107 protein-coding genes, 3 tRNA genes and 1 other RNA gene (1 of these 111 running past the window's edge) are annotated in these 115,343 nt (G+C 53.1%); 52 read left to right on the forward strand and 59 right to left on the reverse strand.

The window, feature by feature from the left end; genetic code table 11:
* Window positions 1–94 precede the first annotated feature (94 nt).
* The 4 genes from secG to rimI are packed head-to-tail and all read right to left on the reverse strand — an operon-like array spanning window position 95 to window position 2,869.
* Window positions 95–439, reverse strand: a complete 345-nt coding sequence (gene secG / locus F8A88_RS11485; protein ID WP_151151311.1) for a preprotein translocase subunit SecG — start codon at window positions 437–439, stop codon at window positions 95–97.
* 40 nt (window positions 440–479) lie between these two features.
* Window positions 480–1,232 carry a triose-phosphate isomerase gene (gene tpiA / locus F8A88_RS11490; RefSeq protein WP_151151312.1) on the reverse strand — a complete coding sequence of 251 codons (753 nt, stop codon included), beginning with the start codon at window positions 1,230–1,232 and terminating at the stop codon, window positions 480–482.
* Window positions 1,229–2,431: a phosphoglycerate kinase gene (locus F8A88_RS11495; RefSeq protein WP_151151313.1), complete on the reverse strand. Its 1,203-nt coding sequence runs from the start codon at window positions 2,429–2,431 to the stop codon at window positions 1,229–1,231. Before F8A88_RS11495 ends, tpiA begins: the two co-directional genes overlap by 4 nt.
* A 42-nt stretch (window positions 2,432–2,473) precedes the next feature.
* Window positions 2,474–2,869 carry a ribosomal protein S18-alanine N-acetyltransferase gene (rimI, locus tag F8A88_RS11500; protein ID WP_241667436.1) on the reverse strand — a complete coding sequence of 132 codons (396 nt, stop codon included), beginning with the start codon at window positions 2,867–2,869 and terminating at the stop codon, window positions 2,474–2,476.
* 150 nt (window positions 2,870–3,019) lie between these two features.
* Here rimI and F8A88_RS11505 point away from each other — a divergent pair, with 150 nt between their 5' ends.
* Complete coding sequence (locus F8A88_RS11505) at window positions 3,020–3,562, forward strand: NUDIX hydrolase (RefSeq protein ID WP_151151314.1); 543 nt, start codon at window positions 3,020–3,022, stop codon at window positions 3,560–3,562.
* 3 nt (window positions 3,563–3,565) lie between these two features.
* Here F8A88_RS11505 and F8A88_RS11510 read toward each other — a convergent pair whose 3' ends face one another.
* Together F8A88_RS11510 and F8A88_RS16010 are read right to left on the reverse strand one after the other, a co-directional pair.
* Window positions 3,566–4,354, reverse strand: coding sequence for an inositol monophosphatase family protein (locus F8A88_RS11510; RefSeq protein ID WP_151151315.1), 789 nt, complete (start codon window positions 4,352–4,354; stop codon window positions 3,566–3,568).
* Between the two features lie 53 nt (window positions 4,355–4,407).
* Window positions 4,408–4,617, reverse strand: coding sequence for a DUF6485 family protein (locus F8A88_RS16010; RefSeq protein WP_151151316.1), 210 nt, complete (start codon window positions 4,615–4,617; stop codon window positions 4,408–4,410).
* Between the two features lie 287 nt (window positions 4,618–4,904).
* On the opposite strand from F8A88_RS16010, the gene F8A88_RS11520 reads away from it, so the two are divergent.
* The 3 genes from F8A88_RS11520 (at window position 4,905) to F8A88_RS11530 (ending at window position 8,968) form a co-directional block, all read left to right on the forward strand.
* Entirely contained in the window at window positions 4,905–6,653 is a 1,749-nt protein-coding gene (locus F8A88_RS11520; RefSeq protein ID WP_151151317.1) for a hypothetical protein, read from the forward strand.
* Window positions 6,654–6,679: 26 nt separating this feature from the next.
* A complete protein-coding gene (gene gcvT, locus F8A88_RS11525; protein WP_151151318.1) occupies window positions 6,680–7,765 on the forward strand; it encodes a glycine cleavage system aminomethyltransferase GcvT in 1,086 nt (361 codons plus the stop codon).
* A gap of 117 nt (window positions 7,766–7,882) precedes the next feature.
* Window positions 7,883–8,968: an FUSC family protein gene (locus F8A88_RS11530; RefSeq protein ID WP_241667437.1), complete on the forward strand. Its 1,086-nt coding sequence runs from the start codon at window positions 7,883–7,885 to the stop codon at window positions 8,966–8,968.
* Here the strand turns inward: F8A88_RS11530 and F8A88_RS11535 are convergent.
* Complete coding sequence (locus F8A88_RS11535; protein ID WP_151151319.1) at window positions 8,958–9,614, reverse strand: lysophospholipid acyltransferase family protein; 657 nt, start codon at window positions 9,612–9,614, stop codon at window positions 8,958–8,960. The genes F8A88_RS11530 and F8A88_RS11535 overlap by 11 nt on opposite strands.
* A gap of 150 nt (window positions 9,615–9,764) precedes the next feature.
* On the opposite strand from F8A88_RS11535, the gene yedF reads away from it, so the two are divergent.
* Both yedF and F8A88_RS11545 read left to right on the forward strand, forming a co-directional pair.
* Window positions 9,765–10,382: a sulfurtransferase-like selenium metabolism protein YedF gene (yedF, locus tag F8A88_RS11540; protein ID WP_151151320.1), complete on the forward strand. Its 618-nt coding sequence runs from the start codon at window positions 9,765–9,767 to the stop codon at window positions 10,380–10,382.
* Window positions 10,383–10,389: 7 nt separating this feature from the next.
* Window positions 10,390–11,151, forward strand: a complete 762-nt coding sequence (locus F8A88_RS11545; protein ID WP_151151321.1) for a pseudouridine synthase — start codon at window positions 10,390–10,392, stop codon at window positions 11,149–11,151.
* Here the strand turns inward: F8A88_RS11545 and lolA are convergent.
* From lolA to F8A88_RS11565, 4 genes are all read right to left on the reverse strand, one after another.
* Entirely contained in the window at window positions 11,148–11,834 is a 687-nt protein-coding gene (lolA, locus tag F8A88_RS11550) for an outer membrane lipoprotein periplasmic chaperone LolA (protein WP_151151322.1), read from the reverse strand. The two genes, F8A88_RS11545 and lolA, sit on opposite strands and share 4 nt — an antisense overlap.
* A 13-nt stretch (window positions 11,835–11,847) precedes the next feature.
* Window positions 11,848–14,118, reverse strand: coding sequence for a DNA translocase FtsK (locus tag F8A88_RS11555; RefSeq protein WP_151151323.1), 2,271 nt, complete (start codon window positions 14,116–14,118; stop codon window positions 11,848–11,850).
* A 94-nt stretch (window positions 14,119–14,212) separates the two neighbouring features.
* A complete protein-coding gene (efp, locus tag F8A88_RS11560; RefSeq protein ID WP_151151324.1) occupies window positions 14,213–14,770 on the reverse strand; it encodes an elongation factor P in 558 nt (185 codons plus the stop codon).
* Window positions 14,771–14,807: 37 nt separating this feature from the next.
* A complete protein-coding gene (locus tag F8A88_RS11565) occupies window positions 14,808–15,272 on the reverse strand; it encodes a type II 3-dehydroquinate dehydratase (RefSeq protein WP_151151325.1) in 465 nt (154 codons plus the stop codon).
* A gap of 88 nt (window positions 15,273–15,360) precedes the next feature.
* Between F8A88_RS11565 and yihA the strand changes: the two genes are divergently transcribed.
* Window positions 15,361–15,942 carry a ribosome biogenesis GTP-binding protein YihA/YsxC gene (gene yihA / locus F8A88_RS11570; protein ID WP_151151326.1) on the forward strand — a complete coding sequence of 194 codons (582 nt, stop codon included), beginning with the start codon at window positions 15,361–15,363 and terminating at the stop codon, window positions 15,940–15,942.
* Here yihA and F8A88_RS11575 read toward each other — a convergent pair.
* Genes F8A88_RS11575 through F8A88_RS11585 form a run of 3 tightly spaced genes read right to left on the reverse strand, consistent with a single transcriptional unit; the run spans window position 15,939 to window position 18,444 of the window.
* Window positions 15,939–17,084, reverse strand: coding sequence for an LptF/LptG family permease (locus F8A88_RS11575; protein ID WP_151151497.1), 1,146 nt, complete (start codon window positions 17,082–17,084; stop codon window positions 15,939–15,941). The genes yihA and F8A88_RS11575 overlap by 4 nt on opposite strands.
* Window positions 17,084–18,247: an LPS export ABC transporter permease LptF gene (gene lptF / locus F8A88_RS11580; protein WP_151151327.1), complete on the reverse strand. Its 1,164-nt coding sequence runs from the start codon at window positions 18,245–18,247 to the stop codon at window positions 17,084–17,086. The genes F8A88_RS11575 and lptF overlap by 1 nt, the downstream gene beginning before the upstream one ends.
* An 11-nt stretch (window positions 18,248–18,258) precedes the next feature.
* Complete coding sequence (locus F8A88_RS11585; RefSeq protein ID WP_151151328.1) at window positions 18,259–18,444, reverse strand: hypothetical protein; 186 nt, start codon at window positions 18,442–18,444, stop codon at window positions 18,259–18,261.
* A gap of 121 nt (window positions 18,445–18,565) precedes the next feature.
* Between F8A88_RS11585 and F8A88_RS11590 the strand changes: the two genes are divergently transcribed.
* The 4 genes from F8A88_RS11590 (at window position 18,566) to F8A88_RS11605 (ending at window position 24,307) form a co-directional block, all read left to right on the forward strand.
* On the forward strand, window positions 18,566–19,363 hold the full coding sequence (locus F8A88_RS11590; RefSeq protein WP_151151329.1) for an undecaprenyl-diphosphate phosphatase: 798 nt from the start codon (window positions 18,566–18,568) through the stop codon (window positions 19,361–19,363).
* 86 nt (window positions 19,364–19,449) lie between these two features.
* Window positions 19,450–19,526, forward strand: a tRNA-Met gene (locus F8A88_RS11595).
* A gap of 102 nt (window positions 19,527–19,628) precedes the next feature.
* Window positions 19,629–20,010, forward strand: a transfer-messenger RNA (tmRNA) gene (gene ssrA, locus F8A88_RS11600).
* 406 nt (window positions 20,011–20,416) lie between these two features.
* Window positions 20,417–24,307 (forward strand): PAS domain S-box protein, encoded by a 3,891-nt coding sequence (locus F8A88_RS11605; protein WP_151151330.1) that lies wholly within the window; start codon window positions 20,417–20,419, stop codon window positions 24,305–24,307.
* A gap of 51 nt (window positions 24,308–24,358) precedes the next feature.
* Here F8A88_RS11605 and F8A88_RS11610 read toward each other — a convergent pair whose 3' ends face one another.
* Together F8A88_RS11610 and F8A88_RS11615 are read right to left on the reverse strand one after the other, a co-directional pair.
* Window positions 24,359–24,859: a chemotaxis protein CheW gene (locus F8A88_RS11610; protein WP_151151331.1), complete on the reverse strand. Its 501-nt coding sequence runs from the start codon at window positions 24,857–24,859 to the stop codon at window positions 24,359–24,361.
* Window positions 24,860–24,869: 10 nt separating this feature from the next.
* Window positions 24,870–26,894 (reverse strand): HAMP domain-containing methyl-accepting chemotaxis protein, encoded by a 2,025-nt coding sequence (locus tag F8A88_RS11615; protein WP_151151332.1) that lies wholly within the window; start codon window positions 26,892–26,894, stop codon window positions 24,870–24,872.
* A gap of 135 nt (window positions 26,895–27,029) precedes the next feature.
* Here F8A88_RS11615 and F8A88_RS15775 point away from each other — a divergent pair, with 135 nt between their 5' ends.
* The gene (locus F8A88_RS15775; RefSeq protein WP_161598404.1) at window positions 27,030–28,910 is read left to right on the forward strand and encodes a response regulator; all 1,881 of its coding nucleotides are present in this window, start codon (window positions 27,030–27,032) and stop codon (window positions 28,908–28,910) included.
* A gap of 148 nt (window positions 28,911–29,058) precedes the next feature.
* Here F8A88_RS15775 and F8A88_RS11625 read toward each other — a convergent pair whose 3' ends face one another.
* The 3 genes from F8A88_RS11625 to F8A88_RS11635 form a co-directional block, all read right to left on the reverse strand.
* Window positions 29,059–29,469, reverse strand: a complete 411-nt coding sequence (locus F8A88_RS11625; protein ID WP_151151333.1) for a hypothetical protein — start codon at window positions 29,467–29,469, stop codon at window positions 29,059–29,061.
* Between the two features lie 102 nt (window positions 29,470–29,571).
* Window positions 29,572–30,216, reverse strand: a complete 645-nt coding sequence (trhA, locus tag F8A88_RS11630; RefSeq protein ID WP_151151498.1) for a PAQR family membrane homeostasis protein TrhA — start codon at window positions 30,214–30,216, stop codon at window positions 29,572–29,574.
* 82 nt (window positions 30,217–30,298) lie between these two features.
* Entirely contained in the window at window positions 30,299–30,724 is a 426-nt protein-coding gene (locus F8A88_RS11635; RefSeq protein ID WP_161598405.1) for a Gfo/Idh/MocA family oxidoreductase, read from the reverse strand.
* Between the two features lie 201 nt (window positions 30,725–30,925).
* Between F8A88_RS11635 and F8A88_RS15780 the strand changes: the two genes are divergently transcribed.
* Window positions 30,926–31,081: a hypothetical protein gene (locus F8A88_RS15780; protein WP_161598406.1), complete on the forward strand. Its 156-nt coding sequence runs from the start codon at window positions 30,926–30,928 to the stop codon at window positions 31,079–31,081.
* Between the two features lie 12 nt (window positions 31,082–31,093).
* On the opposite strand, the gene F8A88_RS11640 is transcribed toward F8A88_RS15780, so the two are convergent.
* The 5 genes from F8A88_RS11640 to F8A88_RS15785 form a co-directional block, all read right to left on the reverse strand.
* Window positions 31,094–31,864 (reverse strand): flagellar motor protein MotB, encoded by a 771-nt coding sequence (locus F8A88_RS11640; RefSeq protein ID WP_151151335.1) that lies wholly within the window; start codon window positions 31,862–31,864, stop codon window positions 31,094–31,096.
* A 17-nt stretch (window positions 31,865–31,881) separates the two neighbouring features.
* Entirely contained in the window at window positions 31,882–32,646 is a 765-nt protein-coding gene (locus F8A88_RS11645) for an OmpA/MotB family protein (RefSeq protein ID WP_151151336.1), read from the reverse strand.
* Window positions 32,647–32,657: 11 nt separating this feature from the next.
* Window positions 32,658–33,410 carry a motility protein A gene (locus F8A88_RS11650; protein WP_151151337.1) on the reverse strand — a complete coding sequence of 251 codons (753 nt, stop codon included), beginning with the start codon at window positions 33,408–33,410 and terminating at the stop codon, window positions 32,658–32,660.
* Between the two features lie 7 nt (window positions 33,411–33,417).
* A complete protein-coding gene (locus F8A88_RS11655) occupies window positions 33,418–34,533 on the reverse strand; it encodes a DUF342 domain-containing protein (RefSeq protein WP_151151338.1) in 1,116 nt (371 codons plus the stop codon).
* A gap of 169 nt (window positions 34,534–34,702) precedes the next feature.
* Window positions 34,703–34,936, reverse strand: a complete 234-nt coding sequence (locus F8A88_RS15785) for a hypothetical protein (protein ID WP_161598407.1) — start codon at window positions 34,934–34,936, stop codon at window positions 34,703–34,705.
* Window positions 34,937–35,062: 126 nt separating this feature from the next.
* Here F8A88_RS15785 and F8A88_RS11660 point away from each other — a divergent pair, with 126 nt between their 5' ends.
* On the forward strand, window positions 35,063–35,569 hold the full coding sequence (locus F8A88_RS11660) for a hypothetical protein (RefSeq protein ID WP_151151339.1): 507 nt from the start codon (window positions 35,063–35,065) through the stop codon (window positions 35,567–35,569).
* Between the two features lie 32 nt (window positions 35,570–35,601).
* Complete coding sequence (locus F8A88_RS11665) at window positions 35,602–35,886, forward strand: hypothetical protein (RefSeq protein WP_151151340.1); 285 nt, start codon at window positions 35,602–35,604, stop codon at window positions 35,884–35,886.
* A gap of 81 nt (window positions 35,887–35,967) precedes the next feature.
* On the opposite strand, the gene F8A88_RS11670 is transcribed toward F8A88_RS11665, so the two are convergent.
* From F8A88_RS11670 to F8A88_RS11680, 3 genes are all read right to left on the reverse strand, one after another.
* Window positions 35,968–39,561: a PEP/pyruvate-binding domain-containing protein gene (locus F8A88_RS11670; RefSeq protein ID WP_151151341.1), complete on the reverse strand. Its 3,594-nt coding sequence runs from the start codon at window positions 39,559–39,561 to the stop codon at window positions 35,968–35,970.
* Window positions 39,562–39,754: 193 nt separating this feature from the next.
* The gene (locus F8A88_RS11675; RefSeq protein ID WP_151151342.1) at window positions 39,755–43,456 is read right to left on the reverse strand and encodes a pyruvate carboxylase; all 3,702 of its coding nucleotides are present in this window, start codon (window positions 43,454–43,456) and stop codon (window positions 39,755–39,757) included.
* A 72-nt stretch (window positions 43,457–43,528) separates the two neighbouring features.
* Entirely contained in the window at window positions 43,529–44,230 is a 702-nt protein-coding gene (locus F8A88_RS11680; RefSeq protein ID WP_161598408.1) for a biotin--[acetyl-CoA-carboxylase] ligase, read from the reverse strand.
* Window positions 44,231–44,439: 209 nt separating this feature from the next.
* Between F8A88_RS11680 and F8A88_RS11685 the strand changes: the two genes are divergently transcribed.
* Together F8A88_RS11685 and F8A88_RS11690 are read left to right on the forward strand one after the other, a co-directional pair.
* Window positions 44,440–45,495, forward strand: coding sequence for a tRNA nucleotidyltransferase/poly(A) polymerase-related protein (locus F8A88_RS11685; RefSeq protein ID WP_241667439.1), 1,056 nt, complete (start codon window positions 44,440–44,442; stop codon window positions 45,493–45,495).
* Between the two features lie 95 nt (window positions 45,496–45,590).
* Window positions 45,591–46,001, forward strand: coding sequence for a response regulator (locus F8A88_RS11690; protein ID WP_151151344.1), 411 nt, complete (start codon window positions 45,591–45,593; stop codon window positions 45,999–46,001).
* On the opposite strand, the gene F8A88_RS11695 is transcribed toward F8A88_RS11690, so the two are convergent.
* Window positions 45,985–46,773: a hypothetical protein gene (locus F8A88_RS11695; protein WP_151151345.1), complete on the reverse strand. Its 789-nt coding sequence runs from the start codon at window positions 46,771–46,773 to the stop codon at window positions 45,985–45,987. The genes F8A88_RS11690 and F8A88_RS11695 overlap by 17 nt on opposite strands.
* A gap of 136 nt (window positions 46,774–46,909) precedes the next feature.
* Here F8A88_RS11695 and sucD point away from each other — a divergent pair, with 136 nt between their 5' ends.
* Both sucD and F8A88_RS11705 read left to right on the forward strand, forming a co-directional pair.
* Window positions 46,910–49,003, forward strand: a complete 2,094-nt coding sequence (gene sucD, locus F8A88_RS11700; protein ID WP_151151346.1) for a succinate--CoA ligase subunit alpha — start codon at window positions 46,910–46,912, stop codon at window positions 49,001–49,003.
* A gap of 34 nt (window positions 49,004–49,037) precedes the next feature.
* Window positions 49,038–50,066 carry a glycosyltransferase family 4 protein gene (locus F8A88_RS11705; protein ID WP_241667440.1) on the forward strand — a complete coding sequence of 343 codons (1,029 nt, stop codon included), beginning with the start codon at window positions 49,038–49,040 and terminating at the stop codon, window positions 50,064–50,066.
* A 3-nt stretch (window positions 50,067–50,069) separates the two neighbouring features.
* Here F8A88_RS11705 and F8A88_RS11710 read toward each other — a convergent pair whose 3' ends face one another.
* The 5 genes from F8A88_RS11710 to F8A88_RS11730 form a co-directional block, all read right to left on the reverse strand.
* Window positions 50,070–50,492, reverse strand: a complete 423-nt coding sequence (locus F8A88_RS11710; RefSeq protein WP_421958111.1) for a metal-dependent hydrolase — start codon at window positions 50,490–50,492, stop codon at window positions 50,070–50,072.
* 37 nt (window positions 50,493–50,529) lie between these two features.
* Window positions 50,530–51,582, reverse strand: a complete 1,053-nt coding sequence (locus tag F8A88_RS11715; RefSeq protein ID WP_151151349.1) for a glycosyltransferase family 9 protein — start codon at window positions 51,580–51,582, stop codon at window positions 50,530–50,532.
* Between the two features lie 14 nt (window positions 51,583–51,596).
* Entirely contained in the window at window positions 51,597–53,402 is a 1,806-nt protein-coding gene (locus tag F8A88_RS11720; protein WP_151151350.1) for an ABC transporter ATP-binding protein, read from the reverse strand.
* A gap of 166 nt (window positions 53,403–53,568) precedes the next feature.
* Window positions 53,569–54,729, reverse strand: coding sequence for a SufB/SufD family protein (locus F8A88_RS11725; protein ID WP_151151351.1), 1,161 nt, complete (start codon window positions 54,727–54,729; stop codon window positions 53,569–53,571).
* A gap of 24 nt (window positions 54,730–54,753) precedes the next feature.
* Window positions 54,754–55,512 (reverse strand): ABC transporter ATP-binding protein, encoded by a 759-nt coding sequence (locus tag F8A88_RS11730; RefSeq protein ID WP_151151352.1) that lies wholly within the window; start codon window positions 55,510–55,512, stop codon window positions 54,754–54,756.
* 179 nt (window positions 55,513–55,691) lie between these two features.
* Here F8A88_RS11730 and F8A88_RS11735 point away from each other — a divergent pair, with 179 nt between their 5' ends.
* Window positions 55,692–56,429, forward strand: a complete 738-nt coding sequence (locus F8A88_RS11735) for a Smr/MutS family protein (protein WP_151151353.1) — start codon at window positions 55,692–55,694, stop codon at window positions 56,427–56,429.
* A gap of 56 nt (window positions 56,430–56,485) precedes the next feature.
* Here the strand turns inward: F8A88_RS11735 and F8A88_RS11740 are convergent, their stop codons facing one another.
* Window positions 56,486–57,001, reverse strand: a complete 516-nt coding sequence (locus tag F8A88_RS11740; protein WP_151151354.1) for a chemotaxis protein CheW — start codon at window positions 56,999–57,001, stop codon at window positions 56,486–56,488.
* A 76-nt stretch (window positions 57,002–57,077) separates the two neighbouring features.
* Window positions 57,078–59,090 carry a methyl-accepting chemotaxis protein gene (locus F8A88_RS11745; protein ID WP_151151355.1) on the reverse strand — a complete coding sequence of 671 codons (2,013 nt, stop codon included), beginning with the start codon at window positions 59,088–59,090 and terminating at the stop codon, window positions 57,078–57,080.
* A gap of 207 nt (window positions 59,091–59,297) precedes the next feature.
* On the opposite strand from F8A88_RS11745, the gene F8A88_RS11750 reads away from it, so the two are divergent.
* Window positions 59,298–59,374: transfer RNA gene (locus F8A88_RS11750), tRNA-Pro, on the forward strand.
* 53 nt (window positions 59,375–59,427) lie between these two features.
* Window positions 59,428–59,503, forward strand: a tRNA-Thr gene (locus F8A88_RS11755).
* A gap of 250 nt (window positions 59,504–59,753) precedes the next feature.
* Here the strand turns inward: F8A88_RS11755 and F8A88_RS11760 are convergent.
* The 4 genes from F8A88_RS11760 to F8A88_RS11775 all read right to left on the reverse strand — a co-directional run bounded on the left by F8A88_RS11760 (window position 59,754) and on the right by F8A88_RS11775 (window position 65,178).
* Window positions 59,754–62,210, reverse strand: coding sequence for a Lon protease family protein (locus F8A88_RS11760; protein ID WP_151151356.1), 2,457 nt, complete (start codon window positions 62,208–62,210; stop codon window positions 59,754–59,756).
* A 17-nt stretch (window positions 62,211–62,227) separates the two neighbouring features.
* Entirely contained in the window at window positions 62,228–62,647 is a 420-nt protein-coding gene (locus F8A88_RS11765; RefSeq protein ID WP_161598409.1) for an Hsp20/alpha crystallin family protein, read from the reverse strand.
* A 167-nt stretch (window positions 62,648–62,814) separates the two neighbouring features.
* Window positions 62,815–62,997, reverse strand: coding sequence for a hypothetical protein (locus F8A88_RS11770; RefSeq protein WP_151151358.1), 183 nt, complete (start codon window positions 62,995–62,997; stop codon window positions 62,815–62,817).
* 30 nt (window positions 62,998–63,027) lie between these two features.
* Window positions 63,028–65,178, reverse strand: a complete 2,151-nt coding sequence (locus F8A88_RS11775) for an EAL domain-containing response regulator (RefSeq protein WP_151151359.1) — start codon at window positions 65,176–65,178, stop codon at window positions 63,028–63,030.
* Window positions 65,179–65,364: 186 nt separating this feature from the next.
* On the opposite strand from F8A88_RS11775, the gene F8A88_RS11780 reads away from it, so the two are divergent.
* The 13 genes from F8A88_RS11780 (at window position 65,365) to F8A88_RS11840 (ending at window position 76,829) form a co-directional block, all read left to right on the forward strand.
* The gene (locus F8A88_RS11780; protein ID WP_151151360.1) at window positions 65,365–65,625 is read left to right on the forward strand and encodes a DUF493 family protein; all 261 of its coding nucleotides are present in this window, start codon (window positions 65,365–65,367) and stop codon (window positions 65,623–65,625) included.
* A gap of 145 nt (window positions 65,626–65,770) precedes the next feature.
* A complete protein-coding gene (gene nifU / locus F8A88_RS11785; protein WP_151151361.1) occupies window positions 65,771–66,625 on the forward strand; it encodes a Fe-S cluster assembly protein NifU in 855 nt (284 codons plus the stop codon).
* Window position 66,626: 1 nt separating this feature from the next.
* Window positions 66,627–67,823 (forward strand): cysteine desulfurase NifS, encoded by a 1,197-nt coding sequence (gene nifS, locus F8A88_RS11790; protein WP_151151362.1) that lies wholly within the window; start codon window positions 66,627–66,629, stop codon window positions 67,821–67,823.
* 2 nt (window positions 67,824–67,825) lie between these two features.
* Window positions 67,826–68,749, forward strand: a complete 924-nt coding sequence (gene cysK, locus F8A88_RS11795) for a cysteine synthase A (protein WP_151151363.1) — start codon at window positions 67,826–67,828, stop codon at window positions 68,747–68,749.
* Between the two features lie 18 nt (window positions 68,750–68,767).
* Window positions 68,768–69,691 (forward strand): serine O-acetyltransferase EpsC, encoded by a 924-nt coding sequence (gene epsC, locus F8A88_RS11800; RefSeq protein ID WP_151151364.1) that lies wholly within the window; start codon window positions 68,768–68,770, stop codon window positions 69,689–69,691.
* 160 nt (window positions 69,692–69,851) lie between these two features.
* Window positions 69,852–72,668: an isoleucine--tRNA ligase gene (ileS, locus tag F8A88_RS11805; protein ID WP_151151365.1), complete on the forward strand. Its 2,817-nt coding sequence runs from the start codon at window positions 69,852–69,854 to the stop codon at window positions 72,666–72,668.
* Window positions 72,669–72,677: 9 nt separating this feature from the next.
* A complete protein-coding gene (gene lspA / locus F8A88_RS11810; protein WP_151151366.1) occupies window positions 72,678–73,169 on the forward strand; it encodes a signal peptidase II in 492 nt (163 codons plus the stop codon).
* Window positions 73,150–73,911, forward strand: a complete 762-nt coding sequence (gene lgt, locus F8A88_RS11815) for a prolipoprotein diacylglyceryl transferase (RefSeq protein ID WP_151151367.1) — start codon at window positions 73,150–73,152, stop codon at window positions 73,909–73,911. The genes lspA and lgt overlap by 20 nt, the downstream gene beginning before the upstream one ends.
* On the forward strand, window positions 73,904–74,128 hold the full coding sequence (locus tag F8A88_RS11820) for a PLDc N-terminal domain-containing protein (protein ID WP_151151368.1): 225 nt from the start codon (window positions 73,904–73,906) through the stop codon (window positions 74,126–74,128). Before lgt ends, F8A88_RS11820 begins: the two co-directional genes overlap by 8 nt.
* The gene (locus F8A88_RS11825; protein WP_241667441.1) at window positions 74,125–75,009 is read left to right on the forward strand and encodes a tetratricopeptide repeat protein; all 885 of its coding nucleotides are present in this window, start codon (window positions 74,125–74,127) and stop codon (window positions 75,007–75,009) included. Before F8A88_RS11820 ends, F8A88_RS11825 begins: the two co-directional genes overlap by 4 nt.
* A gap of 58 nt (window positions 75,010–75,067) precedes the next feature.
* A complete protein-coding gene (locus F8A88_RS11830; RefSeq protein ID WP_151151369.1) occupies window positions 75,068–75,511 on the forward strand; it encodes a 4Fe-4S binding protein in 444 nt (147 codons plus the stop codon).
* Between the two features lie 15 nt (window positions 75,512–75,526).
* On the forward strand, window positions 75,527–76,054 hold the full coding sequence (locus F8A88_RS11835; protein WP_151151370.1) for a PilZ domain-containing protein: 528 nt from the start codon (window positions 75,527–75,529) through the stop codon (window positions 76,052–76,054).
* A 37-nt stretch (window positions 76,055–76,091) separates the two neighbouring features.
* Window positions 76,092–76,829 (forward strand): protein phosphatase CheZ, encoded by a 738-nt coding sequence (locus F8A88_RS11840; RefSeq protein WP_151151371.1) that lies wholly within the window; start codon window positions 76,092–76,094, stop codon window positions 76,827–76,829.
* Between the two features lie 80 nt (window positions 76,830–76,909).
* Here the strand turns inward: F8A88_RS11840 and mgtE are convergent, their stop codons facing one another.
* On the reverse strand, window positions 76,910–78,244 hold the full coding sequence (mgtE, locus tag F8A88_RS11845; RefSeq protein WP_151151372.1) for a magnesium transporter: 1,335 nt from the start codon (window positions 78,242–78,244) through the stop codon (window positions 76,910–76,912).
* A gap of 157 nt (window positions 78,245–78,401) precedes the next feature.
* Between mgtE and nadC the strand changes: the two genes are divergently transcribed.
* Genes nadC through nadB form a run of 3 tightly spaced genes read left to right on the forward strand, consistent with a single transcriptional unit; the run spans window position 78,402 to window position 81,934 of the window.
* The gene (gene nadC / locus F8A88_RS11850; RefSeq protein WP_151151373.1) at window positions 78,402–79,274 is read left to right on the forward strand and encodes a carboxylating nicotinate-nucleotide diphosphorylase; all 873 of its coding nucleotides are present in this window, start codon (window positions 78,402–78,404) and stop codon (window positions 79,272–79,274) included.
* A gap of 3 nt (window positions 79,275–79,277) precedes the next feature.
* Window positions 79,278–80,318: a quinolinate synthase NadA gene (gene nadA / locus F8A88_RS11855; RefSeq protein ID WP_151151374.1), complete on the forward strand. Its 1,041-nt coding sequence runs from the start codon at window positions 79,278–79,280 to the stop codon at window positions 80,316–80,318.
* Window positions 80,319–80,341: 23 nt separating this feature from the next.
* On the forward strand, window positions 80,342–81,934 hold the full coding sequence (nadB, locus tag F8A88_RS11860; RefSeq protein WP_151151375.1) for an L-aspartate oxidase: 1,593 nt from the start codon (window positions 80,342–80,344) through the stop codon (window positions 81,932–81,934).
* A 78-nt stretch (window positions 81,935–82,012) separates the two neighbouring features.
* On the opposite strand, the gene F8A88_RS11865 is transcribed toward nadB, so the two are convergent.
* The 6 genes from F8A88_RS11865 to F8A88_RS11890 form a co-directional block, all read right to left on the reverse strand.
* Window positions 82,013–83,464 carry a TrkH family potassium uptake protein gene (locus F8A88_RS11865; protein WP_151151376.1) on the reverse strand — a complete coding sequence of 484 codons (1,452 nt, stop codon included), beginning with the start codon at window positions 83,462–83,464 and terminating at the stop codon, window positions 82,013–82,015.
* Window positions 83,465–84,829, reverse strand: a complete 1,365-nt coding sequence (trkA, locus tag F8A88_RS11870) for a Trk system potassium transporter TrkA (protein WP_151151377.1) — start codon at window positions 84,827–84,829, stop codon at window positions 83,465–83,467.
* Window positions 84,830–84,945: 116 nt separating this feature from the next.
* Window positions 84,946–85,641 carry a nitrite/sulfite reductase domain-containing protein gene (locus F8A88_RS11875; protein WP_151151378.1) on the reverse strand — a complete coding sequence of 232 codons (696 nt, stop codon included), beginning with the start codon at window positions 85,639–85,641 and terminating at the stop codon, window positions 84,946–84,948.
* A gap of 6 nt (window positions 85,642–85,647) precedes the next feature.
* On the reverse strand, window positions 85,648–85,965 hold the full coding sequence (locus F8A88_RS11880; protein WP_151151379.1) for a cupin domain-containing protein: 318 nt from the start codon (window positions 85,963–85,965) through the stop codon (window positions 85,648–85,650).
* Between the two features lie 18 nt (window positions 85,966–85,983).
* Complete coding sequence (locus F8A88_RS11885; RefSeq protein ID WP_151151380.1) at window positions 85,984–86,763, reverse strand: ATP-binding protein; 780 nt, start codon at window positions 86,761–86,763, stop codon at window positions 85,984–85,986.
* Window positions 86,764–86,784: 21 nt separating this feature from the next.
* The gene (locus F8A88_RS11890; protein WP_151151381.1) at window positions 86,785–88,101 is read right to left on the reverse strand and encodes a 4Fe-4S binding protein; all 1,317 of its coding nucleotides are present in this window, start codon (window positions 88,099–88,101) and stop codon (window positions 86,785–86,787) included.
* A gap of 92 nt (window positions 88,102–88,193) precedes the next feature.
* Here F8A88_RS11890 and F8A88_RS11895 point away from each other — a divergent pair, with 92 nt between their 5' ends.
* Complete coding sequence (locus F8A88_RS11895; protein ID WP_151151382.1) at window positions 88,194–88,877, forward strand: Crp/Fnr family transcriptional regulator; 684 nt, start codon at window positions 88,194–88,196, stop codon at window positions 88,875–88,877.
* Window positions 88,878–88,953: 76 nt separating this feature from the next.
* Here F8A88_RS11895 and rpsT read toward each other — a convergent pair whose 3' ends face one another.
* From rpsT to F8A88_RS11940, 9 genes are all read right to left on the reverse strand, one after another.
* Window positions 88,954–89,220, reverse strand: a complete 267-nt coding sequence (gene rpsT, locus F8A88_RS11900; RefSeq protein WP_151151383.1) for a 30S ribosomal protein S20 — start codon at window positions 89,218–89,220, stop codon at window positions 88,954–88,956.
* A gap of 103 nt (window positions 89,221–89,323) precedes the next feature.
* Window positions 89,324–91,432, reverse strand: a complete 2,109-nt coding sequence (glyS, locus tag F8A88_RS11905; protein ID WP_151151384.1) for a glycine--tRNA ligase subunit beta — start codon at window positions 91,430–91,432, stop codon at window positions 89,324–89,326.
* Between the two features lie 38 nt (window positions 91,433–91,470).
* A complete protein-coding gene (gene glyQ / locus F8A88_RS11910; RefSeq protein ID WP_151151385.1) occupies window positions 91,471–92,346 on the reverse strand; it encodes a glycine--tRNA ligase subunit alpha in 876 nt (291 codons plus the stop codon).
* 16 nt (window positions 92,347–92,362) lie between these two features.
* Window positions 92,363–93,121, reverse strand: coding sequence for a DNA repair protein RecO (gene recO, locus F8A88_RS11915; protein WP_151151386.1), 759 nt, complete (start codon window positions 93,119–93,121; stop codon window positions 92,363–92,365).
* Window positions 93,122–93,141: 20 nt separating this feature from the next.
* Complete coding sequence (locus tag F8A88_RS11920; protein WP_161598410.1) at window positions 93,142–94,134, reverse strand: RodZ domain-containing protein; 993 nt, start codon at window positions 94,132–94,134, stop codon at window positions 93,142–93,144.
* Window positions 94,135–94,152: 18 nt separating this feature from the next.
* Window positions 94,153–95,115 (reverse strand): SurA N-terminal domain-containing protein, encoded by a 963-nt coding sequence (locus F8A88_RS11925; protein ID WP_338325293.1) that lies wholly within the window; start codon window positions 95,113–95,115, stop codon window positions 94,153–94,155.
* 57 nt (window positions 95,116–95,172) lie between these two features.
* A complete protein-coding gene (locus F8A88_RS11930; RefSeq protein ID WP_151151389.1) occupies window positions 95,173–96,129 on the reverse strand; it encodes a SurA N-terminal domain-containing protein in 957 nt (318 codons plus the stop codon).
* Window positions 96,130–96,142: 13 nt separating this feature from the next.
* Window positions 96,143–99,610 carry a transcription-repair coupling factor gene (mfd, locus tag F8A88_RS11935; RefSeq protein ID WP_277752589.1) on the reverse strand — a complete coding sequence of 1,156 codons (3,468 nt, stop codon included), beginning with the start codon at window positions 99,608–99,610 and terminating at the stop codon, window positions 96,143–96,145.
* Window positions 99,611–99,704: 94 nt separating this feature from the next.
* Complete coding sequence (locus F8A88_RS11940; RefSeq protein WP_151151391.1) at window positions 99,705–100,190, reverse strand: chemotaxis protein CheW; 486 nt, start codon at window positions 100,188–100,190, stop codon at window positions 99,705–99,707.
* Between the two features lie 298 nt (window positions 100,191–100,488).
* On the opposite strand from F8A88_RS11940, the gene F8A88_RS11945 reads away from it, so the two are divergent.
* Window positions 100,489–100,707, forward strand: coding sequence for a hypothetical protein (locus tag F8A88_RS11945; protein WP_151151392.1), 219 nt, complete (start codon window positions 100,489–100,491; stop codon window positions 100,705–100,707).
* A 63-nt stretch (window positions 100,708–100,770) separates the two neighbouring features.
* Here the strand turns inward: F8A88_RS11945 and F8A88_RS11950 are convergent, their stop codons facing one another.
* Window positions 100,771–101,460: a DUF6901 family protein gene (locus F8A88_RS11950; protein ID WP_151151393.1), complete on the reverse strand. Its 690-nt coding sequence runs from the start codon at window positions 101,458–101,460 to the stop codon at window positions 100,771–100,773.
* Between the two features lie 141 nt (window positions 101,461–101,601).
* Window positions 101,602–102,942 carry a UDP-glucose dehydrogenase family protein gene (locus F8A88_RS11955; protein WP_151151394.1) on the reverse strand — a complete coding sequence of 447 codons (1,341 nt, stop codon included), beginning with the start codon at window positions 102,940–102,942 and terminating at the stop codon, window positions 101,602–101,604.
* A 174-nt stretch (window positions 102,943–103,116) separates the two neighbouring features.
* Here F8A88_RS11955 and F8A88_RS11960 point away from each other — a divergent pair, with 174 nt between their 5' ends.
* From F8A88_RS11960 to F8A88_RS11995, 8 genes are read left to right on the forward strand one after another with little or no spacing between them, the layout of a single operon-like run.
* Window positions 103,117–103,842 carry a pyridoxine 5'-phosphate synthase gene (locus F8A88_RS11960; protein WP_151151395.1) on the forward strand — a complete coding sequence of 242 codons (726 nt, stop codon included), beginning with the start codon at window positions 103,117–103,119 and terminating at the stop codon, window positions 103,840–103,842.
* 3 nt (window positions 103,843–103,845) lie between these two features.
* On the forward strand, window positions 103,846–104,220 hold the full coding sequence (gene acpS / locus F8A88_RS11965) for a holo-ACP synthase (protein ID WP_151151396.1): 375 nt from the start codon (window positions 103,846–103,848) through the stop codon (window positions 104,218–104,220).
* A gap of 18 nt (window positions 104,221–104,238) precedes the next feature.
* Entirely contained in the window at window positions 104,239–105,777 is a 1,539-nt protein-coding gene (locus F8A88_RS11970) for an NAD(P)H-hydrate dehydratase (protein WP_151151397.1), read from the forward strand.
* Between the two features lie 4 nt (window positions 105,778–105,781).
* Window positions 105,782–106,237, forward strand: coding sequence for a CBS domain-containing protein (locus tag F8A88_RS11975; protein WP_151151398.1), 456 nt, complete (start codon window positions 105,782–105,784; stop codon window positions 106,235–106,237).
* Window positions 106,238–106,250: 13 nt separating this feature from the next.
* On the forward strand, window positions 106,251–106,757 hold the full coding sequence (gene tsaE / locus F8A88_RS11980; protein ID WP_151151399.1) for a tRNA (adenosine(37)-N6)-threonylcarbamoyltransferase complex ATPase subunit type 1 TsaE: 507 nt from the start codon (window positions 106,251–106,253) through the stop codon (window positions 106,755–106,757).
* Window positions 106,754–107,992 carry an aspartate kinase gene (locus F8A88_RS11985; RefSeq protein WP_151151400.1) on the forward strand — a complete coding sequence of 413 codons (1,239 nt, stop codon included), beginning with the start codon at window positions 106,754–106,756 and terminating at the stop codon, window positions 107,990–107,992. The genes tsaE and F8A88_RS11985 overlap by 4 nt, the downstream gene beginning before the upstream one ends.
* Window positions 107,989–109,593, forward strand: coding sequence for a citramalate synthase (gene cimA / locus F8A88_RS11990; protein ID WP_151151401.1), 1,605 nt, complete (start codon window positions 107,989–107,991; stop codon window positions 109,591–109,593). The genes F8A88_RS11985 and cimA overlap by 4 nt, the downstream gene beginning before the upstream one ends.
* The gene (locus F8A88_RS11995) at window positions 109,590–110,411 is read left to right on the forward strand and encodes an MBL fold metallo-hydrolase (protein WP_151151402.1); all 822 of its coding nucleotides are present in this window, start codon (window positions 109,590–109,592) and stop codon (window positions 110,409–110,411) included. Before cimA ends, F8A88_RS11995 begins: the two co-directional genes overlap by 4 nt.
* Window positions 110,412–110,487: 76 nt before the next feature.
* On the opposite strand, the gene gap is transcribed toward F8A88_RS11995, so the two are convergent.
* Both gap and surE read right to left on the reverse strand, forming a co-directional pair.
* Entirely contained in the window at window positions 110,488–111,471 is a 984-nt protein-coding gene (gene gap, locus F8A88_RS12000; protein ID WP_151151403.1) for a type I glyceraldehyde-3-phosphate dehydrogenase, read from the reverse strand.
* Window positions 111,472–111,560: 89 nt separating this feature from the next.
* Entirely contained in the window at window positions 111,561–112,316 is a 756-nt protein-coding gene (surE, locus tag F8A88_RS12005) for a 5'/3'-nucleotidase SurE (RefSeq protein ID WP_151151404.1), read from the reverse strand.
* A 144-nt stretch (window positions 112,317–112,460) separates the two neighbouring features.
* Here surE and F8A88_RS12010 point away from each other — a divergent pair, with 144 nt between their 5' ends.
* The 4 genes from F8A88_RS12010 to F8A88_RS12025 all read left to right on the forward strand — a co-directional run.
* Window positions 112,461–113,486: a 3'-5' exoribonuclease YhaM family protein gene (locus F8A88_RS12010; RefSeq protein WP_241667443.1), complete on the forward strand. Its 1,026-nt coding sequence runs from the start codon at window positions 112,461–112,463 to the stop codon at window positions 113,484–113,486.
* Window positions 113,462–114,094, forward strand: coding sequence for a dTMP kinase (gene tmk / locus F8A88_RS12015; protein WP_151151405.1), 633 nt, complete (start codon window positions 113,462–113,464; stop codon window positions 114,092–114,094). Before F8A88_RS12010 ends, tmk begins: the two co-directional genes overlap by 25 nt.
* Window positions 114,095–114,214: 120 nt before the next feature.
* Window positions 114,215–115,036, forward strand: coding sequence for an amino acid ABC transporter permease (locus F8A88_RS12020; RefSeq protein ID WP_151151406.1), 822 nt, complete (start codon window positions 114,215–114,217; stop codon window positions 115,034–115,036).
* A gap of 14 nt (window positions 115,037–115,050) precedes the next feature.
* Window positions 115,051–115,343, forward strand: partial view of a transporter substrate-binding domain-containing protein gene (locus tag F8A88_RS12025; RefSeq protein ID WP_151151407.1) — the 5' portion only. Its footprint extends 547 nt past the window's final position; only the first 293 of its 840 coding nucleotides appear in the window; it begins with the start codon at window positions 115,051–115,053; its stop codon lies off the right edge, out of view.

The following is a 115,343-nucleotide window of genomic DNA, read 5'->3' on the forward strand; positions in this document are numbered from 1 at the left end:
GGGGGACTCGAACCCCCACGGGATTTCTCCCACTGCCCCCTCAAGACAGCGTGTCTACCAATTCCACCACCTCGGCGAGATATCTGAGAACGATTTATTCGGACTTCTTTTCCTGCTCGGTGTCTGTAAACGTGACACCCGGCTTCTTGGCCGCCTCGGGAGCAGGAGCTGCAGTCTCAGGCTTGGAAAGCATGAGCGATTCGCCGCCGGAAACCTTATTGCCTGTAAGTACGTTATAAGTCAACGAAGTAATGAGAAAAACTACAGCCAAACCAGCGGTAACCTTCACAAGCAAACCACCGGCTCCGGTGCTACCGAACATGGTGCTGCTACCGCCGCCGAAGATCACTCCCATACCTTCATGGCCGGATTGGAGCAGAATTACCGCGACAAGAAAAACGCACGCCAGTACATGTATTGTAATAATAAGAGTTTCCACAAAAAATCCCTATATACTTCCTGAATTTATAATGTTCGGCTCAAGCCAGAACGATCTTGCTGAAACTTTCGCCCTGTAAGCTCGCGCCTCCTACCAACACACCGTCGACATTGTCAAGGGAAATAATCCCGGAGCAATTGTCAGGCTTCACACTTCCTCCATACAATATCCTGATATCATTACCCTTATCACCAAACAGCTCAATCAGTTCATTTCGGCATATTGCATGGGCATCCTTGATCTCATCAGAACCAGCCACTTCTCCTGTGCCAATGGCCCAGACAGGTTCGTAAGCCACAGCCAAAGAGGCGGGATCAACGTCATGAGGCACGCCCTTGAGGCCAGCCCGAATCTGACGGGACAACACTTCTTGGACCTTGTCAGCCTTACGCTCTTCGAGCAGTTCTCCGACGCACAAAACCACCTTGAGGCCAGAAGCAAGGCCAAATGCGGTCTTATCTCCAACAAATACATCAGTTTCCCCCAACACGTGGCGACGCTCGGAATGCCCTGCCAAGCCGTACCGTGCACCGCAATCAACAAGCATGGACGGTGCTATTTCTCCGGTAAATGCCCCCTCCTGCTCGGTATAGAAATCCTGTCCGCCCACAAAAAATCCGGCATGCCCCTCAAAAACCGAGGTCACGACATCGATCGATGTAAACGGAGGAAAAACAAGAACTTCACGATCTTCAGGAAGTGAACCGACAAGACGAACAAGCTCTTTGGCCGTCTGTTCGGCTTCAGCCCTTGTTTTGTACATTTTCCAGTTGGCTGCCATTAATTTCTTCATTTTTTCAAGCACTCCTTTAAGGCAGTGAAGGCCGGAAGCTCCTTGCCTTCGATAAACTCGAGAAAAGAACCGCCTCCCGTGGAAATGAAACTGAACCGATCTTCAAGAGACGCCCGATGCACTACTGCGTCCGTGTCACCCCCTCCCACAATGGTCAAGGCATCATCCTTGGCGGCCATGGCCCGACACAATGCCAGCGAACCTTCGGCAAAGGCCTCTTTCTCGAAAAAGCCCATAGGACCGTTCCACATAACGGTCTTGGCGGAATCAATCACTTTGCAAAAAGCCTTGATGCTTTCAGGGCCTATGTCCAGCAACACGGCATCGTCTGGTATGGCCGATGCCGTACACATACCGGAAGCACTGTCGGACTCAATGCTGTCGGCATAGACGAAATCCACAGGGAGATGCAGCTTGGACCCAATGCTTTCCGCTTTTTCCATAATGGCTACAGCCTCTTCCATCAGGTCTTTTTCATACAAAGAATTGCCGACCCCATGCCCTTGGGCTGCCACGAATGTATTGGCCATGGCTCCACCGATAATGATGTGATCAACCTTGCCCAACAAATTGTTCAAAACTCCAAGCTTGCTGGACACCTTGGCTCCACCGGAAACGGCCACATAAGGGCGACCGGGATTCTTGAGCGCTTCGCCCAAATACTCCCATTCCTTCTTCAGCAAAAAGCCGGCACAGCAATCAGGGGCGTATTCCGGGATATCCACAACCGATGCATTGGCGCGGTGAGCCACCCCGAAGGCGTCATTCACGTAAACATCAGCCAGTTCAGCCAATTGTTTTCCGAAATCCCCTCTGTCAGCCTTGGTTTTTCCCTGTTCTTGAGCATGAAAACGCAAATTTTCAAGCATCAGGACCTGACCGCCCTGCAATTCTGCGGCAAGGCTGACCACCTCCGGACCTATGCAGTCCGGAGCAAGAGCTACGGACACCCCCAACAACTCGCCCAACCTTCTGGCAACCGGAGCCAACGACAATTCCGGACAAACCTTGCCCTTGGGCTTGCCCAGGTGGGCACACACAATGACTGCCGCATCGTTATCCAACGCATACCGCAAGGTGGGAATGCTGGCGCGAATCCTGTTGTCATCAGTAATGATATCGCCATCAAGAGGTACGTTATAATCAACCCGGAAAAGCAGCTTCTTTCCTGCAATATCAAGCTGATCAATAGATTTCATATTCACCGTGAAACTCCTTTTGCATGTTCACCACTCCAGATATCAATCAAAATCGAGAGCATATAGCAATGCGTCTTCCTTGGTATCCGGATAATAGCGCTTTCGCCTGCCTACCTGCACAAAACCGTAATCCTCGTACAGGGAAATTGCCGGAATGTTGCTCTCCTTGACGTCAAGAAAGCCCTTTTTCATTCCTCTTCGACGGCTGATATGCAGAACAGCATCCAATAAACGCCTGGCAATGCCTCTGCGTCTGAATTCCGGCAACACCGCAAGGTTCAAGATTTCCATTTCATCCGCAATCATGGAGAAAGCCAGATAAGCTACAAGCACACCATGACATCGCCACCCTACAATGAAATAGGCTCCGCGCTCAAGACCAAGCAAAAATTGCTCCTCGGTCCAATGGTAGGCAAAGCAGGCCCGCTCAATCTCCATGACCTCCCGAACACTCTCCGGCCCGAGATTCTCAAAAGTGCCTATTTTGGGATCAGTATTCATCGTGCAATCGGTTAGTTCTGGAAAATCAACGCTGTTCAGTGTATACGGACTTTGCCGTAGAGGCAAAGATTTTGGGGGGACAAAATCATGAAACAAGGCAAACCAACGGAAAAACCAGAAACGGAAGCTTCGCCCCTGCTCGAAGTCATGGACCGAGCCAACAGGCCTATTGCTGCCGTTTCCGTGGAGGAGGCGCACAGACAGCTTTTGCCACACCGTTCAATTCAAGTACTTGTATACAATTCGGAAAATAAACTTTTTCTGCAAAAAAGAAGTGATAAAAAAAACATCTATCCGGGTCGATGGGATGTTTCCGTACGGGGCCATGTCCATGTCGGGGAGTCAGCCCTTGAGGCAGCCACGCGTGAATTGTGGGAAGTGCTCCGCCTGAAGGTGGACCGCCTGCAACTGATCAAGGAACTCGTAGCATGCCCTGATACCGGACATGAATTCGTTTCAGTATTCATGGCATCGCGCATTGCGCAATGCCCCACGCCAAACCCCAAAAAAGTGCAGGACGGTTATTACTATTCCAACGAGGAACTAACCTGTCTCATCAAGGAGTTTCGAGAATTATTGACCCCTGGGCTTGTCACCTTATGGGAAGCTGGACTGACAAACATCCTCTGAAGATCAGGACACACCTCTGGCAACCAACTCCTGCAGCCCAGCATGCACATGACCGTTTGAGGCCATGATATCGGCATCCCCCAAAGCATAGGGGCTTCCGTCATAACGGGAAACGTTCCCTCCGGCCTCCCCCACCAGCAACACTCCCGCACTGGTATCCCAAGAATTCAGTCCCCGTTCATAAAAACCGTCATAACGCCCACAGGCGACATAGGCCAAGTCCAGTGCGGCGGCACCAGGCCGACGAACGCCACGCGTGGCCGGAAGCACAGCTCGGAGCTGCGCGAGCACTTCATCGATATTTTCCTCTATGGCGTAGGGGAACCCCGTGGCAATCAAGGCCTGATCCAAATCCCTGGTTTCCGAAACCCGAATGGACTCTCCGTTCATCCACGCCCCTTTACCCAACGCAGCACTGAAAACTTCACCAAGCAGCGGCAGGTTCACAACCCCCAGCACAATCTGCCCCTTGCTCCAGAGACCCACCGAGGTTGCCACCATGGGCAGCCCGTGAGCAAAATTGGTGGTTCCGTCCACAGGATCGATAACCCAAGTCAAATCACCAAGAAAGGCTGAGCCAGAAGTCTCTTCGGCCAAAAAGGAAGATTCGGGCAACAGCCGGGAAAGACGAGCCTTCAGATCCTCCTCCACGGCAATGTCCGTATCCGTGACGAGATCGTTGCGTCCCTTATAACGTATCGACCTCGGCTTATCATTGTTTTGCACAATGATCCGCCCTGCTTCACAAACAGCCTGCACCACCTGGTCAAGAAACGATGCTTCAAATTCCATAAACTTCCTCATAAAAAAAGAGGGGGGCTCAAGCCCCCCTCTTTTTACGAAAACTATTTTTCGGATCGACGTTGAATGAAAAATTCGATGCTGCGGTTATACATCTTTTCTTCCTCTGCCGTAAAATAGCATGCGGGCAACTCGTTTCGCTGCCTATGGTAGTGCAGACACTCACAACACAAACCATGACGGTCACAAGGGTATGTACAGTTGCAAAACTGTTCGTTTATCTTGGCCCGCGGGCACTGGTCCTTTTTCTTCATCCTCGCTCACCTCTGCAAAATCTCGAAAGAAATACCGTTCCACAAGATAAGATATAATAGACCCGCCCAAAGAATCTGTCAATAATTCAAATCGATTATTAAATAAAAGATACAAAATCAAAACAACACCATACCTGCCCGCTTGCAACGATTGTGCATTTTTCATCCCATGGTCGGCGAAAACAATTGTCAATCGCCTTTTATCAATATATAATTACACAATTAACAGGGGGTTGAGCCTCAAAAACAGCCTTCGGCTCATCACCCGATCATCCGGGATCAGATCAATGTGGGAAAACGCCTTCACCGATGCGCCAGGATACTTCGATGAATCCAGTGCGCGAGAAAAACAGCCCCTTGAGCTTCATTCCATCAAGGAATTGAAGCAGTTTCTTGATTGGCTGCACATAAAGCATTGTCTGCTCAAGCCCTATTTCGAAAACGAAGACTACCCTGTTGTTGAAGCCAGGGAACTCTTGCCGTCCTTTGAAATCGACCTCTACGAATACAAAAAACTGCCCGGATTCAGCATGGTCGCTTTCGAACGCCCGCTGAACGCATTCCGTGAAATTTTTCAGTTCGATGCCCTGCATACGTTGTTCGACTGGCAGCACGCAGATATAGACTCCGAGGCCTGCCTGTTGGAGTCATCCGTTTTCGCGGCCAACCTGCGTACTTTTCAAAGTCGATTGCCCAAACGCAGCCATCAGGATTTTCTCGAAGAATTCGGCGAAAGAGATATTTGCGGCCTCGAAAGCTACGACAACCTCCTCAAATTCCTCCTGCAATTAGAACGGGCGCACATCCTTTCCCACGACAGCGCCGGTCATTTCAGCCTTGCCGGTATTTACGCCTCACTTCCTTCAAATCTGGACAGCGAGCTCAAACAATTCGGCCTGAAAATCGGAAAATTCAAACCCGGCGACAACTTCATGTATGAATGCAATCGCCTCTTTGTTTATCAATTCTTGATGGAGCTGCATGGTTTTCCCATTGTTTCCGAGCGTAGGACGTCCGCGTCTCTGTTCGCTCGGCGCCTTCAGCGCATGGGTGAAAGATTCATGGTTCGCGTGCTCGGACAAAGCGACAGAACCATCACGACCTTGTACACAAGGGACGACCGAAAAAAAACACATCAATTTCCGCAAGTTGAAAAGATAGCGCTGGTAGCGGTCAATCCCAAACAGACGGAAACCATCGAGCTGCTTGACGATCAGGGCTTCCTCATTGATCGCCAGAATAACATATGCATCCTTCGCGTTATCTACCAACAACACCAATACAGCCCGAAAAACGTCCGCGAAGACCGTGCCCTTTCTGTTCTCAGGCAGGAGATCATCCATCCCATTACCGGACGGGTCCTTGACCACCTGAATATCATTCAGAATGCCCAAAACATGATCTACCGCCTCAACGACATTGTTCGCGGCGAGTTGCGCGGAACAATTACCTACAAACGCCGTGAAATCATTCGCAACACGGATTCTCACGACAAACGGCTCAAATTTCTCTATTCATGGTTGTCCAAGCACACCCATCGACTTGTCGATTATTCGGATGAATTTTATGCACAAGTGGTCAAAGTGCTTGACGGCTATCTCTTGACGCCAGAAAACTGGGACATCTTCAACGAACATGCAGATCTCCACAAGGAAGTCTGGAACAAGTACAGCCAAATACAGCAGTCAAGAAAAGTTCGCACGCTTGAGGAGCTCAGGCAGAGGGTGTACAAGTGCGAAAAAATATCCTACCTCAAAATGCTTGAGCTCATGACCGAAATTCTTGGAGAACTCAAGTATGAGATCGTAAACTATTTTGACAGGGTAGTCGCAAAAGTCCTTGTCATTGGAGACGATGTCGTCTCGGACAGCTATCTGCGCAAAAACTACATTGACAAAAAAGACGAGAACCTCACGGAATACGGACGTAACGTCAAAAAATACTACGGCAGACTTGTGGCCCTGCTGGACGAATTCAAGTCCATCCGCAAATCGCGGACAACAACCATGGCCTCACAAAACCTGCACCATTATTAACTCCCCGCACCACCCAAGGAGGAAGCGTGGAAAATCTTTCCAGCACCCCGCTCACCCAATGGCATAGAGACAACGGAGCCAAGATGGCCCCTTTTGCAGGATTCGACATGCCGGTCCAGTACAAAGGCATTATGGTCGAACACAAACACACACGCTCCAAGGCCGGGATTTTCGACATCAGCCACATGGGGGAATTCAGGCTCTCGGGACAGGGCGCACGCAACGCGCTCAACAAGATCGTCACCCACGACCTGGAAACTCTTGCTCCAGGAAAATGCCGATACGGATTCATGCTCAACAAATCCGGAGGCATATTGGACGACCTGATCATCTACTGCCTTGCCGAGGACAGCTACATGCTGGTGGTCAACGGAGCATGCAGGGAAAACGATTTCAACTGGATTTCCAAACACCTTCCCGGAGACCTGACCTTTGACGACGTCAGCGACGGCATCGCAAAGATAGATGTGCAAGGCCCCGAAAGCCTCGACGTTTTGAACGACGTCATGGGAAGGGATAACAACCACCTCAAATATTTTAACTTCGAAGAGACCGAATGGAACGGTTTCCAGCTCATCGTCAGCAGGACCGGCTATACGGGCGAGCTGGGCTATGAACTGTACCTCCCGGCGGAAAAAGCCGTGGAAACATGGGAAGCGCTTATCAAGGATCCCCGTGTGGAGCCGGTGGGACTGGGCGCACGGGACACGCTTCGCCTTGAAGCGGGCTATCCGCTGTACGGACAGGACCTGGACACGGACCACACCCCGGTTGAAGCCAACGCAGGCTTTTTCCTGAAAAAGGAGACCGACTACATCGGCAAGGACGGCTTGGAGCACACAAGGGAAAAGCTGCTTCCGCTCACCATTGAGGGAAGGCGGACCGCACGCCATCATGACGAAGTCTATACGGCGGACGGCAGCAAGAAAATCGGATTCGTCACCAGCGGTTCATTCTGCCCGACCCTTGGCCACTGTGCGGCTCTGGCCTATGTGAAGACCGAGGCTGAAAACAACGACGCTTTCATCATCAAAACGGCACGCACCGAACTCCCGGCCCAAAAGACAGCACTGCCTTTTTACAAGGAAGGCACTGCTCGCAAAAAAGTCTGAACCGAATAATTCGTTATGAATCTCGGGGCCGGTGCATACCGGCCCCCATCCCTCCTCCTCTCTTTCCGCTTTTCCTTTTTTCTTTATTTTCGTGAATAATAGGAGTAGCAACCCTACGTGTTTTTAACCCGCAACAAATTGAAGCGCATGACATTCCTCAACCCGGAAACAAATTCCGCCCACATTCGCCACGGCGTAAAAACCGGCCTGGCAGCCATGTTGGCCTATGCACTGGCCAATCTCTTGACACTGAACTACGGATACTGGGCCGCACTTTCGGCTGTCATTGTCATGCAGGTTAATGTTGCCGACTCCATCCGCATGTGCTGGTATCGCTTTTCCGGTACTGCGGTCGGCGCCGTCATCGGCATAGTCAGCATTCTCGCCTTTCCCGAAACACCGGCCATGACCATGGCCGCCCTGTTCTGTTCCGTGGCTTTCTGCGCCTACATGACACGATTCAATATCCGCTACCGCATGGCAGCCATCACGGTAACCATTGTCGTACTTGCCAGCATAGGACAACCGGACAGGGTCCTTTTCGGACTATTGCGGGTTCTCGAAATCGGTGTCGGCGTCATCAGCGCTTTTCTGGTCAGCATCCTGCTGTGGCCCATGCGTGCCGGAACAGCGCTCAAACAACGGCTGGAAAACCATTTCAAAACAGGCGCCATCCTTTATCATGATCTTCTGGAAGCATTTCTTTCCCTGCAAAAAGGAGTTCCAGATGACCTGTTGGAATCATTCAACGCGTCCATCGCAAGTGACAAGGAACTTTTTCGCAAGGTTCGCAGCCACGAACAGCTCCTCTACCACGAAGACATGACCCTTCTCAGCCGCAAAATGCAGACTCTTGAAAAATGTTCGGAACACTTGCGCAGCATGTTGCACACCCTGAATAATGTAGAAGGCAAAGGGTACGAAATCCTGATGGAGCAGGAACTGAAAACCCTGGCAGCCGTTACCATGGAAGCCATGCAGGCTGTGGGACAAGGCGAATGCCCGGATGCGGTGCAATTAAAAATAGCCCTTGAACAAACGGAAAATGTACTCAAGAAACTACGCAAGGAAGGCGTAACGCAAAGATTCTACTTGCAAAAACTTATTCAATTTTTTGCTTTCTACCATGGGATTCATTCCATGGCACACGAAATGCTTTTTTATGCCCATGCCTGCAAAAACAGACACGCTGTCACTCACTGACCTCCGGTCCCAAACCCATCAAGGCCTCACGCAGACGCTCGCGCTCCATAGCCAAAACTTCATCTGTTAATTTATCATGCATGACCATGTAAGGTTCACCGACATGAACTCGACATGTGCAAAAAGGCCATGGAGCCTGAAAACGATCCCATGCCTTTTCAAATATGAATTTCTTCGACGGAATGGCACGTATAGGAATAATATATGCCTCGGCCCGATGAGCAAGAAAAACAGGGCCATCCTTGGGCTGTTGCCGTGGGCCACGGGGACCGTCCACAGTAAAAACAGCGGCCCGCCCCTCCCGCTCCATGATGCGCTTGGCCTGCAACAGGGCACGCACGCCGCCGCGCGAACTTGAGCCGCGCGCAGTGGCATAGCCAAGCCGTTCCAAGACGTTAGACAGAAGTTCGCCGTCCTTGCTCTGGCTTACGACGGTCACGGCCCTGCATCCTTCACGGTATCCATAGCCGGTCAGGGCGAAAAGCTCCTCATGCCAGAGGCACAGGACAACAGGTTTTCCCGCTTCGATCAATTCCCTAATCGTTGCGTACCCGCCCTGATCCTCAAAACGGATGGATGCGACCCACGCCTTGAACACATGGGTGAACAAGGAACTGAATTTGAGAATATCAATAGGAATTTTCATGTGATATTGTCCCGATCCTGTTCGCTCCTTCTACTGACATACGAAACATTCGGCAACCCTCACACCCATAGACGAACACGCACTGTTCGGATATGAATTTTCTATACACACCCCGAACAATTCAGGACCACAACATAAAAGGATATGTACATGTCTGAAGTCACACTCCAATGCCAAGGACTCCCCTGCCCCCAGCCCGTTCTGCAATGCAAAAGGACCGTGGAAGAATCCGCACCGGAAACAATCGTCGTTCATGTTGACAACGATCCGGCTCGGGAAAACACCAGCCGTTACCTGACGTCTGCGGGTTACACTGTCACGTCCGCGCCTGACGGCAATGAATTCGTGGTCACCGCCCAAAAAAAACAGGGGGCCAACAAGCCCGCACAATCCCCTGCCGCACCGGTACAAAACGCAAGCAGCACGGGCGAGTATCCGGTATGCGTTTTCATCACCGCAGACGAAATGGGAACCGGAGACAGTGAACTTGGCCAAAAGCTGATGCTGAATTTTCTTGCCACCCTTCCGGAGCTGGGAGAAAAACTCTGGCGCATCATACTGGTGAACGGAGCCGTGCACCTTGCCGTGGAAGGAAGTCCGGCTCTTGAGCAGCTGCAAAAAATGGAAAGTGACGGCGTTTCCATTCTCGTATGCGGAACTTGTCTTGAATTCTTCGGCATTCTCAGTCAAAAACGTGTTGGCGAAACAACCAACATGCTTGACGTGGTCACAAGCCTCGAACTGGCAGACAAAGTAATACGCATATGAGCAGCTGATGGACAACGATAAAAAAACGATACGTCTCAACAAATTCCTGGCCCAATGCGGCGTGGCCTCCCGCCGGGGTGCGGACACGATGGTCTTTGACGGCCGGGTTGCAATCAACGACATCCCGGCAGAATCACCGGGGGAACAGGTCGATCCCGCACAAGACACCGTGCTGCTGGACGGAAAACCGGTCCAACAGCCGCGTAATTCCGGCAATCAGGTCACAATCATGATGAACAAGCCCACACAGGTTGTGACCACGGTCAAAGACCCGCAAGGAAGGAAAACCGTTATGGCTTTGCTGCCGCGCGAATACCGCACGGCGCGCCTGTTCCCGGTGGGACGGCTGGATTTCTTTTCCGAAGGGCTGCTCTTGCTGACCACGGACGGCGAACTTTGCCACCGGCTGACGCACCCCAAATGGCACCAACCGAAAATCTATCTGGTAACGGTGCGGGGCACGGTCTCTTCCCGGGCCGTCAGCGTCATGGAACAAGGCATGAAGCTGGCCGAGGGGGAAACCCTGGCCCCGGTCAAAATTCGCCTCACCCCGCCACGAGCGGGAACACAACAGATTGAAATGACATTGAATCAGGGCGTGAACCGCCAGATTAGACGTATGTTCCGGGACTTGGACATGACAATCCTGCGGCTCAAGCGCATACGGCAAGGCTCTCTTTCGCTGGGCACACTGAAGCCCGGCCAGTGCCGCACGCTGGATGAAAAGGAACTGAACGACTTGAAAGAATCTGTGGGACTTGTGCCCTAATACGCGCCGGTATTATCCTCGACCTGCACTCCCTCGGGCGGAACGAACTCGAAAAGCCCGTCATCAAGCTCAACTCCCTGACGGACGTTGGAAAGCATGATCTCGTTGCCGTTGCCGTAGAAATCAATGATCATGACCTGCCGCAAAAGCCCGGAATCCGGCTCGACGCCGATATACGCCTGCACCATGCCCGGCTCCGGATGCTTGGGGGTAAGCTGCAAAACTTCGTATCCCTTGCCCCATTTTTTGCGCACGGCGTCCGCACCGTCCCACTCGGTCTTGATGTAAAAATCTTCCTTGATGTTCGCCTTGCCGGAAAGAAACCGCAGAATGGTCTTGGAATCAAGCAAAGCACCCACCCGGTACTTGAAGACAAGATCCTCGTCCGCAAAATAATCCCACGCAACATCCTTTCCCAAAACAAGGATTTCCTTTTCCGGCTCAACGGTTTCCCACCGCACAAGCGAAGGCTGACTAAACCGAATCGTTCCCTTGCGCACATCCACGGCACCGCTGGCCACGTTGGTCAATTCCTGCACGAAATCGGCCTGGAACGTCTTCATCTCGTTGTATTTATTCTGAATGAGATCAGGAAGGTCGGAACGAGCGCCTTCCGCAGCTGTGCACACGGTGGAAAAGCAAAGCAAAGTGACGAAAAAAAACGAACAAAACGTGGCTTTCATATATTATCTCCATTTATTCCGGCTTGATGACTTTTCTGGGCTTGCTACCTTCCTGAGGACCGAGCATACCGTCCTGCTCCATTTGCTCAATGTAACGGGCCGCACGGTTGAAACCGATACGAAAACGGCGCTGAATCAACGAAATGGAGGCCTTTCCCTGTGTAAGCACAAACTGTACCGCCTCGTTGTACACAGGGTCGTCCGAGGAGGCTCCTCCCACACCGGCAACACCGCCGCCGTCATCCTTGCGCCAATCGCTGAAATCAAGTTCGAATTCCTGAGGAGTGCGTTCATTCCAAAAATTTACCACTCCGGCAATTTCGGATTCATCGACAAACGCACCATGCATTCGCTTGAGTTTGCCGCCGCTCGGCTTGAAAAGCATATCACCACGTCCCAGCAGGCGTTCGGCACCAACGGCATCCAGAATAGTGCGGGAGTCGAACTTGGAGGTCACGAAAAACGAAATGCGCGTGGGAAAGTTGGCTTTGATCAGCCCGGTAACCACATCGACGCTCGGTCGCTGGGTAGCGAGGATGAGATGAATGCCTGCAGCTCGAGCCAGCTGGGCCAGACGTACGATGTGCATCTCCACTTCCTTGGCCGCAGTCATCATCAGGTCGGCCAACTCATCAATGATGATCACCAAATACGGCATGTTCTTCAAGGCTTCCAACCCTTCGGGACGATCATCACCCAGCGACGCCAACTTCTTGTTGTATGCCTCGATGTTGCGCACCCCGAGCTTGGCCATGCTTTCATAGCGGCAATCCATTTCAAAAACCGCCCACTCAAGAGCACTCTTGGCCAAAGACATGTCCGTCACCACAGGGTGCACCAAATGCGGCAGCGAAGCATACGGTGCAAGCTCGATTCGCTTGGGGTCCACCAAAAGCAGCTTCACCTCGTCAGGCGAGGCCTTGTAGAGAATGCTCAACAAAAAACTGTTCAGGCATACGCTTTTGCCCGCGCCGGTCGCGCCCGCAACCAGCAAATGCGGCATCTTGGCGAGATCAGCAACCTGCGGGGTCCCCTCTATATCCATGCCAATGGCCAAGGTAAGAGGCGATGCGCTTTTGGAAAAAGCATTGGAGCGAAACACGTCATGCAAATACACGACTTGACGTTCCTCGTTGGGAATCTCGATCCCCACGCTGTCCTTGCCCGGAATCGGGGCCTCGATACGCACGGAGGTGGCCTTGAGGGCCATGGCAATGTCGTCGGTCAGATTTTCGATCTTGCTGACCTTGATTCCCGGGGCAGGCTTGTATTCGAACATGGTCACCACAGGGCCGGGGATTACCTGTTGAATTTCGCCCTGAATATTGAAATCGGCAAAACATTCAGTAAGTCGCTGTGCCCTCTGTTCCAATAAGGACTTGTTCGGTCCGGTGTCTGCTTGTTGAGGCGGTTCGCTCAAAAGAGCAAGGTCCGGATACTCACCAGAAGAGGACACGACGGGCCTGCGAGGTGCAGGCTTGGAGGCATTGGTGCTCTTGCGTTTTTTCCTGTTTTCTCGCGCCGCCGCAACCACGGGTTGTTGTCCGCTCTGCGCAGCAGATTCGGAAGTCTCCCCGAGAGTGAGGGGAAAGTCATCTGCATCAAGACCTGCGTCCGGATCATCATCCGACATCTCGCGCATGCCCCGCTTTTCCTTGTGGAGTTCACGCCGGGCCATGAATCCCTGCCAAGTCCCAACAATAGTAGCGGCCACTGCGGCCAAGCAACGTTGGACAAACAGGAAAAAACCGCTCCAGCTGAATCCGATAAAAAGTTGCAGACAAGCAACGGTCACGAAAAGCCACAACAAAAAAGCGCCGGCAGGACGCAGATACGGCAATGTAAGGCGACAAATGATTTCCCGCCCCAAAAATCCACCTCCCACAAATCCGTAGGCATTGGGAGGGACATCGGCAATCCAGGGATGACAGGCCCAAGCCAGCAGGCTGAGAAAAAGCCCAGCTACTCCGATCCAGCGCTTGGCGGTCATACGCAGGCGCGGAATAAAAAGTGATAACCCCCAGTACAAAAAAAGAATCGGACATACGACAGCGCCGACACCAAAGGCTTGTACCACGAGTCCGGCCAGATGCGAACCGGCCACCCCCATAAGGTTATGGACATCGTGCCCGCTCACGGCCTGATTGAATGAGGGATCACCGGGATCAAACGAATAAACGCTCAAAAAAAGAAATACCGAAAGAAACAGCAGAGCCAGTCCGGTCAACTCCTTGCGGTGTCGTTTCACGGGCTGAGCTGTTTCCTTTGTTGCCTTTCGAGCCATTCTCCACCTTGCGATTGTAAAAAAAGGCCCTGAGCACCCGCTCACGGCCTCAATTCATTCATTCTACGACATGAAACTCCGGCCGGAATCATGCCTATTCCCGCCCGAGATAGTCTCCGGAACGGGTGTCAATCTTGACCTTGTCACCCTGATTGATAAACAGGGGAACCAGAGCATTCAACCCGGTTTCCATGGTGGCCGGCTTGGTTGCGCCGCTCACGCGATCACCTTGCACTCCGGGTTCGGTTTCGGTCACTTCAAGTACCACCGAAGCAGGCAGATCCACGCCGATAAGCTCTCCATTGTACAGCAAGACCTTCACGGTATCGCCTTCCTTGATGTAGCCGCCCTTTTCTCCGACATTTGCGGCGGGCACGAACATCTGGTCATAGCTCTCAAGATTCATGAACACGAAATCCGAGCCATCCTTGTACAGGTACTGCATGTCCTGCATGGACACGTCGGCCCGTTTCACCTTTTCACCGGAACGAAACGTCTTGTCCAAGACCTGTCCCGTGATCAACTGCTTGAGCTTGGTGCGAACAATGGCCCCGCCCTTGCCCGGCTTGTAGTGCTCGGACTTGATGATCTCAAAGGGCTTGCCGTCGATCTCTATTTTCATTCCATTCTTAAATTCAGCCGTGGAAACCATTTTCTCTCCAAATCTGAAAAATAATGTAATCTACCAATCAACACTCGGCTTCAAGATGCTCAACGAGCGCTTGAACAGCCAAGGCATAACTCAGAATTCCAAAACCGGCAATGACCCCGACACAACGCCTGCCCATGAGGCTCTGCTGCCTGAGCGGCTCGCCGGTCCGCGCCCATATATTGCTCAGGTGAACCTCCACGCAGGGAACGTCTATCCACGCAAGGCAATCGGCCAAAGCCAAGCTGGTATGCGTGTACGCACCGGCATTGAAGGCGATGCCGTTCACGCCCTGCTCCCGGGCCAGTTCAAAACGGTCGATCAGAGCGCCTTCCGAATTGGACTGGAAAAACTCCAAAGCCACACCGTCGGCGCGATCTCCCATGAGTGAGGCAACCATGCCCGGCAGGTCGTCCATGCCCCGGCTACCGTAAATTTCAGGCTGACGAACGCCCAAGTGGCCCAAATTGGGACCATTTGCTACAAGTATGGTATACGCGCCCATGAAAAACTCCTGCATGCATGCGGCTTGACTCCTCAACGGAAAAAGAGAACATTCCCCTTTCCCGCAACCCGGAAACAATGAGCCAGTTATGAACCGAACTCTTGAAATAGTCAAAACAATCTATGAAATCAGCCAGCTTGAGCCCATGGAACTCTCTCAGGTCGCTCTTGCCGGACGATCCAACGTGGGCAAATCTTCATTGGTGAATTGCCTGGGCGGCAGAAAAAAGCTGGCAAAAATAAGCTCTACCCCGGGAAAAACACGCAGCCTCAACTATTTTCTGGTACACCCCGACGAATTTTATCTCGTTGACCTGCCCGGGTATGGATATGCAAAGTGCTCCAAGGCAGAACGCGCCAAATGGGGGCAACTCATTGAACGCTACATGACGAATAATCCCTGGCTCAAGGCTGTGGCCGTGCTGTTGGACTCGCGCCTGTCCCCCCAGAAACTGGATATTGAGATGACATCCTACCTCAAACACATGGGCATACCGGTCATCCCGGTGCTGACAAAGGGGGATAAGATCAAGCAGCGGGAGCGGGCCGCCATCCAACGCCAATGGCGCGATCTGCTCCAGTACGATTATATGCCTCTGGTCGTTTCAAGCAAAACCGGAATGAACAGGGATAAGCTCTGGGAAATTCTGGCCCAATCTGCCAACGGTTAAACCCCGCGTCCCCGAATGGGCAACATGCCCAACCAATCCCGCACCATGCGCTCGAAAGTGGGACTTCCAACCCACAACAGACGACCACCGGCGCCGGCACAAAACACGACATTGGCCAGCCATGCGGCCGCAACCGGCGGCAACAACCCTTTCTGGCCGGCAGAAACTCCCACAACATACAGGGCGTAATAGCTGAAAACCAGAACCAAGGACAAACCGATTCCGGCATAGACATTGTCTTGGAAAGTGAACACGGCCAATGCCACCAACGACATGGTCAACACGGCAAATGCATATGACCATTTGGAGTGCCAGACCGTACGCAGGGCTTCCACGTTGGAACCGGATATCTCGAGCTTTTCGATGAGATCGGAAAGCTCCCAAATGGGCATCCTGCCATGCTTGCTTTTGCTTTCTGCCTCCCGAAATGCGTCCAACCCCTGACGCACAGGCAGAAACTGGGTGCTGCGCATGGTCGAAACAAATGATCTGGAATCCAGTTCCTGTGCTTCGGTCAATCCCCACCCATGTTCATCAATCAGAGCCTTTTGCGCGGAGATGATGCGAATGAGCCGCTCGGAATCAAGATCAAATTCATAGACGGTCACGTCCATGGCCCTGCTCAAGGCGGGCAAGGCGGTCCCGGCATGCACGATGTACGGTCCGTCCCGAAACCAGAGGTTGGTCAGGACAACTTCATCCATCTCTTTCTTGTGAACGTCCTCTTTCCATATTCTGCTGGCTTCCTGTTCTCCATACACCCCGACATACTGGGAAAAAACAAACAAGAAACAACTCAGCAAAAAGCCGTACACAACAAAAAAACGGACAAACCAATTCATGGAGACACCGCCCGCCCGTAGTGCAACAACTTCACGGTTGCGGCTCATAACGCCCAATTGGATGACCACGGAAAGCAGAAACACGGCCGGAAAAATCTGGGAAAAAATGACCGGAATCTTGACTCCGAAATAGTACAGCATGGTCTGGACGCCAAGTCCTGCTTCCATGAAGTCATCAAGTCGGTCGAACAGGTCGGACAAAAGGTAAATGCAGGCCCCCACGGCAAGACAAACCAGAATATAAAACAGATTCTGGCGGACAAGATACTGCTCCAGCGTGCCGAAACGGAGAAGACGCATCACGACTCTGCCCTCCATGACCGCCAGTAGGCCAGCAAAGTCATCACGGGCAGAGTCTTCTCCTGATTGGCATAATATACGCCCACCGCTCCGACGCCGAGAAATACGACATTGGGAATCCACAATCCGACATACGGTGAAAACGCCCCTGTCTCACCAAGGCTCACGGCCACGGAGAAACAGGTGTAGTAAACCAAAAACAATCCCATGGAGAGCAACAGACCGTATTGCTGACGAAGCCCGCGAAACGCACAGGCAACCGGAAAGGCAAACAGTCCAAGCACAATACAGCCGAACGGCAGTGCCCACCGCTTGACCAACTCGGTTTCAACCTTGCGGCGCAACCCCTCGTCATGCAGCACTTTCTGTGGTGGATCTCTGTGCATCCGCCACAGTCTGCCAATGGACATTTCGCTTGGCTTGTCCTTGTCGAATTTGAAGCCGCCCAACAGCCTGCCCAAAGGCAGCCGGACCTTGTAGGTGCCGAATTGGAGAATATTGAGCTCGTCGCCATGCTTGCGGAAAATCCTGCCATTGCGAAAGGCAATGCTCATCTCCCCTTTTTCCGCGTCGGCCTCGATTCGGCCATATGGAGCAACAACCGTGACCGTGGTATCCTTGAGCGTGGAATCCTGCACAAACACGAATTCCAACTCACCGGCCTCGCTGTCCACCTTGTGCGCATAGAATGTCAGTTTGGGAAAATCCCTGTTGAACACCCCGGCCTGAATGGCAATCTTGGACCGCGTGCGGGCATATTCAATGATGGTACGCTTGAAATTGTCCATACCCCACGACAAGCCGTAAAACGATATGAAATAGCAGCACAGTGTACACAAGCACCCGAAAACGAGCGGCGCTGGCAACAACTGATACAGGCTCACGCCGTTGGCCTTGAGTGCGATGTGCTCATTGTCCGAACTCATTCGCAAAAACGTCAGAAACACGCTGAGCATGCAGGCGATAGGCATGATCAGGAGCAGGAAGAAAGGACACAGGTAGACAAAAAGCTGCAACAGATCAAACAATCCCAGGTTCTGGGAAAGGAACAACTCCCGCAGCTGCAACATGCGCCCCATGATGATCAGGCCCAGCAAACTGGCGGTACTCAATCCGAACAGCTTGGCATGCTCCCGGAATATCTGACGATGAACTATTTTCACACTATGATTGGTCAGCCTTTTCCCTGCTCGCGGAAAAAGCGCTGAAGAAATTCCACGTCAAGCGGACTCAGGTTAAAACGTGCCGCAGCCTGCTCGATCATTTTGTTGAGCGGCGCTTCCCCGGACTTCTCCATGCTCTCGCAAATCCATTTGATGGCCTTTCGGGTCAATTCACTCTGTGGCATTACCGTGGTCATTGCCGCCTCCTTTTGGCTACGGTGTGTCGGTTGAGATACATCAGCTTCCAAGGGGTTGCAAGAACACACGCCTTGGGCTACCCAAAAGCCAACTCTAGACTCACAAGGAATGTTATAGCTCATGGCAGAATGGTTTGTCGCCGTCATTCTCGGCATAGTCGAAGGCCTGTCCGAATTCCTTCCCATATCCAGCACCGGACACCTGATCATCGTGGGCTACCTGCTGGGCTTCACCGGTCTCAAGGCCGAAATATTTGAGGTCGTGATTCAGCTTGGCGCAATACTGGCCGTGGTGCAGCTCTATCGCCACCGCTTCGCAGGCCTGCTCCGGCACGATCCAAAACATGCTTTTTCCGGAATTCGCGGCCTTTGCATGCTCGCCCTGACATGTTTCCCGGCTTCACTGCTGGGTCTTTTGACACATGAATACATCAAAACATCCTTGTTCGGCCCATCCACCGTGGCCCTGGCACTTGCCGTTGGCGCAATCATGATCCTGATCGTGGAGCATTTCGTCAAATCGAGCAAAACACATCGCGTGGACCACCTGAGCCTCATGCAGGCCCTGGGCATAGGTTGCTTCCAATGTCTGGCCCTGTGGCCGGGCTTCTCCCGTTCCGCAGCTACCATCATGGGCGGCATGATTCTCGGCGCAAGTCGATCCGTTGCAGCGGAATACTCCTTCATCGCCGCAGTTCCCATCATGATAATGGCCACGACTTTCGACATGGTCCAAAACTACCACCTGCTGACCCGCAACGACCTGCTCTTCATCGGCATCGGTTTTCTCGTGTCCTATGCAGCCGCGTTGTTCGCCATCAAAAGCTTTCTGTACATCCTGCGCAAAACAACGCTGAAGCCCTTTGCATGGTACAGGCTGGCTGTGGCTCCGCTTATATATTTCTTCTGGGCCGACTAAAAAAATCCGAGAGAATTCCCATTTTTTCCTTGCAATGATTCAAAAGAATAGCTAATTACGGCTTCCGCTTCGGCGACACAAAAAGTGGCGGGGTAGCTCAGATGGTTAGAGCATGCGGCTCATATCCGCAGAGTCGGGGGTTCAATTCCCTCCCCCGCTACCACCACGAAAATCAGGCCTGCCCATGCAGGCCTTTTTCTTTTCACCTTGCCAAAACACGCATGGACCTTATATAAGTCCTGTCCACGCAATTGTTCTTTGAAATGGGGGCGCACTGGTTTCGACGGGGATGGTTGAAGCCAAGGTTGCAGGTCGAGGTTGGTCGATGGCCTCGTAAAAATCGACCACACAATAAATGCTAACGATGATTACGCATACGCAATGGCTGCCTAGGTAGCCTAGCAACTTGACGACTTGATCGTCACGATTCACCGGCTGACGTCCTATAAGACGGCTGAATCGACACATCATAGGGCTAGTTTCATGTGTCCGTTTGCCGCACATGTTGCGAAACTCATAGGCAAACTGGCTTTTCGGCTGTTTGGGCAGGGGCTACCCGAAAAGCGAGATTTATTCCTGTCCTAAGCCTGTAGACGCCTTGTGTGGAGCATTCTCGGACGGGGGTTCGATTCCCCCCGCCTCCACCAGACATTCTTTCGACCCCATCCAAAGAAAAGCCCTTGATTATCAAGGGCTTTTCTTTTTTCTAGACTTTACTGCCCCCCCAGAACACCCGCTGCCGAACATCCGAGATGCCAATAATGGGTAATCTCACTTACACCTCCCTCTCCATCGGCACATAATGGAAGTGCGCCTCCCCCTGCCCCTTTGCCAACACCCCAGTAAACTCGGAACATCGACATTTCCACAATGCTCAGATTCCTACAGTAAATATTACTGATTCACCATTTTCAAAACAGTAAACCACGGAAAACCTCCCCTTCATGAATATGCAAAAAAATAATACATTTATGTGAAAAGCTCGTAGTATATTCAATAAGTTACAAAAGCAAATTCTGCCACAAGCATGAAACTCAGGGGACGGGAAGCTAAATGAGTAAAAATATTCGAAAGGGCACGGCGGACGACCTTGCACATGCCCAAAAACGAATACACCGACTTGAGCAGGAGCTTGCCAGATTAAAAACCGAAAAACACAATGATACGGAACGGTTCAGGCTGCTTTTCGAACGAACCCCCGTTGGTTACCAATCTCTTGATGAAAACGGTAATTTTCTGGAAATCAACCAGACATGGCTCGACATCCTTGGCTACTCCCGCGAAGAAGTTATTGGTAGAAATTTTTCCGACTTTCTCCCCAACGAATGGAAAGAACACTTCAAAACAAACTTCCCCCGGTTTCGAGCCATCGGAGAAATCATGGGGGTGGAGTTTGAGCTGGTACGAAAGGACGGGTCAAGGATACTTGTATCGTTTAACGGAAAGATAGGAAAACACGATGACGGGTCATTCAAGCAGACTCATTGTATATTTCGAGACATAACGAGTGCACGCAAGATTGAACAGGAAACACAGGAAGCCCAGGAACGTTTCCGCATCATGGTTGAAGAAATGCCCGTGCTTATCCATGCGCATGGGGCCGACAACAACTATGTCTATTGGAACAAGGAATGTGAACGGGTACTGGGTTGGTCTCGCGAAGAAATAATCGGAAACCCGGAGGCAGCCAACCTCCTGTATCCTGATCCTGAAACACAAAAAAGGGTCGAAAAAAGACACAATTGTCGCTCAACATACAAGAGTGTGGAAATTCCAACGACCGCCAAAGATGGCAGCACAAAAATCATTCAATGGACTGACGGCTCTCACACATGCCCCGTGCCGGGATGGAGAGGATGGGAAACAGGTATCGACCTCTCGGCTCAACGCAAGGCCGAACAGGCGGAACAGGACAACTACAAAAAATACACAACCTATATCAACCATTCACCGGCGGGATTTTTTCTCATTGATGCACACGGCCGTTTTACCGATGTCAATCAGGCAACACTTGATATGCTTGGCTATGACCGAAAAAGCATCGTCGGCCTGCATGTTTCCGAAATAGACAAAAGTGAATCCCAAAGAGACATTGAAAAAACGCTCAACAATCTGAAAAAGAACGGTTCCTTTCGTGGCGAAAGAGGTTTTCGACACCAGGCGGGGCATATAATAAGTGTCTTTCTTCAGGCCGTGAAGCTTGATGATGACCGTTCGATGGCTTTTTTCCAGGATATTTCCGAATTGAAAGACACGCAGGAACGGCTGCAAAAAACCCTGGACTCAACCAACGATGGAATATGGGACTACAATCTGCAAACCGGAGAATTCAAATGCTCACGCCGTTGGGCGGAAATGCTCGGCTATACACCGAACGATATTCCGGCCATCGGGTGTCACTGCGAACAAAGCGTCCACCCCGAAGACAAAAAAGCATTTCAGACCGCTTTTTCAGATTACGTTCACGGCAGGTGCGATGACTATGAAATCGAATTCCGCCTGAGGTCAAAATCGGGAAAATACAAATGGATATATTCCCGAGGCAAAGCTGTAGCAAGAGACGAAAAGGGCCTGCCAACCCGAATGATGGGAGCGCACACGGATATAACGGAACGGAAAAGGATCGAAGAAGAACTTCGGACGGCAAAAAACACATTTGAAGGGCTTCTCGACATCGTTCCGGACATGATTTCAATCCATGACCCTGAATTCAACATTGTATACAGCAATTGGAACGGATTTGGGCATGTTCCCAAGGATCGAAGGACCCTCGGCTCCAAATGCTACAAAACATACCGCGGCCATGACACCATCTGTCCGGATTGCCAAGCGAGAAATGTGCTTGCAACCGGCAAGAGCTTTCACACCGAAATGCAGCTTCCAGATGGCATGTGGGTGGATCTCCGAGTACTTCCCCTGGTGAATGAAGATGGCCAGGTGCCATTGTTCATGGAATGGGTTCGCGACATTACATCCCACAAAAAGGCAGAGCAAACGCTGATATACAACGAACGCGAGTTGCAGCGAACTCTCGACCGACTCAATTCTCACATAAACAATTCCCCCCTGGGTGTGATCGAATGGGATGATGACGGCCGAATTTCAAAATGGTCCAAACGGTGCAATGAGATCTTCGGGTGGAAAGCCGAGGAGGTTGTCAACCGCAACTGGAACGACTGGGAATTCGTTCATGCTGATGACCGCGAATTTGTTTCGAAAAAAACATCAAAACTCTATGATGGAAGCGATGACTACAACACCATCGTCAACCGCAACTATACCAAAGACGGCTCCATTGTTTCGTGCCGCTGGCACAATTCGAGCTTCAAGGATGGTGCGGGCAAGGTACAAAGCATCCTGTCCCAAATAGAAGACGTTACCGAACTGACTCAGGTACAAAAGCAACTTGCTGAAAGTGAAAACAAATTCAGGAACATGTTCGAAAACATGGCAAGCGGTGTGGCCGTGTATTCCCCGGTTGGTGATGGGCACGACTTTCTTTTTGAAGACTTCAATCCCATGGCTGAAATAATTACCGGCATATCAAGAGAAAAGGTGATTGGAAAAACACTTTTGCAGGTATTTCCCCAAATGGCCCAATCTCCCCTGCTGGAAAGCTTGCGCAAGGTCTGGAAAACGGAACAATTCATATACCACCCCCCGTTTTACTACCATGACAGCCACGGGGAAGGGTGGCGGGAAAATCGAATATACAGCCTCCCTTCCGGGAAGATCGTCGTGATTTTTGACGATGTGACCGAACGGATGGAAACTCAGGAAGAGCTGGTCAAAGCCAAGGAAAAGGCAGAAGTTGCGAACAAGGCAAAATCCGAATTTCTTGCCAACATGAGCCATGAAATACGCACGCCGCTCAACGGGATGATGGGAATGCTCCAACTTTTTCTGGAAACAGATCTGGACCAAGAACAGCAGGAATACACACGCGCAGCAATGGATGCTTCAAAACGTTTGAACAATCTTCTCACTGACATTTTGGATATTTCCAAAATCGACGCCGGCAGCATGCGCCTTGACCGCAAGCCATTCGACATACGCAAGACGGTTAAACAGGCCTGTGGGCTCTTTGATATTGCATCCCGGCAAAACAACGTTGCACTCCTGTGCAATCTTGAGCCTTCGATTCCCCGATTCGTACTTGGCGATTCCCTTCGTTTGCATCAGGTTCTCAACAACCTGATAGGAAACGCGTTCAAATTCACGAACTCAGGCGTCATAACCGTCGAGGTAATCAAGCTGTCACCGTTGTCTGAAAAGACATGCCGCCTGCTTTTTTCCGTTTCCGACACAGGTGAAGGAATACCCGGAGACAAGTTGGCCCAACTTTTTTCTCCGTTCACACAGGTTGACGGAAGCATGACCCGAAGGCATCAGGGGGCTGGGCTTGGGCTTTCCATCTGCAAAAAAATAGTCAACATGATGGGCGGGTCACTTTCTGTGGAAAGCAAAGACGGCGCAGGCTCGACCTTTCACTTCTGCATTCAATTCGATCTACCGCAAAAAACTGAATTCCAGAGTGAAGAACCGGCTGCAACACCAACCCCGTCTCTTGAGGGAGTATCGATTCTTTTGGCTGAAGATGACCATGTGAACCAAATCTCTATGGCGAGGGTGCTTGAAAAAAACGGTGCAACAGTATGTATCGCACAAAATGGTTCCGAAGCGTTGGCAATGCTCAGAAAGCATCCGTTCGACCTGGTTTTCATGGACCTGCAAATGCCAATCATGGACGGCCTTGACGCAACTGCAGCCATTCGAAGAGGAGAGGCTGGCGAGGCGAATAAAACAACCAAAATAATAGCCCTCACCGCCCATGCAATGTCTGAAGACTTCGACAAGACCATCGATGCCGGAATGGATATGCATTTGACAAAGCCTGTTGATTTCAATGAACTCAAAAAAGCCATTGCCAAAATGTTGAAATAAAAAAAGGCGGGGAGCATTTCTGCCATCCCCGCCTTCGTGGTGCCGGCATCTCTATGCGGCAACTTCTTCCCGAGAACCGGATACCTCCGAGGCGACCTGCAATTCTTTCTTTGAAAAGACAGAATCAACATCAACAATTATAACAAAGTTGTCCCCCTGACGTCCCATTCCCTTGATATAATCCGCATTGATCGCAGAACCCATTTTCGGCGCGGCTTCGATTTCCCTGTCGGGCATTTCAACAACTTCCCGAACAGAATCAACAAGCGCTCCGATAGCCAGAAGTTCATCCTCCAGCAATACTTCAAGAATAATGATGCAGGTGTCGACCGTATCGTCAATTCTCTCCATGCCAAGCTTTGTGCGCATTTCCACGACAGGAACCGCATGACCACGAAGATTGATAACACCCCGCATGTATTTCGGAGTCCGCGGTATTTCAGAAACCTTCGTTATCTCAAGCACTTCTCGAACCTTGCTGATATCCAAAGCAAATATCTCCTTGCCAAGCACAAACGTGAGATACTGCCCTTGAGCTGATGTTTTGGTCATGATTTTCTCCTTAGAACCGCTCAAAAGCCTGATCGTCGTCACCACCCATATCGATCGGCATACCCGCTTCGGGCTGAGACTCATCCGCACTCTTGGCTTTTGGCAGGGCCGCCATAGGAGCCCTTGAGAGCTGCTGCCTGGCTTGAACCGGGTGCCCGTTTTCGGAAACCGTAAAGAAGGACATGGTCTGTTGGAGCTGCTGTCCTTGACCGGCAAGCTCCTCGCTTGTGGAAGCCATTTCCTCGGAAGCGGAAGCGTTTTGCTGAATGACGGAGTCAAGCTGGTTAATGGCCTGGTTGATTTGCCCAGCGCCCGTATTCTGTTCATCACTAGCCGAAGCAATTTCCTGTACAAGGTTGGCCGTCTTTTCAATATTCGGCACCAACTCCTTGAGCATTGTTCCTGCCTTTTCAGCAACCTGAACACTATTGCTCGAAAGTTCGCTGATTTCCGCAGCAGCTGCACCGCTTCGTTCCGCAAGCTTGCGAACTTCCGCCGCCACAACGGCAAAGCCCTTTCCGTGCTCTCCTGCCCTTGCCGCCTCAATGGCCGCGTTCAGGGCCAAAAGGTTGGTCTGGCGCGCAATTTCTTCCACAATGGATATCTTTTCGGCAATGCTGTTCATCGCAGTAACGGTTTGATCAACAGCGTCACCACTCTCTCTGGCATCCCGGGCAGACTGTGTGGCCAGCTCGTCCGTTTCCTTTGCATTGGCTGCGTTCTGATTGATGTTCGAAGCCATTTCTTCCATCGAGGATGACACTTCCTCTATGGAGGCCGCCTGTTCCGTTGCTCCCTGCGACAAAGCCTCCGAGGAAGATGAAAGCTCTTCACTGCCGGCAGCAACATTGTCCGTGGCGGACTGCACATCGGATACGACCTGGGTCAATTGCCTGTTCATATTCCGCAGCGCCTCGGCCAGCATGCCGATTTCATCCTTTTGATATACATCTACAGTCTGGGTAAGATCACCCTCGGAAAGTGCCTTCGCAAATTCCACCCCCGCCAAAACAGGTTTGGTAATCATGCGCGTAAGGAATATGGCGAGAATGACGCCAAGAACAAGCGCAACGGCAAGCCCGACCACCATGATGAAAGAAGCTGTGCCCAACGCAGTGACAGCCGCATCGGCACGGTTCTGCGTGGCCTTCACGCCAGCCATGGCAGTCCCCTTCGATGCCTTGAGGACCTCTGCCCCGGCAACGCTTCGGGATGTATTCAACTCCTGCATTGCCAGAAAATTATCCAGATATGCCTGCATGGCATCTCCATATTCCTTCGCCGCATCGCGTGTATTTGCAATCTGCTGAACATTCACGGCCCTTTGCGTAATGGCAGAAAGCGCCTTGAATTTTGCTTCCATTTTCGGAAAATTGGCCATGGCGGAACGCATGACTTCCGGGTCACGCGTTGCCTGTGCCTTGAAGTTATTCACCCGCGCATCGTTTCCCAAATCTATGATGTCGTTGACCAGCGTTATTTTTTTCAGACGCTCCGCTAGCTTTGCAGCAGAGGCTCCCTGATACAACTCGCGCTCCATGGCCTGATTCTGGGACTCAAGAAATTCGGAGCAATTCTTCATGTACTTTTCTGCCGACGTAAACATCGCTTCGCGATTTTTTTTCATGGCGGCCAAAAGCCTGTTTGTTTCGTTTGCCAAGCCGACGTATTTTTCAACCCCCCCCGAGGCAATCTCAACATCCTTCTTCAATTGAACGAGTTCTGGATATTTTTCCGCGTGCTGCTGTGCCTTCTCGATATTTTCCTGCACCTCGTTCAGGTTGCTTGTCGCCTCTTGCCAATAGCTGTCCTGCTCGCTGTATGCATAGCCGCGCATGGCATACATGCTCATCATGGAAGCTCGCTCCAGATCGTTTGCTATGGATACCTCAGGAACATACTCTTCCGCCAAACGCTGCGAGGCGCCGCTTACCTGCTGCATATTGAAAATGGCCATGCCGCCAAGTACGATCGCAATAAGAATCAGCATGCCGAACCCCAAGCCGAGCTTCATTCCCAATTTTAAATTTTTCATTTTTTCTCCTTGGTTACGTCTAATCCCGCAAAAAAATATCCCCATCACCTTCAATGACTATGTACTAGGTAGTACATAGTCATTGACATGATAAATTTTTTTCGTAAAGTATTAGGAAAAAGATTATAAAAGCTCATGAAAAAATTTGGCGACCATATTCGTACCAAACGAACCCTGCTCCAGGAAAAAGACAAATCTTATTCGCAGCGGCAAGTCAGCCTCGCAATAGGAATAGAGCCCTCATATCTCAGCAAAATAGAACGAGGGCTCCCCGTGACGCTTTCCGAAGAAAAGATCATTGCGCTTGCTCGAACCTTGCACGAAGATCCGGACTATCTTCTCGCTTTATGCGGTAAAATTTCCCAAGACCTGCAACATATAATAATAAAACGACCGTTACTTTTTTCCAAACTCATTCGTGCACTCAAAGATATGCCGGATGAGGCGATTGCCGACGATAAAGCCTTCAGGCGGATATTCGGGAACCTGCAAAAACTCCATGACATGGCCCCGGTAGGAGCTTTTTTCTTTGCTCAACAAGAAGAGGACTCCTATTGGACCAACCAGGTGCCGGCCATTCTTCACCTTCCGGCAAAAACCCCTCCCTCGCTACAAACGTTATGTAGCGCGCTATCCTCAGACAGCGAGAAAAAGTTGCAGGCACAGCTTGCACAAAAAAACGATAAATTTGATTGCGATCTTGTACTTGCTCCCCGAAAAGGGAAACGGCCTCAGATCATTCATGTCTGGATGTGCGGGGAAGCATGTGAAGAGAAAGCCGACACCGTGCGAATGGGGATTATGCAGGACGTGACGGAAAATCGCCTGATGCGCGAAGATATTGAATCTGCGAAGAAGTCCCTTGAGCTGACCGTGGAGGAACAGCATGGCGAATTGACAACGGCCATTGGCAAACTCAAGGATGAAGTTGAATTCAGAAAAAAGCTAGAAGAATCTTTGAGAGAAACAACCGCAACCATAAAAAAAGAAAAAATGATCCAGCAGGCTTTTTTCACGGACACAGCGCACGAACTCAGAGCGCTGGCTACAGCAATGACCTCTCAGCCCCAGAAAAACCCGAAAACCATAAACTCGCTTTTGCATGGGATTTCATCGAAGATAAACAACATGAACGACTTCCTGCTGCTGGGTAATGGCCTTGAAAAAGAAAATTCTCTCTTGGACCTTCAGGCCGTGATATCCGGGGTGGCAGGATCTTTTGAAGCAACCGTCGAAAAATCGGGGCTTTCATTTACAAAACAATTTGCTCCTGATTTCCCCAAACTCGTCAGATCCGACAAAAAACGAATTATCCAGATTTGTTCGGCCATGCTTGAACTTCTGCACAAAAACACGGACTGGGGCTCAATCCACCTTTGCGGCGAACAACATACTGAAAAAGCGAACTGGATTATCCTTAACTTTTCATCCGATTCCTTCAGTCGTGACGTCGACCAATCCCTGTTTTACCCCGGACTGAAAACCGATGATATGTATGAAACAAACCCCGTTCGGCTTGTAGGCCCACTTACAGAACTGCTGGGAGGAGAGCTCGAAATACTGCCGTCCGGCGGGCGAAGAATGAATTTTTCCTTGAGCCTTCCAATGGAAATCGATGCAGAAAAAACCATTTCGGCTGTTTCCGAAAACAAGGTCGGCCCGATCCTTGTGGTGGAAGATGATGATTACAGCAGACTTTTCATCACAAGGGCGTTGCAGAAAAAAGGATACGACGTACATGAGGCAGATAGCGGTAACGTTGCGCTAAAAAAACTCTCTGAAACCAAATATTCGATTTTGCTTCTGGACATCCAGCTTCCGGATATCAGTGGACTCGATATTTTCAACGAGATGAGAAAAGCCCCCTCTTCCCTGAATCGTCAGACGCCCACAATCGCCGTGACTGCCCACGTAACACCGGATCACAGGCAACGTTTCCTTGAGGCCGGAATAAGTTCCATCATCGCAAAACCGTTTGAGATAGACGAATTGCTTTCAGAGATGAAACTCTGCTGAGAAAGCCCATCCGTTGGGCAAAGAGATAAGTTCACCGTGATAAACCAATTCGCTCAAGACATCCAATCGCGGCATAGCCTGATGAAAAAGCCCCGACCAAAGGCCGGGGCTTTTTCATCAGGATCGCCTCAAAAAATATACGAATATATCACCCCTTGCCGTTACTGGCCTTGCCCCAGGCTTCCAGAATACGCTGCTTGGTATATGCTACCAACCCCGCCTCGTCGGTGGAAACATCAAAACATCGGGCGTCTTCTCCTGCCAACCCCTCTGGCACCCAATCACCCAACTCATCGGGATCCTCGACCTGATCATCATAAAAGCAGACCGAAAGCCAACGGTCAGCAGGATCATCATCCACAATATCAACCATGACAAAAAGATCGCGCTGATGACCGGGACATGCACCACGCAGGGAGTAGCTTACTCCTGGGCGGGATTTGAAGGAAAGCTCTGCTCCCTCACACGACTCAAGCGCCGACCTGAACTGTTGGAAAACAGGTTTTACCGCATTGGGGTCTTGCGTCCAGCCTTCAAGCAACTCATTCAGTTCATTCATTGCAACTCCACTCCATTCCAATTGAACATGACATCCGATCCGCCTTATAGATCAGGACTGAACGTACTGGCGACAGCAAAAAATGACAAGCCCTGCCGACAATCAAATGTACCGGTACATGACCATGAAATGACAAAAACTCCCGGCCATGACGAAAACGTGGAAAATTTCATGAAAACCAAAAAAACCGGGCCATGGGTCGGGACGTTTGAGCGCATAGATCACGGCACCGACGCTGTATAACAAACCTCCGGACGTCAGCCACAGCAATGCGCCCGTCGAAAGGTTGAGCACCAGCGGATACACGCCCACCAGAACCATCCAGCCCATGCCAAGAAACAACCCCGTGGAAAGCCAGCGGGGTGCATTGATCCAAAATATCTTGAGCACAATGCCTGCAGCGGCAAGTCCCCAGACAACCCCGAACAGGGACCACCCCCATCCGCCACGCAACGGAATCAGACAAATGGGCGTATATGTTGCCGCAATGTAGAAAAAAATCATGGAGTGATCGACACGGCGTAAAACCCGGGTTCCTTTCTCCGACAACGGCAACCAATGATACAATGTACTCGCGGTATACAAAAGAATCATTGCTCCGCCAAAAACAGAGAAAGAAACGACGTGCCATGGAAGCACGGGTGAAACCGAACGAAGGATCAACAAAATGGTGCCAAAAACGGCAAGAAGGGCTCCTATGCAATGGGTCAACCCACTCATAGGATCTCGAAGGCAATAAAAGGACATGGCACTCCTTGAGGTTAATGCCTCATGATATGCCATTCCTCATAATCAAACAAGCGCTTCAATCAAACAAACGCCGCCCTGCTTACTTGATAATTCCGGCCCTGGCCTGCTCCAGCAGAGTGTCCGCAATGGCCTGATATCTCGTACCATGCACGGCCGGTAGATATTCATCGGAAATAAGCGCCCAAATAAGGCGGGTAATGTTCAAAGGGGCCACATTCGTGTAGTCATTTTTCATATTAGTCAGTCTGGCGCGCAATTCTTCGCCAAAAGCCGCATTCCCGGTCAGGTCGAAAATAACGTCAACCCCCACGTTCAATTCAATCAGCTCGTCGAGCGTGGCGATACGAATTCCCTTTTCCCGAGCCAGTTGCTTTCCTTCGGTTTCCTGTTTCTCAACAACGCAGACCAGCTTCAGGCAATACCCATCTTTTGCTGCCAAGATTTCCCGCAAAAATGCAGTTCCAATTCGCCCCAGCCCCACTATAGCTATGTTATGATCGTCCATCTGCCCTCTCTTCATTAAAAAACATGCCACACATACACAATCTAATATACGTGGTAAATGATTGATTTGATTCTTTTGTTAACACAGAGCATTGACACACGGCCAGCGTTCTGTAGAAAACAGCTGAAAAGGAGGTGCGCCATCAACCTGCAAGACAGCATCACCCGCGCTGCCAAAATGGCACGGGAACAGGCAAAGGACATGGTAGTGGGAAAAAACGAGGCAGACGAATGGGTTATACTTCCCATGGACGACAGTGCCTCGGACCTGCTGGAATCAAGTGTGATCGTCAACGAGAAAGGCTTGAAATACCCGGAAGACCATGAGCTTGTGGCCAGACTCATAGCCTCGCAATAACGCGAAAAACAGCTACCAGGCCCGGTTGTCCGATGGCACAAAGAAAAACTCTACCCGCCTGTTCTTCCTGATATTTTCCTCGGAATTACTCGGATACAAAGGCTTGGCGTTGGCATAACCGACAGCCTTGAGCCTGTTTGCGGGAATATCCGAATGATTGATCAGCCATCGCAGGCAGGCCGCGGCCCTGGCCGCAGAAAGCTCCCACTCGGAATCATAAACGCTCTGGCTGAGATCCTCAGAATCCGTATGCCCACGAATGATGAGATTCATTGTCGAATGGTGCATGCTGTCCACAACGCCCCGCAAAACGGGCTCGGCCTCCTTTCTTATGGTCGCATCCCCTGAATGAAACAAGGCATTGCCGTCGACACGGTACATAACTCCGGACTTTTCCCTGCTGACGCGTGCAATACTCTTGAGATCCCGAGACCGTATGAAATCCTTGAGACGTTCCCCCACCTCAACCATTTCCTTGTTGTTGGCCTGCCGGTCCTCAAATTTGAGCCGCGTTTCCGCATATGCCGCGGAAATCGCCGAATGGTCTTCCTTTTGCACCCCCAAAGCCTCGGAAACCGATCCCATTAATATTTTGAAATTGTTGACATCCTGAGTAGTAAACGACAACAGCAAAACAAAAAAACACAACAAAAGCGTGACCATGTCGGCAAACGTTGCCATCCACGGAGGTATCCCTTCATCGTCACCGGGCGCATCCTGCCCTTTTTTACGGAGTGGCGGCAGTTGTTGCGGCTGCTTTTGGTCGCGTTTTTCAGGGGCCATATATAATAACTCCCCCGCTACCAGGCATCACGTTGCGGCATATGCAGGTAAAACTCCACCCGCTGATTCCTGAAACGATTTTCCGGTGTGTCATTGGGCGCGATAGGCCTCGTGTCTGCGTATCCCACGGCCTTGGCCCTACTGATGGGGAACCCGCCCTTTTTCAAAATGTAATTCAACGCGACTGCGGCGCGGGCGGCGGAAAGCTCCCAGTTGGAAGGATAAGCCTTGGTATGTACGGGGGTATCATCACTGTGCCCACGTACCACTAAATTCAACTTATAATCTTTGAGCACCTTGACGATCTTGTCCAAAACACTCGAAGCCTCCGGCTTGAGCCGGGCTGAGTTGGGTTCGAAAAGCAACCCTACGCGTGTATTGAAAACCACGCCATCACGATCGGAGGTCACGCCCGTACCTTCGCGAATATCGACGTCCTCATTCTCAAAGAGAGACTTGATACGCATGATAACACCCAAAAAAACACGTTCATTATGCGATATTTTGGCAACCGCTTTTTTGGCGTCACTACTGGTGTTGACCAAGGCCATGTCTTCGGACTTGGCGCGAATCTCATGCACTCCGAAAGCCCCCTGAATGGAACCGAGAGCATCCCGGAACTTCTCTACATTCTGGTTGGCGAAAGAAAGAAGCAACACAAAAAAACACAGCAGAAGCGTCACCATGTCAGCAAACGTTGCCATCCATGGCGGCAAGCCCTCTTCCGGAGGCGGCGGTGCCGGCTCCTTTTTTTCTATGATTTCTTCGATATCCTTGGCCATACAGGCTCCAATCAGGAATTCTCGCGCAATGCCGGGGCAAGAAAGGCCTCAAGTTTATCCTTTACCACGGAGGGGTGTTCGCCACGCTGCACAGAAGCCACTCCCTCTATCATGATCTGCATGAACAGGGCATCTTCCTCGGAACGCTCCTCCAGTTTCTTGGCTATGGGAATGAAAACAACGTTGGCCATGACCGCACCATAAAAGGTCGTCAGCAATGCAACCGCCATGGCCGGTCCGATGGATGCAGGGTCCTCAAGGTTTTGCAGCATATTCACAAGGCCGATAAGGGTACCGATCATGCCCATGGCCGGAGCCAGCATGCCCATGCCCTTGAAAACGCCCTGCCCTTGTCGGTGACGCTGTTTCATAAAATCAAGTTCGATCTCCATAATGGAGCGAACCAACGCTTCGCTTGAGCCATCAGCCACCAGCAAAACACCCTTCTTCAGATATTCGTCCTCGATGGGGACCTTTTCCAGGGCGACAAGACTTTCCTTTCTGGCCTTTTCGGCAAGCCCGGTTATGGTTCTGACAATATCTGCAGGGTCCTGCGACTTAAAGAAAATGGACTTCATGGCAACCTTGATGGTGCCTATGATCGTCTTAAGAGGAAACATGACAAACGTGGCCGCAAACGTTCCACCCAAAACGACCACCACGGAAGGAATGTCAACAAACCCCCCGGCGTTTCCACCCATCAAGATGGTGGTAATGATAAGTCCAAACCCACCAACCAGTCCGATTACCGTTGCTATATCCATATAAATATCACTTCATGGCCTGCGATGACGCAACCCTGACTTCGCGGTCCTCGTAATAGAAAACCACATCTTCGTAATAATCATCCACCTTGAAATAGGCGTTGCCAATGCTGATTTCCACCCCCGGCTTCACAACCCCGGGAACAAGAATCTTGCAATTCTCCAGATTCTCGGTTCGCGAAATGGCCTCCCACAGCTTTGCCTTGCGCTTGCGCAGGTCCTGAAGCTTTTCGCGCGCCTCCATCAGGACGGGTTCATGCTCCTTGGCATGAAACCCTCCCTTGGCCACCTGTGCCTCGGCATGATGCATGCGGTCCCAGACCTTGGCTATCTCCTCATCCAAAAGCATGCTTCGGAAAAGAAACCGCGGCTTGTACCCGAGGGTCACGTTGAGGTCTGCCCCCATGCCGCCCCCCAACTGTTCCCCGACATACACATAATCATGGGCGCACACGTCGCACCCCACTATCCTGCCGCCGACGGCGAGCTTCTTTCCGGCAAAAACACGGCTATGCATCAACGAATTCTTGACCAATATGTTTCCGCCCGCATTCAGAGTGGCGTATTCACAAAAAGCAAGTTGCATGTCCTTGCCTGATTCAAGAAGAGCCTTTCCCTCGCCCTTGACCCCGGAACGACATAAAAGTTTGTCGCGGGCAGACACGTGCGCTCCCTGAACATGGCCAGCAATGTCTATAGTACGAGCCGAGATGGAAAAGCCAGTGCCTACGGTTCCAAATACGTTAAGATCACTAACGAAATCTATATTTCCCGTGTTGAAATCAACATCTCCGCGCACATTCAGGGTCTTTCGAACGCAGATCAACCCGTCTTCGTACAGCACAAAACCATCCCGCGCCGCATACAAACGATTCGGCTCACTCTCGCGAAACCCGGTCCCTCTTCCGGCCGGAAATTGTGGTTTCTCCAAAACAAAGCGAGAATCCATACTCTCCCTGAGGGAGTCATCCAATGGAACAATCTCGGCGAGCAACTGTCCGGACGTCACGTTTTGCACGTAATCCAACTCGTAATGGTCAACGCTGCCGTTATCCAGATGGCGCGGAGCCAAATGAGTGTGATCGAAATCCGGATCAAAATGATGTTTGAGGCAATATGTCATGAATAGCGCCCCCGTGGCGAAATTTGCCCAAAAAAAATACTTCTTTGCAAAACGCGAGAAGCATCAAAAAATAAACTATTGCAATCAACTAAAACAGTCAATCCGGGTATAATAAAAAAGGGCCGGATAAAAATCCGGCCCCACTGTTCAATTGAAGACAAACTGGCTGTTAGGAATCGTCCCTCGGATAATACAAAGGGCATGAACTCCCCACCTCAAACCGCACCAAGGGAGGTTCGGAAAGCCACGCCTTTTCGGATGAAAACAGGGAATCCCGAACAAAAAAACTATCAATTGCAACCACTCCCACAACAGCTACAATAGCCATAAGCACAATCATTCGCATTCCGTCAGTTACTCCTTGCGGCAATATTTTCCATTCCGCCAGTGAAGCAACTTTCATTCCACTCTTCCCTCCCCCAGAAGCCCAAAAACATTTGCAAGCACACCTGTTTTGGCCCATAATTATCAAAAATCACGAGGCAGTTCAGAATCAATCAAAACATCAAAGAAAATAAATGGTTAAAAAATGTCTAGACTTTATCTAGTATCGATTGCGCTCATGTTCATAGTGTATTCGACCTCGGCTTCTGCAGAGAATCTGGCAATCTCTCAGGCTGGCACTGTGTATACGCAATCCCTGAAAAACAGTGTGGAGCTGGCCAACAAGGCATTGCCGCTTATTGCCGCCATCAATAGCGTGGACAATCAGGCGGCCAAATTGGGAACAACAGCCCAAAACTACCTTTCTCCACAGGAATTCAAAATTTATCGAAAAAAACAGGCCGAACTCCACCAGTTGTTTGCCATGCAGAACACAGAAACCTCACTGACCAAGGATCTGCAGACGTTGAACAAATTGTACGAAGCCACACTGCTCTATCATCGCACGCGTGCCGAGTATGTGCGACGCAGAGGTACAGGCAATGGCTATGACAAATGGCTTTCTTCACAAAAGACTGATGAGGAAATGAAAAACGCCCTTGAACTGTTGGCCAAAATACGTCAACAAATAGAAAGGACGCCCATTCAATAACCCTGAGCGTGCATCAAGGAAAGGAGGCCGTCATGCCGGGCCTGAGCATTTCAAACGAATCGATCCAATCCATGGCTCGTGATACCCAGTATTCCGCCATTGAAAACGCGGTCAGTCCTACACAACTTGACACCGGGCGGCTACACAAGCCAGAAAATTCAAGTGCTCAAAACACGCATGCATCACGCCCGGATTCCGGAACCCACGCAGTTTCATCCGACATCAACCCGGTTCAGCAAAATGACGACGCTATGCTCTCACGGGCTGCTTCGGCCATAGAGCAGGGGCTTGGAACCATCGCTGACCGCGTCGTCTGACACGGTATAATTGGTACTGAATGAAAAAGCGGCCCCGTCATTTTGACGGGGCCGCTTTTTCATGTGTGTCTCAATAGAATTCTACCACTTCTTTTCACGCTGTTTTTCCAAGGCAATGGTTTGCTCCTCAAACGAGGCGAAACCGGCATGGTGCAAGGCGTCCTCGACGGTATGACTCCAATCCCAGCAGGCATAAATGACCGGCTTGTGGAACATGCTGCGGAACTGCTCAAGTTCACCACGGTAGAAATCTTCCTTGGGAGTCTCAATATGGTCACGCAACTGTTCGCTGAAGCGATCCAGTTCGCCCTCATACCACTCCATGAAGTCGTCGGCAGACTTGTATCGCTTAAGGATGTGGCCATATCCCTTTTCTTCCAGCATTTTCTTGAGGCGATCCATGTGCTGCTTCTGCAACCATTCGCCCAATTTGCTGGTGGGAATATTCTCACTTTCCACGGCGGCCATGTCCACCTTGGTCTGATGATACGTATCCGGGACCACCGAGGCAGAAACAATGCCTGCAATGGCCACCAGTCCGCGCAAAATCACGCTGTTGGATACGCCCTGACCGCAGAAGCCGACCTTTTTGCCGTAACGCTGTCCGGCAAAAATGGCGGACAGAATGGCCCAGACAACCGCCGGGTCCTCTTCGTCGTAGATGTGCTGCAGGCTGGGGTTGTCGCGGTCCGTAGCCAAAACCATCTGGGTCATGTCGTTCGAACCGATGGAGAACCCGTCCACCTCCTTGAGGAACTCCTTGCACAGAATGGCATTGCTCGGAATTTCTGCCATGAGGATTATCTTCAGGCCGTCCTTTCCGGATTCCAGGTTGTGCACCTGCCGCAGGTAACGCTTCATGCTGCGGGCTTCTTCCATGCTCCTGACGAACGGGAACATGATGCACAGATTCTTGCCGCCATAGATGCCACGCGCCAGCTTGAAGGCCTCCAGCTCCCAATCGTGAATATTGCGGGAAACACCGCGGTATCCCATCATGGGGTTGTCTTCATAGGCCTCGAAGAGGATGCCGCCAAGCAGGTTGCGGTATTCATTGGATTTGAAGTCTGTGGTGCGGTAGATGATTTCGCTTCCGTAGAAAGCCATGGCAAAGAGCGCCAGCCCCTGGGAAAGCGTCTGAATGTAATTTTCTTTACCGGTGCGGTAGCCACGGGATTCCAGCAGGGTCTTGATACGCTTGGGCAGCGTGCGGACTTCATCCATTTCGGACTTGAGCCCCATTTTGTGGGCAACTTCCTCACGCAATTCGCGAACCTTGTTGAAGTAACCGATGACCTGCGGATTGTCCTTGAGCTCGCGCACGATGCGGACCACGTCGTCCTTGTGGTCGCGCCAGACCTTCCACTCCTCGGAGCGGGAGGAAGGCTCGCCTTCCAGCAGGTCGTGATATCCATAGATAACGGCCACATGATCTTCCAGATTCACGGAAGTCTTGAGAACGTCGAGCCGTTCGGTGGCCATTGTGATCTTTTCGTCGAGCTTCTTGTCCAGCTCACGAATGCGGCGCTGGATGGCCAGCACTTCATCCGTTCCGCGGGCTGCATCCTGATCGGCCAATGCGTCCATTCGGCGAGTCAAACCGGTGACCTGCCCCACATACTCACGAAGCTTGAGCGGCAGGGAAACAAGGCCCGAAGCCAACTGGTCCTTCATGACCTTGGTCAGACGCGTTTCCATCTCAAGCAACTTTTCATTGACGATACCGTCGAGGGTATCCTTGTCGTATGCTTCAAGCGCCATGGGGTGAACGCCGATATTGCCAAGCATGAACTCCGCACGCAACAGGCCCACTTCAAAATCCGGCACGTTGCGCAAACGGGAAAGGAACAGGGACTGCCCCACGTCGGCAAGGATAAGCCCGACCTTGGTCTTGGTGTCCGGCAAGGTGCTCACGTCAATCTCACCGCCAACTTCCACCAGAGGCAGCTTGCCGCGGTAAACCTTGCCGCGCGAACCATCGACCGTGACTTCCTGATTGTCGAGGGCACGCAACACTTCGGGCCGCTGAATGCCGATGACTGCGGGGATACCGAGTTCGCGAGAGGTGATGGCTGCATGGCTGGTGTCGCCGCCCACGTCCGCCATGATTGCGGAGGCGATGCGCATGCCCGGAACCATGTCCGGGTCGGTGCGTTCGGCAGCGAGAATGTCACCCTTGTTGACCTTGTTCAATTCAAGAGCGGAACGCAGGAACTTGACAGTACCTTGCCCGGCCCCGCGGGATGCGCCATTGCCTTCAAGGATGACTTCTGCCTTGTCGGCGGCTCCTTTCTCCACTTCAAGACGGCGCATGAATATGGTGTGGGGATGCTGTTCGAATTCCTCATTCCAGCGGGTCTCGGGACGGGCCTGCACAAACCAGAGTCGGGAGGACTTGTCGATGCAGAACTCCGTATCCATGATCATGCCGCCATACGCCTTGGAAATGGCCCGCACGCCTTTGGCGACCTCTTCGGCCTGGGCGATGGACAATGCCCAACGATATATCTCGTTTTCGACCACAGGCACACTGTGCGTTCCGGAACCGTCTTCCTTGTAGACGATCTTCTTATCCTTGCACCCCATATAGCGAATGACCACCTCTTTGGAGGCTTCGCGTTGGAAAACGTAATATTTGTCCGGAGTGACCATGCCGCCGACAACTGCCTCACCAAGGCCATAACTGGCGTCAATGGAAACCAGATCATTGCGATCCGTGCCCCGGCAGCCGGTTGCAGTGTCTGCACTGAACGCCGTACCGGAAATCACGGGATTGATCATACGCATGATACAGACCGAAAGGGATGTGTGCTCAATGGCCCACTCCTTTTTGGCCTGTTCGGCAATGGTGTCGTCCCCGGTCTGCTCCGCCTGCATGATTGCATCAAGAATGGCTTCACGACGATAAGTCATGGAACGCAGGTTGTAGGCCGAGGCACAATCCCAATGATATGCTTCCAGGCAGGTATCTTCGCCGACAATATTCAGATATGTGTCCTGCAGTCCGGCAAAAGCCTTCTTTCGACTGTCCTCACCGGCAGCGGAGGAGCGCACGGCCACCGGTTCGTCATCAAGTCCGGCTTCCTTGCAAATATCCCTGTAGGCACTTTTGACGGCCTTGCTCACGGATTCGGGAACTTCAATGGACAGAATCGCGGTCTGCACAAGAACAGAGCGTTTGCGCAGCTGGTCGATTCCTTCAGGCGAGGTGGCAAATCCTTCGACAACATTATTGATGAAGGTGCGCAACTTGATGGGGGTTCCGCTCTTTTCCTGCGATTCCGCTCTTGCCTTGCGGCCAAGGGTGCGAACGAACTTCTGCAGAAATTCAGGATCACTGTTGATCTCTTCGGAATTCCAATCAATCGTATTATATTCCTTATCCACGATGGAACGGATCAGCGAAGCATGGACCTTTGTTTCATCAAGCAGGATATGAAAAGCAATGGAAGAAATGGCGCGAAACTCCGGAGCACGGATGTTTCCAACCTGGCTGATAATGGCGGTGTTGTAGTTCTTCCCCCCTACCAGGAGCTCTGCCTCTTCGCCGATCGTGACGATATCCGCGCCGTTGAGGACCAATTTCTTTTGTAGACTCTCAGCACTCGCCCCTGCGCCTGTCTTCTTTTTGGGTGCAGCCTTTTTCTTCGGCGTGGGCTTCTGGGTCTTGGCCATGCTTTCCTCCTGGTCAGGTGAGTCTGCAACGCTTTCCGCACTTCGGAGCACGCATCGCATTAAGCACTTATTTTTACTGACAAATTAAACAATTAACGCAAATAAGCAAAACGACATCATCCTCTTACAGCCTGTCAATGCATTTCGTCAATTACTGACGGCAACAAATCACAAGGCCATTCAAGGGCCATGATCACAATTTCTGACCGCAGGACGGACAGAAGTTGCAATCCTGAGAAGGAACTGTTTCCTTGCATGTGGGACACGTGTCCGCAGGCGGCCCGAGTTCCACAAGCAACTCCCCTTCGACAACCGGCACCATGTGCCTGTCTTCCTGGTAATTGGCAGCCTTGAGAACCCGACGGACAACGCCGTCCACGGGGGCATAAATGGCTTTTTCCTGTTTCATCACGGAAACATTGAAAATCTCCTCACCCGCCTTCACGGAATCTCCCGGCCGAACGTGCATGACCCACAGGTCGCCGTTGCACGGGGAACCGACATGATAATCGTTGGCACTGTCAGCCATTTCAATGGCATCCTTTGCCGAGGACAGCGGTTCACTGACCTTAACCTGATGACTCACGATTTCGGAATCCAGAATATAGCGAACGATGGACATGCCGTTCTCATCCGGTTCGGAAACATCCAGAACACGCATGACGTGCGGCTTCTTGCAATCGCCTTGGAAATGCAGGACTTCACCCTTTTCCAGTCCCTCGAACCAGACATCGAGCGGCACGTTGTTGCAATTACCAAACCTGTCGCAGAATTCAATGGTCTTGATGGCATCGCCCGGATGGTTCAGGTACATGACCAGCTCCTGTTCCGAAGGATGGCGGCCAAGCCGTTCCTGCAACGCACGCTCTTCGGCCTTGACGTCCACATCCTTCAACGTCAGCAACGGCGATTCTTCGGTACGTTCGCTAATGGCCCGCTTCCAGTTCTTGCCGAACGCGGACTGGTAGACCCAATCGGCGGGAAAACCGAGAGGAAGTTTGCCGTATTTCCCCAGCAGAAGCTGGCGGAACGCGTCGTTGGAATCCCTGTACAAATCCAGACGAGCCTTGTGCTCGTTGGAAGTCAGGTCCTTTTCGTCACACAAGGTCGCAATGTCCAGAATGTTCAACAGTCTGCGAACTTCCACCTCGCCGCCGCGCTTGTAGGCGCCGGTAACCGCCAGAAATGCGGTATTCCACGTAATCTGGGACCCGGGCGTAACATCATGGTAACGGACAATCTTGCGCGTTCCCTCAAGGAATTTGAGCATGTAGGGCAGCAGCTTGATATAGCCCTGTTTCAGGGCTCCTTCCTGTGAGGAAGACGTTGCGCCTCCGGGCATGCCGTGCTTGACCACGTCATGGTCGATTCCCTGGAAGTAGGGAGCGGTATACCGGTCATAATAAGGCATTATCTGCTTGAGAACGAAGTTGCACTTACGGATCGTGTCCTTGTTCAGACTCGTCTTGAGGCCGATCTCATCCTCAATATATGCGGCCGTGGAAAGGACTTCACCCTGGCCGTACCACCGCACTGCGGCTCCGATAGCCACGTCCACAATGTGGGCGCCCGCTTCGGCTGCAGCCCCCATGGTGGGAACGAACAGTCCGTCGGTATAATGCCGGTGAGAATGGATGACCAACTCGGGGTAGCGCTCCCGAATACGGGAAATGAGTTCACGCATGAAGCGCGGCGGACAGACTCCGGCCATATCCTTGAGTCCCAAAATGATCATGCGTTCGGCCTTGCGGGCATTGACCCCGGCCACATCCGCGCACATGGAAACAATATTGTCCGTAACTTCAAGATAGCGATCCACTTCAAAGCCCTTGGCCCATGAAAGGGAAATCGCCGGTTCGAAAATATTCTTTTCCGAATGCAGCGCAACCTCGGCAAATGGACGCATATTTTCGACATGATTGAGAAAATCAAAGCAACGAATCACATCGTAATGCTCGTTGATCATCTCACCCGTCAAACGCATAACGTTTTTCGGTTGCGGCTTATAGCCCAGGACGTTGGTGGAACGTATCAAAATCTGCTTCAGAGTATGCGGGGCAAATTGATTCCACTTCTTGGCCTCGGTGAACGGGTAGGTCATGTTGGCCAGCATGGCCACATGGAAATGCGCGCCGCCACCATTTTCCAGAGAAAAGAAGCCGCACCTGTCAAGATATGGACCGATGAGCTTGTCTTCGGCCAGACGGAATCGGTTGCCACTGTTGGACTGAGTGATATCCCGCGTGGTGGTGTCCGTCATGTGGACAACGCCCTTTTCACGGTCGGTCCGCAACACGTCGAGAATCGAATCGCGGGTCATGCCGCGCACGATGCTCGCCTCATGGTCGGACTTGTCCATATCGGGCAAAACCGGCTCGAAACGACCGATGCGTCGATCGTCACGGCCACGATATTCGCCGAGCTGAACATACGGGTTGTGGCCTTTGGCGGAAATCTCGGCAATCAAACGGGTCAGACGCAGGGAATCCGGCTCCCTGTCGGAATAATCCATCAATTCGTTGCGATTATTCCGTACGAAATTGGTATCATATTCCGCTTCCACGAATTTAGGATGCTGAATGATCTGGCGGTGGAACGGAATCGTGGTCTTTACACCACTGATCATATACTCCCGCAAGGCCCGCTGAGCGAGAGAAACAACCTTGTTCCAAGAATTACCGTATGTTATCAATAACGAAGCTGCCGAATCGTAGTTGGACGGGAAGCGGTAGCCGTCACAAATGCAGGAGTCGATGCGCACGCCCTGCCCCCCGGGAGAAACATACCGGGAAATACGCCCCGCGTTCGGGGAGAAGTCCTTTTGCGGGTCCTCGCAGTTGATGCGACATTGCATTGCCCATTGGAAGGCCCTTGTGTTCTCGTCATTAAAGCGCAAACCAGCCCCAAAGGCCGTTGCAATCTGCTCTTCGACAAGATCGATGCCATAACGGCATTCGGTGATACCATGCTCCACCTGCAGGCGTGTATTCACTTCGATCAGGTATGGCGTGCCGTCCCGATCCACAAGGAATTCGACGGTAGCAAGGGAATGATATCCCACGGCCGAAACGAGCCTGCGGGAATATTCCTTGAGCTTCTCCCGCAATTCAGGCGTATACCCCGGCCATGGTGAAGGCGTGATTTCGATGAGTTTCTGGTGGTTGCGCTGTACCGTGCAATCGCGCTCATCAAAACAGAACACGTTGCCGTATTTGTCCGCAATGACCTGAATCTCGATATGCCGGATGGAAGTAAGCAACTTCTCGACATACAGGCGAGGATTACCGAATGAAGCCTGGGCGAGCGCAGAAGCTTTGGAGAATGCGGATTCAAGCTCGGATTCCTCATAGACTTCATAAATGCCGCGACCGCCGCCGCCACCTTCGGCCTTGAGCATGATGGGAAATCCGATCTGCTTGGCCAATTCCCGGGCTTCGGGTATGGACACGGCCCCTTCGGAGCCCGGCACAACCGGAACGCCCTGCTCCTGTGCCAACTTGCGCACGGCCACCTTGTTGCCCAAAACCCGCATGGGTTCCTGATCGGGCCCAATAAAAATGATGCCGGCCTCTTTGCAGCGCTGGGGAAACGAATCATCCTCGGCGCCAAATCCCCATCCGGGATGAATGGCCACGATTTCACGTGCCTTTGCCTCGCGAATAATCCTGTCCAGATCAAGGTAGGCACGGGGGTCTGCTCCAAGCATGAGCAGTTCATTGGCACCGGAAGATGCCGGAGAGGTCTTGTCCACGTCTGTTGCAGTCATAACCGCAACGGCATTGAACATCTCGGTAATGGAACGACAGATACGGCGGGCGGGAATACCCCGGTTCGCGACAAGTATCCTCTTTCCTCTAATCTCTTCAAGCACTTGATCAAAAGACTTGGGCTTCATGAATCAACCGCACTCCTTACTGTGAAATGTCGCCTGCCCGGCAGGCTGTCCGCTCTCTTGCACGGCGGCGGACTATGCCGGAAGTATGGAACCGGAACTGAGGACACACTCTTTTCCGTTCCGCTCCAAGACAAGCCTCCCCTCGGGGGAAAGGCCCTTTATTCGGGCTTGATAAGAGTAATCGCCCCCTTCATGCACAATGACCTTTCTTCCAATCCAGGCAAGACGGTCTTCTGCAAGGGAAATGAATTCGGATGGCGAAAATGCATCAATCAAAGCGGTATATATATTTTCCCCGCGATTTACAAGGCTCTTCCATACCCCCAGGGGGGTATTCGACCGGTCCGAGGTGCACAAACAACCTGCCTTCAGGGCGGTGTCCTTGCGCATTTCGGAATCATCAGGACAGGAAGCCAGATTGATGCCCACGCCCAATACACGGACATCGCCGCGTTCCTCTATCAACATTCCCCCGACCTTCCGTTCCCGAAACACGAAATCATTCGGCCATTTGAGCCTGACTTGAGCGCCCATCTGTTCCAGAGCCACGCAAAAGACATATCCCGCCACAAGCGGGATAAGCCCATCCATGCAATCACCCCACAGGTCAAGGCGGCTAGAATGATTTGGCAAACGCAAAGAACCGTACACATTGCCCGGAGGGGATTTCCACGCTCTTCGCAGTTGGCCACGGCCACAGTCCTGTGAAACGGCAATCACGCTGCCCCATTCCGGCAGGATATCCTTTTCAACAAGGGCAAAGGCTTCGTCCATGGAGGAGTGGCACTCGTCCACGATGACAACAGGAAACCGAACGTCCTCGGGAACGGATTTCGAAGAAAGAAAACCTGACCGAGCGTCATCTTGCCAAGGGCCGAACGCAACAGTATCACGCGCCCACGACTCATGTGAGGCGGCAACGCGATGCTGGCCCGTCTGCCCTTCCGGACTCGATGCGGTCCGGATTGCGATATGTATTCCGGATGGAAGCATTACAAGGCTTCTGGTATCATTCCCAAATGCAAATTCATATAGCTGGTGGTGCGGTACGAGATCTTTTACTCGGACGAAGGAGCAGAGACAAGGATTATCTTGTCCTTGACGCAAATAAAACCGATTTTCTCCGGGCCTTCCCTCATGCGCAAGAAGTCGGCAAATCATTTCCGGTCTTCATTGATCATGGACGAGAGTTCTCGTTTCCACGCAAAAACAACCTTGAAGACGAGCTACTGGCACGAGACTTCACCATCAACGCCATGGCGCTGGGGCCAGACGGTGACCTTGTCTGCCACCCCATGGCTCTTGACGACATAAAAAACAGGATTCTTCGCCCGGCATCCGGCGACGCCATAACGCAAGATCCTCTCCGAATCTTCCGGGCTGCACGCTTCTGGGCAACATTGCCCCAATTCTCCATACACCCGACCCTCCTTTCCGGCATGCAGGAGGCTTCACGCCGGGGGCTGCTCCGAACCATCCCTGCAGACAGGATCGGTGCGGAGATCCAAAAGGCCATGGGGACGCAAAAACCTGGCAATTTCCTGCGCCTGTTACAAACAGGCGACTGCCTGAAACCATGGTTTTCCGAACTGAAGGATGTCATCGAAACAACGGCATGCATCATGGACACGCTTGCGGGCAAACCGGAAACGGTCTGGGCAGGATTATGTCATACGCTGCAAGCACAAAACGGCTTGATCGCGCATAGGCTGGGATTACGGCTGCGACTGCCCGGCAGATATGTGGTGGCCGGAGAAAAAGGGGCCGCGCTTCATTTGAAGGCGCTTCAATACGCTACCCTCGCCCCGGAAGCCAAGGTGGATCTTCTTATGGCGGCACACACTTCCGGAACCTTTTCATGCGTTTTTGCACTTGCCGATGCATTCAGGAACACGAACATAATGCACCAGGCGCAAAAGGACCTTGCAACGATTCTACAAATCAAACTTCCCCCCGAGGAACAAAACCTTGGTCCACACTCGGGACAAAAATTGCGAGATTTGCGCAGCAAGGCGCTGCTAAAAAGTAAAAGATTATAAAAGCCCAACCTTTGACACAAAATTATGGTCAGAGTAATCTACATCTTGTTCGGTCTGTTGCCGGGGAACACGTGTCCGCCACAAAACAAGGGAAAATGATGCCATTCAAAAAATTCCTTATTGTAGACGACGACGAGCGATTCGCCCTGCTGGCTGCGCGCAAGCTTGAACATTTCGGCAAATGTTACACTGCGGAAAGCGGGGAAGAGGCCCTGCTCTATTTCCAACATCACGCCCAAGAAGGCGCTCCTTTTGACGCTGTCTTCATGGACATTGAAATGCCAAAAATGAACGGGCACGAAGTGGTGGGGAAAATGCGTGCCATAGAAAAACAGATGGGAACAGGCCCGGCCAAGGAATTCAAACTCATCATGGTTACCGCCCACTCTGACGTAAAAAATGTCAGCATGTCTTTTTTCCGGGGCTTGGCAGACGCCTACATCACGAAGAACAACTTCCTGAACACCGTTGAAAACGAATTGAGAAGCATCAATCTGACCGCATAGCCAAAGTTCGATCCCGCAAAAGTCTCACAATCTCTGATTTATGGTTCCGGTACACTTCTCCTGCAAAATGAAGAATTTCATCCCGAACAGTGTCCGGGGCGGGCAAATGCGGATACTCCGGAATCCCATAGTCCTCGAAAACAATCGGCTCATATCGCATCCCCTGTGACAGGGTCTGATAGTTTTCCATGCCTGCATCAAGGGTCTTTTCCTTTTCCATGAATGCCGGGTCCATACTCTTGACGTAGCGCAAGGTATCTCCCGACGCCATACGCTCATTCACACGATCAATGTGCTCATTCACAAAATCGACCATGGTTCGAAAGCGTATGTAATGGACAGTCAGATGCTTTCGCCTGTTGGAATCCTCGGGATCGACATAATATTCACCATTCAGATACACATCCACAAACTTTGCCAACTCACGGTAAGCAGCAAACACCCACTTTGAATACCGCCCTGCGCCAGTGAACGCGAACGGTACGGACGGCATCAACATGGAATCAAAGGCATCATGCTTCAAGGGCATCTCGTCCGGATTCACGCCAATCGCAGAATACAGATCACGACACTGCCGCTGGTCCAAAAACAGGCTGTGCAAGTTGCCTGCGACACGACCAATCCGTTCAACCTGCCTGTTCAATTCTGAAGCCCACGAATCAAGGGCCTCGATCATCTCATCAAGGCTCTTGCGCGCACCAAAATAATTATCGGCGATTTCCGAAACAACTTCCTGCTGCAACCCTTCGGCAAAATCATCAAGTCCACTCATTTCAACTCCCGTACGTTGCAACGCAACAAAAGTACTCAAACATCAAACGGAAATGGATATTTCCATTGAAAAAACAGTGTAAAACACCTAGTATTTCGCGCATCCATAAACTTTTTTCCACCAGGATAACATCACCATGCTGCTGAACGAACACAAAAGCAAGACCCTCTTCCAACGGGCTGACATCGCGATTCCGCTCGGCACGACAATTACACCGAAAACATTGGAACAGACCGCCCCCGACATGCCTCTTCCTTGGTTTCTGAAAGCGCAAGTGCTTGCCAAAGGGCGCGGCAAGGCCGGCGGCATCCTGCGAATCAACACCCCCGAGGAACTCGTCCCCACTGCCCGCAGGCTGTTCGACCTCGATATCAACGGCCACCCAGTCCCGCTCATCCGGGTGGAATCCGCCACGGACATCAAACGCGAATTCTATATATCGCTGACGATCTCACGTGAACGACGCTGTATCCTGCTCACCGTGGGCCGGGAAGGCGGCATGGACATAGAAAGCCTGGGGGCCGAGAACTTGCTCATTCAGGAAATCAGGCTTCCCGCCGGCCTTCAGGCCTGCCAGGTACGAGCGGCCTTTTTTCACCTCGAACTGGAGAAAAAGCTACTCACACCGTTCCACAAGCTTCTTACATCATTATTTACCATGATGCTCGACAACGGCCTGCTGCTGGCGGAAATCAATCCGCTGGTCCTAACCGAGTCTGACGAGTTTGTGGCCCTGGACGGCAAGGTCGAGATGGACGACAACTTCGTGGAACTCAACCCGGACATGGAAGAATACTACCAGCCCGAACATGCCTCAAAAGAGGAAAACGAGGCTCGCGAAGCCGGACTTTCCTTCGTCAAACTACCCGGATGGGTCGGGCTTGTGGTCAACGGGGCCGGGCTGGCCATGGCCACCATGGACCTGCTCAATTTCTCCGGCCTCTCTGCCAGCAATTTTCTGGACCTTGGCGGAGCCGCGGACCGCACACGCATGGCCACGGCATTGCGACTCCTGTTTGACGATACGGCCGTGAAAGCCATCTTCATCAACATGTTCGGAGGCATACTTTCCTGTGAAAAAGTAGCCAGAGCTCTTGAAGACGTGCTGGACGGCAGGCAACCGCGCAAGCCCATCGTGGCCCGCATGGCCGGCAAGGATTCCGAACAGGGACAAGCCGTGCTCAGGGAAATGAATGTTCAAAACCTGCATGTTGCGCGGGACATGGCACAAGCCATGGAGATTCTCGCCTCGCTCAAGCCGGAAAACGCACCGAAAGTCGACTTCCCCGCCCCCATGGGCACACGCACAGCCAAACCGCAAAAGGCAACAGGCCATGTCTCTGCCCACAATTTCGGCATAGACAAGGACACCCCCATTCTGGTGCAGGGAATCACCGGCAAGGTGGGCCAAATGCACACGACCCTGATGCAGGAGTACGGAGCCAACATCGTTGCGGGCGTGACCCCGTTCAAGGGAGGGCAAACCATACTCGGCGTCCCAGTGTACGACTCCGTGGAAAAAGCGTTGCGCCACCACGAAATCGGGGCCAGCATCATCTTCGTACCGCCGCGCATGGCGGCCGACGCCGTGGTGGAGGCTGCCGTAAACCACATACCCTGGGCGATCTGCATCACGGAAGGAATTATCCAGCAGGATATGCTCAGTGCGCTTTGGCAGGTAAAGGACAGCCCCACACGAATCGTTGGGCCGAATACTCCCGGCCTGATCGTGCCCGGGCAAACAAAAATTGGAATCCTTCCCCCGCAACCCTTTACTCCGGGGCCGGTTGCCATTATCTCACGTAGCGGGACGTTGACATATGAGGTGGCCCAACGCCTGACCAATGCCGGAATCGGTCAATCCCTCGGGTTCGGCATCGGCGGTGACCCCTTCATTGGAACATCGTTCGTGGATATGTTCGAAATGCTGCGCAATCATGCGGCCACAAAGGCTGTCGTGGTTCTCGGAGAAATCGGCGGGACCGCCGAGGAAGACCTGGCCCACTATGTCATGGATACCGGGTTCGACAAACCCGTCATTTCATTTGTTGCCGGGCAAACAGCGCCTCCGGGCAAGCGGCTCGGCCACGCCGGAGCCATCCTGCAACAGGGCGGCAGCACGCAATCCAAGCTCGAAACCATGGCAGAAGCCGGTTTCGTCGTTTGCGAAAGCCTTGAGATCATACCCGAACTGACGGCAAAAATATTGGATGAAACAAAGGAACCATAGGTTGAAAATCCTGCTTTTGGATCTTGGAAAACAAATGCGTGGCGGCCAACGCCAGGTGCTTTATCTGGCCCGCCACCTTCAGAATATTCCCGGTTTCGAACCGCACATCGTTGCCCCGGAAGCGAGCCCGCTTCCGGGCCGTGCCCGCGAATGGAACATCCCCTGTTCAACCATTCCCGCGGCAAGCGACCTGAACCCCGTGAACATCCTGTCTTTTTTCAAACTGCTCAAAAAAATCAGGCCGAACGTCATCCACACCAATGATGCCAAAGGTGCGTCGCTTGGTTCACTGGCCAAAAGCGCCAGTCGACACGACTTCAAGCTGATACATTCCCGCCGGGTCTCCTACTCTCCCAAAAAGGGATGGAGCACCAAAAAATATGCAATGGGGGACATGATAGTCGGTGTGAGCAAAGAAATCTGCCAGGCAATGACAGGTTGCGGCATTGACGAAAGAAAGACACGAGTCATTCACAGCGGCATCGATGCGAACCTGTATTCGCCACGAAAAAGCAAGGAATCACTCTTCACCATCGGAGCTATCGGGGCACTGACCAAACAAAAAGGCATGCACGTTCTTCTGGATGCCCTCAAGGAACTGCGCCAGAAAACGAATCTTCCCGAATGGCAATGTCTCATCGCCGGGAACGGTCCGCTCATGAACGATCTGCAGTCACACGCCAACGTCCTCGGGATAAGTGATGCAATTCTGTTCCTCGGGCACGCGGAAAGTACTACAGTACTTGAAAAAATCGACGTACTGGCTGTGCCGTCCGTGGATGGGGAAGGCTCCAATGCGGTTATCAAGGAAGGCTGGGCAACAGGCACGCCTTTGATAACGTCCGATCTGCCTTCCAATCTGGAACTGGTTACCGATAAACAGGACGGGCTGGTCTTCCCCAATCGTGATGCCAAGGCACTTGCCGAGGCCCTCAGCCGGCTGATGACTGACGACGATCTGGCTCGATCCCTTGTCAAGGCAGGTCATGACAGCGTTGACAGATTCTCCGTGCAGGTGATGGGCGAACAATACGTTCAACTCTACAAAGAGCTTGCAACGTAGCTATCAGGTAAATTCGCCATCCAGCATCAGATGGGAAAAATAACCGAGCAAAAAAGCGAGATAAAAACGAACAAAGGGCTCAGGCTCCCTGACACCCATAAATAAAACGGGCACGAGAACAATGGGCAGCGGCACCACCAGCATGGCCCACCATGTGTGCGTCCATCCACGATGGTGCCCGATGGCAGGCAGCATGGCAAAAAGCCCGAGCCAGGCGGCCCAGACATACATTTTCAGGTAAATCATCCCGGCATCGACTAAAATCATCAGGGAATAAAAAAGATTCTGCCCTTTTGAATCCGTATCCACATCCGGAAAAAGTGCGCCCAGCAGGCAGAACCCCACCAGTCCGGCAATCTCCATCGGGTCACGGGCAAGCCAGCCGAGCATAACGGCTCCGACCACACCCATGATGCCGAAAAACAAACCTCCAGCAATGTGTCCCCTGTACCCCGGCAACGAACTATTCCTCGAAATCCCCGGACCGGGGTAATTTATCCAGCACAAACGGCAGCACGGTTTCGGGCAACAACTCCGTCATGCATCGAAACGTGCCGTTCTCACACGTATCCCGTTTGCACCAACAGTCCACACGATTGGCGATATAGTCATGGTCCGGACTGGGAAAAGTCCATGAAAATCCTGAATTGGAACCGACCATGGTGAATGTTGGCGTACCCACGGCCAAGGCAAAATGGCGCGGAGCCGAACAATTTCCCAAATGCAGACAGGCATGCTCCATGATTGCGGCTGTCTGCCGAATCTGGAGCACTTCCGGGTTGATATGGCAACACTCCTTGCGCTTCACACCGTCAAAGACCATCTGCACCTGATCCTTTTCACCCGGACCGTACAAAAGCAGAAAGCGCAAAAACGGCCGCTCCTCGAGCAATGCGTTCATCAGCGTGGAAAAATGTCCGGCAGGCCAACGGCGCGCATCGCTCCAATGGGTCGCATCCACGGTCACCAAGACATGTTCAGGCTTGATCCCAATCCCATCCAAAAATGACTCGGCCTCATTGCGTTCCTGTTGCGTGGGATACATCCTCGGCCGTTCACCGTTCCATTCAATACCCAAGGGACGCATAACCGACATCTTGGCCTTGACCGCATAGCCCATGTCCATTGCATTCCAATGAGTATACAATGGACGGTTATACCACTTGGGCGGATAGCTGAGCCGAACGGAAGCACCGGAAGCCAACACGGCCGTTCGACATCGCGGCAGCTGCTGAAAATCGATCACCAGATCAAACCGTGTCCTGCGCATTTCCACAAGCTGCCCGAACCTGGACAACAGTCCGGAGTCCCTGTCAAACGCCCAGATTCGATCAATGTTCGGATTGTTGCTGACCACCGGGACACATTTCTTCTCCGTGGCCAGATGCAGTTCCGCCTGCGGATAGGCCCGGCGCAACAGTGTAAACGCCGGCGTGGACAGAACCACGTCGCCGATTTGCCGCTGCTGGCAGACCAGAATCCGTTCCGGCGCAAGCTGAGAAATGTCTTTCTTCATGAATTTTTCGCCGTTTATTCCCCGGCGCTCATGGCCCGGGCGTCCTCTTCACTCAAGGACTGACAAAATTGCAAGGAATGCAAAGTGTTGTAAAGATCACAGGATTCAAGCAGAGCTTCATGGTTACCCATGCCCACGATCCGCCCCTTCTGCATGACAACGATCTTATCCGCATTGAGCACCGTGGAAAGACGGTGGGCAATGACAATGCTGGTCCTGTTCTCCATCAAGTTGTCCAAGGCCTTCTGAACAATCCTTTCCGCCTGCGTATCCAACGCGCTGGTGGCCTCGTCGAGAATGAGTAGAGCCGGATCCTTGAGCAACGCGCGGGCAATGGTGATGCGCTGCTTCTGGCCGCCGGAAAGCTTAACCCCCCGTTCGCCACACATGGTTTCATATCCTTCAGGCAATTCACTGATGAAATCATGGGCAAAGGCGGCCTTGGCTGCGTCCACAAGTTGCGCCTCGTCCACATCATCCATTCCATAGCAGATGTTTTCGCGGATGGTGGCGTTGAACAACACGGCATCCTGCGAAACCATGCCGATGTTGCGGCGCAGCGAGCCAAGATCATACTCGGGTAAGGAACGTCCGTTGATTCGGATGTCCCCCCTGCAAACATCGTAAAAACGCGGAATCAGGTTGACCAGCGTGGTTTTTCCCGAACCGCTCGGCCCGACCAAGGCAATCTGCTCACCTTGAGCAACGGAAAGATGGAAATCACTGACGGCCTCTTCCCCCGCCGTAGGGTACGAAAAGGTGACGTGATCAAACTCAATGGAACCCAAGGGCGGTTCAAACGCCGCGTCACCGCCCTTTTCACAAGCGATCTCCGTGGAGTCCAACAAACCGAACACGCGCTCGGCGCTGGCCAAAGCCTGCTGCACGTTTTTGTTGGCGTCGTTGATCTTTTTGATGGGCTCGTAAAGCATGAACAACGCGGTTACAAAGGAGAAAAACGAACCGGCGTCAATGTTTCCGGCAACCACCTGACTGCCCCCGTACCACAAGGCAAAACTGATGCTGATGCCGCCGATAAATTCCATGGTACGCGAGGAAAGTTCGCTGGCAAGCACCTGTTTTTTCGACAAGTGGACAACACCGTAACTTTCCTTGGCAAATTTGCTCTTCTCGGTCTCCTCGGTGTTGAAGGCCTTGACCACCTTAACCCCACTCAGACTTTCCTGCGTAACCGAGTTGATATCCGCTGCCTGAACCTGCAACTTGCGGCCGACCTTGCGGAGCTTCTTGCTGAAATACAAAATGCACAACAACCCGAGCGGCAGGACAACCAGCGTTTTCAGGGCCAGAAATGGGTTCAGGTAAATGACGTAACCAAGAAGCATGCCGCACTCGCAAATGGAACGAATGATCATGATCATATTGGGAACGCTCTGACGAATGGCGTTCACATCGCCCAAAACACGAGACATGAGCATCCCCACACGACTTTCTTCGAAAAAGCGCATGGGTAAATAGATTATTTTGGAAAAAAGTTGTTGCCTGAGATTGTGTAAAACCTGATAGCCAACAATATTCATGACATAGACCTGACCGAAACGGGCAAGACACTTTGTCAAGATAACGGCGAGAAACTGCAGGGGAACAATGATCAGCGCATCCGCATCGCGGGCGATGAATATCTCGTTCATGGTCGGCTTCACAAGATGCGCTATGGCCGGGTTGCATGCGGAAACCACCAAAGCGGACAGAAAGGCGAAAGCCACACGCCAGCGGTACGGCCAAAAGCAGGCAGCGCAACGCTTGATCAATTGCTTGGAGCCAAAATGGTCGACCGAGGTCAGATTATGTTTACTCACCCGAAATCCTCATGAATATAAAGCATTGACCAAAGGGAATTACCACGAGCGAGTCTGTCAGACAATCCGCAGCAAGACAAGAATATACACCAGAAGCTGTACAGGAAACAAAAGAGGAACGGCCGCCTGAAAAAACGACCGTTCCCATTTGAAGCGTTCAAAATAATTACATGGCGCCGCTGGCGTTCAATTCCTCGATCTGTTTGTCCACTTCCTGCTGCAGTTTGGCCGGAAGCCCCATGATGTCAGTATTCAAGAAGCCGCGAACAATGGTCGAGGTAGCTTCGTCCTCATCCAGACCGCGCGCCATGAGATATTCGATCTCTTCCTGGGCGATCTTGCCGACTGAAGCCTCATGCGAAAGCTCCACGCCTTCCTTGCAGCCGTCCAGTTCGGGAATCGCCCAGATGCGCCCTTCCCCGAGAATCAACCCCTGACATTCCAAATGTCCGCGGGAAGGCACATGCCGCGCACCGATATGCCCGCGATTAATGATGGTACCGCCTGTGGAAATTGTACGGGCGATGATCTCGCAACGGGTGTCTGGAGCATCCATAATGACCCGGTTGCCCATGTCCAGATGCGATCCTTCCGGGGCAACCACCACGGAATTGAAACGGGCACGGGCCCCACGTCCTTTGAGGGTGATGGTGGGGTACATCTGCAAATCCTTGACCGGACGCATCAGAATATAGTTGTTGAGCAGGATACCGCCCTCTTCAACAACACCGGCGGAACGGGGACGCACAGAAACGTTGCTGCCCCAGTTGTGCACCATGGTAAAAGTCAGCTTACCGCCCTTCTTGACGTAAAACTCGGATATACCGAAATGTGCGCCCGTGGTCTTGCCGTGGGCAACAGAACATCCGGTAAGGATGTGCAATTCGGAATTCTCTTCGACAACAACAATGTTGTGAACATTCTGCCCGACCTGCTCGGCCTTGAGGAACAGACATGACTGCACGGGCTTCTCAATCTTCGCACCGGGTTTGGTGCGAATGAAGTATCCACCGTGTGTATTTTCATAAGTATTACGCGTATATTCATCCCTGTCCTTGTCAATCAGCTGCCAACGGTATTCGGGAAGGCCGTCATACTTCTCAATGGCATCCTTGATGTCCATGATCTCAAGACCGGGATCGTTGGACTGACAGTGGACGTTGGAATGATCCATTTGCAGGAAGGAACCACTGCGATTGGCATCTTCGACATCAACCCCGGACATGATCAGGGTTTCCTTGTCATTATCATCCAAGGTGGAAAGGTCTTCGATCTGCTCGCGATCGAGCCCATCGAACTTGAATTGGGAAAGATCAACCTTACTCATTACATATACTCCATGCCGATGCGGCTAGTTCAAACAGCGAACACATTCCTGATAGCCATTGGCACGGATATGCTCGAGGATGTCCCGGGGACGAGCTTCGCAACACAGATGTCCGTTGTAGAGAACCTGGCCGCGGTCTGCGTTGACATAATCAAGGATGTAACCGGTATGCGTTATGATCAGGCCTGAAGTATTGGCCTGTTCGCGAATCTGCTTGAGTGACTGATCCGGCCGGGCATCGATCCTTCCGTCCAGCAACTGACGGCAAACCTTGCCGATGAGCTGCATGTTTTCAAGGTCCACGCCGGATTCGGGCTCATCAAAAAGCACAAGGCTCGGACGCTGCGCCATGAGTTGCAACAACTCGGAACGCTTGATTTCCCCCCCGGAAAAGCCGTCGTTGATATCCCGGTCCAGAAAATCCGTGAAGTTGACCCTGTCGGCCAGCTCGGGAATATCCACTTCGTGCTCGCGTGCGCAAAGCTGCACCAGATGACTGGTACGCAATCCGTGAATGGTAGGCGGACGCTGGAAGGACATGCCTACCCCGAGGCGAGCCCGCTCATAGGTGGGGGCATGCGTAATATCGACACCCTTGAACGTTATTTTTCCCTGAGTGACATCGTATCCGCCAAAACCCATCAACGTCATCAACAGCGACGTTTTCCCCGAACCGTTCGGTCCAAAGAGAATGAACGTCTCTCCTTCGCGAATCTCAAGGTTGATGCCCTTGAGAACTTCCTTGTCACCTATGTTTACGTGAAGATCTTCTATTTTCAGCATTTGATTCCTCATTTTGACCTTAATCCATGCAACAGAATCCCTTACTTGAGCCCGGAACGGAAGTCCAGCGGCATTTACCATACTGTCAAAGTGTGAAATGGCGTGAAACTTGACATGAACGCACCATATTGAAAGTGTCAATCCAAACTCATGAACCAAACAGCACAAAAGGAATTCACATGGGTTCTCGAAAAAAAAAACAAACTCTTGAAGACCTGAAAAAAATAAAAATAGGGTCCGGTGACGACTATATGGACAAGCTCATGGAAAAAGCCCGCGAGGCCAAAGCCTCGCCAGCCGCGTCTCCCGATCCCCCGAAAGAACCACACGAAGAAACCGACGACGAGGAAACCTTTTTCAATGCCATGCAGGGGGTGCAACAGCTGGAAGGCCAGAGAAAAGGACGTGAGATCCCGACAAAAACGACCCCTCGCAAAAAGGTGCCCATGGCGGAAAAGGATGAATCGGAAGACCTCCGGCAATTCATGGCCGGAAACATCGATTTCGAGCTTGAATATACCGATGAGTACATGCATGGCTATGTCACGGGATTGGACAGCAAGGTGTTTTACCAACTCAAGGCCGGCAGCCTGAGCCATCAGGCCCACGTGGACCTTCATGGCCTGAATTCAGAACAGGCAAGGGACAACCTGCTCTTCTTCATCCGGGAATGCTATCTGCAGAACAAACGCTGCCTGCTGGTTATTACTGGCAGAGGCAAAAATTCCCCGGGCGGACGCGGCATCCTGCGCCAAGAGTTGCAGACATGGCTGACCAAAGACCCACTGCGCCGCATCGTGTTGGCCTTCTGCACGGCTCAGGCCAAGGATGGAGGTGCCGGAGCTGTCTATGTCCTTTTGCGAAAACAAAAAAAGCAAAAAGGCAAAGTCAAATGGGACACCATGATGAATTGGTAATAAAAAAAGCCCCCCAACCAAACGGTTAGGGGGCTTCTTCTTCGCCAAAACAGGCTTTAGGCGGCCTCTTCCTGCCCGCCTTCCTGTTCCTTGCCCATACCCTTGACCAAAGCAAGCTCCTCTGCGGAGAATATCTTATTAATATCCAAGATAATAATGAACTTTTCGTCCTGACGTCCCATACCGCGGATGTATTCGGCATTGACCGCCGCACCCATTTTCGGTGCCGGTTCAATGCTTTCGGGCATCATCTCGAACACCTCACGAACAGAATCCACCAGAGCCCCCATAACGGTAATCTCTCCGTCGAATTCTATTTCCACTATGATGATACACGTATCAACCGTGTCTTCGCCCTTTGACATACCAAGTTTCATACGCATATCCACAACAGGGACAGCGTGGCCGCGCAAATTGATTACTCCACGCATAAATCCCGGAGTTCGCGGAATTTTGGTAATGGAAGTCAGTTCCAAAACCTCCCGAACGGTGCCGATATCAAGGGCAAATATCTCGCGCCCGAGAGTAAACGTCAAAAACTGATTGATGTCATTCAGGACTTCTTCAGACATTGCACTCCCCTTTTTTTGGTTTGGGCTTTATTCAACACTATTCACCCTTCCAATTCCTGCAATGATTTTCTCGCAGTCAAAACTGTTCAAAATCATCATCCCGGTCGCCAATCGAATCCAGTTGCTCTACATTCCCGGAATAAGCGTTGTGATCATAATCAGTTGCCTGATTACCTGCAATAGAAAGCTGGTTGAGCGGCTTTGAAGGGCCTACACTTTTTACTGCACGATCTCGCCCATTCAGGCTTGCATAGGAACCAGAACCGTTTTCCGTGCGGAAAAACGACATTGTCTGCTGTAAAAGCTGCCCTTGCCCGGCCAACTCCTCGCTGGTTGAGGCCATTTCTTCGGACGCCGAAGCATTCTGCTGGATAACTGTATCCAATTGTTGGATAGCATCATTGATTTGCGCAGCGCCGCTATTCTGCTCGTTGCTTGAAGCGGCAATCTCCTGAACCAGCTCTGCGGTCTTTTGGATGTCAGGCACGAGCTTTTCGAGCATCTGCCCGGCCTGTTCTGCCACACTGACGGTAGACGTTGACAACTCGCTGATTTCACCGGCGGCGGTCCCGCTACGTTCAGCAAGCTTGCGGACCTCGGCAGCCACAACGGCGAACCCCTTGCCGTGTTCGCCTGCACGCGCGGCCTCGATTGCAGCGTTCAATGCCAAGAGGTTGGTCTGTCGGGCGATCTCCTCGATTATGGAAATCTTCTCGGCAATATTTTTCATGGCCTCGACAGCCTGATGCACGGCTACGCCGCCCTGTTCCGCATCAATCGAGGCTTGGCGGGCGATAGATTCCGTCTGTGTAGCATTTTCCGCATTCTGGCTGATGTTGGATCCCATCTCCTCCATGGATGACGAAACCTCTTCTATGGAAGCGGCCTGTTCTGTCGCCCCCTGGGAAAGTGTTTCTGCCGAGGCAGACATCTCCTCACTGCCGGACGCCACATTGTCCGTTGCTCCCCTGACATCAGCAACCACCACACGAAGCCGCTCAACCATAGAATTGAGGGCCGCGGCAAGCACGCCGACTTCATCCTTTTGATTGACCTGCAACGTCTGCGTAAAATCGCCCGAAGCCATGGCCTCGGCAAAATTGACCCCCATGGCAACGGGACGGGTTATGGATCGCGTAAGGAAAACTGCGGCAACAATACCGATCAGCAAAGCAAAAGCCGCAGCTCCCAGGCTCATATAAACAGCCTGACTGATTTCTTGCAGCATTTTATTTTTCTGATCCGCGCGTGCTTCCCGGCAAACCGTGTCCGCATTTCTTGCGGCAGCGACCATATCACTTGTGGCAGTGTCCTGCTGCTTTATCAATTCTACAAAATGCCCGAACTCCTTCTGATACGCAGCTATGGAACTCATGACATTATCAATCTGGGCCATATTGTTCCTGTTGGCAAAACGCGTCTTCAAATCCTTGCCCAACGTCAACAGCTGCTCGATATCCTTTTTGTTTTTAAGCAAAAAGGATTCCTTGCCGGAAATGATAACTTCCTTTTCGTTCTTTCGGGCATCAAGGAACCACTTGATCATACGATTCGCGTCGTCAGCCTTGGTAATCTTATCATTCAAAGCCTGCTGAGAGGCCGTTCCGGTCCTTCGCAACGAGGCCAACTGCTTTTTCTGGTCTTCACGCAAGGCCTCGATCTCGGTCAAGGCTGTCCGGGCATGTTCACGCATGGCAGCCATGGCTGTGTTCTTCTGCCCCTCCATGGCCACATACCCACTAAACTCCTCGGCGTATTTCTGAACAGCGCCTTTCACGGAATCCATCTGCTTTTTGTTCAATTCCTGATCAAACTTATTTCGAGTCTGCGTCACTTGCGCATTCAATTTCTTCAGCGCCTCTGCGTGCTCGTCCAGATATTTCTCATCCTTACGCTGCATGTAATTCTTTTCCACGACACGGGCCTCAAGAATGAACCGCACCAGTCGGTTCACATCGTCAGCCTTGTCAACCCTGTCCTGAACCCCATGCAAGCTTTGATAGCCAATAACTGCCACCAAAAGCGTCAACAATAAGACAAGACCGAACCCCAAGCCCAGCTTCAGGCCCAAGCGCATGTTTTTCAACATATCGAATACCCCCTGTAATTGGCGTTGAATATTGAGGGATACTGTACCGTGAAGAAAAACTTCAAACAGTATTTTTTTATCGAAACATTAAAATTATAACGTTATCTAATACCTTTTGATATCAACTGCCGCATTCACCCAAAAAAACGAAAAAACAAAAAACATGTTGACATATGACGCCCCCCCTTATAGACATTTTCTCCGCGTCGGGATGTAGCGCAGTTTGGGAGCGCACTTGAATGGGGTTCAAGGGGTCGGAGGTTCAAATCCTCTCATCCCGACCAAAACAAGCCTGAACCCCGAAGGGACTGGAGAAATCCAGTCCCTTCTTTTACAAGCCTTCATAGCTCAGTAGGTAGAGCGCATCCTTGGTAAGGATGAGGTCAGCAGTTCAACTCTGCTTGAAGGCTCCAGAAATCAAAAAGCCCTTTCTCTTGCGAGAAAGGGCTTTTTACATTGTTGCTTCACCAGTCGATCATAATCGATCGACCAGAACCCAAAACACGAATGCTCCCACGAACAGACGTACGACATGTCCCACATGAAAATGGTACCCCACATCCACGAAGAACATGAACAGGACAGACGCCACAAAAAGGACCAGGATAATTTTTCGGAACGTATTCAAACGCAAAAGATTCATTGTTGCTCCGTAATGCCTTATCAACCAGTACGCGAAGAATCATCACTCTTGCCAAATTCACGCAAGCCTTCAGCAAGAGCACGCAATTTCCTGTCAACCATTTCAAATACCGAATTTTTCGTATAACCAGCCTTTGTTCGCTTACCGGCTTTCCTGCCGGTCAGCAACTCAATCCCCTGGTCAATGGACGACACGGCCCACACATTGAATTGCCCCTGTCGTATGGCTTCGACGACCTCATGGCGAAGCATGAGATCCTTGACGTTGGGCTTGGGAATCATGACTCCCTGACTTCCGGTGAGTCCACTTTTCTTGCAACAGAGAAAGAACCCCTCGATCTTTTCATTGACTCCGCCGATAGGCTGAATCTGGCCGCGCTGATTCACTGATCCGGTAACCGCAATGTCCTGACGCAGGGGCACGTCCGCCAAACTGGACAGCAACGCGTACAATTCGGTGGAGGAAGCCGAATCTCCGTCAATTCCACCATAGGCCTGTTCAAAGGCAATGCTCGCGGCAAGAGTCAATGGCTTGTCCTGGGCAAACATGCTGCGCAGGTATCCTGACAGAATCTGCATGCCCTTGTTGTGAATCGGCCCGGAAAGTTCGGATTCACGCTCAATATTGATGATGCCGTCCTTGCCCATGGAGGTAACGGCCGTGATGCGCGAGGGTTTACCGAACATGTAATCCCCGAATGAATATACGGCCAACCCGTTTATCTGGCCGACAACCTCCCCTTCCACGTCCACGAAAAGGCTGCCGCGATCGATCATCTCCTGCAACCGCTCTTCCACGCGGTTGGCCCGATAGACTGCATCATCAAGCGCCTGCAACACATGGCGGTCTTCCACCGTTTCGGCATTATCCATTTTGGCCTGATAATCCGATTCCACCAGCAAGTCTGCCAGCCGAGGAAATGCGGCCGACAACTTTTCTTTTCGCCCCGACAACCGGACAAGATGTTCCAATACAGCAGCCACGGCTGTTGAGGAAAACGGTCGAATCTCGCGCTTTTCCACCTCGGAACGCACAAAACGCGCAAGCTGCTCCACCACGCGATCATTGCGATCCATTGCTGTATCAAAATCAACCCGGGCCTTGAATATCTTGTGCATATCCGGATCATAGTGGCGCAACAGAGCCCACAAACGATTGTCTCCCAACACCACCACCTTGACGTTCATGCCGATACGTTCGGGTTTCAATCCGGTGGCGGTTATGAAGTAATAGGGATCATAGGTTTCAATCTCGATCTGTTCGGTTTTCAGGGATCGTTTCAATGTCGACCAAACACCGGGTTCCATGATGGCATCCAAAAGGTTGATCACCAGATAACCACCGTTGGCCTTGACAAAAGACCCTGCCTTGATCTTGGTGAAATCGGTTCGCCACCCTCCGGCCCTATCCATAACCCGCTCAATGCTTCCAAAGAGGTTCCGATACGTTGGATACGACTCGATGATCACCGGCGGCCCTTCCTGCTCGGAATTATCCACCAGAAGATTAACGGCATAGGGACGCAAAATGTGCTCAGGAGAAACACCAGGCATTACCATCCCGGGCAGCGGACCCTTTTGTGGCACTCCAAGGGTCTTTATTTCATCAAGATGCTCGACCATGTTTTCAAGAACGCTATCGAGAAAACGGGCCACTTTTTCTTCCTGAAACTCATGACGCAAGGGAAGCAGAATCTCTTCAGCAAGATTCATGAACATGAGACGGTCCACTTCCTCATGCTTCTTGCCTACCGCCTTATGCAATTCCTTGATTTCCTGAACAATATGATCAATTTCTTCCTTGAGTTCCTTGCGTTTTTCACGCAAACGCTCAAATTCTTCACGTGGAAAACGCCCGTTTTCAACCATTTCCTCAAGCTGAATAAGTCGCTTGGGCTCACCATCAACCAAAGGCACGATATCCGGGCGTTGCAAGGGCCCCATCTGCATGCGCACCATGACCAGTCCAGTATCTTTGACCTTTTCCTCTATGGCCTTATAGAACCCCATAACCTGCTTCTCATGGGCCTCGGCCAACTCGTTTTTTCTGGCAATATATTCTTCGCTTTCGAAAAGCTGCGGGACCTCCTGCTTTATGCCCTCTGTAAACTCGTGCATTCGTTTTTTGAAAAGGTTGCCTTTCCCGGCCTCCAGACGCAGCAAAAGCGGTTCCTCGGAGTGCTTGAAATTATTTACATAACAAAGATCATTTGGCACTTCGCCGTGTCGATTCAATTCGGCAAGCAGCTTTCTGATCATGGCCATACGACCGGTACCGGGTTCTCCTGTAACAAAAAGATTGTACCCTTTCTTGTCCATGCCTATGCCGAAACGAAAAGCCTGAACACCACGCTCCTGTCCGATTATCTCAGTCAGCGGTTCAAGCTCGGCAGTTGATTCAAAAGGAAGTGCGTCAGGAGACATCGTCCATCGAAGTTGGTCCAGAGAGACCTTGAGTTGCGAATTTCTGCCAGCCATAATGATTACTCCCTTGCTCACTCTTTGGTGTCCACGCGCACCAGATGGCCATACGGATTCCTGCACTGCGGCAAATGAATCTCGAGAATACCGCCTTCAAAGACTGCCCGCACCTCAGCAGCATCCACACGACACGGTAACCGCACTTCCTTCTTGAACATACGATGCGTCCTTGTGCCGCCACTTTCACATTCGGCTTCCCCGGAAATGACCATGCGCCCGTCGTGAACAGTTACAACAAGGTCGTCCGCCTTCATTCCGGAAATTTCCATTCGCGCTACAAATTCACCGTGTTCATTACTAAAAACAAGATCGCCAGCCATCCGGTCATGCATCGCAGGCAATTCGAAATCCGAACAAAAATCATCAAACAGCCGGTCAACATTGCGTTTCAATTTTTCCAATTCACTTTGGCTCCACAATTTCAAATTCGGCATGAACAAACCTCCCATCCACAAGCCGTTCAAAACAACCGAACCGCAACACCCTTGAGCCGAAACCTTTTACAAATCTGTACCACACAACACGCGATAGAAACAATAAACCACAAAAAAAAGCCCTGCCTCCGAACCGGGGCAGGGCTGAAAGCAACCAGTGAAAAAAGCTACAATCCTTTGAAAACATTCCCCAAGGCCAAAACCCCGAACCCGGCGGAAACCAGCCAGAAAGGCCGCACTGCCCGTTCCAGAGCAGGAACAGACATGACGTCCACATGAATGAGAATTCCGAGAAGCCCGATAATGACGGCAATCACCCAAGTCAGCAGCTTGGGACTATTCATCTGCATACACACACTCCACTGCAAAAATCTCGACATTTACAAAGACAACGACTTGTTGATCTTCATGAAAAGCTCGGCGTCCTCCTGCGGCACCGGCCTTGAAATCAGATACCCCTGACCGTAATCGCATTGCAAGGAGTAAAGCAAGTTCAGCTGCTGCTCGGTTTCTATCCCCTCGGCCACGACCTCAAGACGAAGCCCATGAGCAAGATTGATAATGGCCCGCACAATTTCTATGCTGGCCGGGTCCACGTCGAGCCGCTGCACAAAGCTAAGGTCAACCTTGAGTTGATCAATGGGAAATCGTTGCAGATAGCTCATGGACGAATAGCCGGTTCCAAAATCATCAATTGACAAAAGCACACCGGATTCCTTGAGCAGATTGAGTTTTCTCACCGAATCCGATGCATCGACCATGACAACTGTTTCGGTTATTTCGAGCTTGAGACAATGGGGCGGCAATTTTGTGTCCTTCAATATCCTGCTCACGTTATCCACAAGATTTCGTTCACCAAACTGGCGAGCGGAAATGTTCACGGAAATGACCAGGTCATTATCCGCCACTCCGTCTTCCCGCCAGCGCTGTACGGTTGAAGCGGCCTCATGCAACACCCACTCACCGATCCCCACGATCAACCCGGTTTCTTCGGCAACATGAATAAATTCCCCGGGACTCACCAAACCTCGCCTTGGATGGTTCCAACGAATCAGGGCCTCAAATCCCGTAACAGAACGGTTTTTCAAATCGACAATGGGTTGGTAGTACAGGACAAACTCACTTCGTTCCAAAGCAAGACGCAACTCGGTTTCAACGGTCATCTTTTCGACGGCCCGTTTACGCATCTTGTCCTTGAAAACAAAATAGTCATCTTTACCCGCATTTTTAGCCGAATACATCGCAGTATGGGCATTGCGGACCCGTTCTTCCGCGCTCTTTTTTCCATCCTGAAAAACATCAAGGCCCAGACTTACGGATGTTTGCACCTCCGAGCCTTCCACCTGCAAAGGTTTTCTCATGGCCTCAACCACTTCGCCTGCCCTTTTCGCAGCCTCCTCTTCCGAGTCCAAATCATCAAACAAAAGCCCGAACTCGTCTCCCCCGAAGCGTGAAACCGTATCGTGCGGATGCATGAGACGTTGCAAGCGTTCGCTGACAGCAAGCAAAACCTTATCACCAAACGAATGCCCGAGGCTGTCGTTGATGACCTTGAACCGGTCAAGATCGAGAAACGCTATGGCAACAAACGCATTGTGTCCTGCCGTTCGAGCCATGACACGTTCCACCCTGTCGAGAAAGAGGTTCCGGTTGGCAAGCCCGGTAAGAGGATCGTGAAGAGTTTGATGGCGCAGCCGTTCTTCGGCTTCCTTGCGACTTGTGATGTCCCGCATACTGGCACGCACACCAAGGGACGAACCATCCTGATCCACGACATCACGCCGCGCCAGACTGAGCCAACGCATTCTGTTTGCTGAATTAAAAATCCTGAAATCAAAGGAATCCTCTTCCGAAAAAGGCTTCCCCGCCATGTGCCGTTCCCACTGCAGGCGGTCGTTCCGATGAATAATCTGCTTCATAAACGACGGGTCATTCATGAATTTCCTGGGAGGATAGCCGGTAATGCGTTCACAGCTCGGGCTTATGTACAACAGCTCGCCGCCATCGCCGTACCAACACTCCCAGTCATAATTGTAATCGGCCACAATTCTGTATCGACGTTCGGAATGCTCCAAGGCCCGCTTGGATTCCTGCAACTGGTCAATGGTTTTTTCCAGCTCTCGAGTTGTGCGTTCCAGCCCTCTGGTCTTACGGTGCAACTCCACGAAAATTCGTACTTTGCTTTTGAGTATGCCCGGCTCTACTGGCTTGAAAAGATAATCGACCGCTCCCAGCTCATAGCCCCGGAACACATGACGCTGTTCCTTGCTGATGGCCGTAACAAATATTATGGGAATATGACGACAGGCCTCAATGCCCCGAATTCTCTCTGCTGTAGTGAATCCGTCCATCTCTGGCATCATCACGTCAAGAAGCACCACGGCAAAATCATAATCCTCAAGATATGCCAAAGCCTCCCTGCCGGATGAAGCCTTAACCACATTCAAGTCTAGCCCAGTCAGAACCCCTTCAAGCAGGCGCAAATTTATCCGCTCATCGTCTACGACCAGCACATCCACTTTTTCATCCATGCCGCGTCCTTCTCCGGAACATTGACTCCCCACTATTTTGGAACACTTTCAAAGTTACTATATTCGTATAAGTATGACATTATAATCAAATTGAGAGCCCCCCGAACAGACACAACCAACTATTTGACATTCATACTCGGGACATTATTGTCCATGACTCAAAGATCAAACCTGAAAGGATGTCCAATGAGTAACGACAACGAACGCTTCTGCCAGCGCTTGGACGAGCACCACCAATGGCCCTGTCCATACATGTTCAAATTCATCGTGCCGACCGAAAAACTGAACGATTTCAAAACGCTGTTCCCCGATGAGGAACTCGCCCTGCGCGAATCTCGAACAGGTAAATATACAAGCGTAACCATGGAAACCACCATGTGTTCCAGCCAATCCGTAATGGAAGTGTACGAAAAAGCTGCACAAATACCCGGGATAATGAGCCTCTAGAAAAGAATACCTTTTTGGTATACTTTTCTCTGCGCGAATCATGGACAATGCCCCAAAAGGACTTAGCTCTCATGCTGGCAGTATGATACCATGAAATAAAAATTGCGCAAAAACATACGACCGTTCAAGTCTATGGGAGAATGCCATGTGGGAATATACGGACAAGGTAAAGGAACACTTTCTCAAGCCCAAAAATGCCGGAAGCCTTGAAGACGCTGACGGCATCGGCGAGGTCGGCTCACTTGCGTGCGGCGACGCCCTCAAACTGTTCATCAAGGTCGATGACAACGGAATCATAACCGATGCCAAATTCCAGACATTTGGTTGCGCCAGCGCCATAGCGTCCAGTTCCGCGCTCACGGAAATGATCATCGGCATGAACATCGAGCAGGCGCAAAAGCTGACCAACAAGGATATCGCCGAATACCTGGGCGGGCTTCCCCGTGAAAAGATGCATTGCTCCGTCATGGGCCAGGAAGCGCTCGAACAGGCCATTAAAAACTACCGGGGCGAAGCTGGTACCGTTGCCGAGCATTCCCATGAAGGCGAGCTTATTTGTGAATGTTTCGGCATCTTTGACGAGGAAATCCTGCGAGCCATCAAAGAAAATGACCTGAAGACCGTGGAAGACGTCACCAACTTCACCAAGGCCGGAGGCGGCTGTGGCAAGTGCATTCCGGACATCGAGAATCTGCTGGCACAGGCACACGGCGAAAAAGCAACCTGCACGGTCCCGGAGCCCACGGACTCCCCGGCCGCAGGGCTGACCAACCTCCAGCGCATGCGCCTCATCGAACAGGTCATCGATGAAGAAATCCGCCCCATGCTCCAAAAGGATGGCGGCAACATCGAACTCATCGACGTGGACAGGACCGACGTCTATGTCCGCCTGCTGGGGATGTGTGTAGGCTGCCCGTCCAGCCAGGCCACGCTCAAGGGCGTGGTGGAGGCGAGGCTGCGCGAAAAGGTCGATCCCGAAGTGACCATCAAGGAGGGCTGACATGCAGACCATATACATGGATAATAATGCCACGACCAAGGTGGACCCTGCCGTTTTGGAAGAAATGCTTCCCTACCTTTCCGATCTGTATGGCAACCCCTCCAGCATGCATCGATTCGGCGGTCAGGTGGGTGCAAAAGTTGCCGAGGCCCGTCAACGAATCGCCAACATCCTGCACTGCGACCCTTCGGAAATCATTTTCACGGCCTGCGGCACGGAATCGGACAATACGGCCATTCGATCCGCACTCAGGGCAAAACCCGACAAAAAACATATCATCACGACCCGCGTGGAGCACCCGGCCATACTCAGTCTGTGCAAGCACCTTGAAAAACGCGAAGGGTACGATGTCACCTACCTGCCCGTAGATGAGGACGGCAATCTCGACGTGCAGGACTTCAAAAAGGCCATTCGAGACGACACGGCCATCGCCTCCATCATGTGGGCCAACAATGAAACCGGCGTGCTCTTTCCCATCGAGGAACTCGCGGCCATCGCCCAGGAACGTGGCGTCATCCTGCATACGGACGCCGTTCAGGCCGTGGGCAAAATACCCATCGACCTTTCCAGAACGCCCGTGGACATGCTCTCCCTTTCCGGCCACAAGCTGCATGCGCCCAAAGGCGTGGGTGTCCTTTTTGTCCGCAAACGGCTGCCCTACCGACCGTTCATGATCGGCGGCCATCAGGAACGCGGACGGCGCGCCGGAACGGAAAACACTGCGGGCATCATTGCTCTGGGCAAGGCGTGCCAATTGGCAACGGAACATTTTGCCGAAGAAACCACCACGGTCAAGACGCTCCGCGACAAACTGGAAAACGGACTGCTCAAGGCCGTGCCCCATGCCAAGCTCAACGGCGACAAGGAAAACAGGCTGCCCAACACGTCCAACATCTCCTTCGGCTATGTCGAGGGGGAAGCCATCCTGCTCATGCTCGACGAACTGGGCATCTGCGCCAGCTCCGGCTCCGCCTGCACATCCGGCAGCCTGGAGCCATCCCACGTGCTACGGGCCATGGGCGTTCCCTTCACTTTCGCCCACGGCTCCATCCGTTTCAGTCTCAGCCGCTTCAACACCGAAAAGGAAGTTGACTTCATCATTGAAAACCTGCCCGGGGTCATTGAAAACCTGCGCGCCCTGTCCCCGTTTTCCGCGGAAAACGATGCGCCCTCCTGCACGCCGAGAAGCACGGAATAACCATGAATATTGCCGAAAACATGATCGAACTGGTGGGCAACACGCCCATGGTCCGCCTCAACAAACTTTCCAAAGGCCTGCCCGCAACCGTGGTGGCCAAACTGGAATTCAACAACCCATGCGGCTCAATCAAGGACCGTATCGCCTGCAACATGCTTGAAAAAGCCATCGAGCAGGGTTTGGTCGACGAGAATACGCTCATCGTCGAACCGACCAGCGGCAACACCGGCATCGGCCTTGCCTTTGCCTGCGCCGTCAAGGGACTGCGCCTGACGCTGACCATGCCCGAATCCATGAGCATTGAACGGCGCAAGCTGCTCACGGGATTCGGGGCCGACTTGGTGCTCACGCCTGCGGACCAAGGCATGAAGGGAGCCATTCACAAGGCCGAAGAGCTTCTGGAAAGCAACGACAACGCATTCATGCCCATGCAGTTCGAAAACAAATTCAATCCGGACATTCACAGGCGCACCACGGCTGAGGAAATCTGGAACGACACCGACGGGAAAATAGACATTTTCGTGGCCGGAGTCGGAACCGGCGGAACCATCACCGGGGTCGGGGAAGTCCTCAAGAAACGCAACCCCGACATTCGCATGATCGCAGTCGAACCGTCCCTTTCACCCGTGATCTCCGGCGGCGCGCCCGGGCCGCATCCCATTCAGGGGATCGGAGCAGGCTTTGTGCCCCCAATACTCAACCGTGACATCATTGATGAAATCATCACCATGGACGGAGAGCTCGCCATTGAAACGGCCAAACGCCTGATCACCGAAGAAGGCATCCTGTGTGGCATCTCCTCCGGCGCCAACTGCGCCGCAGCCCTTGAACTAGCCGCACGCGAAGAAAACAGGGGCAAACTCATCGTATTCATCGTCTGCGATACCGGCGAACGCTATCTGAGCACGCCGCTTTTTCACGACTGATTTCAAGCAAGGACCGTCATGACCAGCACCACAAAATCTCTTGATTCCATCGTACGCCAACTCGACACCAACGGGCATGAACTGCTCTCGCGAGCCCACTCGGGAGAGCGGCCCATGCCTTCGGTGGAGATACTGTCGGACATCGTGGAAAACCTGCGTTCCGTCCTTTTTCCGGGGTACTACGGACCGTCGGAAATCACCCCGGAGAACATGCCCTATCACATTGGTTCCACATTGGCCCGGGTGGAACGGCTGCTGGCCGACCAGATCAATCGCGGCTACTGCTTTGTATGTGAACGGGATCAACGGGACCTCTGTGCGGATTGCGAAAAACGCTCCAAGGACACGGCACGCAAATTTCTTGAATGTCTGCCGGAAATCCGCAACCAACTGCTTTCGGACGTAGAGGCCGCCTACGACGGCGACCCCGCAGCCAAAACGCATGGTGAAACCATTTTTTGCTACCCGTCCATCCGGGCGCTCACAAACCACCGCATTGCCCACGAGCTCTATCGGCTGGACGTGGACATCATCCCCCGCATCATCAGCGAAATGGCCCATTCTGACACGGGCATCGACATCCACCCCGGCGCCAGCATCGGCAACCGGTTCTTCATCGACCACGGCACCGGGACCGTGATCGGCGAGACATGCATCATCGGCGACAACGTGCGCATCTACCAGGGCGTGACCCTTGGGGCCAAGAGCTTTCCCAAGGACGAAGGCGAACGGTTGGTCAAGGGGCTGCCGCGCCATCCCATCGTGGAAGACGATGTCATTGTGTACGCCGGGGCAACGATTCTCGGTCGAGTGACCATCGGCAAAAACGCAGTGATAGGTGGTAACGTCTGGGTGACGCGAGACGTACCGCCCGATGCCAGACTGGTGCAGTCGAAATCCATGCACCTGGCCTTTGAACAGGATGCAACGGATATAGCCTGAGTCATTCATTGGGCCGGAGGTCGTACTTCCGGCCCTTTTTTACGCCTCTTATGCAGGCCAGTCTTGACTTCCGGCCCCGCTTGCACCAAAGTAACCAGTTGCTTTCAGCAGCACATAATTTTCATACAGTAATATACGTTTTCGGAGGACGTCACACATCATGAGCGACTATAAAAAAACCCTTCTGCTTCCCAAGACCAAATTTCCCATGAAGGCAAACCTCAAGCAACGCGAGCCTGAAATGCTCAAGTTCTGGGAACAGATCGACGCCTACAGCCTCATGATTTCCTCCGGCGGCGAAAACGGCTCCTACTGCCTGCACGACGGCCCTCCCTATGCCAACGGGCACATTCACATGGGTACTGCCCTGAACAAGGTGCTCAAGGACATCGTGGTCAAATCCCGCAACATGCAGGGCTATACGTCCCAGTATGTTCCGGGCTGGGACTGCCACGGCCTGCCCATCGAGCACAAGGTCGAACAGGAGCTCAAGAAGAAACGCAAGGAACTGCCCACGCTGACCGTGCGCAAGATCTGCCGCGAATACGCCAACAAGTGGCTGGATGTGCAACGCAAGGAATTCAAACGCCTCGGTGTGCTCGGCAAATGGGAAGAGCCCTACCTGACCATGAATCCCAGCTATGAGGCAGCCACAGCCCGAGAACTGGGTCGTTTCATGGAGAACGACGGCGTTGTGCGCGGCAAGAAACCCATCTACTGGTGCTGCGATTGTCACACCGCCTTGGCCGAAGCCGAGGTCGAATACGCGGACCACACTTCACCGTCCATCTATGTGCGCTTCCCCATGGCCGACCCCAAGGCCGCTGAAATCGCCGACGTGGACGTGAACAAGCTGTACATCGTCATCTGGACCACCACGCCGTGGACCATTCCCGACAACATGGCCGTGGCCGTGCATCCGAATTTTGATTACGTGTTCGTGAACGTGGGCGGCGATGTCTATGTTGTTGCCGAGGGCATGCTGGAAAGCGTAGCCCAGGCCGTGGGCTGGGAAAACCCCGAAATCGTAGCCACGGTCAAGGGCTCAGAACTGGAAGGCCTCAAGCCCAAACACCCCATCTACAATCGCGAATCCCCGGTGGTGCTGGCCGACTATGTCACGCTCGAAGCCGGTACCGGCTGCGTGCACACCGCGCCCGGCCACGGTCCGGACGACTTTGTCACTGGCATGCGCTACGGCCTTGAAATCTATTCGCCCATGAACGACCGCGGCGAATTCCACAAGGATGTCGAGTTCTTTGCCGGGATGAACGTGTTCGACGCCAACCCCAAGGTCATCGAAAAGCTGGAGGAACTCGGCAATCTGCTCGGCTCCTCCTCCATCACGCACTCGTACCCGCACTGCTGGCGTTGCAAAAAGCCGGTCATCTTCCGCGCCACCACCCAGTGGTTCATCGGCATGGAAGAAAACGACCTGCGCAAACGTTCATTGAACGCCATCCGCAACGACGTGAGCTGGATTCCGGCATGGGGCGAAGAACGAATTTACAACATGGTTGAAAACCGCCCGGATTGGTGCATCTCCCGCCAGCGCAACTGGGGCGTGCCCATCTCCGCGCTCATCTGCGAGGAATGCGACGAACCGTGGTACGATGCCCAGTGGGTCTACGACCTGTGCGAAAAATACGAAAAGCACCCCACGGGCTGCGACTACTGGTTTGAAGCGCCCATGGAAGACATCGTGCCCCAAGGTCTGACCTGCCCCAAGTGCGGCGCTGCCAAATGGAAGCGGGAAACCGACATCCTTGACGTATGGTTCGACTCCGGCACCAGCTTTGCCGCCGTGGTCGAACAACGAGAGGAAACCACCTACCCGGCCGACCTTTACCTCGAGGGTTCGGATCAGCACAGGGGCTGGTTCCACAGCTCGCTGCTGGCCAGCATGGGCACCCGCAAGGTGCCGCCCTACAAATCCGTGCTCACCCACGGCTACGTGGTGGACGGTGACGGCCGCAAGATGTCCAAATCCATCGGCAACGTCATCGCGCCGCAGGAAATCATCGACAAATACGGCGCGGAAATCCTGCGTATGTGGGTCTCCGCGTCCAACTATCAGGAAGACATCCGCATTTCGGATGAAACCCTGAACAGGCTCGTGGACGCCTACCGCCGCATCCGCAACACCTGCCGTTACCTGCTTTCCAACCTGAACGACTTTGCTCCGTCCGACCGGGTCGCGGTTCAGGACATGTTGCCGCTGGATCGTTATGCGCTGGAACTGGTGTCCAGAAGGCACGCCACCATCCAGAAGGCATACCGCAACTTTGAATTCCACAAGGTATACCACACACTGCACAATCTCTGCGTGGTGGACCTGTCCGCATTCTATCTCGACATCATCAAGGACCGCCTGTACGTGGAGGCTCAAGACGGACGCAAACGCCGCTCCGCCCAAACCGTACTTTGGCAAATCCTGATGATGTTGCTTGAAGACATGGCCCCGGTGCTTTCCTTCACCGCGGAAGAAGCCTTCCAGCAACTGCCCGAGGCCATCAAAAACGAACTTGCCGACCTCAAATCGATATTTGCCCTGCGTTTTGCCCCGGATGAAACCGAAATGGACGAAAACACATTCGCCCGCTGGGAAAAACTGGCCATGATCCGAGCCGAAGTGAACAAGGCCATCGAACCTAAGCGCAAGGACGGTGTCATCGGAAAGCCGCTGGACGCTCACATCACCCTGTATGCTGATGAAAAGCTCGCCACCCTCTTGCAGAACGCCGAGCTTGATCCCATGGAATTCTTCATTGTTTCCAAGGTGGACATCAAGCCCCTGTCCGAGGCAAGGGACACGGCCATTGCCGCCGAGGATATTGAAGGACTGAAAGTGGACGTGGCCGCAGCACCCGGCGAAAAATGCGAACGCTGCTGGAGAATCTGCGAAGACCTCGGCACAAATGCAGACCACCCCACGGCCTGCCCGCGTTGTACAGCCGTGTTGACCGGAAAGGCCTAGGAAATCCGCATGAACCGTTATTCGCTGGCTGCAATATGGGCCGCAATTTCGACCATTCTGGATCAGGGGACAAAACTCCTGATCCTTGAGAAATTCCCGATGTGGTCATCCAAGACCATTATTCCGGGCTTTTTCAACCTCGTCCACGTGCACAACAAGGGGACGGCATGGGGCGTTCTGGACCGGGACGACATCAGTTGGCAAGTACCCATGTTCATTGCCATCACATTGATCGCCCTTGGGTTCATCATCTACATGCTCAAAAAGACCGATGAGCGTGACAAATGGATGGTCACCGGTCTGGGCCTGATCGGCGGCGGTGCCATCGGCAACCTCATCGACCGGATACGTCTGGGAGAGGTGGTTGATTTTCTTGATTTCTACATAGGCACGTATCACTGGCCAGCTTTTAACGTAGCGGACTCCGCGCTCACAATCGGAGCCGGGGCCATTCTGATCTCCATGTACCTGAACAGGGACAATGCAACCCCTGCTGCTTGAAATAGGACCGGTCGCCATTTACGCCTATGGCGTATTTGTGGCAGCCGCCTTTCTGGCTGGGATGGGTTGGACCATGCACGAAGCCGGCTTACGCGGACTGGACAAAACCAGGGTTCCCGCTCTCGGCCTGTCCATTATTGCGGGCGGAATTCTAGGGGCTCGCCTGCTCTATATCTGTATTGACCCGCAACGGTTCATCAATGATCCGCTGGAAATACCTGCCATCTGGAACGGCGGGCTGGTCTTCTCGGGCGGACTCGCCGGCGGCGTGCTGGCCGGATGGTTGACGCTACGCAAACAGCCGCACAAAATGCAGTGGGCGGACGCCATGGCACCGGGCCTTGCTCTGGGCCAATGCATTGGAAGAATAGGTTGCCTCATGGCCGGATGCTGCTATGGAAGCATGTGCACACTGCCCTGGGCAATAACATTCACAAATCCGCAAAGCCTTGCACCGCTCTACCGCCCCTTGCACCCGACCCAGCTTTATCACAGCCTCTCGGGACTGCTGACTTTCCTTATTCTCATCATGGTCCGCAAACGCCTGAAACGTCCGGGAGACGCCACAGGGCTGTTTCTTGTGCTCTTTTCTGTACAACGTTTCGTGATCGAATTCTTCCGGGCGGACTATCGCGGTGAAATCGGCATGTTCAGTGCAACACAGGTCGTCACCGGAGTATTTTGTCTACTCGGTCTGATCCTGCTTTTAAAAAATCATGCAAGGAGTAAACGCAATGTTTGACAAGCTCGGAGCGGTCACCCCGCTGCAATGGGGGCTTGCCGCCCTTGTCGTCTTGCTGTTCTTCGCGTTCAGCGCACGATGCATTCTCGATGCCTGGAACCGCGATTTTGGTTCATCCGGAGAAAAAGCCGCCTGGATTCAGGTAATTATTTTCATTCCAATTCTCGGCGCGCTGGCTTATCTTCTCATTGGTAAAAACAGAGGAGAGCAATCGTGAACAAATCATTGAGAAATATCATCCTTGCCCTTGCGGGCACGGCACTGCTTTCCGGTTTGGGCTGCGCATCCAAAACCGATGTGGAATCCATGCAGGCCGCCAACCGCAGAACCAGTGCAGAACAGCGCAAAATGATCATGCAGTTGGAGCAGGAACTTTCCGAAGCACGTGCAGCACTGCGCAATGAAATTGAAAAATCCAACGATCCTGTGCGCCAGAAAACCGCCGACATATGGGTTGAGCTGAACAGCCTGCGCCAGGATTTTGCCCAACTCAAGGGCGACCTGGAAGTCATGGAGATCAGGATGGACCGCCAAGTGGGGCAAAGCAACTCCACCTCCACAGTCCCTGCCCTTGAACAACGCATCGACAACATGGCCTTTGCTCTGGAAAACCAACTGAACGTGGACCTCTCGGCAGCAAAGCAGACTCCGGCAACCACGCCCGTGACAACCGCGGCAAGCCCGGCTCCGGAAAAGCAACCTGCCAAGCAGGCGGAAGCCAAAGACCCGGCAAAGGCGCTCTACGACAACGCCTATGCCTTGTACAAGGACGGCAAATACGAAAAGGCGCGCTCCTACTGGGCCGAATTCGTCAAAACGTTCCCCAGGAACAAGCTCGTTGCCAGCGCCCTTTTCTGGCAGGGGCAGTCCTATTACAAAATGAAAAATTACTCACGAGCGGCACTTCTGTATGATGACGTCATCCAGAAGCATCCCAAAAGCTCCAAATTCCGGGCGGCCAAACTCAAACAGGGATTCTGCCTGCACTATCTCGGCAAGGACAAGGTTGCCAGATTCCTGCTTGAGGAACTCATCGCCGACTACCCAAAATCCGTGGAAGCCAAGCAGGCCAAAAACTTCCTCACCAAGTTGAAATAGGCGGGTTGCGGTTATGATAAAGGCGTGCCATAAAAACGAAAGATGTGATGGGACTGACATGAAAGAAGTAGTCAAGGGTTTCAGAAAAATCGTCTATTTGACCTTCCCGCCGGACGTTTCCGGCAGGCCGGTGGTGTGCAACCTGGGCAAGCTGTTCGAGTTGAGCTTCAACATTCTCAAGGCGGACATCAGCCCACGCCACGAAGGCACCATGACGCTCGAAATATCCGGCCTTGAGCCGGACTTTCACAAGGGCGTCAGTTACCTCAAGGAAAACGGCGTACGCATCATACCGGTGGCGCACAAGATCTTCCGGGATGAAGAGAGCTGCATTCACTGCGGCCTGTGCACCTCCATGTGTCCCACCAGTGCGCTGACCGTGGACAAGGGAACCCGCATGGTCACCTTTGACGTGGATAAATGTTCCGCCTGCGGCATGTGCACCCGGGTCTGTCCGGTTCGGGCCATGACCCTGGATCTTGACGAAAACAACAGACAGTAACCCTGCGAGGTGAAGATGGACAGCGAAAAACGATCGTTTTCCCGAGTGGAGACCCGCCTGTTGGCGTATGCACGCAAAACGGATTCGCTGGACACTCCGCCCCGGTTCAATGCCACCCCGGCCCTGGGGTCCTGCAGCCGAGACGAACTCATACGAAGCGCCAAGCTTCCCGAAGCCCTCGTCACCTTCCTGTGCGAACTGGACAAGAAAACCGACCAGATCATCAGCCTGTTGAGTCAGGACCAGATTCGCTCAGAATTTCCCTTATCACTCGAAATCACCGAACTCTCTGGCGCAGGAGCACGATTTTCCTGCCCAGCCCCTCTGAGCAGCGACGACAACCTTGAAGTCATTATCATCCTGAACAACTTCCCTCTGCGCGTTTCGGCGACAAAAGCCCACATTGTCGGGAGGCAGGATGACTCGGGTCTATACCGCATGGAATATGTGAACATCCGTGAAGCCGATATGGAGACGATCATTCAATATGTTTTCCAAAGGCAAAGGGAAATGATCCGCAACTCCAAGCGGGATTCAGCGTAAACGCCTCTCTCTGCCGGATGCATAATCAGGAGTATTCATGAATTCAAACGAACAGATCATCAGAGAGATGATGGACAAGGTCTCCGACCAGCTGGTTGAAAACCTCAAGGAATCCATCACTGCTTCCGTCCAAAAAGAAATAGCCGCCAACCTGTCCACAGCCCTTCTTGAGGGTGAATTCTACCGCCGGGTCAATGAAGACCTGCAGCAGGGCCTCAAGGAAATATACCAGGAAGTAAAGGCAGCCAAAGGCGGGACCAAGGTCGTGCCGCAGTTCGAAACCGAAATTGATCCCGAAGAACTGTTCAACGAAACCTCGGACCAGCTTGACGCCGTGCTCAGAACCACGGAAAAAGCCGCCGTGGACATTATCGACATCGTGGAAAACCTTCAGGACATGTCCACCACCGTGGACCGCATCGTCAAAGGGTTCGAGTCCGGCGGTGTGACCAAGGAAGACAGAGAGCAACTGAAAAGCATCAACAACACCCTGATGAACGATCTCTCCCAGATCATGGTCACCCTGAGCTTCCAGGACCTCACGGGCCAACGCATCAAAATCATCATCAACTCCATCCGCAAGGTCGAACAGATCGTTCGCGAGGTCATGCTCTCCACAGGACTCATGATCCGCCAACGAAAAGAAGAGCCGGAAAAGGACATCCAATCCCTTTCCGAAGAGGCAAAAACCAAAGCATCGGACCTTGCCGGACCGCAGGAAGAAACAGACCAAAGCAACGTGGACGACCTGCTCAGCTCTCTCGGACTCGACTGACCCCTTTTCCTGAAATATCACGAAAAAATCCCCTGCTTCATACGGAAGCAGGGGATTTTTCAACAGCAAACGTTAAAGACTCAACCAAGAAGCATCCATCCGGCAAGGGCCAAAAAGCTCCAGAACCCAAATGCATCTGTAATTGTTGTCAAAAAGATACTCGAAGCCTGCGCAGGATCGCGCCCGATCTCTTTGAGAATGAGCGGAATCGAAGCACCGAACAGTGCCCCTACCAGCATGTCAAAAATCAGAGCTATGCCCATACACGAGGCCAGCCTGATGTCCTGCGTGGTTACCAGAAGCAGCAAAAAGACCCCAAGAGAAATCATAACTCCGTTAACAATACCGATTTTGAGTTCACGCACAACGGCAATCCACGCTTTCCTGCGGTCGAACTTTTCAACGGCCAGTTGACGAATCATGACGGCAAGGGCCTGCTGTCCGGTATTGCCAGCCTGATTGGAAACAATATGCATGAGCGCCGCCAAAATGGCCATCTTGGAAATGGTCGGCTCGAAAAGATGGACAACATAGGCCGCAATCGCCGAGTTGATCACGTTGATGATCAGCCAGGGCAAGCGTTTTCTTACGGAAAAATTGACCGGGGAATCCGTGGTCTCGTCCGCACCTGCACCAACCATGGTCTGCATATCTTCAGTCGCTTCTTCATGGATGATGTCGATGACGTCATCAACAGTCACAACACCCAGCAAGCGATTGCCGAAATCCACCACAGGCAGAGCCAAGAGATTGTAGTGCGCGATTTTCCGGGCCACCTCTTCCTTGTCGATGTTATAACTCACCGTGATCAGGTTCTGTGTTTTAACCAGATCCTTCAGTTGAGCTCCGCGACGCGCGAGCAGCAGATCACGCAACGACACCACGCCGGTCAGGCTGTCGCGATCATCCACCAAGTAGGCATAGTATGGAATTTCCTTGTCTTCCACTTCCTGACGGATCGTCTGAACGGCTTCATCTGCAGAAAGATGCTGATCCAGAATCAGAGCCTCGGTGTTCATGACACCGCCGGCAGTATCCGGATCAAAGGTCAACAGGGTCTTGAGTTCCGCCCTGTCTTCGGCTTTTATATTGCTGAGCAGGGCCTTGCGCTGATTTTCTTCCAGTTGTTCGAGCAGGTCGGTTGCGTCATCGGGTGCCATCTGTTCAAGAATCCTGGCACCAAATCCAGCATTAAGCGCTCCAACCAACTCCACCTGGTCATGCGAATCCATCTCGGCAATGGATGCTGCCGCATCCTTGACGGGGAGTTGTTTGACGAACTTGACCTGATCAGAAATGTCAAGCCCTTCAATATGTTGTGCTGCGTCTGCCGGGTGCTGCTCCAACTCCCGCTCGTCGCGATCGTCATCCTGCACCTCAAACAGTTGCGGCATGCCCTGCTCTTTTGCTTTCATGGCACCTGACCTAGCCCAAATCATGGTTCAGGTCAAAGATTATACCCGGCTTCCCCATTACAACTTTGTGAAATATTTCATCAACCCCCTATACTCTTGACGAATGTGTGGGGGTCTTTTACTTGCAATCAACGAACATGGAAAAAAGGTACCCATCATGGCAGACAAATTTGAAGAATTCTTTCAAGCAGAATCCAGAATGTTTCTGCTTGCGCTCATTCGCATAGCCTTGGCCGAAGACGGTCCGGACATGACCTCACAGGCCCTGTTCACGGATGACGACACCGCACAGGCGCAAATAGTAGCCAAGCAATCCACTATCGTGGCAGGCCTCCCTCTCATCCCTCTCATCCTCGAATTCGGCGGCGAAGCGCAATGCCGCCACATGCTCAACGTGGACGATGGTGAGCGCGTATCCGAAGGAACCATGGTCGCGGCGCTGGAAGGTCCTGCGGCATACCTTCTCAAGGTGGAACGCGTGATCATGAATTTTCTGTGCAGGCTTTCCGGCATTGCCGAACTTACTTCACGCTATGTGCAACAACTTCAAGGCACGCAAACAAAACTGCTGGACACCCGAAAAACGACCCCCGGGCTTCGTTACCCGGAAAAATACGCAGTCCTCGTGGGCGGCGGGCTCAACCATCGGAAAAACCTGGTGGAAATGCTCATGCTCAAGGACAACCATATCGACAGGGCCGGAGGCATTGCACAAGCGGTGAACAGACTTACGGCTGAATACTCCCCCTGTCCGCCCATCGAGGTCGAATGCCGCACCATAGACGAAGTCAAGGAAGCGATTTCCTGCCCTGTGCAACGCATCATGCTCGACAACATGCCCCCGGATACAATCAAACAGGCCCTGTCCATGATTCCCGACACCATGGAATCCGAGGTAAGCGGCAACATATCCCTTGATAATATCGGTTCGGTAGCCAAGCTCGGCCCAGACTTCATTTCCGTAGGCAAGTTGACCCACTCGGCCCCGGCCTCAGATTTCAGCATGCAATTCGTAACCACGGGAGCCTAAGCTATGTCCGGCGCAACCGAAGCCATCACGAAAATCCGCCAGAAAATGGGGGACCGGTTGGCCATCCTCGGACACCACTATCAATCAGACGCGGTAATGCAGCATGCGGACATCAGCGGCGATTCGCTGGAGCTTGCTCGCAAGATAGCAACGCTGGACGCAGAACATATCGTATTTTGCGGCGTTTATTTCATGGCTGAATCCGCAGCCATCCTGCGCCGTGGAAATCAGAAAATACACATCCCCGACACCACAGCTTCGTGCCCCATGGCCGACATGGCCCTTGCAGGGCATGTAAACCGGGCGCTGACTCTCCTGTCCGAGGGCGGACGTTCGATCGTTCCACTCACCTATGTCAACTCCTCTGCGGCGGTAAAAGCCGTTGTGGGTCGATGGAACGGATCGGTCTGCACATCCGCCAACGCGCAAAAAATGATGCGATGGGCACTGGACAAGGGAGACGCGGTGCTCTTCCTTCCGGATCGGCATCTCGGATGGAACACGGCCGAAGCTCTGGACATCCCTGAAAACGAACGCCTTGTGCTGGGCAAGAAACTCATTGACGGTGACCCGGAACAGGCTCTGGACCGTGACGCAGCGGCTTCAGCCCGCGTTCTGCTCTGGCCCGGTTTCTGTCCCATTCATGAAGAATTCACGATGAGCGCCATCAATGAAATCCGCAAAAACACACCCGAGGCAATGGTGGTGGTGCATCCGGAATGCCCTCCTGCGGTCACGGCGGCCGCCGATGCCAACGGCTCCACCTCCTTCATCATCAAGTATGTCGCCGAGGCTCCGCAGGGAGCAACAATCCATATTGGCACGGAAGCAAACCTCGTACATCGTCTACGCGCCCAATACAGAGGGAAAAAGGACATTGTTCCACTGAAAACGAGCTATTGCGAGGACATGGGAAAAACCACCGAAGAAAACCTCGCAACTCTTCTCGAATCAATAGAAACAGTCGAGCCGGTGGATGTTCCCGACGCCATCCGCCAGCCATCCAGAGCAGCCCTGGAAACCATGCTCACTGTCTGCGCATAGCTTTCCGGAAAGGGATACCGGCCATGAACGACCACAGAATGACGACCGATGCATTGATCATCGGCTCCGGAATAGCCGGGGCCGTTGCCGCACTGACTCTTGCCGAGGCTGGTGTGGAAACCACGATCCTCACGGCAGGGGAAGAATTGACCTGGGGTAACACCAGCCTTGCTCAAGGCGGCATTGTCTATACATCGGAAGAGGACAGCCCGAAAAGCCTCGAAAAAGACATCCTCACTGCCGGTTGGAATCACAACTACATCCGTGCAGTCCGGCACCTTGCGCAACACGGGCCGGAAATACTGAAAAAAGTCCTTATCGAAAAATATCCCGTCCCCTTCAGCAAGACACACGACTCCTGGAATCTGACCAAGGAAGGTGGCCACTCCATCGCCAGAATTTTATATTGCGCGGATCATACAGGAAAGAACATCATGGAAACCTTGGCCGAAGCTCTCAATGCTTCGCCCAATATTCGCATCCTGACCAGCAGAACGGCCATCGACCTCCTGACAACCGGGCACCATGCCCGCCACACGGATTACCAATACAGCCTCAACAACCAGTGTGTCGGGGCATATGTATTCAATGAAGAAAACAAAAGCGTGGAAACGATCCTCGCCCGATTCACCATGCTTGCCACAGGCGGCGTAGGACAGGTGTTCCTGCATACCACCAACACCCAAAGCTCCATCGGTTCCGGACTGGCAATGGCCCAACGCGCCGGTGCCAAGCTCATGAACTGCGAATACATCCAATTCCACCCCACGGCACTGTATGGAGGAGCAAAACGCGGGGAACGCCGTTTTCTCGTTTCCGAAGCAGTTCGTGGCGAAGGAGCCAAACTGGTCAATGGTTCGGGCGAAGCCTTCATGCCCAAATACGACGAACGGGCAGACCTCGCCCCGCGAGACATCGTCACCAGAGCCATCATGGACGAAATGCTCCACTCCGGGGCGGATTGCGTATATCTGGACGTTTCCAACAACGTGGACTGCGATATTCACGAACGGTTCCCTACCATTTCGCAAAACTGCGCCAACATGGGCGTGGACATCTGCAGTCAGCCTATTCCCGTGGTACCGGCTGCCCACTATTTCTGCGGCGGCGTGCTCACGGACATCAATGGGCGCACGACCCTCGACAGGCTCTACGCCGCCGGAGAGACCAGCTGCACAGGCGTGCATGGCGCAAACAGGCTGGCCAGCACTTCTTTGCTTGAAGGATTGGTTTGGGGATATGGGGCTGCCAATGATATTGCCAAACACCTCGCACACAAGAAAACCATTCTCACCCGCAAGCTCGTGGACAGCATTCCCGACTGGCAAAGTCCGGGCAACATAGAAAATGAAGATCCGGCACTGATAGCCCAGGATTGGGCGACCGTGCGCAATACCATGTGGAATTATGTGGGTATCGCACGCAACAAATACCGCCTCAACCGTGCCTTCGCGGACCTTCGCAACCTGTACAAGAATCTACAGGACTTCTATCGCAAAACCCCGCCATCCAAGCCTATCATCGACCTGTTCCACGGCAGCCAGTGCGCATACATCATTACGCTGGCCGCCATGCGCAACAAGCAATCAAAAGGGTGTCATTTCCGCGTACGGTGAAACGCCGCCCCCCCCAATAAAAAAAGGGCCTGCAGCATACAGCCGCAGGCCCTTTTCATATGCTAGAGGCACCATTTGCTATTTGCGCCAGAACTCAGGCACAAACAAGATGACCACCGTATAAATCTCCAATCTTCCCAAAACCATACAAAATGTCAGCATCCATTTGGCCATATCACTGAAATGCGCATAATTCTCCGTGGGACCAACTGTACCGATCCCGGGGCCGATATTGCCTATGCACGCCAGCGCAGCTGCAAAGGAAGATACGACATCCGCTCCTGTGCCGGCGACAACGAATGCACAGAGAACAAACAATCCGAGCCACAGGACAAAAAAGCCCCAAACACCCCTGATCACGTCATCAGGAACAGGACGACGCCCCATCTTGACCCGGGAAACAGCACGGGGGTGAATGAGGCGGAAAAGCTCCTGATATGACTGCTTCATGATCAACATGATACGCATGACCTTCATGCCGCCGCCCGTGGAACCGGCGCAACCGCCAACAAACATGCAAAACAGCAATATGGCCTGACAAACGCCCGGCCACAATTCGTAATTTGCAGTGGCAAACCCCGTGGTGGTCAGGATGGAGGCCACCTGGAACGAGGTATAGCGAAACGCGTCAGCGGTATTATCGTAATTGCCAGCCACATAGACCGCAACGGTCAGCACCAAGACAAAAAGGCTGAACAGCGAGACGAAAGTCCTGAATTCCGGGTCCTTGAACATGGTTTTAGGCTTTCCCTTGAGCAGCAGGTAATGCAAGGAAAAGTTGATTCCTGCAATCAACATGAATGCCGTGATCACATAATCGATGTACGCGCTGTCAAAATAGGCCACGGAAGTATTCTTGGTGGAAAAACCACCGGTGGCCATGGTGCCGAACGTATGGCACAGGGCATCAAACAGATCCATGCCACCGAACATGAGCAACACGGTCTCCAACACGGAAAAAAGAACATAAACCTTCCACAGCACCATTGCCGTGTCCTTGATGCGCGGCTTGAGTTTGTCCGGTACCGGGCCAGGAACCTCGGCCTTGTAAAGCTGCATGCCGCCCACACCGAGAAAAGGCAAAATGGCCAGGGAAAGGACAATAATCCCCATGCCTCCAAGCCAATGTGTCAGGCTGCGCCAAAAAAGAATACTGCGCGGCAGCGCTTCAATGTCGGACAACACGGAGGAGCCGGTGGTGGTAAAACCGGACAGGGACTCGAAAACACAATCCACAAGACCGGGAAACGTGCCACTGAAAAGAAACGGAAGGCCGCCGAATACACCGGCTGCAAACCAGCCAAGCGCCACAATGGCCATGCCCTCTCGATGACTGATCCCCTTTGCTGTCTTTTTTCTGAACACGAAAAAAAGCGTGACGCCGGAGGCCACGGTGATCAGCATGGCCAGCGCCAGGGGCATGGCCCCGGCATCACCGTAATACAGGCCCCAACACAAGGGCCAAAGCATGGTCAGCCCCACGCAGCCGACCAATGCCCCTATGACGTGCAGAACATACTGCCAACGCATCTAGAAGAACTCCATCTTCACATCCAACGCTTTTTCAACCTTGGGAATGTTCTGGCGGGTAGAAAGAATGATCAGCCGATCCTGCGGCTCGATGACCGTGTCGCCGCGGGGAATGACAACCTCGTCCCCACGCTGAAAACAGAGCACCAGACATCCGCGGGGAAAACCCAGATCCATGATGGGCTTGCCCACGATCTCTGAATTTTCCTGGGCGATCGCTTCCAGGGCTTCGGCTTCCTCGCCCTTGATGCTGGCCGTAGATATGACCTGCCCCCGGCGAATGAAATGCAGCAGGGAATTGATGGCCGACAGACGCGGGCAGACCAGATGGTCGATGCCGATAGGCTCGATCAGAGGCATGTATGCAAAGTTGTTGATTCTGGTGATGGTGCTTTTTGTTCCCAGACTCTTGGCCAGCACGCAACTCAGGATATTGGTCTCCTCGTCCCCGGTCACGGCAATGACAAGGTCAAGATCCCCAACGTTTTCCTGACTGAGCACCTCCTGGTCCGTACCGTTGCCCATAAGGACAATGGGCCGGTCCAATCGCTCGGAGAGCCAGTCGCACCGTCGCGGGTCCTGCTCCAGGATACGTGTATGATAAAACTTATTATCTAACGATTTTGCTAGCTTGTAACCGATATTACCACCGCCGATGATCAACACCTTGCGTAGAGGTTCAGCAGTGACGCCAAGGCGTTCAAGAATATCTTCCTGATCCTTGATGTCGTAGGCAAGATACACCACGTCCCCCTGCCTCACTTCGTCCGCACCGCTGGGAATTATGAGCGTATTGTCGCGCACGATGGCGGCTATGACCAGAGGCACGTCGCCAATGTGTTCGCGCAGGTTGAGCAAACGGGTGCCGATGAGCGGACTCTGGTCAGGCAGGTTGATACCGCTGAGACGTATCTTGCCCTGTGCGAACTCGCTGATTTCCATGGCTCCGGGCACGCTCATGAGGCGAAGAATGGAATCCACCACTTCCTGATCCGGATTGATTATCTTGGCGATGTTCAACCCGTCTCCCGTAAGCAATTCGGAATGATTGGTGTAATCGGCACTGCGAAGCCGGGCCAGCTTGGTTGTTTTCGGCGAAAGCCGGTTGGCGTAGAAGCAGGAAAGAATATTGACTTCGTCGCTATCGGTCACGGCCAAAAGAATGTCCGCGCCTTCCACTCCGGCATCAGACAACACTTGCGGGCTGCAGCCCGACCCTTCTATAGTCTGAACGTCTGTGGCTTCTGCCACCCGCTTGAGCGCGTCGGCAGACCTGTCCACCACCACGACTTCCTTGTTCTCTACAGCAAGGCGGCGGGAAATATGAAATCCGACTTCCCCGGCCCCCACGATAATAATACGCAAATCAGGCTCCTCGTTGCCATGACAGACTTGATCAACATGGCCTTTTTACGCATGTTTTCCCGTGTGTGCAACTTCATGATGGCAATGATTCGACCAAAACAAACACGGCGAAACGATCAATCATCGTGTTCAGGACCTCGCATAACAACACGTTTGATCATCGCAATACCAACACGCTCCACAAAGCGGGCTGTTCTTTCACGCGGTCGCGCCTTCGCCCGGTAGACCGCAAGCAGCCGGGACGCTAGAGCAATAGTCTGTTCATCATTCAAGCCCCTGCCGACTTCATCACCAGCCCGAATTTTTCGCCCGGCATTGCCGCCAAAAAAGACAGTCCACCCTTTTTTGCCCGTCCCCATCAGCCCCACATCGCGCACCACGGATTCGCCGCAACACCGGGGACAACCGGACAAACCACACTTGACCGGGGCAGGCATCGTTCCGAGATCTTCCAGCACCTTTTCCAACCGCTGTGCCATGCTTGCGGTGGACAGTGCTCCCCGCTTACACACGTCGTTTCCCGGACACCCGGAAATCATGTACTGCACAGAGGCACATGCCGAGCCCAGAGCTTGTTGCACACGGTCTGCCAAATCATTCGGCACGCCTTCCACCACCATGGTCCGGGCAGCAGAAAGACGGATTCCCGGCAATCCGAACTCCTGCACCACACGATTGACCACGCTCAAGTCGTCCGCGCAAACGCGTCCGTAGATGGATGCCACACCGACATCAAAGCTGCCGTCTCTGCGAGAGATAACGGCAGGCTTGGTATCTTCCTGCATTGCTTTTTTTTGCATCGTCACGGACATCCCTTCTCAGATCGGCGGAGCAATGGTCACCAGAACCCGCATGTCCGTATCCGCCTCAACGCCATGCGGTTCGGCAATGCGCGAGCATAGCACGTCCCCGGCACGGGCAGGGATGGACGCATCGTCCTGAGCCAAAAAACGACCTTCCCCTTCAAGCACGGCAATGGTCAGCTCGCCCTCAAGGTCATGGGAATGCACAGGCAGCTTCTGTCCGGCCCGAAAGTTGAAGCTGAGCACCTTCATATACGGCGACTCATGCACCAGCTGGCTGGAAAAGGCCAAATCCTTGAAACCGTTCAGTTCGTACAGGTTGACATTCTTCATTGTCGCACCTCCTGCGCTTCACAAATTCAGGGATTCGCGGGACAACACCCTGCCGTCACGCGCTATGATCATCCGTGTAGTCGCCACGGACCGGCCTGCCTTGGCCATGGCCCGTTCCAGAATAACGCTCATGGACGAGCAACACGGCACCTCCATCTCCATCACGGTTATGGTCTTCAAATCGTTCCGGGCAATGATCGCCGCCAACCGTTCAACATAGTCCTGCGCATCATCGAACTTGGGGCAGCCCATGACCACGACCTTGTCCCGGACATACCGGGCATGATAATCCGGCAGAGCAACGGCCACGCAGTCCGCGGTCAGCAACAAGTCGGCATCCTTCAAAAAAGGCGCGGTCGGCGGAACAAGCCGAAGCTGAACCGGCCAATGGGAAAGATTGGAAACGGCAGAAGCCTCTGAAACAGGAACATTGGCCTGCTGGCAGGGAGTCATGGTCTTGAGGGCCGCTCCCGGGCAACCACCGCCTGGCCGGGCTTTTTTGTCTATCCGCAAGCTTGCGGGGTCCGGCATGTGCTCGGGAACAGTTCTGCCCTGTTCGGTCAAAAGCTCAACAACGGCCCGAGGATCAAAGTCCTCGGCTTCCCGCTCTTCCACGGACAACGCGCCTTCCGGACATTCGCCAAGGCAGGCGCCAAGCCCGTCACAGTACACGTCGCTTACCAACCGCGCCTTTCCGTCAATGATCTGCAGGGCACCTTCTTCGCAACCCGGCACGCACAAGCCGCACCCGGTGCACTTTTCCTCATCGACCTTGATCATCTTGCGAATCACACCCATGACTCTACTCCTTTACAATATTTACATTCTCGCGACGCCAAGGAAGACCGCATGCAGACTGATCACAAGTGTCAAAAACAGAGCGCGCGAATTGACTGAATTCAAAAATGGAAACGAATAAGCGACGTGCCCACCCGGACATGCAGCAACACAATCCCCGCACAACGTGCAGTTCATTCCGGGTTGTCCGGCCACCATGGCCTCTTCGGAAAGCGCGTTGTAACGACAATGGGAAAAACAGGCCGAACACCGGGAACAATTGGTATCAATCCTGATACGCCACAGGGAAAGACGACCGAAAACAACGGCCAGCAGGCCCATGGGGCAAAAGGTCGTACAATGGACCATAAGCCCTGCCCTGCGTGAAAACACGAACATGATCCCGATGCCGATCAGGCCGAAAACCGCGGCAGCCCAAACCGCCACCAACCATGAGACGTCCTGCTGGCGCAAAATAACCGCCGCGCCAAGAACCAAAACCAAAGTGGCTCCGCGTCCCCACACGCCCAGACGCTCAAACTTCTTGTTCTGCCCGGCCTTTCCACCCCTACGGCTCATGAAATCGTCCAAGGCGCCAATATAGCAGAGATGGCTGCACCATGCCGGACCGACCAGGAAGACCGTGGCTGAAAACAGGGCAAGCATGAACACGCCCCCGCCGCGAAACACAGGGCCGGCCACAATGAGCGCGGGAACCGGAAGATGCAGATCTCCGGTCATGAGCATACGCTCCACCCCGGCCAACCCCAGAACCAGCTGCGAGAAAAAGACGATGGAGAAAAACGCCCAGATGCGTGGCCGCGCACGCCTGTTTTGTTGCGGGTCAAGCATCTTGCCGCCAATCCAGACCGCATACAGCCCAAGGGCAAACGTTTCCAGCCCGCCCCAGCCCGGAAAAAACCTGTCCGCCAGCAACAATGGAATTGCCGTCTTTGCCCGAATGAAGACAAGTACGATGATCACCACAAAAAACATGGCCGCACGCCAGCCGATGTTCTCCCTGTGACGGGAATAGAAATCACGCGCGCCTCTGCACATCAACGAAAACAGGGCCAACACATTCAGGGCTAAAACCATGCCCATGATTATGGTCGCGCGCGACCACGGAATATCCGCGGCCAACCGAAACCTGACCAGGTCAACGAAGGCGTTGACCCACTCCACGGAACCGAGCACCAGAATGCCCGCGGCCACAGGACGGACCCACGCTCTTTTGGAGAACAGGAACACGGCAAGCAAAACATGCGCAACCGCAACCCCGAGTTCACCACCCCGGGCATAATGGGCGCCCAGCAAGACAAGAGCTGACGCAGGTAAAAATAAAACCACAAAACGCATGCAATCGCCTCCGTGAGTCCAATATGGACAAACAAAAATGCCGATGACATGATTTAAGTCAAATGACAGAACAAAATACAGGAAACAAAACCATGACGGGACAAAATACATTGCAGTCAGTCAAAAGTGTGTCGATCTTCAAGGATATTCCGGAAGAAAAGCAAAAGCGGCTGGCAGAAATAGTCGTACAAAAAGGATACCGCAAGGGAGAGGTCATTTTCGAAGCCGACACCCCGGCCAGCGGCTTCTACGCGGTCATCAGCGGGAAAGTAAAAATCTACCGCAATTCCCCTTCCGGGAAAGAACAGATTCTGAACATATTCAAAACCGGAGAAAACTTTGCCGAGGTGCCAGTCTTCGAAGGCACGACCTTTCCCGTACACGCCCAAACCCTTGAAAATTCCATACTGCTCTATGTGCCGAGAGTGGAATTTGCCCGCATCATCGCCAGCGACCCTGATCTGGCCATGACCATGATGGCACAACTGTCATCACGATTGCGTATTCTGGTCAACAAGATCGAAGACCTGAGCCTCAAGGAAGCTCCGGCCCGGGTTGCCGCCCACCTGCTGCTGCTTGCCGGAAGCAGGGAATCCGCAACGTTCACACTGGACCTGCCCAAGGGACAAGTGGCCTTTTATCTGGGCACTATTCAGGAAACCCTGTCGCGCATACTCAAACGGTTTGTAAAAGACGAAATAATCGCCATGAACGGCAAGGAAATAACGATCCTGGACAAACAAGCCCTCAACAAAATCGCCGAACAAGGAAGATAGAAAACCCACGGTTCAAACGGTAAAAGCCCGCCACACATACGTGTAGCGGGCATGAAATGCTCAAAAGAACTCGGCGCTAGGCTTCGATCTTGTTCACGGCCTGCTGCAGGCGGGAAATCCTGCGGGCAGCAGTGCGGGGATGCATAACGTTCTTGCGGCCAGCCTTATCCAGGATGGACGTGGCAGCCTGCAAAGCTTCCTGCGCCTTGGGGGCATCGTTAGCTTCAATGGCATCACGAACGGCCTTGACCGTGTTCTTGATGCGAGTCTTGGTCATACGGTTGCGCAGGTTGCGCTTGAGGCTCTGACGGTGCCTTTTCAGTGCGGACTTGTGATTCGCCAAAACAGTTCTCCTAAAATCTATTAATTAAATTCGTAATAAACGATTTGTTCGCTTCCGAAGACAGGGATGTTTATATGTCCACGCCCCTGTTTGTCAAGCCCTTTTACACTTGAAGGGCATTAAAATCAGCCAAACGGCCAAGACGATCGACCAGAGCCTTGAGCAGGTTCAGACGATTCAGACGCAATGTCGTATCATCGCACATGACCATAACGTTGTCGAAGAACGCATCCACAGTAGGACGAAGTTCTCCCAACATACGGAAAAGACCGGAAAAATCATCAGCATCCCAAAGGTCTTCGAACGCTGCTCCCGTCTGTTCCAGCTTGGCGGCCAAGGCTTTTTCCTGCGCATCCCCGAGTTGCTCCGGGTCATAGTTGCCGGTCAACTCCTGTCCGGCCTCATCGCCCTGTTTGCGGATGATATTCGCCGCCCGCTTGAAAGTCAGCACGGCCTGTTCAAAGCCATCAGTACCGCTGAATTCAGCCAACGCCTCAAGACGCTTCTCCAGCGTGCGCACGTCTTCAAAACCGGCGCCAATGGCCGCATCCACGACCTTGGTCTCGAATCCCTTGCCCGAAAACAATGCCCGCAGTCGGTTGGCAAAAAAGTCCAGAAGCCGTGCCTTTGCCTCACCATCGTCCAGTTTCCACTTCACGTCGGAATATGCGGAACGAGCATAGGACAACAACTCAGCCAGATTCACATCCAGCCCGTGCTCCATGATGATACGGCATATTCCAAGTGCACAGCGGCGCAATGCAAACGGGTCATTGGCCCCGGTAGGCTTTTTGCCGAGGCCGAAACAACCGGTAAGCGTGTCAGCCTTGTCAGCCATGGAAAGCAGAGCACCGGACAGACTCGACGGAACCGGAGTCTCGGGTCCTGCCGGAAGATACTGCTCGTACAGGGCTTGGGAGATCACATCACCCTTGCCCGCCTTTTCCGCGTATATGCCGCCCATGACGCCCTGCAAGGAATCAAATTCGTTGACCATTTCAGAGACGAGATCCGCCTTGGCAAGACGCCCGGCCTGTGCATATGCCTCCAACTCGCCGGGGAGAATCCCCTTGGGCTCGGCGACAATCGTTGCGAGTTGGCCACACAATTTTTCCAGCCGACGGGCCTTGTCGCCCATGCTGCCCAGCGGGCCAAGGAAAACCACACTTTCGAGCTTGTCCAGCCAGGTCTGGAAATCAACACGGCAATCGGCTTCCCAGAAGAAACGGGCATCCTCCAACCGAGCCTTCAGAACACGCTCCCACCCCTTGCGAACAAGCGCTTCATCCTGAGGGACAAGATTCAGGGTGGTCAGGAAATGTGGCAACAGCTTTCCGTCTTTCCCTTGAACACCAAAGCTTTTCTGGTGACTCTGCATGCTTGTCAGCAACACTTCACGCGGCACTTCAAGATACATGGAATCAATATTGCCAAGAATAGGAACCGGCCATTCCACAAGGTTGGCCACTTCCTGCAACAGGCTCTCCTTCCAGACAATGGCTCCCCCTGCCTCGGCGGCCAGTCTATCGCCTTCTGACACAATGATCTGCTTGCGCCGCTCCGGATCCAGAATCACCTTGGCCTTGGCTTCCATGGTTTCAAAATATTTCGAAGCATGCTCAATGGTCCACGGCCCGGCTCCCATGACGCGATGCCCATGGGAAATACGGTCAGCTGTGAGGTTTTCCACGGAAAACTCGACCACGGCGTCATCCAGCAGGGCCAGCAGCCATCGGATGGGACGGCCAAAGGCAAAATCATACCCGCCCCAACGCATCCTTTTGGGAAAAGTCATGGCTTCCACGGCACGCACACACAAATCAGGCAGAATATCGAGGCTCTTGCCGCCGCCCACATTCTTTGTGGCGGCCAGATACTCACCCTTGTCTGTCTTCATGGTAAAAAGATCGGCCTCGGCCACGCCCTGCGTCTTGGCAAAGCCTTGACCGGCCTTGGTCAGGTTGCCGTCCTCGTCATAGGCGATACGCACCGGAGGACCGGACACGGTCTCCTGCTCGCTGCGCTGCTCCTCACCCATGCCCGTTACGTGCGCGGTCAGCCTGCGCGGGGTGGCATAGGTCGCCACGTGATCACAATCGATCATGGCCTCGGCAAGCAATTTCTCAAACCGCGCTGCCAGCTCGTCGGCCAGCTTGGGCACAAAACGCGCGGGCATTTCCTCTATTCCGATTTCCAGAATGAATTCTGCCATTATTCCACTCTTTTCGTTGCTGGTTCGCCCGTCAAAAACTATTCGTTCCGGCCAAGCATGGGATAGCCCATGTCTTCACGCTGCTGCGCATAGAGCTGCGCGATCTTCGAGGCAAGGTTGCGTACCCTGCCGATATAGGCGGCACGCTCGGTAATGGAAATTGCGCCTCGGGCATCCAGCAGGTTGAACGAATGCGAACACTTGAGACAAAAGTCGTATGCAGGCCACGGCAAGCCCTCTTCACAAAGCTTCAGACACTCACCCTCGAACTTGTTGAACAGGTCGAAAAGCATGTCCGCATCGGAAAGCTCGAAATTGTACTTGGACATCTCGACTTCATTCTGATGAAAGACGTTGCCGTACGTCACGGTGTCGTTCCACTTCAGGTCGTACACGGACTCCTTTTCCTGAAGATACATGCACAAACGCTCAAGCCCGTAGGTGATTTCCACGCTCACCGGTTTGAGATCAATGCCGCCCACCTGCTGGAAATAGGTAAACTGGGTGACTTCCATGCCGTTAAGCCAAACCTCCCAACCAAGTCCCCAGGCGCCAAGCGTGGGAGACTCCCAGTCATCTTCCACGAAACGGATGTCGTGTTCGCGAATATCAATACCGATGGCACCGAGGCTCTCCAGATACAGATCCTGTACATTGTCGGGCGACGGTTTCAGTATGACCTGAAACTGGTAGTAATGCTGCAAACGGTTGGGATTCTCTCCATACCGACCATCCGTGGGTCTCCTGGAAGGCTGCACATAGGCCACGTCCCACGGTTCGGGGCCGATGACCCGGAAAAAGGTGGAAGGATTGAACGTGCCCGCTCCGACTTCAATGTCCACAGGCTGAACAACGACGCACCCCTGCTTGGCCCAAAAGTCCTGCAGCTTCAAGATGACGTCCTGAAAATTCATGTAATACTCCAACGTATCAAACTTTTTTATAGTTCCTGCCCTCCCACTGGAGGCCAAGATGATAGGCAACAAAAAACTCGATCAATTCGAAAATCTGACTTCGAACATCTGCAGACATGCCTACGCCGCTCCACTGCGCCGGACTGCTGCGCATGATCCAGTCCAGCGCGCGCAATGCACCGACCGTAACGGGTCGAGCTAGTCCATCTACCGCTTTATTGTCCGATTTACAAGCAGAGCATGTCACCTGCCCGCTTTCCACGGAAAAAAGAACTTTTCCGACACCATTGAGCACGGCCCCACAGCGTGAACAGGACAGGAAATCCGGTGTGAAGCCCATTGTGAAAATCAGCCGCGCGCGAAAAAGCAGTGGAAAAAGATCGCCTTCGGGTTGCTGGTCGGCCAATGTTTCAAGCAAATCAACAAGCAGACCGAATGCAATGCGGCCATCATCTGCCCCGGGCTCGATAGCCTCGATGAACTTGATGCAATTCACGGCCTGTCCGACCAACGCCTTGTTGCGCTTCAGGGCCTGAAATCCGTTCAAAAGGGTTCCCTCGGTCAAACGCTGATACGCTCCGCGCTTATCCGAGGTTATGGAAAAAAGAACAAGATTAAGGGGATCAAGACACCCGAGAAAACGGCGACGGCTTCGCAGTCCGCCAAAGGCAAAGGCAGTGAATACGCCATGGGATGGAGTCAGCAGCCTGACCCAGGCGTCAGCCTCACGAAAACGCCCTACCCTGAGCACAAGGGCCTTTTCCGTGGCTTCCATGCATCATTCCTCGTCCGGAGTTACAATTTTCCGAAACGCAAATCCTGGGTTTTACCCTTCCCGGGGTCAAGCGGATACTCTTCGCCATTGTATTGAACAACTACGCCAGGGACATTGCCGATGCGAATACGGCGAAAACTATTAAACTTCAAACGAAGCGGCTCTCCATTGCGCAAGAAGAAATCCCTTGCCATATCGTTACCCTCGCTCTTCCACACACCAACCCAACATCCCTGCTTAGTTGTGGCGCGTATAACGAGAACATGAGCATATTTAACAGCATCAGCGTCATCGACATCGCTTTCGCCGGAAACGAACTCGTCATTGTTGCCGGTGTTTTCGGAAAGCGTTCCTCCTCCAGCACTTTGCCCTGCAGCAACAGAGGCCGTTTGCACGGCCTCCGAATTATTCTTCTGTTCCTTATCCGCAACACTGTCAGCGTCACTTTGTTCGTCCGAGCTATCAGGTGCTGCTGCAACCACATCTCCGGTCGCCCCGGCCCTTTCAGCAGATATGTCTTCGTTCGGCTGCTCTGCCGATTCCGCCACAACACTTTCAGAGGAAATCACTGCTTCTGATTGCTCGGTAATGGCTGTTTTCTGATAAAAACCAAAGTAATACACCAGTCCCCCCAGCAATGCCAGCAAGGCAATGATGATCGCGACGGAAAACATCGAATTCTTGCGATTTCCCGGCCTTCTTTCCACATCCTGAAACGCCAGATCAGCACGCGGATTCACCTCGTAATCCGTCGCATCCAACGCATCGGCTTCCACCGACTCCGTTACATCGAAGACCTGGGCCAATTCATCGGCATCCAACCCCAAAAAACGGGCATAGCTCCGAATGAAGCCCTTGGCATACACGGGATGGGGCAATTCGTCCTTGTTTCCATCCTCAATGGCAAGCAGGTTGCGGCGACTGATCTTGGTGACTTCCATCACCTCCTTGATGCTCAGGCCGCGGCGCTCGCGCTCATCCTTGAATATATTTCCAACTTCCTTGAAATCCATTTCTTTCTCCGGATTCATTTAATCCATGTAGCGAATCACGGCCTTTTCCTTCAACCCCTTGAGGTATTCGTCATAGACCTTTTCACGTTTTTCCTTGAGGAGTTCCGTGTATATGGAATCCTTGACTTCTTCAAACGGGACATATGTTCCCTTACTATTCCCAAGCAAACGGATGATGACAGGAGCGCCATTAATCTCCACCGGCCCCTTGATGTCGTCAACCTCCATCCCGCGCAGTGCAGCACGCCAGTCATCGTCAAGACTGGACCAGGACATTTCACCGATATCCCCACCGCTTTCAACGCCGGGGCCATCTGAGTACTGCAATACAGCCTCCTCGAAAGACAGCTCACCGTCATTAATCTTGCGCATGACCTCATCTGCGGAAACATTATCGGGAACCATGATGATGGCCAAATGCACACCGCCGCCAGTAAAGTATTCCTGCTTCCTGGCTTCATAGGCTTCACGTGTTTCGGAATCGGTAACCAGCACCTTGCGGCTGACCATGCCTCCCAAAAGACGTTGCTTCTTCATGTTGCTGCGGATCTGTTCCTGCAGAGCGTTCATGTCCAGCCCTTCCCTGGCCAGTTGCTCCTTGAACGCGGCATCGTCAAGATTGCTGCGTTCCTTGAGTCTATCGACCTCGGCCTGAACGGCATCCTCGTCAACCGTAATACCGTATTTTTCAACTTCCTGTGCAAACAGCATTTCCTGAATCATGCTGTCGAGCAACTTCTTGCGAATTGCTTCCAATTCGCCGCGTCCCGGCTCCTGTCCAGCCTGTTTGTATCGGCTCATAACGATCTGCATCCGTTCATTCAGGTCATACTCTGTAATGATCTGATCATTAACAGAAACAATGATCCTGTTGGCCACGTACTCGTCGGCCATTGCAGGAAGACTGGACACCAAAAGGACACAAAATATCAAAAAAACATTTCGCACAAGCGACTCCTGATTACTGCACAATGAATTCACACTTTAGACGCTTTGCCAAAACTATGCAACGCACCGAAAGTGTTGGATTTGAAAGCTTCAGGAAGAAGGTTCCGAATCCTCTTCCCCCTGTCCTTCCTCTTCGGATTTCGGGACAAGATGCTCACTGACCTCGATAACGGAACGCGACAGGGCCCCATCAAGCCATTCGGAAAAAGCCGTGGCAAGCTTCTGGTCCAGCAAGGCCTCTTCCACAAGAGGATAGGCTTGCGTGGGGGTAAGCACCTTTGCCGGGCTACGCTCCAGCAAAACAATGGCCTCGAAACCGAATTTTTCCGAAAGCACTCCCGAGGCCTGTCCCGGCTGAACCCCATCCAATGCACTTTTCCACGACACCGGCAATTTCCCCTCGCGAACGATGACTTCGCGGGCGGAAACTTCGCCCAACGAGCGCGTCAGGGACTGCAGGTCGTTATCCGTCAGATACCGTTCAACCGCACGTTCAACAAGCTGTCGATTCGGACCGCGCAAAACGAGCAGTTTAAGACTGTCCGGCAAAAAATAATCCGCGATATGCTGCTTGTAGTAGGCTTCAGCTTCCTTATAATCGATCTTGGCTTTGGGACGCAGTACCTGAGAATAGAATTTCTTGACCGCAAGATGGTACAGCAACTGCTGCCGCCACGCCTTGAGGTCAATGTATTCCTCTATGAGGACCTGCTCAAAGGCGCCTTCCGGGTAATCGGACCGGACCTGGTCCTCGGCTTCCTTGAGTTCCTTGTCGGTCACTGCAAGGTCGAGGCGCTGCAACTCCTGCAGAATAAGCTCCTGCACAATCAGATCACCCAGAATCTGACCGTATTCGGTGCGCAACTTTTCAACGCCCGGCACGATTCTGCCGCCATAATCGGCCTGCATCAGGTCGTGCTGAAACTCCAATTGCGAAAGCTGTATGGGGTGCCCGTTGACACGGGCGACAATGCCGACCTCTCCGGGTTCCGAGGAACACCCGGACAAAACAATCAACATCAATGCAAAAAGCAAAAATCGTTTCATGACAATCCTGTATCTACTGCCGTTCTTCCGGCAATTCAGTCCGCAGGGACGCTAAATCGGCTGCAAGCTGTTCCAAAGCCCGACGCACCGACTCATGTTCGGCATATCGTACTTCAATCCTTCCGGGAGGAAGCATCCGGGCGCGGTCTTGCTGTGCGGAAACCCAAGCCACAAGGTCTTCCGGCCGGACCGCGTCCACACCTTCGCCCCATGACAGAACGGCCCGGCCCGGGTACAGTTCCGCCCGCTCCACCTGCAGCAAGGATAAAACCTGCTTCAAGGCAAGAATGCCGAAGAAGGTGGCCAATTCATCCGGCACAGGCCCGAAGCGATCGCGTATTTCAGCTTCCAATTCTTTGAGGTCCCGATCTGAATGCGCCGCGGACAGGGCCTTGTAATAACGAAGGCGTTCACGTGAGTCCGCAATGTATTCGCCGGGGATATGCGCTTCAAACACGAAATTCAGTTCCGGATCGCTGGCCCGGCTTCCCTGTTCTCCGCGCAACCTTCGAACCTCTTCTTCAAGCATTTCAAGAAAAAGCTCAAGTCCAACCTTAGCAATCTGGCCGGATTGGGCCTCTCCGAGTATGTTCCCGGCACCACGCAGACGCAGATCTTCCATGGCCACCTTGAAACCCGCTCCGAGGTAATCCATTTCCAATATGATACGCAACCGTTTGCGCACCTTTTCCTGCAAATCGTCCACGGACGGCACAACAAAATAGGCATACGCCTGACGGTCGCTGCGGCCAACTCGGCCCCTGAGCTGATACAACTGCCCCAGTCCGAACATCTGGGCCTGATCGACGATCAGGGTGTTTGCATTGGGAAAATCGAGACCAGACTCCACAATGGCCGTACAAACAAGCACATCCAGTTCGGCGTGCCAGAAACCATGCATGGTTTCTTCCAGTGCTTTTTCGGTCATGCGGCCATGGGCCATGCCCACACGCGCCTCAGGCACGAGTTCCTGTACGAATTCGGCCACACGCTCCAGCCCGTTCACGCGGTTGTATACCCAAAAAATCTGCCCGCCCCGCTCCAGTTCCCGCTGCAACACTTTTTTGAGCGCCTTCTTGTCGCGGGTCATGATCCCCGTTTCAACAGGTTTGCGGTCCTGAGGCGGTGTTTCAATGACCGAAAGCCCGCGCAACCCGGAGAGGGAAAGCTGCAAGGTACGCGGAATCGGAGTCGCGGTCAGGGTCAATACATCGATATTCTGGCGAAACTGCTTCAGACGTTCCTTGTGCTTGACGCCGAAACGCTGTTCCTCATCCAGAATAAGCAACCCGATATTGGGCAGGGCCACATCCTTGGAAAGCAGTCGATGCGTACCTATGAGGATATCCAATTCACCACGCGCTGCCGCCTCCAAAACCGTTTTCTGATGCTTGCGCGATACAAAGCGGCTGAGCATGCCCACACGAATGGGAAAGCTCTCCATGCGCCGGGTAAAGGTTTGGTAGTGCTGCTCGGCCAACACTGTGGTGGGACACAAAAGCGCTGTTTGCTTGCCTTCCAGCGCTGCCCTGAATGCCGCACGCAGAGCGACCTCGGTCTTGCCGAAGCCCACATCCCCGCAGACCAGACGGTCCATGGGTTCGGGCTTCTCCATGTCCTCGAAAACTTCCTTGATGGCCTTGTCCTGATCCGGTGTGGCTTCAAAGCCGAATGTGGCTTCAAAATCCCAATACAGCTCATCAAGCGGCCCGTATCCGTACCCCTTGGCTACACGGCGAAAGGCATACATCTCCACCAATTCATGGGCAATCTTTTCAACGGCCTTGCGCACTCGGGCTGTGGTATTCTTCCAGCGGGTTCCACCCAGCTTGTCCAAAGCCGGTTCCCCGGCTTCCGGCCCTTTGAATCGCTGCACCAAATTCAAACGATCCACGGGCAGATACAGTTTATCATCGCCTGAAAACTGCAAAAGAAGATAATCGTTTGCCACATCGCCGATCTTCATGTGGTGCAAGCCGCCAAAACAATTCAGGCCGTAATCCCTGTGAACCAACAGATCGCCATCTTCAAGGTCTTCATACTTGTCCAGACCCTGGAAGGCCTTGGACGACGGCGTATGTGCCTGAACCGGGTTTGGCTGCAGCACGTCCTCGCCCAATATGCGCAAACGGCACCAGTGAAGCTCCACCCCCTTCTTGAACGGGGCAACCAGAGCGAACACCCCCTTTCCGTCCGGATGGTATTCGATCTGCACTGCGAGATTCTCAGGGTCGGCAAGAGAAAGGAACTTGTCCCGCGAACGCGCTGAAGAAAAACTCAAAATCGTCCGATACCCGGAACGCGTCCACTCCTTCAGAGCCTGCATCAGCGTAGCCCATGGACGCCTCACCTGTTCGGGCTGCCAAAAAAGATCGGCGAATTCGGTGATACGCTGCTCAGGCAACTCCATTCCGTCGCGCTCACGGCCCAGAGTCAATTCCTCAAAAACAATTTGGGGACAATCCTGCCATACCTGCCGGGCCACAGCCTCGCCGCGCACAATGTACCGCATGGGCCAGCGCAGGCCGGAAACACGTTCCTGCTCCGCCAAATAATCGCGCCATCCCTGCTCACAATCTTCCAGTCTTCCACGCAATTCCCCACCGGAACAGAGAATGAATCGCACGTTGGACGGCAAATGCTCTTCCAGACCGCCGGAATCGTCATAAAACAACCCAGGCCATACATATCCGTCCTCATTTGAAAGGCGATCGGTAAGGGCGTGTTCCTCGCGAACCGTCATCTCACCGGTAGTCCGAAGGCGTTTCCAGTAATCCAAAGCCCTTGAAGAACGGTCAGGCGAACATATCCCCGGTGCCACGGGAAGGAGTACGGCCTCATTCAAGTCCGCCTTGGACCGCTGGGAGGAAAGATCGAACATGCGCACTTCCTCAAGCGTGTCGCCAAAAAACTCAAGACGCAAAGGAAGTGGATAGCCCGGCGCAAATACATCGAGAATATCACCACGCATGGCCATGTCGCCGCATCCGGCAACAAAATCTCCGCGGCGATACCCCCAGGAAACCAGTTGTTCCATGACCAGTTCCGGAGACATGTCCTCCCCTCTGGACAGCGACAACCAACTGTTGCGCACAATGTCAGGGGCGGGCCAGAACGGCAAAAGATTGTCCACAGTAAGAACAACGCTGGCGGGACGAGAGCCGTATTCGAGAGCATATAATGCGGCCCATCGCTCTCCCCAGTCGGAAGGCCCGGGGGTTTTGGGCACAAACGAACCAAGGCAGATATGACCACGCTCCCACACCGGAGCAAACGGGTCATGATCAATCGGTCCGAGCAGTCGAAAAAGAGAATCGAACTCCCTGCATTCCCGAACACCAGGCACAACAACGACCGAACTAAAACCTCTGGCCATCAGTGCCCTGGCAACCACGGCCTGGCTTGCAAGCCCGCTCTTGAAAATCCGCAAACCCGATGTTTTGCCGCTCAGAAAAGCGCTCAGATCCGAATTAAAAGTCAACGACGGCCCTCGCGGGGATCATGCCCCATTATGAAAGGCCGCCCTGTCGCTCTCGCGAAAGGCGGCCGGTTGCTGTAAAAAAATCCGGGACGGTTTAAACCATGTTCAAGGCTTCTTTTTCCTCATTGCTCAAAAGCTGATTCAGATCAAGAAGCACCAAAAGCCTGTCGTCCATGTTGCCGACACCCTCGATGTACTCTGATTCAAGGCCGGAAACGACAGGCGGCGGCGGCTCAACCGTATTGGCGGGAATACGCAGGACTTCGGAAACGGAATCCACGACAAATCCCACGATCATCATACTGATTTCGATCACGATGATTCGCGTATGCTTATCATGTTCACGCCCTTCCAACCCGAACCGCTTGCGCAGGTCCACAATCGGTATGACCTTGCCGCGCAGGTTGATGACTCCTTCGACAAAATCTGGAGCGCGAGGAACATTGGTTATCTCCATGGTTCGAATTATTTCCTGAACCTGGAGTATATCAACGCCGAACTCTTCCACGCCGATACTGAATGTCACCAACTGAATAAGTTCGTCATCCTGCTGCCGGACTTCGTTTTCTTCCACATCCATACTATTCTATCCTTGGCTATGCGTCATGATGTCGAAAAGGTGCATATCCCGCAGAAACACTGCTTCAATACGGGATTCACAGTGGCAATTCACGATATATTTGTCAACGCTTATATCCCTCAGCCTGACGTAACCATATTGATTTGCGTGCTTCTTTCCAAAACAGAACCTTCCAGTGCCCGAGACGGTTTTCTTTTGGTTGACCTCTCACAAACAAAGGGCTAACGTAGATGAGACTTTTGCACCTATCTAACTGTTTATTTTAACTTTTTTGCTTCAACTAGGAAGGTTCCTCAATATGGGGCAATATGATTCTTTCGCTGACGACCTGACTTTCGAGGCGCAAGTCAAGTCGCTCGCTGACGAAGAACTACTGGATTTCTGGGAGGAAACCCAGCAGTTGGTAAAAATGCTGGATCAGGAACCCAATCAGGATCTGTCCGATTTCAATCCCGAATATGAAAAGATCATACTTCAGGAGCTTCAATTCAGAAACTGTCAACGGACCTTGCGTTGACACGGAATCAACAAAACAACAAAAAAACCGTACCCATTCAGGTACGGTTTTTTTGTGTGATCATCACTCTTCCAGATACACGCTGAACCAACTGCGGACAGTTTCTATGTGCCGGTCGCTCAAGAACGATACGATCTTGGCAAATAAATCGAGCAGAACAAGGGCGTTCACCGACGAATCGGCCTTGACATGAGAACGAATCCGGCGGGCCACCCAAAGATTCATGCATTCCACGTTTTTATAGATCGCCTTGAGTTCCAGAAGCGGGCTTTCAATGTGAACGCCATCGGTTGCCATAAAATATTTTGCCAGCATAAACATGGAAAGGGACCGGTAAATGGTCTCCTCCTCGGACGAGAAAGGCAGATGAAAACGAGCCATGGGGCGGAAAAAACGTGTATGCGGACACCCGCTGCACGGCATGAGCAAACCGAGCATGGAACTCAATCCCTTTTGCGTGGTTGTCCTTTTGAAGACGGTTCGTTCATCGGTTGTTACACGCACCAGTACCGATTCATGAGAGACCCTTGAATGAAAACGATCAACCGCTCCGGAAATACACAAAGCCAGGGGGCAATGGACATGCTTCGTGCGATCCAGGGTGCAATGCGGGCACATATTGTTAGACAGCAGTGTCCATGAGGGTGGATTCTCCGGTTGCTTGAACAGATGGTCCAACGAATCCGGGTCAAACCGGAGGTCAAAACATTCACTATCCCCGTCTTCGTACTCGAAATCATAAATCACCCGCACACATGCCTCCTTGCCGGCCTACCCAATTCCATGTTCACTCACATATCCGCCCAACAGTATATCACCTGAGGCCCCATGCACAATGGAAAAAGGCCGCCCCCACTGCGGGAACGGCCTCGGATATAGCTTGAGCAACAAAGGCTAAACTGCAACAGGTTTTCTACCTATGCTGAAATAGGCAAACCCTGCCTGCGCCATCTTGTCCGGAGCATACAGATTGCGGCCATCAAAGAGGATCGGAGCGGTCAGCAACGCCTTGATCTGTTCGAAATCAGGATTTCGGAACTGGTTCCAGTCCGTGACCACGGCCATGCAGTCGGCACCGGAAAGAGCCTCGCACTGTTCGTCAACAATCTCGACCAACGAATTATCCTTGAGAATATCCATGGCGCGCTCACCGGCAATGGGGTCATAAGCCTTCACCTTCATACCCAATGCCGTCAGTTCCCGAATCAACTCCAGCGACGGTGCTTCGCGCATATCGTCGGTATTGGCCTTGAAAGCCAATCCCCACAGCCCCAGCGTCTTGCCCTTGACCCCGCCCTGAGGTTCAAAATATTCCTTGATCTTGCTGGCAAGAACCAATTTCTGGTCATTATTTACCGTATCCACGGCCTTGATGAGACGGGCTTCATACCCATACTCGTCGGCTGTTCCGATCAACGCCTTGACATCCTTGGGAAAACAGGACCCCCCGTAACCGACACCCGGATAAATGAAGTGATAGCCGATTCGGGAGTCCGCCCCAATGCCCATGCGCACCTCGCTGACATCGGCCCCCACGCGTTCACAAATATTGGCAACCTCGTTGATGAAGGAAATCTTGGTAGCCAGCATGCAGTTGGCAGCGTATTTGGTCATTTCGGCACTGCGAACCCCCATGATGATCAGCTTTTCACGACTGCGGGCAAACGGAGCGTACAGTTCCTTGAGCACGGCCGCGGATTCTTCGCTTTCGGTCCCGACCACGACCCTGTCCGGCTTCATGAAATCGCTGACTGCATCACCTTCCTTGAGAAACTCGGGGTTGGAAACAACGTCGAAATCAATGGCCTCGCCCCGGGCTTCCAATTCTCCGGCGATGATTGAACGCACGCGGTCAGCCGTGCCCACGGGCACGGTGGACTTGTCCACCACGATCTTGGGCGAGGTCATCTTCTGCCCCACTTCCCGGGCAACGGCATCCACATAGCGCAGATCGCAATTGCCCTGTTCGTCGCTGGGCGTACCCACGGTTATGAACACAACCCGGGCTTCTTTCAAACCGTCGGCCAACGAGGTGGTAAACGTCAAACGACCTTCCGAATAATTGCGCTTGACCAGAGTTTCAAGACCGGGTTCGTAGATATGAACCTTGCCATTGCAAAGGTTGCGAACAACCTCTTCATTCACATCCACGCAACAGACCGTGCTTCCCATTTCGGCAAAACAGGCAGCAGTCACAAGCCCCACATATCCGGTTCCAACAATGCATACGTTCATCTATGAAAATCTCCATATTTATTTCTTCATTCGGCAAAGAGGCGATACAACCCTCCAGAGAGTGTTGTCAATCCGCGCCCCCACTTCACAACGCGGCTGTGCGGCGGTTTACTTCGCCGTAAGGAACGAGTAATCATTACGAATAATGACAACAACCTTTCGGAGGTATCATACATGCCCGTACTCTGCGTAAATGTCGACCATGTCGCCACGCTTCGCCAGGCCAGGATGGGAATCGAGCCCGAACCGGTCACAGCCGCATACATGGCCGAACTGGCCGGAGCAGTCGGCATCATCACCCACCTGCGCGAAGACCGCCGCCATATTCAGGACCGCGATGTCGAACTCATCCGCGCCACCTGCAACACCCGCCTGCACTTCGAGATGGCCGCCACCGAAGAGATGCAGCAAATAGCCCTCGGCCTTTCTCCGGAAACAGTATGCCTTGTTCCCGAAAAACGAGAAGAACTGACCACGGAAGGCGGGCTGAACTGCGTAGGCCGGGAGCAGCACTTCAAGGACTACCTTGCTCCCCTGCACGCCAATGGCATCCGTTCCAGCCTGTTCATCGACGCGGACCCGCAGCAAATTGAGGCCGCCCACGCCGCAGGGGCCGAATTCATCGAAATACACACCGGCCACTATGCGGACGCCAAGGACATGAACCAACGCAAAAACGAACTGGAAAAAATCCTTGCCGGAATCCGCCAGGCCCAGGACCTCGGGCTCAAGGTCAACCTTGGTCACGGCCTGAACTACCGCAATATACTTGCCTTCAAGAATGTGACCGGCATCAGCGAATACTCCATCGGACACAGCATCATGGCCCGTGCCATCTTCGTCGGACTGGACCGTGCCGTTCGCGACATGGCAGATATCGTCCGAACCTTTGCGGATTAGATCATGATCAAGGGAACAGGGATCGATCTTGTTGAAATACGGCGCATTCGCCGCATCATGGAACGCCACGGCCAGCGGTTCATTGCCAAAATTCTTACGGACCGGGAAATGGCCCAACTGCCAAAAAACGACCCAGTGCCGCGGCTGGCGGCTCTGTTTGCAGCCAAGGAGGCGGCGGTCAAGGCGCTGGGGACCGGTTTTTCCAAAGGCATCCATTTCAAATGTGTGGAGATACTCCACGCGGAAAACGGCAGACCGGACATCTCCTTTCTCGGCAAGGCGCAACGTGTTATTCAAAAAAGAGAAATTCTTGGCGGCCATGTGTCCCTGACCCACGAAAAAGGCTATGCCGCGGCCGTGGTCATCCTCGAAGGTTGAGCAAAACGGAGGTTGAACGTGTTTTTGCCCCTGCCCACCCCTGCCGAAATGTCCGCATGGGACATGGAAACCATCCACGGCCTCGGCATCCCCGGCATGACGCTCATGGAAACCGCCAGCCGGGAAGCTACTTCCGTGCTCATGGAACAATTCGAAGAGACTTACGGTCCCATTGCCGGAACCGAAGCCTGCCTGTTTGCCGGGCCCGGCAACAACGGCGGGGACGCGTTCGCCATGGCACGCCATCTGGCCGAACAGGATGTGGACGTCACCGTATTTCACACCCGACCCAAAAACCGATACCGGGGCGAGGCCCGCTCCAACATGCTGTTGTGCAAGAAACTCGGCATTCCCCTGCGCCACGCGGATTCCCTCTTTTCCGGTCCATTGCCGCAACCGGACATCATTGTGGACGGCCTGCTCGGAACCGGATTCTCGGGCACACTGCGGGAAGCCATGCTCCGGCTGATTCGCACCATAAACGCCATGGGCAAACGCGCGTTCGTGCTTTCCGTGGACATCCCGTCCGGCCTGAACGGCACCACCGGAGCCGCCCAGCCCGATGCGGTTCGGGCCGATGCCACGGCTACGTTCGAAGCGGCCAAAATCGGCCTGATGATGCCGAAGGCCGAAGAATTCACCGGCGATGTTTTCGTATGCCCCATCGGTATTCCCCGCCAAATACGTGACCGTCTTGCCCCGAAACGATGGCTCATGTCCGACTCGCTCCTGCGGGCCACACCGCGCCCTTCTCCGTCCATGCACAAAGGCTCTGCCGGACATATGCTGGTTATTGGCGGATCCAAAGGCCTGACAGGGGCCGCACATCTTGCCGCACTCGGGGCCCTGCGCGGCGGAGCCGGATTGGTGAGTGTGGCCTGCCCTTCAGGGCTGGAAGAATCGGTCCGCTGCGGATGTCCGGAAATAATGACCATTCCGGTCGGTAAAAATGCACAATGGTCTACAGACGCGGCATCGGCCATAACCGACCAGCTGTACCGTTTTGATGCCGTGGTCGTGGGCCCGGGGCTGGGCAGATCGGGAAAAACAGTTGATTTTCTCAGGAAAATTGTTGCAAGCTGTCCGCTCCCTACGGTGCTTGACGCGGATGCGCTTTACTGTCTGGCACAAGATCCGGGGCTCACGGAATCGCTTGCCGCCACAACGGTCCTCACGCCCCACCCCGGAGAAATGGCCACGTTGACCGGTCTTACATCCGCAGCAATACAAGATGACCGCCTAGCGGCAGCCGAGGGTTTTGCAGCGCGCTGCAAGGCAGTGCTCGTGCTCAAAGGTGCCGGTACCATTGTCGCCAACAGCGAAAAAACGTGTATTTCGCCCATCGCATCACCGGCGCTGGCTGTTGCCGGTTCAGGCGACATACTGGCCGGTCTGACCGGAGCACTTCTCGCACAGGGCCACGCACCGCTTCAGGCGGCCTGTCTCGGAGTGTACCGACATGCAGTGGCTGGACTGATGCTTGAAGAAAAATTTCCATTCCGAGGCAATATCGCCCGGGATATCGCGGCAATGCTGCCCCATGCCATCAAGGAGTGAACTCATGCTGAAAGCCAGAGACATAATGACGGAAAAAGCAATCACCCTGAAGCCGGATACGGACATTGTCAGCGCCGTGAAAACACTGCTGGAAAACAAGATAAACGGTGTTCCGGTCGTGGAAGATGACGGCTCCGTGATCGGCGTGCTGACTCAGAGCGATCTGGTGGCACAGCAAAAAGAACTGAAACTGCCGTCCTTTTTCACCTTGCTGGATGGCGTATTTCCTCTTTCCTCATACGAGGAACTGGACAAACAGTTACAAAAAATTTCGGCTATCGTGGTTCGAGAGGCCATGACTCCTGCTCCGGCAACGGTCACGCCTGAAACCAAAATCGCCCAGATAGCCACCATCATGGCAGACAAAAAACTGTATACGCTGCCAGTGGTGGAAAACGGAAAACTCATCGGCGTGGTGGGCAAGGAAGATGTTCTCAGAACCCTTGTCCAACACAGATAGACATTCGAATCCCATGAAACTGCGTCTTTTTCTCGACTCAACAGAAAATACGCTGGAACTGGGAGCCCTGCTGGCAACAATGTTCCGAACCGTGGACATCTGCCCTGCGTTGCTGCTCAACGGTGGGCTCGGCTCCGGGAAAACCACGCTCGTGCGCGGTCTGGTGTCCGCCCTGCCCGGATCGGAACAGGCGGACGTTTCCAGCCCGAGTTTCAACATATTCAATGTCTATCCCACCACGCCGCAGGTGGCGCATTTCGACCTCTACAGGCTTGAAGGAATGCCGCCGGACGAATCCCTGTTCGAATTCCTGAGCGATGAAACAACGCTCACTATTATCGAATGGATCAAATACCTCGACAGGAAACACTGGCCGGAACAGGCCATATGCCTTGAATGGACCGACCTGCGCCAAGGCAGGTCACTCGACATATACACAATAGGGAGCAAGGCTCGCCCAATGTTGGAGTCGCACGCGCCTCTGCTCCGCAAATATACGATGGAATCGGATTTGACATGAACATTGTTGTACAGAAATTCGGTGGAACGTCCGTTGCCAACCTGGAATGCCAGAAGCAGGTCATGAAAAAAGTCCTTCGCCCCTATCGTGAAGGCAACAAGGTCGTGGTCGTTCTTTCCGCCATGGCCGGTGAAACCAACCGACTACTGACCCTGGCAAACGAATGGAGTGAATGTCCCGACGCCGCCGAGGTGGACGCACTGGTTTCCACCGGAGAACAGGTGTCGTGCGCCCTGTTCTCCATGCTCCTCAAACAGCAGGGGGTCCAGGCTCGCTCGGTGCTCGGCTTTCAGGCCCCCATCAAGACTGACTGCAGCTACGGCAAAGCCCGGATCGTTGACATCGACACCGAAGAACTGAAATCCATGCTCGAGACCAACGACATTCTCGTTGTGGCTGGTTTTCAGGGCTGCGACGAATGTCACAGGATCACCACACTGGGCCGTGGCGGCTCCGACACTTCGGCCGTGGCTCTTGCCGCGGCACTGGATGCCGAAGTGTGTGAAATCTATACTGACGTCCCCGGCGTCTTTACCACCGACCCAAACATTTGCAGCGACGCGCGCAAGCTGGACCGGGTTTCCTATGAGGAAATGCTCGAGATGGCCAGCATGGGAGCCAAGGTGCTCCAGATCCGTTCCGTCGAATTTGCCAAGAAATACAACGTAAACGTGCACGTCCGCACCACTTTTTCGGACGAAATGGGCACGCTCGTCACCCAGGAGGATACAGACATGGAATCCGTTCTTGTTTCCGGAATCGCATACGACAAGGACCAGGCCCGCGTAACTCTCGTTCACGTGCGAGACGAACCGGGCATTTCCGCAGCCATTTTCGCGCCGCTGGCCGAAAAGAAAATCCTCGTGGACATGATTGTCCAAAACCCCAGTAAAAACGGAACCACGGACATGACCTTCACCGTGCCCAGGGGGGATTTGGAGCAAACCGTCAAAATTCTTGAAACACTCAAGTATGAAATCAACTACGAAGAGCTACTATCCGCCGAAAACGTCAGCAAAGTCTCGATTATCGGCGTCGGAATGAGAAACCATTCCGGCGTGGCTGCAAAGGCGTTTCAGGCACTGAGCGACGAGAACATCAATATCCTCATGATCAGCACCTCGGAAATCAAGGTCACCTGCCTCATCGAGGACAAATACACAGAACTCGCCGTTCGCACTCTGCACAAAACCTTCGGGTTGGAAGAAGACGGATTACAATCGGAAAGGACATGAATACAGTAAAAATATACGACACGACGCTTCGCGACGGCACGCAGGCCGAAGAACTCAACCTCACCACCCAGGACAAAGTCAGAATAGCCCTCAAACTGGACGAACTGGGCGTCCAGTACATCGAGGGCGGCTGGCCCGGATCCAACCCCACGGACCGCCAATTCTTCGAAGAAATCCAGAAACACGACTTCCAGAACTCCATCATTGCGGCTTTCGGCAGCACATACAACCCCAAGGGTACTCCGGAAACCGATGCAATCTTCCAATCGCTGCTGGAGAGCAACGCCCGGGTTCTGACCATTTTCGGCAAAACATGGGACATGCACGCCACACTGGCGCTTGGCATCGGGGAACAGGAAAACGTGGACCTGATTCATGAAAGCATCGCGTACCTCAAACCCCATGTTGACGAGTTGTTCTTTGATGCGGAACACTTCTTTGACGGCTTCCGCAACAACAAGGAATTCTCCTTGAATTGCCTCGCCGCTGCCCACGAAGCCGGAGCAGACGTGCTGGTGTTGTGCGACACCAACGGCGGCTCCCTGCCCGCGGACGTGGCCGAAGCAATCAAGGCCGTGCGCAAACGGCTGCCCGAAGCTCAAATCGGTATCCACACGCACAACGACAGCGAACTGGCCGTGGCCAACTCGCTGGAAGCGGTACGACAAGGCGCCCGCCACGTTCAGGGCACGGTCAACGGCTATGGCGAACGCTGCGGCAACGCCAACCTCTGCTCCATCATGCCCAACCTCGAACTCAAGATGGGCTACTCCTGCATCGGTGCGGATAAACTGGGAAAACTCACGGAAGTCTCCCATTTCATCAGCGAGATAGCCAACCTGCGCCCGTTCCTGCGCCAGCCATTCGTGGGCGCTTCCGCCTTTGCACACAAGGGCGGGGTGCACGTCAGCGCGGTGCGCAAGGACTCGAAAACCTACGAACACATCGAACCAGGACTCGTTGGCAACCGACAGCGAATCCTGCTCTCTGACCTTTCCGGACGCAGCAACATGCTGACCAAGGCAGAACAGTTCGGACATCCCCTGCAAAAGGATGACCCCCGCCTGGATAAACTGATGAAAGAACTCAAGCTCAGGGAAAGCATGGGCTTCGAATACTCGGTGGCCGAAGCGTCCTTTGAACTGATGTTTCACAAGATCGTATCCGGACAACATCTTAATTATTTCAAATTATTAAACTTCTTTGTCATGGATGCTAAACGGGAAGAAGATGCCGAGCCCACATCCGAAGCCACAGTCATGGTGGAGGTGGGCGATCAGATCGAACACACGGCAGCAACCGGCATGGGTCCTGTCAACGCACTGGACCGAGCCCTGCGCAAGGCCCTGGAACGTTTTTATCCGTCCCTGAACCAAGTTCGACTGCTGGACTTCAAGGTGCGGGTCATGTCCGGCGCTGTCCGCGACACAGGCGGCACGGCATCGTTTGTACGCGTGCTCATCGAATCCGGCGACGGTTTCGAACGATGGACCACCGTAGGCGTATCCCACAACATCATCGAGGCCAGTTGGCAGGCAGTCGTTGACTCCATCAACTACAAGCTGTTCCGTGACGACCAGCGCGCCATCGGAAAGGCATGAGCATGAAGTCCTCGACCACGGTCACCATCCTGATGGACAATCAGGCTGTCCCCGGACTTGTTTCGGAATGGGGTTTTGCTGCGGCCATCCGTCAGGACGGACGACTCTGGCTCTGGGACACGGGCCAATCCGCAGCCTTTCTGGCCAATGCCGCGCTTCTGGGCATTGCTCCGCAGGAAGCAGACGGCCTCGCCCTGAGCCATGGTCACTACGACCACACCGGGGGGCTGACCGCCCTGCTCGATGCGGGATACCACGGCCCTGTCTTTGCGCATCCGGACTTCGTCCGGCAGCGTTTCAACATTACGAGGACTCCGATCAGGTCGATTGGAATCCCCTGTGTGGCCCCGCAGTTCACAGCCGTAAAGCAGACCTGTGCCCTGACGAAATCCATGACCATGGTCACGGGAATACCCAGGCTGCCCGGCAACTTTCAGGCCACCAAGGGATTCTTCTATGACAAAGAAGGAAACACCCCCGACCCGGTCGAGGACGATGCGTTCCTTGTGTTGGATACGCTCCAGGGAATCGTGGTGCTGCTGGGCTGCTGCCACAGCGGGCTGATGAACAGCCTTTTATGCATGAAGGACCGTTTGGGCATTGATACCGTACATTCGATTATCGGGGGACTCCATCTCTTCAATGCAGACCGTACGGCTCTTGAGGAAACAGTGGAAGCCTGCCGCATGTTTCGGATACATCAACTCGTGCCCGGCCATTGTACCGGCCCGGATGCGCCGGCACAAATGCAGGCCATGTTGGAAAACTGCGAAACCATTCCCATGAAGGCAGGCCTGTCGCTGGACTATCCGGCCTAAACGGTACAATAAATACATAAAAAAGGCCCTGCATGTTCCACATGCAGGGCCTTTTCATTCGGCTTGGATAAACAGATTACATCATGGTTCCGACGCGCTTCATCAGGCGCAACAGCTGGTTGGTGAAACCGGCTTCGTTGTCGTACCAGATGATGAGTTTCACCTGGGTATCGTCCATGACACGGGTCAAGGCCGCATCCACGACTCCGCCAAAGGTGGACCCCATGTAATCCACGGAAACCAGCGGTTCCTCGGAAAAGCCCATGCTGTCGTTGGCCGCGGCCCTCAAAGCTGCGTTGACAGTTTCCACGGTGGCGGGCTTGTCTAGCTCGCAAACCAAATCAACAAGCGAAACATTGGCGGTCGGCACCCGGATGGACATGCCGTCCAGCTTGCCGTCCAGTTCGGGCAAAACAAGCCCCACAGCCCGGGCCGCGCCCGTGGTGGTGGGGACCATGTTCATGGCACAGGCGCGCGCGCGGCGAATGTCCTTGTGCGAGCCGTCCAGCACGCGCTGGCTCATGGTATAGGAATGCACGGTGGTCATTATACCGTGGCGGATTCCAAAATTGTCGTTGATGACCTTGGCCACCGGAGCCAGACAGTTGGTGGTGCAGGAAGCATTGGAAATGATATCGTGGTCGGCGGTCAGCGTATCTTCGTTGACGCCCATGACGACCGTGTGGTCGGCATTTTTGCCAGGCGCGGAAATGACGACCTTTTTCGCGCCACAGGCCATGTGCTTTTCACAGCTCTCGCGGTCCGTGAACTTGCCCGTGGTTTCCACCACCATGTCGCAGCCCAATTCGCCCCATGCCCACTCGCCCGGAGCGTTGCGCGTCACCACGACCTCCTTGCCCGCAACACTGAATCCTTTTTCCGTGGGATGAACGTCCATGAACCGGCCATGCACGGAGTCGTATTTCAGGAGATGCGCCAGATCCTCATTGGACGCTCGGGCATTGACGGCAACCAGTTCAAAATCTCCCTCTTCTGCCAAAAGACGAGTAAGATAGCGTCCGATCCGTCCAAAACCGTTGATGCCGAGTTTGATGGCCATGTGCACTCTCCTTGAAAAGCTGTTCGTTCATTGACAATAAAACGCAAATTCGCCCATGAGGCAAGTATTTCCCGGGCGGCTCCTGCCAATCAGGACAACCCACTACCCTGCAGCAGCGACATGGTTTCGCGATCTGTAAAATCGAACCGCAACGGCGTCAGGGTGATATGCATGTCTGTCAGGAGCGCCCTGTCCCTGTCCGGGCTGATCTTGCCCGGAGGAATCTCGCCCTTGAGCCAGTAATATTTCCTACCCCGTGGGTCGACTCGCTCGTCATACCAATCCGTATAGCAGGCACGCGTATGCGCACAAAGCTGCAGTTCGCGGGCTTCTTCCACGGGACAATCCGGAAAATTCAAATTCAGGACGCATTTTTCGGGCAGACGGTCCCACGGAATGCGCGGGATGATATCCACACAATAACGAGCCTGTCCATCCAAATCCGCAGGATTGAAGTTGTCCAGCGACACGGCCATGGACGGAATATTCATGAGCGCACCCTCGGTGGCCGCGGAAACCGTACCCGAATAGAGGATATCCACCCCTACGTTGGCCCCGCTGTTGATCCCGGAAAGCACAAGATCAGGTTCGTTGCCCTGCATGGCGGAAAGACCGAATTTGACGCAATCCACCGGGGTTCCATAGACCCCCTGCCCAACGAAACCGTTCTCGCGAAATTCCCGGACCTTAATGGGCATGAACAAAGTTACGGCATGCCCCACGGCCGACTGCTCTGTGACCGGGGCGAAAACATGCACGGAATGCCCGGCCGCAACGAGTGCGCGATACAGGGCGCGCAGGCCCACGGCCTGAATGCCGTCGTCATTGGTCAGCAATATTCTCATGGTTTCCCTGCCCTCGGATTTGACAATACGTGTGAAATCAGGTTCATAAACCGTAAACGGCAGGTCGTTTGCCTTACCGCTTCGGCCACGATGTATAACAGATAATGGGCGAGATAATCCAACATTCGGACAAGATCAAGCAACGTGACACAAAAAACACAATATATCCGCGAGTTGACTCCCGGCACAATGGTCAACGACCTGTTCATTCTCTCTTCGGCCAACATGGGACAATCCAGAAACGGCCCATACTGGAATGTTTCCTTCAAGGATTGCACGGGAACGGTGAACGGCAAGATATGGAGCCCGAAAAGCAACGAATACCCGTCGCTTGAAGCGGGCACGATTGCCCGCGTACATGCCGTGGTGGAAAGCTACCGCGACTCCCTGCAACTCAAGGTCGAGCACTTGGAGTTCATTCTCGACAACAACGGCATCAACCTCGCGGACTTCCTCCCGGCCAGCAAAATACCGCCTGAAGACATGCTGGAGGCTCTCGAGGACATGATCACGGAAACCATGGCCCACAAGCCGTGGAAAAAGCTCTGCCGCAAAGTGCTGCGCAATGAAACAGTCCGCGAACGGCTGCTTACGGCGCCCGGGGCCAAGACCGTGCACCACGCATATGTGGGCGGCCTGTTGGAACACACCCTTTCCGTGGCAAAAACCTGCATGTCCATCTGTAACAACTACCCGGAACTTGATCGCCAGACCCTATTGGCCGGAGCTATTTTTCACGATCTGGGCAAGGCATGGGAACTTTCCGGCGGGCTTGCCAACGACTACACAGACGAAGGTCGCCTGCTCGGACACATCCAGATCGGCCAGGAAAAACTACAGCCGTTTCTGGCCAAGGCCAAAGACCTTGATCCGGGACTCAAGCTGCATCTCAACCACCTCATAACAAGCCACCATGGTGAACACGAATTCGGCTCCCCGGTTCGCCCCAAAACCCCGGAGGCCTTTGTCCTGCACCATGCGGATAACCTCGACGCAAAAATGAACATGATCGAGGCAGCCTACGAAGACATGGATCAAACCGGGGCCACGTGGTCCCCGTTCCTGCGATTCATGGACAGAAACATTTTCAGACCCACCCCCACGCCGGATGCGACTCGCAAAAACCGGAACAAAACGGAGAATCAATGTTTATTACCTTTGAAGGCATAGAAGGCACCGGCAAAACGACCCAGATAACCAGGGTCAAAGAATATTTCGAAGCCCAGGGACGCGAGGTTTTCCTGACGCTGGAACCGGGTGGAAGCCGGGTGGGAACCGAACTTCGAAAAATGCTGTTGCACGTGGACAACAACGACATTACGCCCATTACCGAGCTTTTTCTCTACCTTGCCGACCGGGCACAGCATGTAGCTCAGGTCATACGCCCACAACTGGAGGCCGGGAACGTGGTCATCTCGGACCGCTTTGCCGACTCCACCGTGGTCTATCAGGGATACGGCCGAGGATTGGACCCCAAAATGCTGCACTCGCTCAACGAGGTTGCCGTGGACGGTCTGTGGCCCGACCTGACCATTCTGCTGGACCTCGACGTTGAAGTTGGGCTGAAACGGGCCATGACCCGCAACATGCGTGAAGGCAAGACACAAGCGGAAGGCCGCTTCGAACAGGAAAACACTTCATTTCACTCCCGCATTCGCGAAGGATACCTCACATGGGCAGCGCTAAACCGTAAACGGATCAGGGTGGCCGACGCCTCAGGGACTCCCGAGGAAGTCAGTGCCAACATCCTCCACCTCATTGAATCCCATCAAGGCTGATTCGATACTGAATAAACGACAACCGGAACGGATTTAACATTTATCCTTTTTTTTCAGCCGTCATGTGCTACCGTGAGTCTTGATCGAATCAAGGCTCACTTTTTTTTTGGAGACCTACACATGGCCGGTGACGGTTGCACGCTCGCATACACCAAATCGCGCAAGGGACTTGGTTCCCTTGGGCATGTTGCCGCCTACACAATGACAATGCTCGCCTTGGCATGGTTTCTGGCTGAGGGATCGCAAAAACTCGGCTACAACTGGCAATGGTATCAAATCCCCAAATACCTGTTTACCCTGCAGGATGGCTTCAGGCCCGGCCTGCTGCTTCAGGGATTGTGGGTCACGTTCAAAATCACCGGGGCCAGCCTGCTGCTGGCCTTTGCCGTCGGTCTGCTAACAGCCTTGAGCCGTATGAGCAAATCAAAGGCTGCGCGGCTTGTTGCCCGCATATATATGGAACTCGTGCGCAATTCCCCGCTGCTGATCCAGCTCTTTTTCATCTATTTTGTCATAGCCCCCCTTGTGGACATATCCTCATTCTGGGCCGCGGTGTGGGCCTTGAGCCTTTTTGAAGGGGCATACGTATCCGAAATACTGCGCGCAGGCATAACGTCGCTGGATAAAGGTCAATTCGAAGCAGCGAAAAGCCTGGGCATGTCCCCATGGCCCATGTACAGGCACATCATCCTGCCCCAGGCCATCCGCCGCGTCCTGCCGCCTTTGACGAGTCAGGCCATATCGCTGGTTAAAGATTCCGCCCTTGTAAGTACCATCGCCATTTTCGACCTGACCATGCAGGGGCAGGCCATCGTTGCGGAAACCTTTCTTACTTTTGAAATCTGGTTCACGGTTGCGGCCATATATCTGGCTGTTACACTGACCCTTTCACAGGCGGTCAACTTTCTCAAAAAACACTTGCAAACAGACACTCCAAACTAACAAAGGAGAAAAGCATGACAATCTGGAGAACGCTCACAACAGGCCTTGTCGCCCTTGTCGTCATCCTGGGGGTTTCCCACATCTCACTCGCTGAATCCAGCGAGGTACGCCAGAACCTCGCGCAGGAAAGCTCTCTGGAAACGGTCCTGAAACGCGGTTCCATCCGTGTTGGATTCGACACATTCAAACCGTGGGCAATGAAAGACAAACAAGGGAAATTCATCGGCTTTGAAATCGACGTGGCCCGCAAGCTGGCCGAAGATATCGACGTCAAGCTGCAACTGGTTCCCACTCAATGGGCCGGCAT

The sequence above is a fragment of the Pseudodesulfovibrio senegalensis genome, from assembly GCF_008830225.1.
Taxonomy (GTDB): Bacteria; Desulfobacterota; Desulfovibrionia; order Desulfovibrionales; family Desulfovibrionaceae; genus Pseudodesulfovibrio; species Pseudodesulfovibrio senegalensis.

Excerpts from the sequence above, each read along its gene's own strand:
- F8A88_RS11770 (WP_151151358.1), bottom strand. The coding sequence starts at position 62,997 with ATGCAGATGAATAGTCCCAAGCTGCTGACTTGGGTGATTGCCGTCATT.
- F8A88_RS11555 (WP_151151323.1), bottom strand. The coding sequence starts at position 14,118 with ATGGCTCGAAAGGCAACAAAGGAAACAGCTCAGCCCGTGAAACGACAC.
- F8A88_RS11840 (WP_151151371.1), top strand. The coding sequence starts at position 76,092 with ATGAATTCAAACGAACAGATCATCAGAGAGATGATGGACAAGGTCTCC.
- F8A88_RS11955 (WP_151151394.1), bottom strand. The coding sequence starts at position 102,942 with ATGAACGTATGCATTGTTGGAACCGGATATGTGGGGCTTGTGACTGCT.
- F8A88_RS11650 (WP_151151337.1), bottom strand. The coding sequence starts at position 33,410 with ATGGATATAGCAACGGTAATCGGACTGGTTGGTGGGTTTGGACTTATC.
- F8A88_RS11920 (WP_161598410.1), bottom strand. The coding sequence starts at position 94,134 with ATGGATTTCAAGGAAGTTGGAAATATATTCAAGGATGAGCGCGAGCGC.
- F8A88_RS11645 (WP_151151336.1), bottom strand. The coding sequence starts at position 32,646 with ATGGCCAAGGATATCGAAGAAATCATAGAAAAAAAGGAGCCGGCACCG.
- F8A88_RS11495 (WP_151151313.1), bottom strand. The coding sequence starts at position 2,431 with ATGAAATCTATTGATCAGCTTGATATTGCAGGAAAGAAGCTGCTTTTC.
- F8A88_RS11830 (WP_151151369.1), top strand. The coding sequence starts at position 75,068 with ATGAAAGAAGTAGTCAAGGGTTTCAGAAAAATCGTCTATTTGACCTTC.
- F8A88_RS11635 (WP_161598405.1), bottom strand. The coding sequence starts at position 30,724 with ATGGACGATCATAACATAGCTATAGTGGGGCTGGGGCGAATTGGAACT.
- F8A88_RS11995 (WP_151151402.1), top strand. The coding sequence starts at position 109,590 with ATGAGCATGAAGTCCTCGACCACGGTCACCATCCTGATGGACAATCAG.
- F8A88_RS11780 (WP_151151360.1), top strand. The coding sequence starts at position 65,365 with ATGAGTAACGACAACGAACGCTTCTGCCAGCGCTTGGACGAGCACCAC.
- cysK (WP_151151363.1), top strand. The coding sequence starts at position 67,826 with ATGAATATTGCCGAAAACATGATCGAACTGGTGGGCAACACGCCCATG.
- nadC (WP_151151373.1), top strand. The coding sequence starts at position 78,402 with ATGGCAGACAAATTTGAAGAATTCTTTCAAGCAGAATCCAGAATGTTT.
- F8A88_RS11890 (WP_151151381.1), bottom strand. The coding sequence starts at position 88,101 with ATGCGTTTTGTGGTTTTATTTTTACCTGCGTCAGCTCTTGTCTTGCTG.
- glyS (WP_151151384.1), bottom strand. The coding sequence starts at position 91,432 with ATGGCAGAATTCATTCTGGAAATCGGAATAGAGGAAATGCCCGCGCGT.
- F8A88_RS11655 (WP_151151338.1), bottom strand. The coding sequence starts at position 34,533 with ATGACATATTGCCTCAAACATCATTTTGATCCGGATTTCGATCACACT.
- yedF (WP_151151320.1), top strand. The coding sequence starts at position 9,765 with ATGTCTGAAGTCACACTCCAATGCCAAGGACTCCCCTGCCCCCAGCCC.
- F8A88_RS11520 (WP_151151317.1), top strand. The coding sequence starts at position 4,905 with ATGTGGGAAAACGCCTTCACCGATGCGCCAGGATACTTCGATGAATCC.
- efp (WP_151151324.1), bottom strand. The coding sequence starts at position 14,770 with ATGGTTTCCACGGCTGAATTTAAGAATGGAATGAAAATAGAGATCGAC.
- F8A88_RS11875 (WP_151151378.1), bottom strand. The coding sequence starts at position 85,641 with ATGTCCGTGACGATGCAAAAAAAAGCAATGCAGGAAGATACCAAGCCT.
- F8A88_RS11880 (WP_151151379.1), bottom strand. The coding sequence starts at position 85,965 with ATGAAGAATGTCAACCTGTACGAACTGAACGGTTTCAAGGATTTGGCC.
- lolA (WP_151151322.1), bottom strand. The coding sequence starts at position 11,834 with ATGAAAGCCACGTTTTGTTCGTTTTTTTTCGTCACTTTGCTTTGCTTT.
- F8A88_RS11735 (WP_151151353.1), top strand. The coding sequence starts at position 55,692 with ATGGGTTCTCGAAAAAAAAAACAAACTCTTGAAGACCTGAAAAAAATA.
- F8A88_RS11895 (WP_151151382.1), top strand. The coding sequence starts at position 88,194 with ATGACGGGACAAAATACATTGCAGTCAGTCAAAAGTGTGTCGATCTTC.
- F8A88_RS11715 (WP_151151349.1), bottom strand. The coding sequence starts at position 51,582 with ATGAAGAAAGACATTTCTCAGCTTGCGCCGGAACGGATTCTGGTCTGC.
- F8A88_RS11835 (WP_151151370.1), top strand. The coding sequence starts at position 75,527 with ATGGACAGCGAAAAACGATCGTTTTCCCGAGTGGAGACCCGCCTGTTG.
- F8A88_RS11535 (WP_151151319.1), bottom strand. The coding sequence starts at position 9,614 with ATGAAAATTCCTATTGATATTCTCAAATTCAGTTCCTTGTTCACCCAT.
- F8A88_RS11760 (WP_151151356.1), bottom strand. The coding sequence starts at position 62,210 with ATGGCTGGCAGAAATTCGCAACTCAAGGTCTCTCTGGACCAACTTCGA.
- F8A88_RS11765 (WP_161598409.1), bottom strand. The coding sequence starts at position 62,647 with ATGCCGAATTTGAAATTGTGGAGCCAAAGTGAATTGGAAAAATTGAAA.
- lgt (WP_151151367.1), top strand. The coding sequence starts at position 73,150 with ATGCAACCCCTGCTGCTTGAAATAGGACCGGTCGCCATTTACGCCTAT.
- F8A88_RS12020 (WP_151151406.1), top strand. The coding sequence starts at position 114,215 with ATGGCCGGTGACGGTTGCACGCTCGCATACACCAAATCGCGCAAGGGA.
- nifS (WP_151151362.1), top strand. The coding sequence starts at position 66,627 with ATGCAGACCATATACATGGATAATAATGCCACGACCAAGGTGGACCCT.
- glyQ (WP_151151385.1), bottom strand. The coding sequence starts at position 92,346 with ATGAATTTTCAGGACGTCATCTTGAAGCTGCAGGACTTTTGGGCCAAG.
- F8A88_RS11680 (WP_161598408.1), bottom strand. The coding sequence starts at position 44,230 with ATGGACGAAGCCTTTGCCCTTGTTGAAAAGGATATCCTGCCGGAATGG.
- F8A88_RS11885 (WP_151151380.1), bottom strand. The coding sequence starts at position 86,763 with ATGGGTGTGATTCGCAAGATGATCAAGGTCGATGAGGAAAAGTGCACC.
- F8A88_RS11745 (WP_151151355.1), bottom strand. The coding sequence starts at position 59,090 with ATGTTGAAAAACATGCGCTTGGGCCTGAAGCTGGGCTTGGGGTTCGGT.
- surE (WP_151151404.1), bottom strand. The coding sequence starts at position 112,316 with ATGAGAATATTGCTGACCAATGACGACGGCATTCAGGCCGTGGGCCTG.
- F8A88_RS11665 (WP_151151340.1), top strand. The coding sequence starts at position 35,602 with ATGCCGGGCCTGAGCATTTCAAACGAATCGATCCAATCCATGGCTCGT.
- F8A88_RS11660 (WP_151151339.1), top strand. The coding sequence starts at position 35,063 with ATGTCTAGACTTTATCTAGTATCGATTGCGCTCATGTTCATAGTGTAT.
- F8A88_RS11985 (WP_151151400.1), top strand. The coding sequence starts at position 106,754 with ATGAACATTGTTGTACAGAAATTCGGTGGAACGTCCGTTGCCAACCTG.
- F8A88_RS11590 (WP_151151329.1), top strand. The coding sequence starts at position 18,566 with ATGGCAGAATGGTTTGTCGCCGTCATTCTCGGCATAGTCGAAGGCCTG.
- F8A88_RS11675 (WP_151151342.1), bottom strand. The coding sequence starts at position 43,456 with ATGAAGCCCAAGTCTTTTGATCAAGTGCTTGAAGAGATTAGAGGAAAG.
- recO (WP_151151386.1), bottom strand. The coding sequence starts at position 93,121 with ATGGAAGCCACGGAAAAGGCCCTTGTGCTCAGGGTAGGGCGTTTTCGT.
- lspA (WP_151151366.1), top strand. The coding sequence starts at position 72,678 with ATGAACCGTTATTCGCTGGCTGCAATATGGGCCGCAATTTCGACCATT.
- tpiA (WP_151151312.1), bottom strand. The coding sequence starts at position 1,232 with ATGAAGAAATTAATGGCAGCCAACTGGAAAATGTACAAAACAAGGGCT.
- F8A88_RS11730 (WP_151151352.1), bottom strand. The coding sequence starts at position 55,512 with ATGCTGAAAATAGAAGATCTTCACGTAAACATAGGTGACAAGGAAGTT.
- rimI (WP_241667436.1), bottom strand. The coding sequence starts at position 2,869 with ATGGAGATTGAGCGGGCCTGCTTTGCCTACCATTGGACCGAGGAGCAA.
- trhA (WP_151151498.1), bottom strand. The coding sequence starts at position 30,216 with ATGTCCTTTTATTGCCTTCGAGATCCTATGAGTGGGTTGACCCATTGC.
- F8A88_RS11695 (WP_151151345.1), bottom strand. The coding sequence starts at position 46,773 with ATGAGTGGACTTGATGATTTTGCCGAAGGGTTGCAGCAGGAAGTTGTT.
- F8A88_RS11545 (WP_151151321.1), top strand. The coding sequence starts at position 10,390 with ATGGACAACGATAAAAAAACGATACGTCTCAACAAATTCCTGGCCCAA.
- F8A88_RS15775 (WP_161598404.1), top strand. The coding sequence starts at position 27,030 with ATGAAAAAATTTGGCGACCATATTCGTACCAAACGAACCCTGCTCCAG.
- sucD (WP_151151346.1), top strand. The coding sequence starts at position 46,910 with ATGCTGCTGAACGAACACAAAAGCAAGACCCTCTTCCAACGGGCTGAC.
- mgtE (WP_151151372.1), bottom strand. The coding sequence starts at position 78,244 with ATGAAAGCAAAAGAGCAGGGCATGCCGCAACTGTTTGAGGTGCAGGAT.
- F8A88_RS11975 (WP_151151398.1), top strand. The coding sequence starts at position 105,782 with ATGCTGAAAGCCAGAGACATAATGACGGAAAAAGCAATCACCCTGAAG.
- tmk (WP_151151405.1), top strand. The coding sequence starts at position 113,462 with ATGTTTATTACCTTTGAAGGCATAGAAGGCACCGGCAAAACGACCCAG.
- tsaE (WP_151151399.1), top strand. The coding sequence starts at position 106,251 with ATGAAACTGCGTCTTTTTCTCGACTCAACAGAAAATACGCTGGAACTG.
- cimA (WP_151151401.1), top strand. The coding sequence starts at position 107,989 with ATGAATACAGTAAAAATATACGACACGACGCTTCGCGACGGCACGCAG.
- F8A88_RS11930 (WP_151151389.1), bottom strand. The coding sequence starts at position 96,129 with ATGAAACGATTTTTGCTTTTTGCATTGATGTTGATTGTTTTGTCCGGG.
- F8A88_RS11615 (WP_151151332.1), bottom strand. The coding sequence starts at position 26,894 with ATGAAAAATTTAAAATTGGGAATGAAGCTCGGCTTGGGGTTCGGCATG.
- F8A88_RS11690 (WP_151151344.1), top strand. The coding sequence starts at position 45,591 with ATGATGCCATTCAAAAAATTCCTTATTGTAGACGACGACGAGCGATTC.
- F8A88_RS16010 (WP_151151316.1), bottom strand. The coding sequence starts at position 4,617 with ATGAAGAAAAAGGACCAGTGCCCGCGGGCCAAGATAAACGAACAGTTT.
- gap (WP_151151403.1), bottom strand. The coding sequence starts at position 111,471 with ATGGCCATCAAACTCGGCATCAACGGTTTTGGACGGATCGGACGCTAT.
- ileS (WP_151151365.1), top strand. The coding sequence starts at position 69,852 with ATGAGCGACTATAAAAAAACCCTTCTGCTTCCCAAGACCAAATTTCCC.
- F8A88_RS11775 (WP_151151359.1), bottom strand. The coding sequence starts at position 65,178 with ATGGATGAAAAAGTGGATGTGCTGGTCGTAGACGATGAGCGGATAAAT.
- acpS (WP_151151396.1), top strand. The coding sequence starts at position 103,846 with ATGATCAAGGGAACAGGGATCGATCTTGTTGAAATACGGCGCATTCGC.
- F8A88_RS11610 (WP_151151331.1), bottom strand. The coding sequence starts at position 24,859 with ATGACCAAAACATCAGCTCAAGGGCAGTATCTCACGTTTGTGCTTGGC.
- F8A88_RS11725 (WP_151151351.1), bottom strand. The coding sequence starts at position 54,729 with ATGAGTAAGGTTGATCTTTCCCAATTCAAGTTCGATGGGCTCGATCGC.
- F8A88_RS11945 (WP_151151392.1), top strand. The coding sequence starts at position 100,489 with ATGGGGCAATATGATTCTTTCGCTGACGACCTGACTTTCGAGGCGCAA.
- F8A88_RS11960 (WP_151151395.1), top strand. The coding sequence starts at position 103,117 with ATGCCCGTACTCTGCGTAAATGTCGACCATGTCGCCACGCTTCGCCAG.
- F8A88_RS11940 (WP_151151391.1), bottom strand. The coding sequence starts at position 100,190 with ATGGATGTGGAAGAAAACGAAGTCCGGCAGCAGGATGACGAACTTATT.
- epsC (WP_151151364.1), top strand. The coding sequence starts at position 68,768 with ATGACCAGCACCACAAAATCTCTTGATTCCATCGTACGCCAACTCGAC.
- F8A88_RS11605 (WP_151151330.1), top strand. The coding sequence starts at position 20,417 with ATGAGTAAAAATATTCGAAAGGGCACGGCGGACGACCTTGCACATGCC.
- F8A88_RS15780 (WP_161598406.1), top strand. The coding sequence starts at position 30,926 with ATGGTAGTGGGAAAAAACGAGGCAGACGAATGGGTTATACTTCCCATG.
- F8A88_RS11625 (WP_151151333.1), bottom strand. The coding sequence starts at position 29,469 with ATGAATGAACTGAATGAGTTGCTTGAAGGCTGGACGCAAGACCCCAAT.
- nadA (WP_151151374.1), top strand. The coding sequence starts at position 79,278 with ATGTCCGGCGCAACCGAAGCCATCACGAAAATCCGCCAGAAAATGGGG.
- F8A88_RS11670 (WP_151151341.1), bottom strand. The coding sequence starts at position 39,561 with ATGGCCAAGACCCAGAAGCCCACGCCGAAGAAAAAGGCTGCACCCAAA.
- F8A88_RS11510 (WP_151151315.1), bottom strand. The coding sequence starts at position 4,354 with ATGGAATTTGAAGCATCGTTTCTTGACCAGGTGGTGCAGGCTGTTTGT.
- F8A88_RS11575 (WP_151151497.1), bottom strand. The coding sequence starts at position 17,084 with ATGCGTCTTCTCCGTTTCGGCACGCTGGAGCAGTATCTTGTCCGCCAG.
- F8A88_RS11865 (WP_151151376.1), bottom strand. The coding sequence starts at position 83,464 with ATGCGTTGGCAGTATGTTCTGCACGTCATAGGGGCATTGGTCGGCTGC.
- F8A88_RS11565 (WP_151151325.1), bottom strand. The coding sequence starts at position 15,272 with ATGGGCGCGTATACCATACTTGTAGCAAATGGTCCCAATTTGGGCCAC.
- F8A88_RS11705 (WP_241667440.1), top strand. The coding sequence starts at position 49,038 with ATGCGTGGCGGCCAACGCCAGGTGCTTTATCTGGCCCGCCACCTTCAG.
- F8A88_RS11685 (WP_241667439.1), top strand. The coding sequence starts at position 44,440 with ATGGAAGCATTACAAGGCTTCTGGTATCATTCCCAAATGCAAATTCAT.
- F8A88_RS11585 (WP_151151328.1), bottom strand. The coding sequence starts at position 18,444 with ATGACCACGGTAATGCCACAGAGTGAATTGACCCGAAAGGCCATCAAA.
- nadB (WP_151151375.1), top strand. The coding sequence starts at position 80,342 with ATGAACGACCACAGAATGACGACCGATGCATTGATCATCGGCTCCGGA.
- yihA (WP_151151326.1), top strand. The coding sequence starts at position 15,361 with ATGAACCGAACTCTTGAAATAGTCAAAACAATCTATGAAATCAGCCAG.
- F8A88_RS11505 (WP_151151314.1), top strand. The coding sequence starts at position 3,020 with ATGAAACAAGGCAAACCAACGGAAAAACCAGAAACGGAAGCTTCGCCC.
- F8A88_RS11640 (WP_151151335.1), bottom strand. The coding sequence starts at position 31,864 with ATGGCCCCTGAAAAACGCGACCAAAAGCAGCCGCAACAACTGCCGCCA.
- F8A88_RS11820 (WP_151151368.1), top strand. The coding sequence starts at position 73,904 with ATGTTTGACAAGCTCGGAGCGGTCACCCCGCTGCAATGGGGGCTTGCC.
- F8A88_RS11740 (WP_151151354.1), bottom strand. The coding sequence starts at position 57,001 with ATGTCTGAAGAAGTCCTGAATGACATCAATCAGTTTTTGACGTTTACT.
- F8A88_RS15785 (WP_161598407.1), bottom strand. The coding sequence starts at position 34,936 with ATGAAAGTTGCTTCACTGGCGGAATGGAAAATATTGCCGCAAGGAGTA.
- nifU (WP_151151361.1), top strand. The coding sequence starts at position 65,771 with ATGTGGGAATATACGGACAAGGTAAAGGAACACTTTCTCAAGCCCAAA.